At 64.7% G+C, this 115,343-nt stretch carries 100 protein-coding genes (2 of these 100 running past the window's edge); 47 read left to right on the top strand and 53 right to left on the bottom strand.

Features of this window, described 5'->3' with window-relative positions:
• The 3 genes in view from AC4D6D_RS22035 to AC4D6D_RS22025 are tightly spaced (at most 7 nt apart) and all read left to right on the top strand, a layout consistent with a single transcriptional unit that may run on beyond the window.
• Positions 1-2,677, top strand: the 3' portion of a protein-coding gene (locus AC4D6D_RS22035) for a type I polyketide synthase (RefSeq protein ID WP_491327653.1). The gene continues 3,707 nt to the left of window position 1, outside the view; the window shows 2,677 of its 6,384 coding nt (coding positions 3,708-6,384); its start codon lies off the left edge, out of view; it ends in the stop codon at positions 2,675-2,677.
• On the top strand, positions 2,674-3,651 hold the full coding sequence (locus AC4D6D_RS22030; protein WP_491327652.1) for a glycosyltransferase family 2 protein: 978 nt from the start codon (positions 2,674-2,676) through the stop codon (positions 3,649-3,651). The genes AC4D6D_RS22035 and AC4D6D_RS22030 overlap by 4 nt, the downstream gene beginning before the upstream one ends.
• Positions 3,652-3,658: 7 nt before the next feature.
• The gene (locus tag AC4D6D_RS22025; protein WP_491327651.1) at positions 3,659-4,429 is read left to right on the top strand and encodes a 4'-phosphopantetheinyl transferase family protein; all 771 of its coding nucleotides are present in this window, start codon (positions 3,659-3,661) and stop codon (positions 4,427-4,429) included.
• Here AC4D6D_RS22025 and AC4D6D_RS22020 read toward each other — a convergent pair.
• Positions 4,395-4,598 (bottom strand): response regulator transcription factor, encoded by a 204-nt coding sequence (locus tag AC4D6D_RS22020; RefSeq protein WP_491327650.1) that lies wholly within the window; start codon positions 4,596-4,598, stop codon positions 4,395-4,397. The genes AC4D6D_RS22025 and AC4D6D_RS22020 overlap by 35 nt on opposite strands.
• A 318-nt stretch (positions 4,599-4,916) precedes the next feature.
• Entirely contained in the window at positions 4,917-5,657 is a 741-nt protein-coding gene (locus AC4D6D_RS22015) for a response regulator transcription factor (RefSeq protein WP_491327649.1), read from the bottom strand.
• Positions 5,658-5,720: 63 nt separating this feature from the next.
• Here AC4D6D_RS22015 and AC4D6D_RS22010 point away from each other — a divergent pair, with 63 nt between their 5' ends.
• The 6 genes from AC4D6D_RS22010 (at position 5,721) to AC4D6D_RS21985 (ending at position 13,413) form a co-directional block, all read left to right on the top strand.
• Positions 5,721-6,983, top strand: coding sequence for a hypothetical protein (locus AC4D6D_RS22010; RefSeq protein WP_491327648.1), 1,263 nt, complete (start codon positions 5,721-5,723; stop codon positions 6,981-6,983).
• 66 nt (positions 6,984-7,049) lie between these two features.
• Positions 7,050-7,847: a transporter gene (locus AC4D6D_RS22005; RefSeq protein WP_491327647.1), complete on the top strand. Its 798-nt coding sequence runs from the start codon at positions 7,050-7,052 to the stop codon at positions 7,845-7,847.
• A 212-nt stretch (positions 7,848-8,059) separates the two neighbouring features.
• Positions 8,060-12,211 (top strand): bifunctional nitrate reductase/sulfite reductase flavoprotein subunit alpha, encoded by a 4,152-nt coding sequence (locus tag AC4D6D_RS22000; protein ID WP_491327646.1) that lies wholly within the window; start codon positions 8,060-8,062, stop codon positions 12,209-12,211.
• A gap of 66 nt (positions 12,212-12,277) precedes the next feature.
• The gene (locus AC4D6D_RS21995; RefSeq protein ID WP_491327645.1) at positions 12,278-12,460 is read left to right on the top strand and encodes a hypothetical protein; all 183 of its coding nucleotides are present in this window, start codon (positions 12,278-12,280) and stop codon (positions 12,458-12,460) included.
• Positions 12,461-12,469: 9 nt separating this feature from the next.
• Positions 12,470-12,718, top strand: a complete 249-nt coding sequence (locus AC4D6D_RS21990; RefSeq protein WP_491327644.1) for a hypothetical protein — start codon at positions 12,470-12,472, stop codon at positions 12,716-12,718.
• Positions 12,719-12,765: 47 nt separating this feature from the next.
• The gene (locus AC4D6D_RS21985) at positions 12,766-13,413 is read left to right on the top strand and encodes a YbhB/YbcL family Raf kinase inhibitor-like protein (protein WP_491327643.1); all 648 of its coding nucleotides are present in this window, start codon (positions 12,766-12,768) and stop codon (positions 13,411-13,413) included.
• 77 nt (positions 13,414-13,490) lie between these two features.
• Here the strand turns inward: AC4D6D_RS21985 and AC4D6D_RS21980 are convergent, their stop codons facing one another.
• The 4 genes from AC4D6D_RS21980 to AC4D6D_RS21965 form a co-directional block, all read right to left on the bottom strand.
• On the bottom strand, positions 13,491-13,721 hold the full coding sequence (locus tag AC4D6D_RS21980) for a pectate lyase (RefSeq protein WP_491327642.1): 231 nt from the start codon (positions 13,719-13,721) through the stop codon (positions 13,491-13,493).
• 375 nt (positions 13,722-14,096) lie between these two features.
• Positions 14,097-15,569 (bottom strand): efflux transporter outer membrane subunit, encoded by a 1,473-nt coding sequence (locus AC4D6D_RS21975; protein WP_491327641.1) that lies wholly within the window; start codon positions 15,567-15,569, stop codon positions 14,097-14,099.
• Positions 15,570-15,571: 2 nt separating this feature from the next.
• Positions 15,572-18,769, bottom strand: a complete 3,198-nt coding sequence (locus tag AC4D6D_RS21970; protein WP_491327640.1) for an efflux RND transporter permease subunit — start codon at positions 18,767-18,769, stop codon at positions 15,572-15,574.
• Positions 18,770-18,775: 6 nt separating this feature from the next.
• On the bottom strand, positions 18,776-19,942 hold the full coding sequence (locus AC4D6D_RS21965) for an efflux RND transporter periplasmic adaptor subunit (protein WP_491327639.1): 1,167 nt from the start codon (positions 19,940-19,942) through the stop codon (positions 18,776-18,778).
• Between the two features lie 32 nt (positions 19,943-19,974).
• Here AC4D6D_RS21965 and AC4D6D_RS21960 point away from each other — a divergent pair, with 32 nt between their 5' ends.
• Both AC4D6D_RS21960 and AC4D6D_RS21955 read left to right on the top strand, forming a co-directional pair.
• A complete protein-coding gene (locus AC4D6D_RS21960; RefSeq protein ID WP_491327638.1) occupies positions 19,975-20,661 on the top strand; it encodes a TetR/AcrR family transcriptional regulator in 687 nt (228 codons plus the stop codon).
• Positions 20,662-20,835: 174 nt separating this feature from the next.
• Positions 20,836-21,099: a hypothetical protein gene (locus AC4D6D_RS21955; protein WP_147217177.1), complete on the top strand. Its 264-nt coding sequence runs from the start codon at positions 20,836-20,838 to the stop codon at positions 21,097-21,099.
• Between the two features lie 94 nt (positions 21,100-21,193).
• Here the strand turns inward: AC4D6D_RS21955 and AC4D6D_RS21950 are convergent, their stop codons facing one another.
• From AC4D6D_RS21950 to AC4D6D_RS21910, 9 genes are all read right to left on the bottom strand, one after another.
• Complete coding sequence (locus AC4D6D_RS21950) at positions 21,194-21,784, bottom strand: nuclear transport factor 2 family protein (protein WP_491327637.1); 591 nt, start codon at positions 21,782-21,784, stop codon at positions 21,194-21,196.
• A complete protein-coding gene (locus AC4D6D_RS21945) occupies positions 21,774-22,670 on the bottom strand; it encodes an SDR family NAD(P)-dependent oxidoreductase (protein ID WP_491327636.1) in 897 nt (298 codons plus the stop codon). The genes AC4D6D_RS21950 and AC4D6D_RS21945 overlap by 11 nt, the downstream gene beginning before the upstream one ends.
• Positions 22,667-23,224 (bottom strand): nuclear transport factor 2 family protein, encoded by a 558-nt coding sequence (locus AC4D6D_RS21940; RefSeq protein WP_491327635.1) that lies wholly within the window; start codon positions 23,222-23,224, stop codon positions 22,667-22,669. Before AC4D6D_RS21940 ends, AC4D6D_RS21945 begins: the two co-directional genes overlap by 4 nt.
• Positions 23,225-23,331: 107 nt before the next feature.
• On the bottom strand, positions 23,332-24,060 hold the full coding sequence (locus AC4D6D_RS21935; protein ID WP_491327634.1) for a GntR family transcriptional regulator: 729 nt from the start codon (positions 24,058-24,060) through the stop codon (positions 23,332-23,334).
• Positions 24,061-24,066: 6 nt separating this feature from the next.
• Entirely contained in the window at positions 24,067-24,957 is an 891-nt protein-coding gene (locus AC4D6D_RS21930; protein WP_186829918.1) for an N-acetylmuramic acid 6-phosphate etherase, read from the bottom strand.
• 28 nt (positions 24,958-24,985) lie between these two features.
• Positions 24,986-26,551 carry a sodium:solute symporter gene (locus tag AC4D6D_RS21925; RefSeq protein WP_491327633.1) on the bottom strand — a complete coding sequence of 522 codons (1,566 nt, stop codon included), beginning with the start codon at positions 26,549-26,551 and terminating at the stop codon, positions 24,986-24,988.
• A 110-nt stretch (positions 26,552-26,661) separates the two neighbouring features.
• Positions 26,662-29,385: a TonB-dependent receptor domain-containing protein gene (locus AC4D6D_RS21920; RefSeq protein ID WP_491327632.1), complete on the bottom strand. Its 2,724-nt coding sequence runs from the start codon at positions 29,383-29,385 to the stop codon at positions 26,662-26,664.
• Positions 29,386-29,544: 159 nt separating this feature from the next.
• Entirely contained in the window at positions 29,545-30,651 is a 1,107-nt protein-coding gene (locus tag AC4D6D_RS21915; protein WP_491327631.1) for an anhydro-N-acetylmuramic acid kinase, read from the bottom strand.
• A complete protein-coding gene (locus AC4D6D_RS21910; RefSeq protein WP_491327630.1) occupies positions 30,651-31,508 on the bottom strand; it encodes a protein phosphatase 2C domain-containing protein in 858 nt (285 codons plus the stop codon). The genes AC4D6D_RS21915 and AC4D6D_RS21910 overlap by 1 nt, the downstream gene beginning before the upstream one ends.
• A 118-nt stretch (positions 31,509-31,626) precedes the next feature.
• Between AC4D6D_RS21910 and AC4D6D_RS21905 the strand changes: the two genes are divergently transcribed.
• From AC4D6D_RS21905 to AC4D6D_RS21885, 5 genes are read left to right on the top strand one after another with little or no spacing between them, the layout of a single operon-like run.
• Complete coding sequence (locus AC4D6D_RS21905) at positions 31,627-32,685, top strand: SIS domain-containing protein (protein WP_491327629.1); 1,059 nt, start codon at positions 31,627-31,629, stop codon at positions 32,683-32,685.
• Complete coding sequence (gene nagA / locus AC4D6D_RS21900) at positions 32,682-33,833, top strand: N-acetylglucosamine-6-phosphate deacetylase (RefSeq protein WP_491327628.1); 1,152 nt, start codon at positions 32,682-32,684, stop codon at positions 33,831-33,833. The genes AC4D6D_RS21905 and nagA overlap by 4 nt, the downstream gene beginning before the upstream one ends.
• On the top strand, positions 33,830-34,894 hold the full coding sequence (locus AC4D6D_RS21895; protein WP_491327627.1) for a beta-N-acetylglucosaminidase domain-containing protein: 1,065 nt from the start codon (positions 33,830-33,832) through the stop codon (positions 34,892-34,894). Before nagA ends, AC4D6D_RS21895 begins: the two co-directional genes overlap by 4 nt.
• A 14-nt stretch (positions 34,895-34,908) precedes the next feature.
• The gene (gene dld / locus AC4D6D_RS21890) at positions 34,909-36,618 is read left to right on the top strand and encodes a D-lactate dehydrogenase (protein ID WP_491327626.1); all 1,710 of its coding nucleotides are present in this window, start codon (positions 34,909-34,911) and stop codon (positions 36,616-36,618) included.
• Positions 36,615-37,478, top strand: coding sequence for a glucosamine kinase nucleotide-binding domain-containing protein (locus tag AC4D6D_RS21885; RefSeq protein ID WP_491327625.1), 864 nt, complete (start codon positions 36,615-36,617; stop codon positions 37,476-37,478). The genes dld and AC4D6D_RS21885 overlap by 4 nt, the downstream gene beginning before the upstream one ends.
• Before the next feature lie 10 nt (positions 37,479-37,488).
• Here the strand turns inward: AC4D6D_RS21885 and AC4D6D_RS21880 are convergent, their stop codons facing one another.
• Both AC4D6D_RS21880 and AC4D6D_RS21875 read right to left on the bottom strand, forming a co-directional pair.
• Positions 37,489-39,717 (bottom strand): fused MFS/spermidine synthase, encoded by a 2,229-nt coding sequence (locus AC4D6D_RS21880; protein ID WP_491327624.1) that lies wholly within the window; start codon positions 39,715-39,717, stop codon positions 37,489-37,491.
• Between the two features lie 5 nt (positions 39,718-39,722).
• The gene (locus AC4D6D_RS21875; protein WP_491327623.1) at positions 39,723-41,006 is read right to left on the bottom strand and encodes a cystathionine gamma-synthase family protein; all 1,284 of its coding nucleotides are present in this window, start codon (positions 41,004-41,006) and stop codon (positions 39,723-39,725) included.
• Between the two features lie 359 nt (positions 41,007-41,365).
• Between AC4D6D_RS21875 and AC4D6D_RS21870 the strand changes: the two genes are divergently transcribed.
• Together AC4D6D_RS21870 and AC4D6D_RS21865 are read left to right on the top strand one after the other, a co-directional pair.
• Complete coding sequence (locus AC4D6D_RS21870; protein ID WP_147217204.1) at positions 41,366-41,599, top strand: hypothetical protein; 234 nt, start codon at positions 41,366-41,368, stop codon at positions 41,597-41,599.
• A 26-nt stretch (positions 41,600-41,625) separates the two neighbouring features.
• A complete protein-coding gene (locus AC4D6D_RS21865; protein ID WP_491327622.1) occupies positions 41,626-41,889 on the top strand; it encodes a DUF6356 family protein in 264 nt (87 codons plus the stop codon).
• Between the two features lie 14 nt (positions 41,890-41,903).
• On the opposite strand, the gene AC4D6D_RS21860 is transcribed toward AC4D6D_RS21865, so the two are convergent.
• The 11 genes from AC4D6D_RS21860 to AC4D6D_RS21810 all read right to left on the bottom strand — a co-directional run bounded on the left by AC4D6D_RS21860 (position 41,904) and on the right by AC4D6D_RS21810 (position 51,141).
• A complete protein-coding gene (locus AC4D6D_RS21860; protein WP_491327621.1) occupies positions 41,904-42,614 on the bottom strand; it encodes an SDR family NAD(P)-dependent oxidoreductase in 711 nt (236 codons plus the stop codon).
• Positions 42,611-43,363: a peroxide stress protein YaaA gene (gene yaaA / locus AC4D6D_RS21855; RefSeq protein WP_491327620.1), complete on the bottom strand. Its 753-nt coding sequence runs from the start codon at positions 43,361-43,363 to the stop codon at positions 42,611-42,613. Before yaaA ends, AC4D6D_RS21860 begins: the two co-directional genes overlap by 4 nt.
• 97 nt (positions 43,364-43,460) lie before the next feature.
• A complete protein-coding gene (locus AC4D6D_RS21850; protein ID WP_491327619.1) occupies positions 43,461-43,679 on the bottom strand; it encodes a hypothetical protein in 219 nt (72 codons plus the stop codon).
• A 55-nt stretch (positions 43,680-43,734) separates the two neighbouring features.
• Positions 43,735-44,631, bottom strand: coding sequence for an SDR family NAD(P)-dependent oxidoreductase (locus tag AC4D6D_RS21845; RefSeq protein WP_491327618.1), 897 nt, complete (start codon positions 44,629-44,631; stop codon positions 43,735-43,737).
• Between the two features lie 81 nt (positions 44,632-44,712).
• Positions 44,713-45,621 (bottom strand): LysR substrate-binding domain-containing protein, encoded by a 909-nt coding sequence (locus tag AC4D6D_RS21840; RefSeq protein ID WP_491327617.1) that lies wholly within the window; start codon positions 45,619-45,621, stop codon positions 44,713-44,715.
• 67 nt (positions 45,622-45,688) lie between these two features.
• Positions 45,689-46,513 carry an IclR family transcriptional regulator gene (locus AC4D6D_RS21835; protein WP_491327616.1) on the bottom strand — a complete coding sequence of 275 codons (825 nt, stop codon included), beginning with the start codon at positions 46,511-46,513 and terminating at the stop codon, positions 45,689-45,691.
• Between the two features lie 94 nt (positions 46,514-46,607).
• A complete protein-coding gene (locus AC4D6D_RS21830) occupies positions 46,608-47,444 on the bottom strand; it encodes a fumarylacetoacetate hydrolase family protein (RefSeq protein WP_491327615.1) in 837 nt (278 codons plus the stop codon).
• Between the two features lie 22 nt (positions 47,445-47,466).
• On the bottom strand, positions 47,467-48,243 hold the full coding sequence (locus tag AC4D6D_RS21825) for an L-fucose dehydrogenase (protein WP_491327614.1): 777 nt from the start codon (positions 48,241-48,243) through the stop codon (positions 47,467-47,469).
• Positions 48,243-49,517: an L-fuconate dehydratase gene (locus AC4D6D_RS21820; RefSeq protein WP_491327613.1), complete on the bottom strand. Its 1,275-nt coding sequence runs from the start codon at positions 49,515-49,517 to the stop codon at positions 48,243-48,245. The genes AC4D6D_RS21825 and AC4D6D_RS21820 overlap by 1 nt, the downstream gene beginning before the upstream one ends.
• Complete coding sequence (locus AC4D6D_RS21815) at positions 49,514-50,257, bottom strand: SDR family oxidoreductase (protein WP_491327612.1); 744 nt, start codon at positions 50,255-50,257, stop codon at positions 49,514-49,516. Before AC4D6D_RS21815 ends, AC4D6D_RS21820 begins: the two co-directional genes overlap by 4 nt.
• A complete protein-coding gene (locus tag AC4D6D_RS21810) occupies positions 50,257-51,141 on the bottom strand; it encodes an amidohydrolase family protein (RefSeq protein WP_491327611.1) in 885 nt (294 codons plus the stop codon). The genes AC4D6D_RS21815 and AC4D6D_RS21810 overlap by 1 nt, the downstream gene beginning before the upstream one ends.
• Positions 51,142-51,307: 166 nt before the next feature.
• Here AC4D6D_RS21810 and fucP point away from each other — a divergent pair, with 166 nt between their 5' ends.
• Positions 51,308-52,630 (top strand): L-fucose:H+ symporter permease, encoded by a 1,323-nt coding sequence (fucP, locus tag AC4D6D_RS21805; RefSeq protein ID WP_491327610.1) that lies wholly within the window; start codon positions 51,308-51,310, stop codon positions 52,628-52,630.
• 9 nt (positions 52,631-52,639) lie between these two features.
• Here the strand turns inward: fucP and AC4D6D_RS21800 are convergent, their stop codons facing one another.
• The 3 genes from AC4D6D_RS21800 to AC4D6D_RS21790 are packed head-to-tail and all read right to left on the bottom strand — an operon-like array spanning position 52,640 to position 53,934.
• A complete protein-coding gene (locus AC4D6D_RS21800) occupies positions 52,640-53,209 on the bottom strand; it encodes an RNA polymerase sigma factor (RefSeq protein WP_491327609.1) in 570 nt (189 codons plus the stop codon).
• Between the two features lie 6 nt (positions 53,210-53,215).
• Entirely contained in the window at positions 53,216-53,656 is a 441-nt protein-coding gene (locus tag AC4D6D_RS21795) for a periplasmic heavy metal sensor (RefSeq protein ID WP_491327608.1), read from the bottom strand.
• A 2-nt stretch (positions 53,657-53,658) separates the two neighbouring features.
• Positions 53,659-53,934 carry a hypothetical protein gene (locus AC4D6D_RS21790; RefSeq protein WP_491327607.1) on the bottom strand — a complete coding sequence of 92 codons (276 nt, stop codon included), beginning with the start codon at positions 53,932-53,934 and terminating at the stop codon, positions 53,659-53,661.
• A gap of 176 nt (positions 53,935-54,110) precedes the next feature.
• Between AC4D6D_RS21790 and AC4D6D_RS21785 the strand changes: the two genes are divergently transcribed.
• The 3 genes from AC4D6D_RS21785 (at position 54,111) to AC4D6D_RS21775 (ending at position 55,740) form a co-directional block, all read left to right on the top strand.
• Positions 54,111-54,485, top strand: coding sequence for a copper resistance protein CopC (locus tag AC4D6D_RS21785; RefSeq protein ID WP_491327606.1), 375 nt, complete (start codon positions 54,111-54,113; stop codon positions 54,483-54,485).
• An 87-nt stretch (positions 54,486-54,572) separates the two neighbouring features.
• Positions 54,573-54,836, top strand: coding sequence for a hypothetical protein (locus AC4D6D_RS21780; protein WP_147217239.1), 264 nt, complete (start codon positions 54,573-54,575; stop codon positions 54,834-54,836).
• 82 nt (positions 54,837-54,918) lie between these two features.
• Complete coding sequence (locus AC4D6D_RS21775) at positions 54,919-55,740, top strand: oxygenase MpaB family protein (protein WP_491327605.1); 822 nt, start codon at positions 54,919-54,921, stop codon at positions 55,738-55,740.
• Here AC4D6D_RS21775 and AC4D6D_RS21770 read toward each other — a convergent pair.
• Entirely contained in the window at positions 55,737-56,405 is a 669-nt protein-coding gene (locus tag AC4D6D_RS21770) for an NUDIX hydrolase (RefSeq protein WP_491327604.1), read from the bottom strand. The two genes, AC4D6D_RS21775 and AC4D6D_RS21770, sit on opposite strands and share 4 nt — an antisense overlap.
• 113 nt (positions 56,406-56,518) lie before the next feature.
• Between AC4D6D_RS21770 and AC4D6D_RS21765 the strand changes: the two genes are divergently transcribed.
• Together AC4D6D_RS21765 and AC4D6D_RS21760 are read left to right on the top strand one after the other, a co-directional pair.
• Positions 56,519-57,424 (top strand): hypothetical protein, encoded by a 906-nt coding sequence (locus AC4D6D_RS21765; RefSeq protein ID WP_491327603.1) that lies wholly within the window; start codon positions 56,519-56,521, stop codon positions 57,422-57,424.
• Positions 57,425-57,434: 10 nt separating this feature from the next.
• Complete coding sequence (locus AC4D6D_RS21760) at positions 57,435-58,667, top strand: adenylosuccinate synthetase (protein WP_491327602.1); 1,233 nt, start codon at positions 57,435-57,437, stop codon at positions 58,665-58,667.
• A gap of 20 nt (positions 58,668-58,687) precedes the next feature.
• Here AC4D6D_RS21760 and AC4D6D_RS21755 read toward each other — a convergent pair whose 3' ends face one another.
• Both AC4D6D_RS21755 and AC4D6D_RS21750 read right to left on the bottom strand, forming a co-directional pair.
• Entirely contained in the window at positions 58,688-58,846 is a 159-nt protein-coding gene (locus AC4D6D_RS21755) for a hypothetical protein (RefSeq protein WP_491327601.1), read from the bottom strand.
• 491 nt (positions 58,847-59,337) lie between these two features.
• A complete protein-coding gene (locus AC4D6D_RS21750) occupies positions 59,338-61,602 on the bottom strand; it encodes an NADP-dependent malic enzyme (RefSeq protein WP_147217248.1) in 2,265 nt (754 codons plus the stop codon).
• A 369-nt stretch (positions 61,603-61,971) separates the two neighbouring features.
• On the opposite strand from AC4D6D_RS21750, the gene AC4D6D_RS21745 reads away from it, so the two are divergent.
• Entirely contained in the window at positions 61,972-62,439 is a 468-nt protein-coding gene (locus AC4D6D_RS21745) for an outer membrane protein (RefSeq protein WP_491327600.1), read from the top strand.
• 201 nt (positions 62,440-62,640) lie between these two features.
• Entirely contained in the window at positions 62,641-63,057 is a 417-nt protein-coding gene (locus AC4D6D_RS21740) for a hypothetical protein (RefSeq protein ID WP_491327599.1), read from the top strand.
• 13 nt (positions 63,058-63,070) lie between these two features.
• Here AC4D6D_RS21740 and AC4D6D_RS21735 read toward each other — a convergent pair whose 3' ends face one another.
• Positions 63,071-63,433 (bottom strand): winged helix-turn-helix transcriptional regulator, encoded by a 363-nt coding sequence (locus AC4D6D_RS21735; RefSeq protein ID WP_491327598.1) that lies wholly within the window; start codon positions 63,431-63,433, stop codon positions 63,071-63,073.
• 102 nt (positions 63,434-63,535) lie between these two features.
• Here AC4D6D_RS21735 and AC4D6D_RS21730 point away from each other — a divergent pair, with 102 nt between their 5' ends.
• Positions 63,536-64,654, top strand: a complete 1,119-nt coding sequence (locus AC4D6D_RS21730) for an NADH:flavin oxidoreductase (protein ID WP_491327597.1) — start codon at positions 63,536-63,538, stop codon at positions 64,652-64,654.
• A 43-nt stretch (positions 64,655-64,697) separates the two neighbouring features.
• Here the strand turns inward: AC4D6D_RS21730 and AC4D6D_RS21725 are convergent, their stop codons facing one another.
• From AC4D6D_RS21725 to AC4D6D_RS21715, 3 genes are all read right to left on the bottom strand, one after another.
• Positions 64,698-68,093: an acyl-[ACP]--phospholipid O-acyltransferase gene (locus AC4D6D_RS21725; protein ID WP_491327596.1), complete on the bottom strand. Its 3,396-nt coding sequence runs from the start codon at positions 68,091-68,093 to the stop codon at positions 64,698-64,700.
• A gap of 56 nt (positions 68,094-68,149) precedes the next feature.
• Positions 68,150-69,052 carry a hypothetical protein gene (locus AC4D6D_RS21720; protein ID WP_491327595.1) on the bottom strand — a complete coding sequence of 301 codons (903 nt, stop codon included), beginning with the start codon at positions 69,050-69,052 and terminating at the stop codon, positions 68,150-68,152.
• Positions 69,053-69,206: 154 nt separating this feature from the next.
• Complete coding sequence (locus tag AC4D6D_RS21715) at positions 69,207-69,818, bottom strand: TetR/AcrR family transcriptional regulator (RefSeq protein WP_465144438.1); 612 nt, start codon at positions 69,816-69,818, stop codon at positions 69,207-69,209.
• 112 nt (positions 69,819-69,930) lie between these two features.
• On the opposite strand from AC4D6D_RS21715, the gene AC4D6D_RS21710 reads away from it, so the two are divergent.
• The 5 genes from AC4D6D_RS21710 to AC4D6D_RS21690 are packed head-to-tail and all read left to right on the top strand — an operon-like array spanning position 69,931 to position 73,952.
• A complete protein-coding gene (locus AC4D6D_RS21710; RefSeq protein ID WP_491327594.1) occupies positions 69,931-70,428 on the top strand; it encodes a hypothetical protein in 498 nt (165 codons plus the stop codon).
• Positions 70,429-70,439: 11 nt separating this feature from the next.
• Positions 70,440-71,252 (top strand): hypothetical protein, encoded by an 813-nt coding sequence (locus AC4D6D_RS21705; RefSeq protein ID WP_491327593.1) that lies wholly within the window; start codon positions 70,440-70,442, stop codon positions 71,250-71,252.
• Between the two features lie 12 nt (positions 71,253-71,264).
• The gene (locus tag AC4D6D_RS21700) at positions 71,265-71,681 is read left to right on the top strand and encodes a hypothetical protein (protein WP_491327592.1); all 417 of its coding nucleotides are present in this window, start codon (positions 71,265-71,267) and stop codon (positions 71,679-71,681) included.
• A gap of 17 nt (positions 71,682-71,698) precedes the next feature.
• A complete protein-coding gene (locus tag AC4D6D_RS21695; protein ID WP_491327591.1) occupies positions 71,699-72,166 on the top strand; it encodes a hypothetical protein in 468 nt (155 codons plus the stop codon).
• A gap of 37 nt (positions 72,167-72,203) precedes the next feature.
• Positions 72,204-73,952 carry a DUF4153 domain-containing protein gene (locus tag AC4D6D_RS21690; RefSeq protein WP_491327590.1) on the top strand — a complete coding sequence of 583 codons (1,749 nt, stop codon included), beginning with the start codon at positions 72,204-72,206 and terminating at the stop codon, positions 73,950-73,952.
• 55 nt (positions 73,953-74,007) lie between these two features.
• Here the strand turns inward: AC4D6D_RS21690 and AC4D6D_RS21685 are convergent, their stop codons facing one another.
• The 3 genes from AC4D6D_RS21685 to AC4D6D_RS21675 all read right to left on the bottom strand — a co-directional run bounded on the left by AC4D6D_RS21685 (position 74,008) and on the right by AC4D6D_RS21675 (position 75,821).
• Positions 74,008-74,451, bottom strand: coding sequence for a lysozyme inhibitor LprI family protein (locus AC4D6D_RS21685; RefSeq protein ID WP_491327589.1), 444 nt, complete (start codon positions 74,449-74,451; stop codon positions 74,008-74,010).
• A gap of 32 nt (positions 74,452-74,483) precedes the next feature.
• A complete protein-coding gene (locus AC4D6D_RS21680; RefSeq protein ID WP_186829923.1) occupies positions 74,484-74,897 on the bottom strand; it encodes a hypothetical protein in 414 nt (137 codons plus the stop codon).
• A 141-nt stretch (positions 74,898-75,038) separates the two neighbouring features.
• Positions 75,039-75,821: an alpha/beta fold hydrolase gene (locus AC4D6D_RS21675; RefSeq protein WP_491327588.1), complete on the bottom strand. Its 783-nt coding sequence runs from the start codon at positions 75,819-75,821 to the stop codon at positions 75,039-75,041.
• A gap of 87 nt (positions 75,822-75,908) precedes the next feature.
• Between AC4D6D_RS21675 and AC4D6D_RS21670 the strand changes: the two genes are divergently transcribed.
• The 4 genes from AC4D6D_RS21670 to AC4D6D_RS21655 all read left to right on the top strand — a co-directional run bounded on the left by AC4D6D_RS21670 (position 75,909) and on the right by AC4D6D_RS21655 (position 80,457).
• The gene (locus AC4D6D_RS21670) at positions 75,909-76,805 is read left to right on the top strand and encodes a LysR family transcriptional regulator (RefSeq protein WP_491327587.1); all 897 of its coding nucleotides are present in this window, start codon (positions 75,909-75,911) and stop codon (positions 76,803-76,805) included.
• Positions 76,806-76,868: 63 nt separating this feature from the next.
• Positions 76,869-78,701 carry a sensor domain-containing diguanylate cyclase gene (locus AC4D6D_RS21665; protein WP_491327586.1) on the top strand — a complete coding sequence of 611 codons (1,833 nt, stop codon included), beginning with the start codon at positions 76,869-76,871 and terminating at the stop codon, positions 78,699-78,701.
• Positions 78,702-78,822: 121 nt separating this feature from the next.
• Positions 78,823-79,122 (top strand): hypothetical protein, encoded by a 300-nt coding sequence (locus tag AC4D6D_RS21660; protein ID WP_147217278.1) that lies wholly within the window; start codon positions 78,823-78,825, stop codon positions 79,120-79,122.
• 30 nt (positions 79,123-79,152) lie between these two features.
• Entirely contained in the window at positions 79,153-80,457 is a 1,305-nt protein-coding gene (locus AC4D6D_RS21655) for a replication-associated recombination protein A (RefSeq protein WP_491327585.1), read from the top strand.
• Between the two features lie 18 nt (positions 80,458-80,475).
• Here AC4D6D_RS21655 and AC4D6D_RS21650 read toward each other — a convergent pair whose 3' ends face one another.
• Positions 80,476-82,134, bottom strand: a complete 1,659-nt coding sequence (locus AC4D6D_RS21650) for a methyl-accepting chemotaxis protein (RefSeq protein WP_491327584.1) — start codon at positions 82,132-82,134, stop codon at positions 80,476-80,478.
• Positions 82,135-82,525: 391 nt separating this feature from the next.
• Here AC4D6D_RS21650 and AC4D6D_RS21645 point away from each other — a divergent pair, with 391 nt between their 5' ends.
• On the top strand, positions 82,526-85,891 hold the full coding sequence (locus AC4D6D_RS21645; RefSeq protein ID WP_491327583.1) for a trifunctional glycoside hydrolase family 18/polysaccharide deacetylase/glycosyltransferase family 2 protein: 3,366 nt from the start codon (positions 82,526-82,528) through the stop codon (positions 85,889-85,891).
• 4 nt (positions 85,892-85,895) lie between these two features.
• Here AC4D6D_RS21645 and AC4D6D_RS21640 read toward each other — a convergent pair whose 3' ends face one another.
• The 3 genes from AC4D6D_RS21640 to AC4D6D_RS21630 are packed head-to-tail and all read right to left on the bottom strand — an operon-like array spanning position 85,896 to position 88,444.
• Positions 85,896-87,275 carry a sensor histidine kinase gene (locus tag AC4D6D_RS21640; protein ID WP_491327582.1) on the bottom strand — a complete coding sequence of 460 codons (1,380 nt, stop codon included), beginning with the start codon at positions 87,273-87,275 and terminating at the stop codon, positions 85,896-85,898.
• Between the two features lie 8 nt (positions 87,276-87,283).
• Positions 87,284-87,970, bottom strand: coding sequence for a winged helix-turn-helix domain-containing protein (locus tag AC4D6D_RS21635; RefSeq protein ID WP_491327581.1), 687 nt, complete (start codon positions 87,968-87,970; stop codon positions 87,284-87,286).
• 27 nt (positions 87,971-87,997) lie between these two features.
• A complete protein-coding gene (locus AC4D6D_RS21630; protein ID WP_491328793.1) occupies positions 87,998-88,444 on the bottom strand; it encodes a PDZ domain-containing protein in 447 nt (148 codons plus the stop codon).
• 281 nt (positions 88,445-88,725) lie between these two features.
• Here AC4D6D_RS21630 and AC4D6D_RS21625 point away from each other — a divergent pair, with 281 nt between their 5' ends.
• The 4 genes from AC4D6D_RS21625 to AC4D6D_RS21610 all read left to right on the top strand — a co-directional run bounded on the left by AC4D6D_RS21625 (position 88,726) and on the right by AC4D6D_RS21610 (position 93,560).
• Positions 88,726-89,442, top strand: a complete 717-nt coding sequence (locus AC4D6D_RS21625; protein ID WP_491327580.1) for an AcvB/VirJ family lysyl-phosphatidylglycerol hydrolase — start codon at positions 88,726-88,728, stop codon at positions 89,440-89,442.
• Positions 89,439-89,879: a DUF2147 domain-containing protein gene (locus AC4D6D_RS21620; protein ID WP_491327579.1), complete on the top strand. Its 441-nt coding sequence runs from the start codon at positions 89,439-89,441 to the stop codon at positions 89,877-89,879. The genes AC4D6D_RS21625 and AC4D6D_RS21620 overlap by 4 nt, the downstream gene beginning before the upstream one ends.
• Complete coding sequence (mprF, locus tag AC4D6D_RS21615; protein ID WP_491327578.1) at positions 89,876-92,467, top strand: bifunctional lysylphosphatidylglycerol flippase/synthetase MprF; 2,592 nt, start codon at positions 89,876-89,878, stop codon at positions 92,465-92,467. The genes AC4D6D_RS21620 and mprF overlap by 4 nt, the downstream gene beginning before the upstream one ends.
• Positions 92,468-92,579: 112 nt before the next feature.
• The gene (locus tag AC4D6D_RS21610) at positions 92,580-93,560 is read left to right on the top strand and encodes a magnesium and cobalt transport protein CorA (protein ID WP_491327577.1); all 981 of its coding nucleotides are present in this window, start codon (positions 92,580-92,582) and stop codon (positions 93,558-93,560) included.
• 4 nt (positions 93,561-93,564) lie between these two features.
• Here AC4D6D_RS21610 and AC4D6D_RS21605 read toward each other — a convergent pair whose 3' ends face one another.
• Both AC4D6D_RS21605 and AC4D6D_RS21600 read right to left on the bottom strand, forming a co-directional pair.
• A complete protein-coding gene (locus AC4D6D_RS21605) occupies positions 93,565-94,908 on the bottom strand; it encodes a carbohydrate porin (protein ID WP_491327576.1) in 1,344 nt (447 codons plus the stop codon).
• A 110-nt stretch (positions 94,909-95,018) separates the two neighbouring features.
• Positions 95,019-97,448, bottom strand: coding sequence for a glucose/quinate/shikimate family membrane-bound PQQ-dependent dehydrogenase (locus AC4D6D_RS21600; protein ID WP_491327575.1), 2,430 nt, complete (start codon positions 97,446-97,448; stop codon positions 95,019-95,021).
• Between the two features lie 540 nt (positions 97,449-97,988).
• Here AC4D6D_RS21600 and AC4D6D_RS21595 point away from each other — a divergent pair.
• Positions 97,989-99,314: a dicarboxylate/amino acid:cation symporter gene (locus AC4D6D_RS21595; protein WP_491327574.1), complete on the top strand. Its 1,326-nt coding sequence runs from the start codon at positions 97,989-97,991 to the stop codon at positions 99,312-99,314.
• Between the two features lie 57 nt (positions 99,315-99,371).
• Here AC4D6D_RS21595 and AC4D6D_RS21590 read toward each other — a convergent pair whose 3' ends face one another.
• Positions 99,372-100,922 (bottom strand): S10 family peptidase, encoded by a 1,551-nt coding sequence (locus AC4D6D_RS21590; RefSeq protein ID WP_491327573.1) that lies wholly within the window; start codon positions 100,920-100,922, stop codon positions 99,372-99,374.
• A 289-nt stretch (positions 100,923-101,211) separates the two neighbouring features.
• Here AC4D6D_RS21590 and AC4D6D_RS21585 point away from each other — a divergent pair, with 289 nt between their 5' ends.
• From AC4D6D_RS21585 to AC4D6D_RS21565, 5 genes are all read left to right on the top strand, one after another.
• Entirely contained in the window at positions 101,212-102,003 is a 792-nt protein-coding gene (locus tag AC4D6D_RS21585; protein ID WP_491327572.1) for an AraC family transcriptional regulator, read from the top strand.
• 123 nt (positions 102,004-102,126) lie between these two features.
• Positions 102,127-103,053, top strand: a complete 927-nt coding sequence (locus AC4D6D_RS21580; RefSeq protein WP_491327571.1) for a DMT family transporter — start codon at positions 102,127-102,129, stop codon at positions 103,051-103,053.
• A 415-nt stretch (positions 103,054-103,468) separates the two neighbouring features.
• Entirely contained in the window at positions 103,469-104,965 is a 1,497-nt protein-coding gene (gene proP / locus AC4D6D_RS21575) for a glycine betaine/L-proline transporter ProP (RefSeq protein ID WP_491327570.1), read from the top strand.
• A 141-nt stretch (positions 104,966-105,106) separates the two neighbouring features.
• Entirely contained in the window at positions 105,107-107,377 is a 2,271-nt protein-coding gene (locus AC4D6D_RS21570) for a glycoside hydrolase family 3 N-terminal domain-containing protein (protein ID WP_491327569.1), read from the top strand.
• A gap of 153 nt (positions 107,378-107,530) precedes the next feature.
• A complete protein-coding gene (locus tag AC4D6D_RS21565) occupies positions 107,531-108,415 on the top strand; it encodes a Ros/MucR family transcriptional regulator (protein WP_491327568.1) in 885 nt (294 codons plus the stop codon).
• Between the two features lie 59 nt (positions 108,416-108,474).
• Here the strand turns inward: AC4D6D_RS21565 and AC4D6D_RS21560 are convergent, their stop codons facing one another.
• The 5 genes from AC4D6D_RS21560 to AC4D6D_RS21540 form a co-directional block, all read right to left on the bottom strand.
• The gene (locus tag AC4D6D_RS21560; protein ID WP_491327567.1) at positions 108,475-110,949 is read right to left on the bottom strand and encodes a TonB-dependent receptor plug domain-containing protein; all 2,475 of its coding nucleotides are present in this window, start codon (positions 110,947-110,949) and stop codon (positions 108,475-108,477) included.
• Positions 110,950-111,105: 156 nt separating this feature from the next.
• On the bottom strand, positions 111,106-112,044 hold the full coding sequence (locus AC4D6D_RS21555; RefSeq protein WP_491327566.1) for an ABC transporter substrate-binding protein: 939 nt from the start codon (positions 112,042-112,044) through the stop codon (positions 111,106-111,108).
• A 3-nt stretch (positions 112,045-112,047) separates the two neighbouring features.
• A complete protein-coding gene (locus tag AC4D6D_RS21550; protein ID WP_491327565.1) occupies positions 112,048-112,908 on the bottom strand; it encodes a TauD/TfdA dioxygenase family protein in 861 nt (286 codons plus the stop codon).
• A gap of 159 nt (positions 112,909-113,067) precedes the next feature.
• Positions 113,068-114,159 (bottom strand): LLM class flavin-dependent oxidoreductase, encoded by a 1,092-nt coding sequence (locus AC4D6D_RS21545; protein WP_491327564.1) that lies wholly within the window; start codon positions 114,157-114,159, stop codon positions 113,068-113,070.
• A gap of 28 nt (positions 114,160-114,187) precedes the next feature.
• Positions 114,188-115,343, bottom strand: partial view of a rhodanese-like domain-containing protein gene (locus AC4D6D_RS21540; protein WP_491327563.1) — the 3' portion only. It continues 77 nt past the right edge of the window; the window shows 1,156 of its 1,233 coding nt (coding positions 78-1,233); its start codon lies off the right edge, out of view; its stop codon occupies positions 114,188-114,190.

Raw genomic sequence — 115,343 nt, 5'->3', positions numbered from 1 at the left:
CCTGCGACGGGGAATCAAGCGGGCCGAGGCGCGTTTCGGGCCGATCGACGGCGTCTTTCACACGGCCGGGACCATCGACGATGAACTCGTCGAAACCCGTCGCCGCGCTTCCATGGAGGCCGTGCTGCGGCCCAAGATCGCCGGCACTCTCACGCTCGAACGGATTTTCGCATCCCGCCCGCCCGCGTTCCTGATGCTGTTTTCCTCGATCAGCGCCTTTGCGGGGCTTCCCGGACAGGCTGATTATGCCGCCGCCAATGCCTTTCTCGATGCCTATGCCCAGTCGCGGCGACACGATCCGATCACGCGGGTCGTCTCGGTGGGATGGAGCCAGTGGTCCGAGGTCGGAATGGCGGCAGCGCTCGCACGGCAGGAGGGGGCGGATGGGACCCCCGACCTCGGCATGGGACGGCCTGTCGCCCATCCTTTCCTCGACCGGGTTCATTCACTGTCGAACAGCGAATTCGTCCTGACCGGCACCCTATCTCCCCGGCAGCATTGGGTTTTGGACGAGCACAGGCTGACCGACGCCGGCGCGCTTCTGCCTGGAACTGCCTACCTCGAACTGGCTCGGGCCGCCGTGGCGATGGTGGAAACCGGGCCTCTCGAACTGGCGGACTTCGCGTTCCTCGAACCTTTCGCCGTGCCCGACGAGACACTCCGCGATCTGCGCGTCCATGTCCGGCAGGATGAGCAAGGAGGGGGATGGGGTGTCGCCATCCTTGGGCGGCAGGCGCGCTCGCAGGGCGCTTGGAGCGAACATGCACGCGGAACGGTGCGCCGTCATGAAGGAGCGCTGCTCCATGCACCGCTCGACCTCGACGCCATCGCCGCGCGGTGCCTTCCGGGAAAGGGCAGGAGCGACGATCAGCCGCGGCTGCGCTTCGGCCCGCGTTGGCAGACTATCGGCCGCATTTTGCTGGGAACGGAAGAGGCGCTGCTTCATCTCGAACTCCCCGAGGCTTTCAGAGGGGAACTCGCACAGATCGCCCTTCACCCGGCGCTGCTCGATTTCGCGACGGCGGGGGCGCAGGCGCTCATCGCCGGGCGCGATCCCGCCACGGATTTCTACGCGCCTTTCACTTATAGACGCCTCGTGCTCCATGCGCCGCTGCCCGCTCGCATCGCCAGCCATGTCCGTTATCGGGGAGACGGCAAGGGAGGAGGCGGAAAGGGCGGGCAAACCGCCGTATTCAATGTCACCATCACCGATCCGGACGGACTGGTGATCGCGGAAGTCAGCGACTTCACGATGGTCCGCATGGAAAGTGCCGCGCTGACCGGCAGTTCCTCCGCAAACGACTTCACAGCAAAGTCTGGCGAACGTGCAGCGATCCATCCCGGAGAAGGCGTGGACATCGTCGCACGGCTGCTGTCGGGGGCGGGACGTCCGCACACGATCGTTTCTCCCTACGATCTTCATGCGGTTCTCGCCTCGCTCCGCAAGTCGCCGAGGACGGCATCGAGCGTCGCTACCGGCGATCCCGCCGATGCTCCCGCCACCGAGACGGAAAGAGTGATCGCCGCCTTGTGGAGCGATCTGCTGGGCGTGGATTGCATCGGACGGAACGACAATTTCTTCGATCTCGGCGGCCATTCGCTGCTGGCGGTCCAGTTCACCAACCGTCTGCGCAAGCGAACGGGCAAGACCTTGCCGCTCGCCGCCATGATGGGGCAACCGACCGTTGCCTGTCTCGCGGCCGTTATCGATCCCGACGGCGGGACGAGCGGAGGCTCCGAGAACAGCTGTGAGGGCATTGTCGCCATTCGCGAGGGCGGCCCCAGAACACCGCTGTTCCTGGTCCATGACGGACTTGGCGAGACGCTGCTCTATCGCGGACTCGCGCTTCGGCTAGACAGGGTGCGCCCGGTGATCGGCATGGAACCCTTGCGGCGACCGGACGGCACTTACGCCCATACCCGCATCGACGAAATGGCTGCGCACTACGTCACGCGGTTGCGGGCCCATCAGGCTTCCGGCCCTTATCTGCTCGGGGGGCTTTGCGCGGGCGGGGTGATCGCCTTCGAGATGGCGCGCCAGCTTCAGGACCAGGGGGAACGGGTTGCCTTCGTCGGCATCATCGACGCCGCCGATGTCGAGGCACGCAAGTTCCGCTTCCTGACCACGCGCCTGCGCCTTTCCCGGCTGCGCGCCGCCCTGTCCCGATCCGGCGCGGCGGGCCTGTGGCCCGATCTCGGTCGCCGCGCATGGAACGCCTTGTGTTGGGAGATCGGATCGCGCCTGCACCAGGCCCGAGATCGCCGGACGGTCCGCGAAATGCGCGCGCGGGATGCCGCCGTAACGGGGGACGGTGCGGCAATTCCGTTCCTCAAGCTCTATGAAGTGGCCCACAAGGAACATCGCCCACTCGGCATTTTCGAGGGCGGGACCGTCGCCCTGTTCAAGGCCGGTGACGATACCGGCCTGCCCGACGACACGCCTTATTGCCTGACTTATCGGGATTATGCGCTGGGCTGGGGCAAGCGCGTGCGCGACGAGATCGTGATCGTCGACATTCCCGGCGGGCACAGCAGCAATCTCCAGGAACCCCATGTCGACAGGCTGGCGCCGCTGTTCCAGGAAGTCCTCGATGCAGCGCTGGCCGCAGTCGAACCGCTCGGCTTCGATGGGCAGAAGTACGAGGCTTTCGACCCGATCGAGGTCGCGGCGGAATGAGCACCGGGCAGGCACAGGATGCGATCGATGTGGTGATCGTCAACTACCGGACGGGACCGCTGGTCGTGTCCTGTCTCGAAACCCTTGCTGCCGAAATCGGACAGGATTTCCGGCTAAGGGCTTTCGTGATCGACAATGCCTCGAACGACGGTTCCGGGGACGAGATCGAGGCGGCCATTGCGCGCGAGGGATGGGACTGGGTGCGGTTGATCCGCTCTCCGATCAACGGCGGTTTTGGTGCGGGCAACAATCGGGGCATCGATGCGGCCCTCGGCGAAGACCGACCGGCCGGACTGGTCTGGCTGCTCAACCCCGACACAAGGATCATGCGCGGCGCGGCGCGGGATCTTGCCCGCTTCGCTGCGCGAACGCCGGGAGCGGGCATTATCGGCACGGCCCTGCTCGAGGGCGACGGAACCCCATGGCCTTTCGCCTTCCGCTTCCCCAGCATCCTTGGCGAAGTCGAGCGAGGCCTGCGATGGAGCCTGGCCTCGCGGCTGCTCGCGCGCCATGCCGTGCTCCGGCGCATGGGCCAGCAACCCGCGCGCGTCGACTGGGTGAGCGGCGCCAGCCTGGCGATCCGTACCGAACTGCTGCGGGAAGGGCTGCGTTTCGACGAAGGCTACTTCCTCTATTACGAGGAGACCGACTTGTGCCGCACGGTCCGGGATATGGGCTGGGAGTGCTGGTATCTGCCGCAGGCCCTGGTTCTCCATATCGCCGGCCAGAGCACCGGCGTTACCGACAGCCGATCGGGTTCGCGGCGGATGCCCGGTTATTGGTTCGAATCCCGCCACCGTTATTTCCGCAAGAACCATGGGATGGTCTATGCGCTGGCGGCGGATCTGGCGTGGATGACCTCACACGCCCTGTTTCTGGGGAAACAGGCGCTTCGCCGCATGCCGTATGAGGATCCACCGCACCTGCTGAGCGATTTTGCCCGGCACAGCTCCTTTTTCCCGCAGCGGCGCTGAGATTTCGATGAGCACCATGAAGGACAGGGTGCCGATCGGCCTGGGCCTGATGGGGAGGCGGTTGCCCGCACCTTTCGGGGTTTGGCTGATCGATGTCCCGGAAGCTCTGGACCCGCGCTTGCCCGCCTGCCTTTCCGACGGGGAGAATGCTCGGGCAGACCGTTTCCGTGATGAATTCTTCGCCCGCCGCTATCGCGCGGCTCATGGTGCCCTGCGCCTCCTGGCTGACAGCCTCTTCGGTATCCCGACAGGTCAACAGCATTACGAGGCGAACGCCTATGGCAAACCGGGCCTCCGGGATTTCCCGAGAATTCATTGCAGCCTGAGCTACGGCGGGCGCCGCGTTCTGGTCGGTTGGTCCCAGGATCGCGCGATCGGCGTCGATCTGGAACCCATGCGGACGCTTCCGGATGCCCAAGACTTGGCCGAACTCCATTTCACGCCGGCCGAGCGCACCCGTCTCTCTCAGGCGAAAGACCCGCACCGCGCCTTTCTGACCGCATGGGTGCGCAAGGAAGCTTGCGTCAAGGCGCTTGGAAGCGGCCTGACGATTGCACCTGCATCATTCGAATGCGACTTAGACCCGGGGTCGGTTCTGGTTGAAATCGAGGGCTCTTCTATCGAGAGCCATGTCTACGACCTGAAGGACGACGATCTGGTCGCCTGGGCCCGATGCATACCCCCGAACCGGTCTTATCGGATCCATCGACACGTAGCTGCGTGTCCTCTTCCCGCTCGGGTTCCTACTGCTGAAGTTGCAGCAGTCCCTCGCGGATGACATGGGCGATCATGTGCGCCCGGTTGCGCGTTCTGGTCTTCAGGCGGACGTTTTCGACATGCCTTTCGACCGTGCAGGGCGCGATGTTGAGTTCGATCGCCGTCTCCTTCGCCGAACGGCCCATCGCCACGAAGCGCAGGACGTCCAGTTCACGAGCGGTAAGTTGCACAGCTTCATTGTCAAATCTGTACATGAAATTCCCCCTAGATTTCGATGTTGCTTATTGCCCCCCTTACCTTCCGTTGAGACCATGTTGAGCCTCATAGACAAATGTTGCATCGGCGAAGATTCGAGTCACGCTATATTTTGGCCTCTCGAAGGAGCCGTATGGACTCTGGTGTCATTTCTCGGGGCCCGCATGGACCTGGCGACTATCCCTATTCGACCGCGTGTTATTTAGGATGAACCGTCCGAGGTATGTTCACGATTGCACACAGCATCGTCGGGCGAGTTGACCTCACCCATGCGCTCCTGCATCTCGAAGCGCTCAAGGGCGCAGGATCGTGGGGAGGAGGACTTCGCTCGACGGACGGGGACAGGCAAAGCGAGCCTGGCCCTGAACCGCGAGTTCGCGTGCCAGCACGGCGGCCTGGGTCCGATTGGTGACGGACAGCTTCTTGAGCAGAGATTTCACGGTGGCCTTGACTGCGGATTCGCTGATGCCGATGTCACGCGAAATCGTCTTGTTGGGGAGGCCGCGTTCCAGCCCGCCCAGAACTTCCCACTCTCTTTCGCCCAAGTCGTAAGCCAGTGTGGCGTGGCGCTGCGCGGGCATTTCGGTGAGCAGCAACAGGTTGTCCAGCAGGTCGATGATCTCCGGAGGCGCGACTTTCTGACCGACGGCGACCATCTGCATCATCGCTACAAGCGACTGATAGGGAATCTGATCGAGAAAATAGGCATAGGCCCCGGCGGCATAGATCGCCGCCATTTCGGTGAACTCGAACGTCGAAACCAGCGCGATCACCCTCGCGTCCGGAAAGCGATGGAGGATATCCCCGACCACGGCCGGGCCATCTCTTCCGAGCAGGGAGCCGTCGACGACGATGAGATGTTCACCGGTGTCTGCGGCGGGCGGAGAAGACAGGCTCTCAAGATCGTCAACGGGTTCATCCAGCGTGAACCCCGAATCCGAAAGGATACGCCTGACACCTTCGCGGATCAGCGAATTCCTGATGGCTACCGATACTACCGTAGTCATTGTCGTCCGCAGGCCTCTCTTCTTCATCGCATCTTCCGGAAAGCGCGATATCCGAGAAAGAATCCGTTCCGCCCAACAGAACTCGGAAAAATGATCGGGTTGAGGTTAATTCCAAGCCGAGCTTATTGTAAATTATCCAAATTTGACAGGTTCCGTCTTTTCGGGGGGGATTTTCCGCAATTCACAGTTGCAGGGCGAAACCCACAGGGTAAACCTTTCGCCATGCGGTGCCGATATTTCATTGCAACCTTCCTGACCGTACAGTTCGCGCTTTCGTCGGCTGCGGCGCAAAATACGGACCCGCCGCCCGTTGCCGCAGCTGCGGACAGTGTCGATCCTGCGTTCGTCGGCCATTATTACCTTTCCGGAATTATGGAGACCGGCTCCGAACTGCTGCTTCGCGATGATGGTTCGTTCGAGTGGTACATGTCCTATGGCGCGCTGGACCAGTTCGCGAACGGCACCTGGCGCCGCGTGAACGACCGGATCGTACTGGCGGCACGGCAGCCCGATCGGAACAAGCCGCTGTTCGCCTATCTCGATATGCAGCCCTGGTCGGCGGCAGAGGAGCAATCGCGCCTCGATGCCGAGCACGACGCAAACGAGGACGCGGTGCGATCTGCCTGTCCGTTTCTAACTGACAACGTGAGCGTGAGCGTGACCGCACCTGTCCCGACCATCGGCGATGGAACTGCGGACAGGAAGCCTGCCCCGGAGGAACTTCGCGGCAAAGCCGAAGCTGCGCTGTCCTCGGCACGGGAAGCCCGATCCCGTATGGAGGAGGCTGCCCGCAGGATCATGGCTGGAAACAGTACCGACGAAGCTGCCGTGCGTGAAGCGCACCGGGTCGCTGCGGCATGGTACGAGGCGAGCGATGCCGCCCGCAGCGCCGCCGCTGCTGCGGGTCTGACCCCGCCCGACCTTTCGGACCCCGTTCTCCCGCCAGCTTGCAGTATTCGCGAGCGGCAGGCTGTCAACCCCGATGCACCGGAAAGCTGGAAACCGGGATTGGCTGTCCAGGTGATCGACCCGAAGTCGGGCGACGGGGCGCGGGGGGTGAAGATCGGGCTGCGGTCCGGTGACGGCAAAGCGGTCGAAGCGATGACCTCCGGGGATGGACTCGCGCTCTTCGCCGATTTCGGCAATGATGCGCAGCTTACGGCAACGCTCGGCGCTCCTTACGCGCCTGGCCGAGAGGTGGAAATCGGCATTCCTCCTGTCAGATATGGAACTATCAGATTTTCCATAGACACCGAGCAACTCATGGCACCGCCTTTCGAACACCTCACCTTACGGATCGACGGGACCGCTCTGCTCCCCGAAGAATTCGGCCGTGGGCGCTATACCCGCTAATATCGATTGCCGGGAACATGTGTGCGCGACGGACGATATGGTCGTCAGTCGTCTATAAGGCGTGTCATGCAACTTCGACTTATTCTTCTGGCCGTCATGATAGCGGCTCCGACCACGGCCATGGCGCAGGATCGCGATTACTGCCCGGACCGGCCCGGTATCGGCACCCCCGCCTGCACGATGGAGCCGGGCCGCCTCTCGCTGGAAACCGGCCTCGGCGACTGGACCGTGAGCCGCGATTCCTCGCAACGCGAGGATACCATCGTGCTCGGCGATGTCCTGCTGCGCATGGGCGTGGCGGACCATGCCGAAGTCCAGGTCGGCTGGAAGAGCCTCGGCCTGGTACGGACGCGCGATCGCCAGAGCGGGCAGATCGACCATCGCAGCGGCACCGGCGACATGACGCTGGCCTTGCGGCGCAACCTCGCCAATCCCGACGGTTCGGGCTTTTCGGCGGCGGTAATGCCGTTCGTGTCGTTGCCCACAGGCGGTGCCGCGATCGGGGGAGGCGACTGGGGTGGCGGCGTCAGGATTCCGCTCTCCTACGAACTGTCACCGGTCGTCAGTCTGGAAGCGGTGCCGGAGTTCGATGCCGACGTCGACGAGGACCGGCACGGCCGCCATTTCAAGTTCAGCGATGTCGTCGGGGTATCGGTCAAGCTCGCCGAGGCCATTACCGCGACCGCCGAGTACCAGTTTAGCGCAGTTCGCGAAACGGGCGATCATCATCTGGAACACGTTTCCGGCCTGTCGCTTGCCTGGCAGACTTCAGACAATTTCCAGGTCGATCTCGGCGCCAATGCCGGGCTTGATCGGGACAGCGACGATCTCGAAGTCTATCTGGGAGTGTCCCGCAGGTTCTGACCTGTTTCGTGCTGCACTGCGAAACGGGCTCTTGCAGCGAACCCGGGGTTACGGCAAGATAACTGGCAAATCGGATTTCGGCCCGCAAAGGGGCGGATCGGGATCCAGCAGTCCGCATCGGTAATTCGTAAGGACTGGCGAGCAAGGCAACGACGCCATCGGTCGAACCTGAAAGGGTTCCGGCCGGTGGCGTTTTTTCGTTTGGGGAAGACGTGGCAAGCAGCAAGGTCAAGAGCGCATGTCCCTACTGCGGCGTCGGCTGCGGGATCGTCATGGACGTGGCGGATGGGCGCATCGTCAAGGTTACGGGCGACAAGGACCATCCGACCAACTTCGGCCGCCTTTGCACCAAGGGCAGTACCTGCCACGTCCCGGTCACCGCGCCGGGACGCGCGGAGACGGCCTATGCCCGCATCGAGGGAACCGGTGACCAGGGCGCAATCCCGATGGCCGAAGCGATCACGCGCACCGCACAGGGCCTGCGCCGGATCGTTGACCGCGACGGCCCGGATGCCGTCTCTTTCTACGTCTCGGGGCAGATGTCGCTGGAGGCGCAATATCTTGCCAACAAGCTCTGCAAGGGCTTCATCGGCACCAACAATATCGAGAGCAACTCGCGGCTTTGCATGGCGAGCGCGGCGAGCGGCTACAAGCTCTCGCTCGGCGCCGACGGGCCGCCGGGATCTTATCAGGATTTCGACAAGGCCGACCTGTTCTTCGTGAGCGGCGCCAACATGGCCGACTGTCATCCGATCCTGTTCCTGCGGATGATGGACCGGGTGAAGGCCGGCGCGAAGCTGATCGTCGTCGATCCCCGCCGCACCGGCACCGCAGACAAGGCGGACCTGTTTCTTCAGGTCCGCCCCGGCACCGACCTCGCCTTGCTCAACGGGCTGTTGCACTTGCTTGCGGAGCAGGGCCGGATCGATACCGCATTCATCGCCGCCCATACCGAAGGCTGGGAGGATATGCCCGCCTTCCTCGCCGACTACGCTCCTGCAAGAGTGGCCGAACTCACCGGCCTTGCCGAGGCGGACTTGCGCCAGGCCGCCGAATGGATCGGCGACGCGGGTGCCTGGATGACCTGCTGGACCATGGGGCTCAACCAGAGCACCCACGGCACGTGGAACACCAATGCGATCTGCAATCTCCACCTCGCCACCGGGGCGATCTGCCGTCCCGGCGCGGGGCCGTTCTCGCTGACGGGGCAGCCCAACGCCATGGGCGGGCGGGAGATGGGGTACATGGGGCCGGGCCTTCCCGGCCAGCGCGCGACAACCAGCGAGGCCGACCGGCATTTCGTGGAAGATCTGTGGCGCGTTCCTCGCGGAACCCTCAGGACGGAAGCGGGCGGGGGAACCGTCGCGATGTTCGAGGACATGGCCGCGGGGCGCATCAAGGCCTGCTGGATCATCTGCACCAATCCCGTTGCCAGCGTGGCCAACCGCAAGACGGTCGTGGCGGGGCTGGAAGCGGCCGAACTCGTGATCGCGCAGGATGTCTTCGTCGATACCGAAACCAATCGTCATGCCGACCTGATCCTGCCCGGTGCGCTCTGGGCGGAAGCGGAAGGGGTGATGATAAATTCCGAGCGCAACCTCACGCTGATGCAGAAGGCGGTCGATCCCCCCGGCGAGGCGATGGCGGATTGGGAGATCATCGCCCGCGTCGCCTGCGAGATGGGCTATGCCGATGCCTTCTCCTACACTTCGGCGGCGGAGGTCTTCGAGGAAATCCGCTGCTTCCGGAACCCGCGAACCGGCTACGACATTCGCGGCGCCAGCCATCAGCGGCTGCGCGAAACCTCGCTGCAATGGCCTTGCCCGCCGGATGCCGCAAGCGACCGCAATCCGATCCGCTACCGCAACGATGGGGTGAGCCAGTCCGAGTGGATCGAAGCGGATGGAAGCCGTCCGCCGATCGCTTTTCCGACCGGGACCGGCAAGGCCTGCTTCCTCCCGCGACCGCACATGGCCGCGGCGGAGATGCCCGATGCGGAATTCCCGCTGGTGCTCAACACGGGGCGGCTCCAGCACCAGTGGCACACGCTGACGAAGACCGGGAAAGTGCCCACGCTCAACAAGCTCAATCCCGGCCCCTTTCTGGAACTCCACCCCGAAGATGCCGCCGCGCTTGGGGTAGGTGAGGGAGACAGGGTCGAACTGCGCTCGCGGCGGGGGAGGGCGGTGCTTCCGGCTGTCGTGACCGATCGCGTCCGCGCCGGCAACTGCTTCGCGCCGTTTCACTGGAACGACGTCTTCGGCGAAGATCTTGCCGTCAATGCCGTGACGAGCGATGCGGTCGACCCGTTGTCACTGCAACCGGAATTCAAGTTCTCGGCCGTCGCGGTGACCCGGTTGTCGGGACCGGTCGAACAACTGCCCACGGCTTTGGCTGCGGACGATCGGATACCGGCCTCTTCTGCGCCTTCACCCGTGGGACGGCATCAGCCGTCATCTCCGCAATCCGCTATCGACGCATTCGCCGAGGTCATGAACTTGTCATTGCAGAAGGCACCGCAACTGCTGCCCGAGGAGGAAAGCTATCTGTCCGGCTTCATAACGGGTCTGCGAAATCGCGAGCAGCCGGTGCGCAACCCGACATTGCCGCAAAACGCTCCTTTTGAATATAATAAACGTCATTATATCAACGGATTGTTGAATGGTCTTTTCAACAATGTTGAGTCTTCGCAAGACCCTTTGCGTAGCGAAATCTTGCCTTCGGCTCCTGCCGTGACCTCCTGTGGCGAGATCATGGTGCTTTGGGCCTCCCAGACCGGAACGGCGGAAGACTTTGCGGCACAATGCGCAAAAAGGCTCGAGGGCCAGTCCTGCCGGGTCCGGCTTGCGTCCCTCGACAACGTGAAACCCTCGGAACTGGTTCAAGTCGGTCAGGCGCTGTTTATCGCCAGCACTTTCGGCGATGGTGATGCGCCGGACAACGGGGAAGCGTTCTGGTCCTCCCTTGCAGGCGAGGCGCCATCGGTGATGGCGGATTTGCGCTATTCGGTGCTTGCCTTCGGTGACTCCAGTTACGGTCAATTCTGCGGTTTCGGCCGTAACCTCGATAAAAGACTGGAAGAACTTGGAGCATTTCGCCTTGCTCCCCGTGTCGATTGCGAGCGTGATTACGAGGAAGCTGCCGGTCAGTGGCTGGATAATGTGCTTAGCGCCCTGTCCGTCACGCCGTCTGTCGAACCTGTTCGAGAGTTGGTAGCGACGCCGGCTGCGGCGCCCGAGAGGATCGCATACAGCCGCAAGACCCCGCTGCACGCGCGGATGGTCCGTAATATTCTGCTGAGCGGCCTCGGCGCGCAGAAGGAGGTCCGGCAGTTCGGCTTTGATCTGGCCGGACATGATTTTACGTACCGGGCCGGGGATGCGCTGGGGGTATGGCCGGTAAACTGTCCGGCACTGGCCAGCGAGATCGTGGATTTGCTGAAACTCGATCGGGAACGGCCGGTGGCCGTAAAGGGGGTCGGCGATGTGCCCCTCCACGATGCACTTCTGCGTTATTGGGATATCTCAAAAATTACTCGTAACATATTGGAGTTAATAGCAGATCGTTTGCCGGAAGCCGCTTTCGCACCGCTCCTCGATCCTGAGCGCAAGCCGGAATACGATCGCTTCCTGCGCGAACATCAGATCGCCGACATCCTGCACGAAACCGGGGTCCGGCTCGATTTCGCCGATCTTGAGCAGGTCATGCGACCGATCCAGCCACGCTTTTACTCGATCGCGTCCAGCCCTCGCGCCCAGGTGGACGAAGTGCAACTCACAGTCTCCGTCCTGCGCTACAGCAACAAGGGCCGTAGACGCAGCGGCGTCTGCTCGGCCTTCATGGCCGATCGCGCGGAAGCTATCGGTGCGGGAGTGTTCCTGCAACCGGCCGCACATTTCCGGCCGCCTGCGGATCCCACCCGCGCGGCGATCATGGTCGGGCCGGGAACCGGGATCGCGCCGTTCCGTGGATTCCTGCACGATCGTGAGGCAACAGGCGCCGCCGGAAGCAATTGGCTTTTCTTTGGAGAACAACACGAAGCGACGGACTTCTACTATCGAGACGAGATCGAGGCCTGGCGACGCTCCGGCCACCTCGACCGACTTAGCCTCGCCTTTTCGCGCGATCAGGCGGAAAAAGTCTACGTGCAGGACCGGATGATCGAGGAAGGGGCGCAGCTCTGGCGCTGGATCGACGGCGGCGCCCATTTCTATGTCTGTGGCGATGCGAGCCGAATGGCCAAGGATGTCGATCTTGCCTTGCGGCGGATCGTTTCGACACATGGCGGCATGAAGCCGGACATGGCCGACGATTACATTGCCCAGATGCGGGAAGACCGGCGCTACGTTCGTGACGTTTATTGAAATGATCGATGAAACCGAGATCGATCCGCGGGCGTTCCTCTGATATTCTGGTTGCGGAGGTCAGTGATGACGGAAAAGGAAACGCGGCCCGCATCTGACGTCGGCCTGCTGGGCGGCGAGGACAAGCGCCTGGCGCAGCCCGTGGATGTGCGAGCCCGGTCGTTTTTGGACTGGCTGCTTTTCCGCCGCGACACCGTGCGGTCGCGGAACCGGAGTGCGACTGGCGAGTTCGGTGGTTCTCTCGACTAGGAGTAGCACATGCCGTCAGCGACGTTTGAAACTTTGGAAGGCGACGAAATCGAGGTGGATTCCGCCGAAGTCGTAAGCATTGCCGAAGGTGGGGATGACGACACGACGCTCATAGAACTGGATGATGGGCAAGAAATCACGGTCATCGGCAGCCCGGTGGAGGTTGTGGCCGATCTGGGACTGGACCCGCTCGAATTCCTCGACCTCGACGATGAAAAGGCGCCCGAGGACGACGACGAGGATTACGAAAGCGAATGAAGGCGCGGGACCGGCACACGGTCCCTTCCGCAAACTCTGGAGACCTTATGCTGGAACATCTCCCCCGCTGGCTTGGATCGCTTATGACCAACGTGCGGGCCGGCCATGCCAAACTCGCCATCGTGCAGGATGACGTCATGCCCGGGTCGGGCTTCATCGATCTGTCGAGTCCGGCCTTTGCCAATGGCGGTCGTCTGCCGCAAAGATTCACCGCCGACGGAGAGGGCGTTTCGCCGCCTTTGGTCTGGGGCGGGGTTCCCGAGGGAACGGTAAGCCTGGTCCTGCTTGTGGAAGACCCGGATGCACCGGCGCCGCAACCGATGGTTCACGCCCTGATCTGGAACCTGCCGCCAGGTGTGCGAAGGCTTGCCGAAGGCGAAATCGTGGCCGACGGCTTCGGCACGGCGGATGGGCGCGATGTCGGGCGCAACAGCTTCTTCCTCGAAGGCTGGTTGCCGCCCGACCCGCCGCCGGGCCACGGCGTTCACGATTACGTATTCCAGCTCTTTGCGCTCTCCGAAGCCGTTGACGTGGACGACAATCCCGGCCGCTCGGAAGTCGTCAGCGCGATCACCGGAAGGGTCCTTGCGGCAGGGATGCTGGTCGGTACCTATTCGCGCGAAGAACCCCTGCGGGTCGAGGGCGTAACGGAAACGTCCGTGACGGCAGGCGGACCGGGGATGCAGACCGCCTGACACTCCGTTTCGTCCTTGCCCGGCGACGAAACGGCCCTGCTTGAAGTCACGACCCGATGGTCAGCAGGGCGGGCAGGCTAACGCGCGGGCCGTGCTGCTGACGTTCCCTTTTCTTTGCTCCACTGCGCGTAGGCATCCAGAGCTTCCTGCGGCTGCGTCACCCACCAGTTGTAGCCGTTGCGGCGGCCGACCGATATCTGGTTCACGTCATCGTGGATCGTGCGGTCCTTGTCCCCGAAGATCGGTTGGCCGGACACCACGTCGTCGTAGGGCGCGCCGGGTCTGCGCGGTCCTGGTTCTTGCTCCATCCACCTGCAGGGGTCTGGAAGCTGACCATCGTATCGGCGATGTGCACTGCCAAGGGAAGACTACCGCATCCAACGGTCTTCATACAGCGCAGATTTCAAGCTTATACTATCAATTTTCGAGTTGCTCGAAGTTCGATCCGGGATGGGCATTCGGCAGAAGACGTATCCAGCATGACCACCCCCTGTCGCCATCCATGATTTTACATAATACATATTATCAATTATGTCATGGACTTCAAACGGAAAGGAAGGCAGCACACGGTCATCGTAGAGATGATACTCTGCCCTACCGGGTCGAAAGCGGCGCCTTCAAAGACATTGCGCCTCAACAAGGGGAGCCGATGCACAATCCTGCACCGAAGCTCCCCCTCAAGATCAGTTCGCCGGAAGCGCTCCTGCGGTTGAAGCTGTCTGCTCGTCTGCTAGCCCACCTCCCAGCGAGCGGTACAGTTCCACGAGATTGCTGGCCTGAACCAGACGCGTGGTTACGAATTGCTGCTCGGCGGCATAGGCCGTGCGCTGCGCATCAAGCGAAGTCAGGAACGAATCCACCCCTGCCTTGAACCGGGCATCGGACAACCGTGCTGCAACCCTCGCGGACTCTGCGCGATTGGACTGGGCGGCAATGCGTTCCCCGATCTTGCCGCGCTGCGCCAGAGCGTCGGCGACTTCGCGGAACGCGGTCTGGATCGCTTTTTCATAAGTCGCCACGGCGGCTTGCTGCGAGGCTTTTGCATAAGCCAGATTGCCCGAACGCTGCCCGCCGTCGAACAGCGGCAGCGAGAGACCCGGCGATGCCGAATAAGTATAGGAACCGGACTTGAAGAGTCCGGACAGGGCCGTGCTCAGTGTCCCTACCGTGCCCGTCAGCGAAATCGTCGGGAAGAAAGCGGCGCGCGCCGCGCCGATATTGGCATTCTCGGCGATGAGCAGGTGCTCGGCGCGCAGCACATCCGGACGACGCAGCAGCACGTCGGAAGAGACGTCCGACGGCAAGGCATCGCGAGTCATGGCTTCGGCCGTCAGGCCGCCAGGCAACTGGTCCTGGGGCACCGTCGTGCCGACGAGCAGGTTCAGCGCGTTCTGGTCGAGCGCGACGCTGGCCTCCAGCGTGGCGATATCGTTCACCGCGTTCTGGTAATTGGTATCGGCCTGCCGCACTTCCAGTTCGGAGCCCACGCCGATACGGAACTGCTCCTTGGTCAGGCGCAGCGTGTCTTCGAAGGTCTTGAGCGTTTCACGCGAGAGGCGCAATTGCTCGTTGTCCGAAGCCAGGGTCAGCCATGCCGTGGCAATTTCCGCGATCAGGCTGATGCGCGCCGAGCGCTGCGCTTCCTCGCTGGCGAAGACCTGCTCCTGGGCAGCCCGCGTCAGGTTGCGGATGCGGCCAAACAGGTCGAGTTCGAATGCGGAGATTCCCGCGGTCGCCTGATAGATCTCGATATCCGAGGAGGTGCTTCCAGCCCCGGCACCAGCCCCTGCCCCGCCCGCAGCACCCATGATGTTGTTGGTGTAGGTCGCGGTTCCGCCGGCGTTCACCGTCGGGAACAACTGCGAACGCTGCACTTTCAACTGCGAGCGCGCCTGCAGCACGTTGGCCGCCGCGACCCGAAGGTCGCGGTTGTTGGCAAGACCGGTCTCGATCACCTGGCGCAGGCGCGGATCGAGGAAGAAATCGCGCCAACCGATACGACTGACATCCACGGCATCGGTTGCGGCCGCCGGATAGACCCCGCCTTGCGGCAGGGTCACGGGGACGGCCCCCACGGGCCGCTCATAGCGCGGCGCGAAGTTGCACCCCGCCAGCATCGTCGTGCCGGCAATCAGGGCTATAAGGGATTTTTTCATGTTCAGATTCCCTGCGGCTCGTTGCCGTCGGAGGAGCGAGGACCGGCTTCGGTTTCGACAGGCGCTTCCTGCTGCTCATCCCGGTCGGTCTGGCCGTGCTTGAACAAACGGCTGACAACCACGAAGAACATCGGGACCAGGAAGATCGCAAGGATCGTGGCCGACAGCATACCGCCCACGACCGCGCGGCCGATGGCATTCTGCCCCCCTGCCCCTGCGCCGGTCGAGACCGCCAGCGGCAGCACGCCGAACACGAAGGCCAGCGAGGTCATGAGGATCGGGCGAAGGCGCAGCCTTGCCGCCTCGATGGCCGCGCTGAAGGCATTCATGCCGGACTGGACGCGTTCCTCGGCGAATTCGACGATCAGGATCGCATTCTTGGCCGAGACGCCGATCGTCGTGATCAGACCCACCTGGAGGTAGATGTCGTTGTTGAGACCGGTGAGCTTGGCGGCGAGCACGGCACCGATGACGCCGAGCGGAACGACCAGGATGACCGCGATCGGCACCGACCAGCTTTCGTAAAGCGCTGCGAGGCACAGGAACACCACGAAGAGCGAGAGGGCGTAGAGCGCGGGTGCCTGACCGCCGGAGAGACGCTCTTCATAGGACAGACCCGTCCATTCCAGCGCAGTGCCGGGCGGCAGCTTCTGCTGCATCTCGGCAATGGCTTCCATCGCTGCGCCGGTGCTGACACCCGCGCCCGGAGCACCCTGTAGCTGCACCGCGGGGCGGCCGTTGTAACGAGTGAGGATGACCGGTGCCAGCTTCCACGAAAGGGTCGAGAAGGCACTGAAAGGCGCCATCTGCCCGCCGCTTCCACGGACGTAGAAGTTGCCGATCGCCTCCGGCGAGGAACGATAGGCTTCGTCCGCCTGGATATAGACGCGCTTGGTGCGTCCGCGATCGAGGAAGTCGTTCACATAGGCACTGCCCCACGCGGTCGAGACTTCGCTGTTGACCGCGCTCAGGTCGAGACCCAGCGCCCCGGCCTTGTCCTGATCGACCTGGACATCGAGCTGCGGTGCATCGTCGAGGCTGACGGGACGAACCTGAGCCACGCGCTTGTCCTGAGCGGCTAGGCCCAGAAGCTGGTTGCGGGCGGCGATGAGCTTGTCGTGACCTATATTGTTCTGATCGACGAGCCAGAGATCGAAGCCTGTCGCATTACCCAGTTCCTGCACCGCCGGCGGAACCAGCGCGAAGATCGTCGAGTCACGATATTGCGAGAACTTGGCCATGGCTCGGCCGACCAGAGCAGGCGCCCGGTTTTCCGCACCGCTGCGGTCCTTCCAGTCCTTGAGCTTGACGAAGGCCATGCCAGCATTCTGGCCCTGGCCGTTGAACGAAAAGCCGCTGATGGTGAAGACGGAGGCGACGTTCGCTTTCTCGTCCTTCAGGAAGTGGTCGCGAACCACGTCCAGACCGCGCTGCGTGCGAGGCAGCGTGGCACCCGGAGGAGCCTGGACCAGCGCGATCATCGTGCCCTGGTCCTCGTCGGGAAGGAACCCGCTGGGCAGGCGCGTAAAGATCAGCGCCATGGCACCTACGATCAGCAGGTAGACGATGCCCGAACGTTTCCAGTTGCGAGCCGAATTGCGGACGCCTTTCTCGTACTTTGCGGTGCCGAGGTCGAACTTCTCGTTGAACCATCGGAAGAAGCGGGCCAGCAGCCCGTTGCCTTCGTTCTTGCTCGGATCGTGCGGCTTGAGGATCGTGGCGCAGAGCGCGGGGGTCAGGATCAGCGCGACCATGACCGAGAGCGCCATCGACGAGACGATCGTGATCGAGAACTGGCGATAGATGACGCCGGTGGAACCACCGAAGAACGCCATCGGCAGGAACACCGCCGATAGCACCATGCCGATGCCGATCAGCGCGCCGCTGATCTCGTCCATCGACTTTCGCGCCGCTTCCTTCGGTTTCAGGTGCTCGGTCTGGATCAGGCGTTCGACGTTCTCGACGACGACGATGGCGTCATCGACCAGCAGGCCGATCGCCAGCACCATGCCGAACAGGGTGAGCGTGTTGATGGAGTAGCCGAACGCCTGCATGACTCCGAAAGTGCCAAGCAGCACGACCGGAACCGCGATCGTCGGAATGATCGTCGCGCGCCAGTTCTGGAGGAACAGGAACATGACGAGGAAGACGAGCACGATCGCTTCGAACAGAGTGTGGACCACCTGCTCGACCGAAAGACGGACGAAGGGCGTGGAGTCGTAAGGATAGGCGACTTTCACGTCCTGCGGGAAGTTCTTGGCGATGCGCTCGACTTCGGCCTTTACGAGGTCGACGGTATCGAGCGCGTTGGCGCCGGACGCGAGCTTGACGCCAAAGCCGGATGCCGGCTTGCCGTTGTACTGCGTATCGAAGCCGTAGATTTCGGCACCAAGTTCGACGCGCGCAACGTCGCGCAGACGCACGACCGAGCCGTCCTGCCCCTGACGCAGACGGATATTGCCGAACTGCTCCGGACTCTGGAGGCGCGACTGGACCGAAACGGTCGCGTTAAGTTCCTGCTCCTTGGAGGCAGGAAGCTGGCCGATCTGGCCGGCCGAAACTTGCGCGTTCTGTGCCTGCACCGCAGCAGTCACGTCGGCGATCGTCAGGTTGTAGCTGCGCAGCTTCAGCGGATCGACCCAGATACGCATGGCATATTGGGTACCGAAGATCTGAAGTTCGCCCACGCCGTTGATGCGGCTGACCGGGTCCTGTACCTGGCTGACGATATAGTCGGACAGGTCGTTGGCGCTATGGCTGCCGTCCTCGGAATAGATCGCCGCGACCAGCAGGAAGCTCGCCGCCGACTTGGCGACGGTGACGCCCTGGCGCTGGACTTCCTGCGGCAGCAGCGCGGTGGCTGCCTGCAGCTTGTTCTGAACCTGGACCTGGGCGATGTCGGGATCGGTGCCCTGCTCGAAGGTCAGGGTGATGCTGACGTTACCGGCGGAAGACGATTGCGCCGAGAAGTAGCGCAAGTGGTCGATGCCCTTGAGCTGCTGCTCGATGATCTGCGTGGTCGTGCGTTCCAGTGTTTCCGCGTCGGCACCGGGATAGGTGGCGCTGATCGTCACGGTGGGCGGCGCGATCTCGGGGAACTGGGAGACCGGCAGGCTGCGGATCGCCAGCGCGCCGAACATCATCAGCACGATGGCGATGACCCATGCGAAGATGGGCCTGTCGATGAAATAGCGTGCCATGATCGATTACCGACCCTGTCCGGCGCTCTGGCCCTGCTGGGCAGGCGCGCCCGCAGCGGGCTTTGCGGCTTGCGCCGCGACCGGCTTCACCGGCATTCCGGGGCGAAGCATCTGCGCGCCGTCGACGACGATCTTGTCACCCGGCTTCAGGCCGGACGTGACCAGCCAGTTTGTGCCGACCGTGCGCGGCGCCGTGAGCTTGCGCGCTTCGAGCTTGCTGCCGGTGCCGACCACGAGCGTCGTCGGATTGCCCTTTTCGTCGCGGCTGACGGCCGATTGCGGGACCAGAATACCGTTGCTCCGGGTGCCTTCAACAAGGTCCGCACGGACGTACATACCCGGCAGCAGAAGGCCGCGCGGATTGCCGAACTGCACGCGGACGATCTGGCTTCCGGTCGAGGGATCGACAGTGACGTCGGTGAACTTGAGCGTGCCTTCCTCGCCATAAGTGCTGCCGTCTTCCAGCTTCAGGCGTACGCGCGTCCCGCCGCTTTGCGAGAGATTGCCCGAAAGCAGCTCCTGACGCATGCGCAGCACGTCCGCGCTGGACTGCTGGATGTCGACGAAGATCGGATCGAGACGCTGGATCACGGTCAGCGGATCGGTCTGGGAAGCCGAAACCAGCGCGCCGACCGTATAAGTCGAACGGCCGATGCGGCCCGAAATCGGCGCGCGGATGGTGGTGCGGCCGAGGTCGATCTGCGCGCTGCGCAGCGCGGCTTCCTGAGCGGCGACATCCGCCTTGGCCTGTGCGGCGCTGGCGACGGCGTTTTCCGCTTCCTGACGCGAGATCGCATTGATCTTCACCAGTTCACCGTAGCGGCGAGCCAGTGCGGCAGTGTTCGCGATATTGGCGCGTGCACGGACGAGCGCGGCACGCGCGCTGGCCACCTGGGCCTCGTAAGGTGACGCATCGATGCGATAAAGCGGTTGCCCCGCCCGCACCATGTCGCCTTCCTGGAACAGGCGCTGAAGGATCAGCCCGTTTACCTGAGGGCGGACATCGGCGGTTTCAAAAGCGGTGGTCCGCCCCGGAAGTTCCGAACTGAGCGTTACGGCCCCCTCCTTCACGGTCACGACACCGACCTCGGGGGGACCGGCAGGAGCCTGCTGCTCACCTCCGCCGCCGCAGGCGGACAGGAGCAAGGCAAAAGCCGGTGTGATCTTTTTCATGGAACACGCTCGCAAAGAGAGTTAAAACGTGAGTGAATGTTCACTCATTGATTCGCGCGATGTTTATTGCGTCGCAGCAACGATTGCAAGGCAAGGAGGATGCAGTGCAGGACGAAACGATTATGGACCGCTCGCGCGCTGCACGGTCCGTGGCACGGCGGCAGCATCTGCTGGACACGGCCCGGAAGCTTTTCGTGGAACAGGGCTTTCATCGCACGGGAATGGCACAGATCGCACTCGCCTCCGGGATCAAGGTCGGGCAAATCTACCGGGATTTTGCGAACAAGGAAGCCATCATTGCAGCCATCTGCGAAGCCAATCTCAATGCCTGGCTGGATGAGGAACAGCTGAACAAGGCCGTGGCTGCCAAGGACATCGTTGCCATTCGCACATGGATCGAACGTATCTGCTCGGAAGAACCCACTGCCGAGGACAGGCGCCTGATGGCGGAACTGCTAGCCGAAGTGGGGCGCAATCCGATCATCGCCGAGATCAACCGTAGGGCCGACGAGAGGGTGCGCTCCCGCCTGGATTCGGCGCTGGAATCCCTGTCTCCCGATGCGACGATGGACCGGCGCTCCATCGTCGTCGACCTGATCTTCATGCTGTCATGGGGCATGATGGTCATGATGGAACTCTCTCCGGAGAAGGCGCACGGGCCGATCAGGGACCATATGATCCTGATCCTCCGCAAAGAGATGGCTGAGTTAACCCCTTGATCTAAACTGGCTTGCCATTTCAGTCAGGGAAATAATGCATTTATTTCCCGAACAACGTGCAATTCTGCACGATTGTTGCTTTGCGGTGCGGTCAAAGGCTGGACATAAGTGCCGTTTCGTATCATTCTGAATCCAACGCGACACCCGATAACGTCGCGCCGGAGGATGCCTGTTATGATCGAGAAGAATGAAGTGGACTCGGGCGAGAAGGCCATGATCCTTCTCCAGAGCCTGATCTGCTATTTGCGAGAGAAGAACGTACTGACCCGCGCCGATATAGAGGAGCTGCGGGAAAAGGTGGAAGCCCGTATCGCCGACGCCGAAACCCACCTGCCCTGCGCCAGTGCGCTGGCCTCTGCGGCGGCGACGGAAATGCGCGAGCTTGAACAGTTCTGCGGCAAGAAGTACGGCGGCAAACACCGGCATCGCGTGAACTGAGCCATACGGTTCTCGAACCGATAGGAATGCCGGCATGATAGACCGCGTCCATCTGGCGCGGTCTTTTTTTACACGGGAGACTTCGCGCGCATTGTCAGAATTGTGCTTTATTACTTTGAATTAATTGCTGTAAACCGTCCGCTGGATTGTTCGGAAGCCGCCGGTTTACCAATGGGCGCCGGTAGGAAGGGTCGGCGGGATCGCGACTCGAAACGCCGTTCAAGGCAACATCCGGTATATCCTCAAAAGGCACCGCCATCCGTAGTGGAGTATGCGCCCACTCGATGAGGTTCGTGCGTAACGCGATCCGCCATTCTCCGGCCCGCCGCTCGAAGCGGTCGAGATAGCGTCCACCCGCGATCCACAGGCTCTCGTCGAGGTTCCGCCCCACGAACTGGTAGTATGTCTCGGCATGGGCAGTGTCGCCGTCGAGGTCGATCGTGCTTTGAAGCAGCGTATGGTGCGTGAGTATCTGTCCGGATCGGTGCACCGGCACGGCCCAGTTCCAGCAATCCGCGGCAGTCCCCACGAACGGCCCCGCAGCGACTTCGGCGTCCTCGTGGAAGGCCGAAAGGTAGATCGCGCGGTCGAAGCGGTCCATTCCGCGCGAAAACCGGGCGAGGCATTCGCTAATATCCTGCTTGTCCAGCAGGGCGTCCAGGCGGGCATCGCGTTCACTTGCCACGATAGTCTACCTCCGAAATCGGTTGCCAGATCGGCGACCCCCGGCGTGCCCGCGCCGAGGCGATCACGGCGCCGTCCACATCGGTGATGCCGTATTCCTGCGCCAGTTCGGCAGTGACGAACTCGCCGCCGGAGCGCTTCATGATCTCAGGATCGGCCGCGAGCGCGGCGATCACCCGTCCCGGATGCTCGACCGAGCTGCCCTGCATCGCGGTGATCGATCTGGTCATGCGATCGCCCATCCGCGCCAGATTGTCCCGCGCCTTTTCCGTGAGCGTCAGCCCCTGCCAGAGGGTCAGCGAGGCCACATTGTGCGGTTCCAGTTCGATCGCCATGTCGCGCGCCATGCGGTCGGCGGCGGACTTGGAAGTACCGAACACTACGCCGTAAGTGTAAGTCACGGCGGCAAAACCGGAAATCGCGACGATCAGGCCGGATCCCTGGGGAACCATGATCCGCGCGGCATGCCAGGCGGCCACGTAATTCGACCGGACTCCGACATCCCACATCTCGAGGTTCGACAAAGGCTTTTCCCAGAACCCCTTCGGCTCCAGCAAGTCCTCGGAGATCGTGAAGGCATTGTTGACCAGGATATCGAGGCGGCCTTGCTCGCGTTCGATCCGGTCGAACAATGCGGCCACCGCCGTATCGTCCCCATGGTCGCAGGCTACGGCCACGCCCCTGCCACCACTTGCCCGCCCACGTTCGTCGCATGCGGCGGCAGTGCCCCCGATCGTTCCGGGCAGGTAGTAATCGCCCTCGCGCACGGTCCGTCCGGTGACGTAGACCGTCGCCCCCTGCTCCGCGAGCACAAGTGCGATGCCCTTGCCGATGCCGCGACTGGCGCCGGTGACAAGTGCGACTTTCCCCGTGAGCGGCGCGTTCATGCGGCTTCTCCCGCAAACCAGGCCTCGCTGAAATCGCCCTTGGCACGGCCCGGAAAATGATCACCACCGAACGGATAACCCATCACCCCTTGCGACCAGTCCGCAGCCGATCCCCATTCGTGCTCCCAGTCGTAGAGCAACACGCGCTCCCCAATGCGCCATAGGCCATCGCGTTTCTCGAAACGGTCGAGATAGCGCCCGCCGATGCAGGTATCGCGGTCTCCAGTCTGGCCGCCGGAGTCCGCCTTGATGCGGTGGTACGAGAACACGTGCGTCTCCGCCCTCGCCCGATCTCCTTCGAGAACGATCACCGACTGGCCGATCAGGTGCTGGGTATTCCGGACGGCATCGGCGCCGGGCACCACCCAGGCAAGGTAGCTTGTGAAGTCGCCGCTATGGACGCCGTAATCGAAGCGTGCTTCCGGCCACCAGCAGCTTCGGATCAGGTCGGCGCTCCGCCGGTCCTCACCGCGTGCGAGCCGGGCGACGCAGTCGCGTATCGCCTCGCGATCGAGCATGTCCCGAACCGCACGAGACTCGATGTCAGCGCTCATTATCCTCTCCGTCCGAACTATGGACCGGAGGCTATCCCGAAACGGCGCCGCAAAGTTGCGATGGATCGCGCCGCTGACCGCTTATCGCCGGGGCGAAGCGAAGGGCGTTATATCTGCTTGAGGTCGGTAACGAACTCATAGCGGTCGCCGCGATAGACCGAGCGCGTGAATTCGACGATGCGACCATCCGGAATGCGGGTCTTGCGCTCTATCCGCAGGACTTCCGAATTCTGCTTCACGCAGAGAATGCCCGCCTCGGTCGGCGTGGCCAGCGAGGCACGGACACGCTGGATTCCCGAAGTCGGTCGAAATCCGTATACATCCAAGGCTTTATAAAGGGAGTCTCCCAGCGCACCGAGGTCCGGCATGAACTGGGCCGGGATAACCGCATGCTCTATAGCCAGAGGCTCGCCACCTGCAAGCCGGACCCGGCCGAGCCGCGCGACCGAGGCATTGGCCGGGATTTCGAGCGCAGCGGCTTCCTCCTCGGTCGGCTGGGCATAGGACTTGTTGATCCAGACCACGCTGGGATCCTCTCCGCGCGAACGGGTATCGTCGCTGAAGCTGCTGAGCCGGGAGCCGGGCGCCTCGATCCGCCGGGCGACAAACGTGCCGGACCCCTGCTTGCGGATCAGCACGCCTTCCTCGATCAGCTGCTCGATACCCTTGCGCACGGTGACGCGCGACAGGCCCGCCATTTCACTGAGATCCCGCTCGGACGGGAGCGCACTGCCCGGATCGATCGCCCCGCTGCTGATATGCTCGCGCAGGCTGCGGGCGAGTTGCAGGTAGAGAGGGGTTCCTTCCTCGCTGCTGGTCCAGGCAATGTCGCGCATCGTCGATCAGTCTCGCTTTTCCAGCATCGGCATGACGTGACGCAGATTGCCCCCGTTAGCCTCCAGCAGCGCCTTCGCCTCTTCGACCGGGACGCCCCGCGCGACGATCACGCCGAGCCGGATCTCGTTCTCCGCCGCTTCCAGTGCGGCGGCAGCCACCTCGGCATCGACCCCGGCGATATCCTGAACCATGATCCGCGCCCGTTGCAAGAGCTTCGCATTGGAAATGCGCATGGCCACCATGCGCCCCTCATAGACGAGACCGCGGCGCAGCATGATCGCGGTCGAAAGCAGGTTGAGCACGGCCTTCTGCGCGGTGCCTGCTTTCATGCGGGTGGACCCCGCAACGATCTCGCTGCCGGTGACGGCCAGGAGCGCATGCTCCGCCTTTCCGAGCAGGAGCGTGCCGGGGTTGTTGGCGACGCCGATCGTCAGGGCACCGGCGGCGCGGGCTTCCTCGATCGCGGCAACGGTGTAAGGCGTGCGACCGCTGGCGGCGACGCCGATCACCACGTCCGAAGGGCCGATGCCATGCGAACGTACGTCGGTGCGGCCCATCTCGACATCGTCCTCGGCGCCTTCATAGGCCTCGGTAAGCGCGCCCATGCCGCCCGCCATGAGGAAGACCATGCGGTCCATCGTCCATCCATAAGTCGGATAGAGTTCGGTGCCGTCCTGGACGGCCAGGCGACCGGACGTGCCCGCGCCGACGAAAACCAGCCTGCCCTTCTCGCCAAGCCGCTCGGCCGCGGCTTCGGCGGCACGGGCGATGGCGGCGGTTTGCGACTGGATCGCGGCAATGGCCGCCATCTGGCCTTCGAGCATCGCCTCCACGGCCAGTTCTGTCGGCCAGAGGTCGAGATCGCGGTAACGGGCGTCGAGCGCTTCAGTGTTCATGATATCCTTTATCCCTTTCACGGGATCGTTATTCGGCCGGAGCCATGAGCTTGCCGTATCCGGCAGGCGCCGCGCAGACCGCGAAGGCGACAACCGTGCCGATGCAGAGCTGGAAGGGGAACGAAAGGCTGCTCAGCGCGCTCGGCATGCCGATGACATGGGCAATGCCCGGCTGAAGCAACAGAATTGTGACGAAACCGATGAGCAGAGCGGCGATGACCGAATTCGTCGTGCCGCGCGCCGTGAACAGGGCGGTGAAATAGACGCCGAGCAGTCCGGCATAGGTGAACACCATCACTTGCAGGGCGAATTCCAGCAGGCCCATGTCGGTGTAGCGCTGCCAGTAGAACGAAACCACGGCCATCACGAACATCAGGAAGCCGATCAGGCCCATGCCCACGCGCCCGGCCGAAACGAAGTGATGCTCGGGGGCCGTAGTGCCGCGCTTCTCGCGCCAGGGGCGATAGAAGTCCTGCACCAGCACCGACGACATGGCGTTGAGCGCCGAGTTCGTGGTGGCGACAGCCGCCGCGCAGATTCCCACCGTCACCAGCCCGCGCAGGCCGCCGGGGAGCTGGGTGAGGATATAGTGCATGAAGATGCTGATCTTCTCGCCGCCGAACTGGCTCCCGGCAGCAGCGGTAGCGCCGCCCATCAGGTCCGGCCGATCGTAGAAAACGTAGAGCAGCAGGCCGATGACGATGAACATGCCCACCACCGGCAGCGTCGCGAAGACTGAAAGATAGAGACCGCGCGCACCGGTCTTGGCGTCCTTGCAGGCCAGCAGGCGCTGCGTGGTGTCCTGGTCCATCCCGGCATTGGCGATGTAGAGCAGCGACAGGCCGAGCACGATCGCCAGCATCGAGAAGGGACGCGAGAGGTCCATCGAGAAATCGAAGAACTTCAGCTTGTTCACGCCCTCGGGCGTATGGGCGAGACCCTGGATGATCTCACCGGTGGAGGCCGGGATCGAGAGGCGCAGGAACACCAGCACCGCGATCGCCGATCCCAGGTAGACCACGAACTGGATGAGGTCGTTCCAGAGCACCGACTTGAGCCCGCCGACGAAAGTGAACAACACGCTCGCCACGATGAGCACGGCGGCGGCGATCATGATGCCCTGCGCCTCGACCGTGCCGGTAATGACCATGGCCAGCGCGATGGCCGCCAGATAGACCCGCGCACCGCCTGCGAAGACGCGCCCGACCAGGAACATGCCCCCTGCCCAGCGCGTCGCCTTCTCGCTGAAGCGCAGGGTCAGCAGTTCGTAGGCGGTCGTCGCCTTGATGGCGTAGAAGCGCGGGATCATGACGTGGGCGACGAAGATCGCGCCGATCAACCCGCCAATATTGCCGCTGAGATAGGTCAGGTCGCCGTGATAGCCGTAGTCCGGCCCGCCCAGGAAGGTGGCTGCGGACTGGGTGGCTGACAGCACCGAAATCGCCGCGAGCCAGGCCGGAACGCTGCTGCCTGCCAGGAAGTAGTCATGCGCGGACTCGGTCTTGCGCGGCGTGAAGATCCAGCCTCCCGCGACCAGCAGCAGCAGGTAGGCGGCGATTACCAGCCAGTCCGCCATCGAGAAAGGCAGCGTCATCGAATTCGTCTCCGTCCCCGGCCCTGAAAACGGTCTTCAGGGCCTGACAAAAAAGCGCGCGCCCGGTCGGAGGAGGAGGTTGACCGGGCGCCGCGCAGGGTGGGTTATCCTCAGAGGTGCGCGGTCAGCGAGAAGCCGATCGTGCGTCCGAGAATGTCATAGGTGTCGGGGAAGGTGTTGAAGACACCGCCCGACGACACATGAGGGGGCTTCTTGTCGAACAGGTTGTAGATACCGGCGCTGAAAGTGATCGCGTCGGTGAACTCGTAGGAGGCCGAGAGGTCGAAGGTGTTCTGGGCCGAGATCGTCTCGGTCGAGCCGACCGTGCTCGACTTCACCTTGCCGATGCGCTGCCAGTCGAACTGGATCACGCCCTTGTCGAACAGCCAGGAGAGGCCGACGGTATGGCGATAGTCGGGCTGGACGAGGGTGGTGCCGTCGCTGGAGCAGGTGGCGCCGAAAGTGCCCTTGCACTGCACTGCCGAAACGGTCGAGTTCGCCTGAATCAGGTAGGAAGTGACGATATTGCCCTGATAGGCGAGGCGTACGCCCGTGCCCAGCAGGAACTCTGGATGCAGCGTGTAGCTGGCCGAGATGTCGAAACCGCGCTGGAGCAGACGGCCGAGGTTCTGGTTGTTGACGAAGGCGTCCTTGAAGGTGCCGTCCGCATTGCGGGTCACCAGCGAGCACAGCGGATTGCCGGCGGTCGGGTTGGTGACGTAGCAGCTGGTGATCGCCGCGATCGGCTGGATCACGCCCACGGCGCCGCGCAGGTCAAGCTCGTACCAGTCCACGGTCAGGTTGAGGCCCGGCAGGAACGTCGGGGTGAACACCGCGCCGAGCGTCGTGGTATAGCCGGTCTCCGGCTTAATGTCCGGGTTGCCGCCGTAATAGTAGTTGCCGGTCAGGTAGCTGGCCGCATTGGAATTGGCCGAACCCACCGCAGGCGCGCCGAAACGGGCGCACTGGGCGGCATCGCCGGTGCCGAGCACGCAAGGGTCGCCGCCGTAACGCGGCTTCAGACGGTCGACGGTGACGAGATTGCTGAACGGCAGCGAGGACATGCCCGCCGCGAACTCGCCGAAGTTCGGCGTGCGCAGGACGCGCTGGTAAGTGCCGCGCAAACGCAGGTTGCGATCGACTTCCCAGTTGCCCTCGACCTTCCAGGTGCCGTGGGTGCCGAACATGTTGTAGTCCGACAGACGGTAGGCGCCGCCCACGTCGAGCTTGCGGATCAGCGGCAGGTCGCGGAGCACCGGGACGAGGACTTCGCCGTAGAGTTCCTTGACGTCGAACGAGCCGCTATAGGCCGCCTGCACGCCCTGACGATAGGTATTGCCGGTCAGGAGCGCAGTGTCCTGACCGATGCTGGCGGTCTCGCGGCGATACTCGACGCCGACCGCGAAGCCGATCGGACCGGCGGGGAGCGAGAACAGCTCCTCCAGCGTGCCGCTCAGGGTCGCCGCCGTCACGAACTGGTCGCGCTTGCGGTTGAAGCCCTGGATCGAGCTGCCCAGCGCATCGGCCAGCTCGGTCTGGTTCGGGCCGAAGATATCGACGCTGTTGACGATGGAATCGAAGTTGTTCGCACCCGTGGGGCTGGTGACGAGACCATCGCCGGTGATCAGCGTGTTCTCGGTCGAGCGCCCGTACTGGGCATAGAAGTTCCACTTGACCGCATTGGTTACCGGGCCGCGCAGGCCGGTCTGGAACTGGAAGGTGTTGCGCTCGGTCTCGTAGTTGATGAGGCCGAGTTCCGCCAGCGAACGCGAGACGTTCACGCGCGCCGTGCCGTTCACGAACGTTAGCTGGTTGCGGATATCGTCGGTGAGGTAGGGATTGCTCTCGCTGATCGAGACCGTGCGGTTGACCGAGGCCGGGGTGGCGCCGGGAGTGCCGGTCTCCTGCGTGCGCGAATTGGTATACATCGCGCGGCCGTAGATTTCGACCTGCGGGGTGATCTCATACTTGAACAGGGCTGCGACGTTGATGCGCTTGAGCGGCGAGATCAGCGGGTAGCTGCTCGAAATGTTCGAGGTGGTCGAAGGGTTCGTGGTGAAGTCGCCGCTGTCGGTGAAGCCGAACTTGCGGCCGCTGGCCACGTCGGTGAAGACGCCGCCGATGCTGGGGATCGTCTGGTTCGGGGTTTCCGCCCAGTCGCGCTGACCCGCGCGGATCAGGTCGCGCTGGGTATAGTCGGCTGCAATGACGATGTGGCCGCGATCGCCGAGGCCGGTGCCGACCATCAGCGAACCGCCGTACTGCGCGCCGCCATGTTCGGACAAGCGGCTGGTAGCCGTGCCGCGAATGCCTTCGAATTCATCGTTGAGGATGAAGTTGACGACACCGGCCACGGCGTCCGCGCCATAAACGGCAGCGGCGCCGCCCGTCAGCACGTCGACGCGCTTGATCAGCGAGGCCGGGATCGCATTGACGTCGGCCGAGTTGCGGAAGCTGAACGGGGTCGCGCGGGTGCCGTCGATGAGGACGAGCGAGCGGCTCTGGCCGAAGTTGCGCAGTTCCAAGACCTGGGCGCCGAATGCGTCGCTGCCCTGCGAACCCTGGCGCACGCCGCCGGAAAGCTGCGGGATCTTGGTGGAGAAGTCTTCAACCGTCAGCGCCGACTGGAGTTTGATCTGCTCCTCGCCGGTTGAGGCGACCGGGCTGCTCGACGTCAGGCCGGGAACCGCGATGCGGGTGCCGGTGACGACGATATCCGCGCTCGCATTGGTATCTTCCGCCGGGGCCGATTGCGCAAAGGCTGTGCCCGGTACTTGCGAAAGGGCGATGGCAAGCGCCGCCATAGCCACGGTGTGTCGTTGAGACTTAACCATTAGACTTCCTCACTAACTTTCCCTGAACTCTGTTCCGTCGTGGTTTGGTGCGACCCGAAGACTCGACGGCATGCCCTTTGCAGACCGCTGCACCATGCATACCTGTCATGGATATGTAAAGGTGTGGTATGTAAATGGTGGTATTGCGTTGCAGCTCGATCAGACCAATTCGGCACATGCCGTTTCCGGCCGCCAGATCGTCCCGCCGGTTAGCGGGCGCGATACCCCGGTCGTGCCGGGGAAGGTCAGTGGCAGGCCGCGCAGGCTGCGGGCTGCCAGAAAGGCCATCGCCTCCGCCTCGACGAAATCGCTCCTGAGTCCAACCTCATCCGCCGTGCGGCAATCGCCAAGCCGCTCGCACAGGGCTTTCATGAGCGTGGGATTGTGACTCCCTCCGCCGCAGATTACCCAGACTTTCGGGGCCTGCGGCAGGAAGCGGGCAGTCACGGCAACGGCTTCGGCGGTAAACGCCGTCAGCGTCGCCGCCGCATCCTCCAGCGAGCAGGCCTCGGCCCATTCGAGTGGAAAATCGTAGCGGTCAAGAGACTTCGGGCCTTCTCCCCGAAAATGCGGATGGGAAAGCAAGTCCGCCAGCACCGCCCGATCGACCGTTCCAGCTGCCGCGATGCGCCCGCCGTCGTCGTAGCGACCGGCGCCGTGGGCCTGCACGATCTGGTCGATCAGGCCATTCCCCGGCCCGGTATCGCAGGCCATCAGTGCCCCGTCCGCACCGATCCAGGTGAGGTTCGCAACGCCGCCGAGATTGAGAAAAGCCATAGGCCCGCCGAGGCCGATCTTCTCCGCCAAAGCAGCATGATAGGCCGGCACCAGCGGAGCGCCCTGCCCGCCCGCCAGCAGATCGTCCTGACGCATCTGCGCCACCACCGAAACGCCCAGCCCGTCGGCGATGACCTGCGGATCTCCGATCTGCACCGAAAGCTTGCGCTCCGGCCGATGCAGGAGCGTCTGGCCATGGAAACCGACCAGATCGGGCAAGCGGCCGAGCCTCTCGATGACATGGCGCCCGGCACGCAAGTGTGCCGCCTCGATCACCTCGGCAGCAAGGCCGAACGAAAGCGGCTCCTCGCCCAGCCCTTCCCAGGCGAGTGCGTCCCGCGTCGCTTTCTCCAGCGCCGCCCGCTCCGCTGCCGAGAACGCGATCATCGCCGAAGAGCCGAAGGCATCGATCCGCTCTCCGTCGGTTTCCAGCACCGCCACGTCGACGCCGTCGAGCGAAGTCCCGCTCATATACCCCATGACCAGCATCAGCGTGCATTCTCCCAGCTACAGACAACAAGGCTGGCATCGTCACGCGGCTTCACGCGCGGAAAACGATGCAGCGAATCCGGCTCGCCTTCCAACTCGCGCAGGCGCTTCAGCCAGTGCGCCCAATCATCAGGCCCGGAAATGGAAAGCAATTCGGCGGGCGTCGCCGCCGCGAACAGTTCGACAAGGCGCAGAAAACCGTCACTGGCGATCCCAAAGCGTTGCCCCGGACGCACCGGCATGCGCCATTGCCAGAGATGATCCGCCGCAGCCGGTTCGGTGCCGAGAACCCAATAGCCGCCCTCGCGATTCATCAGCCTGCGGTTCTCGCGAAGTCCCGGCAGCAGCCGTGCTTTGAGTGCGTCCGGACCGAGATCGCCCTCCTCCGCCAGAATCGCCTTCATCGATGCGATCGTCCGCGCCTCGATGGCATCGAGTGCGGAACTGCCGAACAATCGCGGCTCCCGACCGGGTTCGGATGCGGCAATTCGGCAATCGGCCAAGGTCGTGAATTCCGCCGCACCTTCCAAGATGCGCACCATCGCAAAGGCGGCGGAGGGATGTTCGTGCACTCCCGCAGCAGGTCTGACCTGCTGGCTCGCGAATGCTTCCCCACAGCGGGTCATCACGCTGCGGAGGAGTTCCACTGTCGGAATTTTCGGTTGTTTAGCCAATATTTTCACAAGAAATTCATTGGCCGTTCGCGCGAGCCAGGCGGCATCGCTCGGCGCATCGAGAAGTGCGGTACCAAGTCCTGTCGCGCCGTCGATGACCCATGCCGCATCGCCCTGGTGGCCGACGCAGTCCTCGTTGACTTCACTCTGACCATCGGAGGCGGCAATCTCGATCCTGAGCATCGTCTTCTCCCTTGACGCGACTCCTGCTTGGACAAGACCGGTATCATGAAGTGCGAGATTCATAAAACCACTTTAATGCCACTTGTGCCAAAAAATGAAACTGGTATCTGTCACTCGCATGACCAAGGCCACACCGAATGCTCCGGGCACCCGGATGTCCCGCGAAGCGCATGAGGCGCCCGCGCGCTGTGCCGAGCAGCTTCGCCGCAATGCCAATCTCGTCCGCGAGGCGGGACGGCAACTTCGCGAACTCGCGCCGCCTTTTGCAGCGACGCTGGCACGCGGCAGCTCCGACCAGGCGGCGGCCTTCGCCAAGTTCCTGCTGGAAACGCATGCCCGCGTCCCGACGCTTAGCCACGCGCCTTCGGTGGGATCGCTCTATCATGCTACCTCGCCGCAGTTCGCAGGCATTCCGCTGATCGCGATCTCGCAGTCCGGTCGCAGTCCCGATCTGCTCGCCGCAGCGCAAGATGCGCGCGAGAAGGGCGCCTTGGTGATTGCGGTGGTGAACGATGCCGAGTCACCGCTCGCGGACCTCGCCCAGATCGTGATCCCGGTTCACGCGGGACCGGAAACCAGCGTGGCCGCAACCAAGAGCTTCGTCTGCACCCTGGTCGCCCTCGCCCATCTCGTCGCCGAATGGAGCCAGGACGAGGCGTTGCTGACGGCTCTGGAGACTACGGGCGAGGTGCTGGAAGCAGCGGCCCAAGCCAACTGGACCGTGGCGGTGGACCTATTGAAGGGCGCCGAGGAGATGCTGGTGCTGGGACGCGGCCCCACTCTCCCCATTGCCGGTGAAGCCGCGCTCAAGCTGAAGGAAACTTCCAGCCTCCACGCCGAGGCCTTCAGCAGCGCGGAAGTCGCCCACGGCCCGATGACCTTGGTGGGCGAAGGCGATCCAGTGCTGGTTCTGGCCCCGCTCGACGTCGCCCGCACGGGCCTGCGCGAGCGTCTGGAAGATTTCGCGTCACGCGGCGCGAAAGTCATCGCTGCCGGACTGGCGGAAGATGTCGAACCGGCAGCGCTGGTACTGCCCTTGCAGACCGACGTTCATCCGGTACTCGGCGCCATTGCCCAGATCCAGAGCTTCTACGGCCTGGCCGAGGCTCTCTCGCTGGCGCGCGGCCGAAATCCGGACAACCCGCCGCATCTCAACAAGGTGACCCGCACGCTATGACCCTGACCGCCCTCGCCGGAGCGCGCGTGGTCCTGGCCGACCGCGTTGTCGAGGATCAGGCGCTGATACTCGACGGAACGCGCATCCTCGGCCTCGCTGCGCCGGCTGCCCTGCCCGAAGGCTGCCGTATCGAGCCGCTTGACGGCGGCTACCTGCTGCCGGGCTTCATCGACACCCAGGTCAATGGCGGCGGCGACGTGCTGTTCAACGACATGCCCAGCATCGAGGGCATTCGCGCCATCGCCCGCGCGCATCGCCGCTACGGCACCACCGGCCTGCTGCCCACCCTCATCAGCGACTATCCCGAGGTAGTCGAAGCCGCCCTCGCCGCGGGTGAGGCCGCTCTGGAAGCAGGTGTGCCGGGCGTGCTCGGGCTTCATATCGAAGGCCCGCACCTCAATGCCGCGAAGAAGGGCATCCACGACCAGAATCGCTTCTCGCGGGTGGACGCCGAAGTCCTTGCCCGGCTTTCGACGCCGACAAGAGGGCGCCGGGTGGTCACGCTCGCGCCGGAACTCGCGCCTGAAGGAACGGTGCGCGCGCTGACCGACGCGGGCGTTCTCGTCTGCGCCGGGCACAGCCTTGCCGACTACGACCAGACCCGCGCGGCGCTGGCCGAAGGACTTGTCGGCTTCACGCACCTGTTCAATGCGATGACGCAGTTCCTCAGCCGTGATCCCGGCATGGTCGGCGCCGCGCTGGAGGACCGTGACGGTCACTTCGGCCTGATCGCCGACGGCTTCCACGTCCACCCCGCCTCCATGCGCGTCGCGCTCTCGGCGCGCGGCGAGGAGGGAATCATGCTCGTCACCGATGCCATGCCGCCGGTGGGGGGGACGCTCGGCCGCTTCACGCTCATGGGACAGGAGATCGGGGTCGAGAACGGCAAATGCACCGGTCCCGACGGCACGCTGGCGGGCTCGGCGCTGACCATGGTGCAGGCCCTGCGCAATGCGATGGACATGATCGGCTGCGATATCGTCACCGCCTCGCGCATGGCGAGCGGCAACCCGGCCCGCTTCCTGCGGCTCGACCATGAGACCGGGGCCATCGCGCCGGGCCTGCGCGCCGACCTCGTCCATCTGGGCGAGGATCGTCTGGTCCGCTCGACATGGATTGCCGGTTCGCGGGAGGATTACCCGGAATGACACCCGATCTCGGCCTTATCGAGGGTCGCTTCGGCCGCATCTGGAGCGAAGCCGAGCGCAGTTACGTGGTGAAGACGCTCGCCGAGGCGGGTTACGGCTTCTACCACTACGGCCCCAAGGCCGACCGTTCGCTGCGCCGCGAATGGCGCAGGCCGCACGATGCCGCGCAGACCGAAGCACTGGCCCGGCTATCCGCCGAGTGCCGCGCGGCGGGTATGCGCTTCGGCATGGCGATCACCCCGGTCGGCTCCACCCATCCCTTCGATGGCACGGCCCGCGCCGATCTTGCTCGCCGGGTCGCGGAACTCGACGCCATCGGCATCGACGACCTCGCCGTGCTCTTCGACGACTTGCGCGGCGACATGCCCGAACTGGCCGAGCGGCAAGCCGATGTCGTCAATTTCTGCGCCGGTCTGACCAAGGCCACGCAGGTCTATACCTGCCCGACCTATTATTCGGACGATCCGGTGCTGGACCTCGTCTTCGCGGACCGCCCGGCGGACTATCTCGGCAAGCTCGGGCGGCTGCTCGACCCCGCCGTGCAGGTCTACTGGACGGGCGAGGAAGTCTGCGCAAAGGAGATCGGCCCCGCCCATCTCGCACGGGTCGCGGGCGAACTGGGCCGCAAGGTCTGCCTCTGGGACAACTGGCCGGTCAACGACGGCGCGCGGATGTCGCGCTTCCTGCACCTTCGCGCCTTCACCGGACGACCGGCGGCCATTGCCGACCATGTCACAGGCCATGCGATCAACCCTGCGATCCAGGCGCACCTCGGCTGCATTCCGGCGATCTCCCTGCCGATGGTCTATGCGCAGGGCGAGCACTACGCCTATGGCGCGGCCTTCCATGCAGCTTCGCGCAAGTTGCTCGGCGCGGAATTCACGCAGCTGTTGCAACAGGACCTTCCGGCGCTTCAAGACGTGGGCTACGAGCGCCTCGGCGCCCGCGCAGACCGTCTGCGGGCACGCTACGAAGGCATCGACCATCCCGCCGCCCGCGAAATCCTGCGCTGGCTGGACGGCTCGGACCTGATGACCGACGACGAGGTCCAGACCCAGTAACCGGGACGAGAGCCATGGCAACGACGATAGGGAACCCCGCGCTTCTGACCGCCCTCCGTTCGGCCGTGGGCAAGCGCAACGTGCTGACCTCGCCGCGCGCGACCGCCCGGTTCCGCAAGGGCTATCGCACAGGCGAAGGCCCGGCCATCGCAGTGGCGCGTCCCGGCAGCCTGGTCGAACTGTGGCGCACGGTGCAGGCCTGCGTGGCGGCGGACGTGTCGATCATCATGCAGGCATCGAACACAGGGCTGACCGGCGGCTCGACCCCCGACGGGGACGACTATCCCGGCGGCCTCGTCATCGTCAGCACCACCCGGCTTTCGGCGCTCAAGGTGATCCGGCGCGGGGAGCAGGTGCTCTGCTTTCCGGGCACGACGCTCTACAGACTGGAGCAGGCGCTGCGTCCCTTCGGGCGCGAGCCGCATTCGGTCATCGGCTCCTCCTGCCTCGGCGCTTCGGTGGTCGGCGGGGTCTGCAACAATTCGGGCGGCTCGCTGATCCGGCGCGGCCCGGCCTATACCCAGCTCGCGCTCTATGCGCAGGTCCGGGACGACGGCACGCTGCGCCTGTTCAACCACCTCGGCATCGATCTGGGCGACGATCCGGAAGGCATGCTGGCCCGGCTCGACCTCGAACAATATACCGAAGCCGACATCGATCCGGCGAGCGACAAGTGGGCGCACGACCATAGCTACGCCGACCATGTCCGCGACATCGACAGCGAGGTCCCCGCCCGCTTCAACGCCGACCCCCGCTGCCTGTTCGAGGCCGCCGGAAGCGCGGGCAAGCTGATCGTCTTCGCCGTCCGCCTCGACACTTTCGCGCGCGAGGACGAGACCACCACCTTCTACATCGGCACGACCGAGCCGGACCGGCTGACCGAGCTGCGCCGCACGATGCTGCGCGATTTCGACACTCTGCCGATCGCGGGCGAATATATGCACGCCGAGGCCTTCGACGTGGCCGACCGCTACGGGCGCGACATGTTCTTCGCGATCGAGCGTCTCGGCACTGATCGCCTGCCCGCCCTCTTCGCGGCGAAATCGCGCTTCGACGGGATGTTCGGCAGCGGTCTCAGCGACCGGCTGATGCAATGGTCGAGCAAGTTCATTCCCGATCACCTGCCGGCCCGGATGCGCGACTATCGCAGGCGCTTCGACCATCACCTGATCTTGAAAGTCCCCCGCGACCAGGTGGAAGCAGCCCGCAAGCTGCTCGGCGAGTTGTTCCCCGGCGGTGCGCAAGGCGATCATTTCGAATGCACCGCACAGGAAGGCGCCAAGGCCTTCCTCCACCGCTTCGTGGCGGCAGGTGCGGCGGTGCGCTATCGTGCGGTACACCGCGACGACGTGGAGGATATCGTCGCGCTCGACGTGGCCCTGCCGCGCAACAACCGCGAATGGGTGGAGCGCCTCCCTGCCGATCTCGCCGCGCGAACGATCCACACGCTCTATTACGGCCACTTCTTCTGCCAGGTGTTCCACCAGGATTATATCGTGAAGAAAGGCACCGACCCGCTCGCTTTCGAACATGCGCTCTGGGCCTTGCTCGACGCGCGCGGCGCGCAGTATCCCGCCGAGCACAACGTCGGCCACCTCTATATCGCCCGGCCCGAACTCGCCCAGTTCTACCGCGAGATCGACCCGCGCAACCAGCTCAACCCCGGCATCGGCCATACCCCCCGTGGCCGCAACTGGACCGGGTCCCACGGAGAACACCCATGACCTACTACCTCGGCATCGACGCAGGCGGCAGCAATTGCCGCGCCCGGCTCGTCGACGCGCAGGGCACCGTCATCGGGAACGGCAAGTCCGGCACCGCCAATGCCCGCATCGGCATGGATGCGCTCTACGAGACCCTGAAGGACACGGTCGATCAGGCCGTCGCCGAAGCCGGACTGGACACCGCACAGCGCGCGGCCATCCATGCAGGCATGGGCATCGCCGGGATCACCCGCCCCGGCGTGCGCGACGCGCTGGCGGACCTCGACTTCGGCTTCGCCTCGGTCAACTACGCGACCGACGCGCAGATCGCCAACCTCGGCGCCCACGGCGGACAGGACGGCGCGATCCTCATCATCGGCACCGGCAGCGCCGCCCAGGTTCGTGTCGATGGCCGGGACTTCACCATCGGCGGCTACGGCTTCCCGATCTCGGACGAGGGCAGCGGCGCCGCGCTCGGGCTTTCGGCCATGCGCCACGCCTTGCGCGCGCTGGACGGACGCACCCGCAAGACCCCGCTCAGCGCCGCCGTGACCGAACGCTTCGAGCATGACACCGCACAGGCCATCGCTTGGATGGACCACGCCACCCCGCGCGATTACGGCACTTTCGCCCCGCTGGTGATGGACTATGCCGAAGCCGACGACGCCATCGCCCGCTCCATCGTCGAACATGCTGCGGGCCATATCGAGCGCTTCATCGAGACGATCTTCGAGCGCGGCGCCACGCGCTGCACGCTCGTCGGCGGGCTGGCCCCGCGCATGCAGCCCTGGCTGCGCTCGCGCACGGTCGAGCGGCTTAGCCCGGCGCTCGGCGATTCCCTCGACGGAGCACTGCGTCTGGCGGGGTTCGCGCCCGCCTGACGTTCACCGGTCACGGGCTTCCGGTCAGGCGGTCCCACCGCACATAAGGCAGGATCGAGGCGTAATCGTCGGTCCACGGCTTGGCTGCACGCTCTTCAAGCCGGATCCACGGGGCGTCCGGGGTCTGTCCAAGCAATTGCTCCAGGACCTCCGGATCGCGCGAAAGGGCAATCCAGCGCGACGGTGTGTAGTAATCGGTGTCGAGCGGCCGATCGAGACGCGAGATCGCCTTGAGACCGCTCGCCGCGGCATTGGTGCCGACGACCGGCGCGAGGTCGATATAGCGGTTTGAGATGTGCAGCAGCAACAGGCCGCGCGGGGTCAGCGCGCGGGCATAGACCTGCAAGGCTTCCTTCGTCAGCAGGTGCACCGGGATCGCATCGCTGGAAAAGGCGTCGATCACCAGCACGTCGAAGGCGTTTGCGGGGAGGCGCGTCAGTTCCAGTCGTGCATCGCCCAGGACTACGCGCGCGTCCGGCGCGCAGTCGCGCAGGAAGGTGAAGCGCCCGCTCGTCGAGAAGCGGAGGATGACCGGATCGATCTCGAAGAAAGTCCAGTGCTGTCCCGGCACGGCCTGACAGGCGAGCGAGCCGGTACCGAGGCCGACGACACCGACACGCGCTCCAGCCCCCTCGATCCGGGGCGCGGCCTTCAGGGCAAGGGCAACGCCGGAAGTCGGGCCGTAATAGGTCAGCGCATCGCGCGAGCGGCCGGGTTGCAGCGACTGCTCGCCGTGGAGGGTGGTGCCGTGCGCCAGAGTGCGCAAGGTGCCCTCGGCGGTATCGCGTACAGTGTAGATGCCGAAGTAGCTGCGCGTCCGCTCTCCTGCCAGTGTAGAACGGATCGTCCAGATGCCGCCTTGTGCGATCATCGCGATCGTCAGCACCGCGATGAAACCGGCCCGCCACGCCATGAGCATCACCCCGGTCGCGACTAGGAAGACGGTAAGGAGAACCGCGGCAAGTCCATCTTCCGGTCGCAGGGCATATTGGTCAAGCTGCCATCCGAGGAATACCGCGAAGGCCAGCAACAGCACGAGCGCAACGCGCGCCATACCCGGTTCGATGCCCTCGCTCTCATGCCAGCGCAGCAGCGGTGCCAGTGGCATCAGCAGCGCGGCGGCGAGGACCAGCAAGGGGTGTTCCCAGGCCCAGTCGAACACCAGCGGTGCGATCAGGGCCGTGAACAGCCCGCCCAGCGCGCCGCCTGCGGACATCACCAGATAGAAATGCGTCAGGTGCGCAGCGCCCGGCCGCAAGTCGTAGAGCCGTCCGTGCAGCGCCGTCGCGATGCAGAACAGCATGAGGCATGCGCCTCCGGCGACCCACAGCGTGCCCGATCCGTTGGACAGCATGGCATAGCTGCCCGCGAACAGAACAAAGACCGGGGCGATATGGGTCACGGCCATGCATGCGCCGCGCCGGTCGGCAAAGGCGACGACGAAGCTCAGCAGATAGAGGCCCAGCGGGATGACCCATAGCAGCGGCATCGCGAAGATGTCGGTGGTGAGGTGGGTCGTCGTCGAGAGCATCAGGCCCGAAGGCACGGCCGAAAGCAGCAGCCATAGCGTCACCCGTCGCCAACCGATCCGCTCATCCTGCTCTTGCTTGTCCGCCACGACCGAAACGGCGGGAAGATTCCGGCGGGTCATGGCGGCGAGCAGGACCAGAAGTACCAGCAATGCGAAGCCCGCCGACCAGCCCATGCTCTGTTGGCGCAAGCTCAGCAGCGGCTCGGCGAGCAGCGGATAGGCCAGCAGCCCCGCGAAACTGCCGAGGTTGGAAGCCGCGTAGAGCGCCCAGGGCTGCCCTGCGCGGGGATCGGCGGCGAACCATCGCTGCATCAGCGGTGCCTGCGCGGAAACGGCAAAGAACACCGGCCCTATGCTCAGGCCCAGCAGCAGCGGCACCCACAGGACTTCGGGTAGTCCCGTGGGCTGCGCCATGGAGGTAAGGCCCACGGGCAGCGTCACCCCGGCCGCCAGCAGGACCAGCAGATGGATTACCGCCTGCCGCCGCACCGGCCATCGCCAGAGCAGGTGGGCATAGGCATATCCTGCCAAGAGCAGCGCCTGATAGACCAGCATCGCGCTGTTCCAGACGTTCGGCGCCCCGCCGAGCCGTGGCAGCGCCATGCGCGCCACCATCGGCTGCACGAGGAACAGCAGGAAGCTGCCCACGAGGATGGTCGCGACGAACAGGCCGCGCGCCGCTCCGCCGGATTTTACATCGGCCTTCACTTAACTCAGCTTGCCTCCAGCGCCTGGGCGAGATCGGCGACGATATCATCGCGATGCTCGATGCCGATCGAAAGGCGGATGGTCGATTGCAGCACGCCGATCCGGTCGCGGACTTCGACAGGGACGCCGGAATGGGTGGTCGTCGCCGGATGGCTGGCCAGCGACTCGGTGCCGCCGAGGCTGACGGCCAGCTTGAAGATCTGCAGCGCATTGAGGAACCGGAACGCCGCAGGCTGACCGCCGACGATATCGAACGAAAACGTCGATCCCGCTCCGGTCGACTGAGCGGCGAACACCTCCGCTTCCCGTGAACCTGCCGGATAAAGCGGCGGATAGGCGACCCGCTCTACCTTGGGATGGGCCTGGAGGAACTCCGCCGCCGCCGCTGCATTGGCATTGGCCCGCTCCATCCGCAGGCCCAGCGTTTCCAGCGACCTGCCGAGCATCCAGCAGCTATGGGGATCGAGCTGCGTGCCGATCGCGCTGCGCAGCAGGCGCACCTCGCGCATCAGCTTGGCCGAACCCAGCGCCGCCCCGGCAACGAGGTCGGAATGGCCGCCGACATATTTCGTCAGCGAATAGAGCGAGATATCGGCCCCAAGCCGCAACGGATGCTGGAAGACCGGACCGAGCAGTGTATTGTCGCAGACCAGCAGCGGGCGATGTCCCTGCTCTTCGCCGATGGCATCGCAGACGCGCTTCAGCAGCCGGATATCGACGAGACTGTTGGTGGGATTGGCAGGCGTCTCGATCAGCACGAGCGAAATCCGCCCTTGCGCGGCAGCAGCCTTCGCTGCAGCCAGCACGGCTTCTTCGTCGAGTCCGTCGCTGAAACCGACCGCCTTGATGCCCAGATTGGCGAACGTCTTCGCCAGCAATGTCTCGGTGCCGCCGTAGAGCGGCTGCGAATGCAGGATGACATCGCCGGGGCGCGCGAACGTCAGGATGGTCGTGGTGATCGCGCCCATGCCCGACGAGAACACGACGCCGGCTTCGGCGTCCTCATAGATCGCCATGCGATCCTCGACGATCTCACTGTTGGGGTGATTGAAGCGCGAATAGACGAGGCCACGCCCTTGCCCCGGCGGCGGCTCCTTGCGGCCCGCCACGTAGTCGAAGAAATCGCGCCCTTCTTCCGCCGTCGGAAACACGAAAGTGGACGTCAGGAAGACCGGCGGCTTCACCGCGCCTTCCGAGAGAAGCGGGTCGTAACCGTAGTTCAACATCAATGTGTCGGGGTGGAGCCTGTGCTCGCCGATAGCCGTCTTGCTCTCGCGCGGTGCCGTCATTTCCGTCTCCCAGGATATGGCTGTGATTTCGGCAGGCTACGCCAAATCGCGGCGGGCGGGAACGCAAAGATGCGCAAAATTCTATCGATATTCCCTCGATCTCAAATGGATAATTGCGATGGATCGCGAGCGGAAACGAACGCCCTCCACCGCGCCCGCACCGCTCCGTCGCATGGAAAAGCCCGTTCGTCGCCCTTCACCCGCCAGTCCGGAAATTTTCCTCTTGACGGAGATTGTCAATTAAATAAGTTGAGAATGTAATTTGAAATCGCCGATGCCAAGAGCACTCTGATTGGAAACCATCGATTCCCCCTTACGGCCGGGGATCGTCACCAAAGCAAGAAGGGGAGTATGGACCCATGCCTCAAAGCGATTTTCACGTCGTCCGCAAAGGTCTCGACTGGGCAGTGAGCCTGCACGGCGTTTTCCTGGCCGCCTTCGAAACGCAGCGCGCTGCGCTCAATCGGGCGATCGACGCCGCGCATCAGGTCGGCATGAACGGCCACGAAGCGAAAGTGCTGCTGCTCGACGGCCATGACAGCCCCGAGACCCGCTGGGTCTTCGGCCGCCATCCCTATCCGCCGACAGCCTGACTTTCTCCTGTTCCGGAGCGACCACGATGTTCAACCGTCTGTTCGTCGACCATCCGCGAACCGTGGATGAAAGCTACACGCAGCATTGGGTCGTCGCGAGCAGCTTCGGCCTGCGGATGATCGTCGCCGGGATCGGCACGATCATCCACGGGTTCGTGCCCGGCCTGCTCACCCATGCCGGAAGCGACATGATCCGCAAGCTCCACGGCGAGATGACGCGGCGCCAGTCCGGCGCGGCGAAAGTGGAGACAAAGCCCTTGGGATGGTGGCAGCCGGAATACGAGATCTGACGCCTCGAAAGGCGTCAGAACGGAATTTCCTTGCCTTCGAAATCGAACAGCTTGCCGCTGTCGGGGACTTTCAGGTCCTCGATCACGTCGAGCAGTTGCAGTGCAGCGCGCTCGGCGTCGAACAAGCGCCCCGCCTGGACGTTGCCCTGAAACGGGCGCGACAGCGCGGTATCGACAGTACCGGGATGCAGCGCGACCACGATCGCCCGATCGTTGCGGCGACGTTCCTCGATCGCCAGATTACGCACGATCATGTTGAGCGCAGCCTTCGACGCCCGATAGCCATGCCATCCGCCGAGCCGGTTGTCGGTGATCGACCCTACCCTTGCCGAAAGCGCCGCGAACACTGCCCGGCCGGTGCGCGGCATGACCGGCAGGAAATGCTTCGCCACCAGCGCCGGTCCGATCGCATTGACGGCATAGACTTTCGCCAGCCAAGCCGGATCGAGATCGCGCAGCGCTTTCTCGGGGCCTGAAGCGCTTTCGTGAAGCAGCCCGGTTGCCACGATCACCAACGTCGGCGGCGGCCCCTTGGCGACATGCGCGGCGGCGGCTTCGATACTCGCCTCATCGAGCAGATCGAGATGCTGGGCGCCGCTGCGCGAGCGTGCGAAGCCATGAACGACGTCGAAAGCGCCCTCCTCGATCAGCGCCGCCTCGAAGGCTCCGCCGATCCCGCCGGAGGCTCCGATGATGACGGCAGAGGATCGGCCAGAGCCATTCATGCGCGGGTGAAGCGCCAGCGGTCGGGTTCGCTGGCCTCGGGATCGAGGCGATAGCCGTCGCTGTCGAAACCACGCATCGCCTCGACATCGGTGACATGGTGCTCGCACATCCAGCGCGCCATCATGCCGCGCGCGCGCTTGGCGTTGAAGCTGATGAAGCGCGGGCCATTCGGGCCGGGTTCGCGGAAATCGACATCGATCACCCGCACGCCCGGCAGCTTCCCGGCAACAGCGGCGTAGTACTCCTGGCTAGCGAGGTTGAGGATCACGCCCGATCCCTCCTCTACAAGCTCGGCGCGCAGGAAAGCGGCGATGCGGTCGCCCCACCAGTCGGTCAGGCACTTGTGCCGGGGTGCCCAGCGCGTGCCCATTTCCAGACGATAGGGCCGGATCGCATCGAGCGGCTTCAGCAGCCCGTAGAGGCCCGAGAGCATCCGCACATGGTCCTGCGCGAAAGCCACTCCGGCTTCATCCAGCGTATGTGCTTCCAGCCCGGTGTAAACATCGCCCGCGAAAGCGAAGAGCGCGGGTCTTTCGGGGAGTTCGGGAAAGTCGCGAAAGCGGTCGGCATTCAGCTTGGCGAGGCGCGGAGAGATATGCATCAGCTCCGACAGCCGCTTCTGCGTCAGGTTCGCGGCGGAACGGGCGAGACCGGCCGCTTCTTCCGCGAAGTGCGGCGTGGAAACGTCGAGGGGCGGCAGAACGCGCTCGAAGTCGAGCGTCTTGGCGGGAGACAGGAGAACGATCATCGCAGCGGCGGTAGCGAGCACCAAAGGCTGCGTCAAACCGGCACCCTATGTCGGCCCGTCCTGTCCCGATGACAGGACGGGCCGAGCGGAAACCGAATCAGATCCAGCTACGACCGTCGTCGCTGCCGCATCCATAAGGCGGCAGCTGGTTCGCGAAGCGGGATTGCAGCTTGTGGCAACCCCAGGTCCGCAGCGGACCGGGCATATAGCCGTTCAGCGCGATACCCACTTCGTCATAGGGGCTCTCGCCTTGCGCGACGTACATGTACCAACGTCCGCCGAACATCACCGTCGCCGCAATCAGAACGACGAGCACGACTTGCACAACCTTTTGAATAATTTATCTCCTGAGAAAATATCTGTTTTCGAATTCAGTCTCTTGCGACCTGCCGAGCCAGCGAATGCCAGCGAAGCTCCGGATCATCAACCGCAATTGCCGACCATGTCTTCGCAACCTCCTCCGGCGTATCCGCGCGAACTGCCACAAGATCGCGCGGATAGGCGACATGCTCGGCTTCCCGCGCCCGGGTCGCGACGAACTGGCCGTTCGACGCCCGCATCACCCAGCCGCTTGCCATGCAATCGGCAGAAACCAGATAGAGCGCTCCCGGTGCCACGGCATCCGGCCGCAATTCGTCCGGCTCCCCTTCGACGCCCCACATGCGGGTCTTGGCGACCGGAGAGATCGCGTTCACGCCGATCCCGTGCGGCGCGCCCTCCCTGGCCAGCACGTTGACGATACCGATCGCCCCCATCTTCGCCGCCGCATAGGATACCAATCCATCCTGCGCATATTCGGGATAGATGGCCCGGTCGGACGTCGTCAGCAGGATCCGCCCAAAACCGGCTTCGCGCATGAAGGGCCATGCCGCCTGCGCCAGCCATAGCGGCGTATCGACCGCCAGGCGCATCATCCGCTCGTGGAAGTCCGGCTCCAGGTTTTCGATCGTCTGATATCCGACCCAACCGGCATTGTGGATCACCACGTCGAGACCGCCGTGCCGCGCGGCGATCTCCGTAACGATGTCGCGGCATTGCGCGCGCGTCGAGATCGGCCGAGGCTCGGCGTCGGCGCGCCCGCCGGCCGTCACGATTTCAGCCGCAACGCTCGCCGCGACCATAGGGTCTTCGCCTTGACCGTCCGATCCGGTGCCGCTGTCCTGCACGATCACCGTCGCGCCTCGCAAGGCAAGCGCCTTCGCATAAGCCCGGCCAAGGCCGCTTCCGCCACCGGTCACCAAAGCAATACGTCCCGAGAAATCGATCATCTGCGGCCTCCTCGGCGGCCAGATGACGCGGGCGAACAGGCAGGTCCAATATCGATGATATCACGCCGTGATAGGAATTCCCTATCGTCGCAGGACGTCCTCCAGCCTTGCTGCAGCAGGTGCGGTTTCTCCGGCCGGGCGGCAGAGCAGGAGATCGAAACAGGCTGCATCGCCGCAGATCGGGCGATAGACGATCTCCGCCGCACGAACTTGCTTCATGCTCTCCGGCACGATCGCCACCCCGGCCTCCACCGCGACCAGCGAGAGCACGGTATGCATGCCGTGTGCCTCCTCCACGACCCTCGGCGTGAACCCGGCGTCTCCGCAGAGGCGCATGACCTGATCGTGGAAGCCCGGTCCCTGAAGGCGGGGCCAGCATATGAACGGCTCCCGCGCCAGATCTCCGACCGCGACCGTTGCCGCCGCGGCAAGCGGGTGCCCCGCCGGCAGCGCAATGGCGAGCCGGTCCCGGTCGAAGGCGGTCATTTGCAGACCCGCTATATCCCAGAGCGGAGGGACCACTATTCCCAGATCGAGTTCGCCCGCACGCAGCCTGTCAATCTGGGTCACCGTGGTCATTTCATGCAAATCCACCACGACATCGGGGTGGCTTCGCCGGAATGCGCGCAAGGCTTCGGGCAGGCGCCCGTACATGGCGCTGCCGACATAGCCGAGCCGCACCGTACCGCGCTTGCCCGCGGCAGCGTCGCGTGTTGCGGTCAGCGCCTCGTCGGCAGCCCGCAGCAGGCGCTTGGCCCGGTCCAGCAGCACGGTTCCTGCATGGGTAAGCCTTACCGTCTTGCGGCCGCGCTCGATCAGGGTCGCGCCGACTTCCTCCTCCAGCCGCCGGATCGCCGCCGTAAGCGGCGGTTGCGACATCGCCAGCCGCTGCGCCGCCCGCGTGAAATGGAGTTCCTCGGCAACTGCAACGAACTGGCGCAGCAGGCGCAGTTCCATACGCGGCAAGTCGTGTCGGACTTCGTGCACCATATCATTTCCATATTCGCGAGCGTGAGCGACCCTCAGCCGCTTGATGGACAGCGATCCGCTCCGCCTCCTAGTCGGAAGAGGGGCAAATCCAACCAAGACCCTCGGAAATCTGCCGGGCGGCTTCCCCCAGCATCCGGCGCGTCTCGTCGCGGTCGGCCCGCTGCGAGCCGTCGATCGTCACCAAAAACGGCAGTGTCAGCGCGGCGCTGACACTGCCGTCGAAGCCGAAGACCGGGAAGCTGATGTCGGTGACGCCAGCCACGCGGGCACTCGGCTGCATTTCGAAGCCCTGGCCGCGAACCGCTTCGAGCTGCTTTTCCAGTCGGCGCAGGCTTGCCGCGCTGGCCCCCGGCAGTTCTGCGAGTGCGGCGGCACGGCGTTCCTCGGACATGAAAGCGAGCAGGACATGTCCCGAGCAACTCGTCATCATGTCGACGACCGTACCCAACCTGATCCCGAAACCCACCGCCCCGGTGTTTTCCTGCCGGTGGATGACCGTCGCGGCGGCGCCGGTACGGACGACGAGGTGGCAAGACTGGTTCGTGTCGATCGACAACTGATGCATGACCGGCGCGGCGACATTGCTCAGCGTATGCGCCGGGGTCGCGCGAAAGGCGACGTCGAGCACGCGGTAGGACACAGAGTAGCGGTCGTTGGCCGGATCCTTGCGCAGCCAGCCCAGCCGCTCCATCACGATGATGATGCGGAACACCTCGCTGATAGAGCGCTTCAGCCGATGCGCGATCTCGCTGATGGTCAGGCCGTCGGGATCGCGCGCGAAAAGTTCGAGTATCTCGATACCCTTTTCGAGGGCAGGCGCGGAATAGGCACGCTTTGCCGAAGCTTCGCCTGCTGCTGGTGGTTCTGCCCCTTTTGGCTGAGATGTCCTCATGGATCGGCCACTAGCCACGATACCCGCCCTCCGCAACGTTGACCCGAGAGACGCGCGGCGATCGGTTCGCCGCGCATAGTCCTGCTCAGCCCGCCTACACGACGCGTTGACGCTGTTCGCCGAGGCCCTCGATGCCCAGGCGCACGACATTGCCCGCCGACAGGAAGCGCGGCGGATCGAAGCCCAGGCCGACCCCGGCAGGCGTGCCGGTCGAGATTACGTCGCCGGCCTGAAGGCTCATGAACTGGCTGAGGTGCGCAATGATATCCGCCACAGGGAAGATCATCTCCGCAGTGGTGCCGTCCTGCACCCGCTCGCCGTCGACTTCCAGCCAAAGCCGCATGTCGTCCAACGCCGGAGCCTCGTCCGGCGTCACCAGCCAGGGGCCGAGCGGGCCGAAGGTGTCACAGCCCTTGCCCTTGTCCCAGGTGCCGCCGCGATCGAACTGGAAGCTGCGTTCGGAGACATCGTGGACCACGCAGTAGCCCGCGACATGATCGAGTGCATCGGCCTGCGAAATGTAGACGCCGCCCTTGCCGATGACGACGCCCAGTTCGACTTCCCAGTCCATCCGGTCGGAACCGCGCGGCTTCACGATATCGTCGTTCGGCCCGCAGATTGCGCTCGTCCACTTGTTGAACACCACCGGTTCGGCCGGGATCGCCATGCCGCTTTCGCGCGCATGATCGCGGTAGTTGAGACCGATGCAGACGAATTTACCGACCCGCCCGACGCACGGCCCGATCCGCGCACCTTCGGGAGCGAGCGGCAGGCTCTCCGGATCGAGGCTGCGCAGAGCCGCAAGGCCTAGCGGCGTCAATGCTTCGCCCGCGATATCCGCAACGTGCTGCGAGAGATCCCGGATCCGGCCTTCGCGATCGAGGATACCAGGCCGTTCCTGCCCCGCCTCACCGAACCTCACTAGTTTCACTGTCCACTCCTTCGAAAGATGATCACGTCAGAACCCGGTCCAGATGGGTATAGCCGCCGTCCGGGAATATCCATTGCCCCGTCGTGTGGCCGGCACGGGGCGAAAGCAGGAAGACCACGCTGTCGGCCACTTCGGCGGCGGTCGTCATGCGGCCGCCCAGCGGCACGCGCCGTGCGATCTCGGCCAGCTTCGCCTGCGGGTCCTCGAAGCTCTCGATCCACCGTTCGTAGAGCGGCGTCATCACTTCGGCCGGAACCACCGCGTTGACGCGAATACCGTCCTTCGACAGCGCCGCCGCCCACTCGCGCGTGAGGCCCAGTTGTGCCGCCTTGGCAGCAACGTAACCGCTGGTGTTGCCCTGCCCGGTCACCGCCGTCTTGGACGAGACGTTGACGATCGCGCCCCGGCTTGCGCGCAAGTATGCAAGGCAGTGATGGGCGAGACCATAGTAGTGGGCAAGGTTGGATTGCACCGAAGCCATGAACGCCTGCGTGCCCGCCTCAAGCCCCACGCCGTCGTTCGCCCCGGCATTGTTCACGAGGCCATGGATACCGTGCCCCAGCGCGGCGATCTTGGCGATTGCCGCGCGGCAGGCCGCATCGTCGGTCACGTCGACCCGGATGAAGATCGCTGCGGGCTGGAGTGCGCGCAGTTCCGTCGCGAAAGCGACGTCCAGCGGACTGCGACCGAGAATCGCAGGAATGGCACCTTCGCGCGCCAGCGCCAGGGAGACCGCCCCACCGATCCCCGAACCGCCGCCGCTGACAACGACGACCTTGTCGGTCAGTTCGAGATCCATCAGTCGACCCGATAGCGGGCGATCGAGGCCGCCTTCATCTCGATGGAGAAACCGGGAAGGACGGGCGGCATATAGGCTGCATTCCTTATCACGCAGGGGTCCACGAAGTGCTCGTGGAGATGGTCGACATATTCGATCACGCGGTCCTCCATCGTACCGGCAAAGCACAAGTAGTCGATCATCGAAAGGTGTTGCACATATTCGCAGAGGCCGACACCGCCGGCATGCGGCCAGACCGGCAGGTCATACTTAGCCGCCATCAGCAGCACGCCGAGGATCTCGTTGACCCCGCCGATCCGGCAGCTGTCGATCTGTACCACATCGATCGCCTTGCGCATCATGAACTGCTTGAACAGCATGCGGTTCTGGCACATTTCGCCGGTGGCGACGCGGACGGGCCTGATCGCCTCGCGAATGGCGCGGTGCGCCTCGACATCATCGGGGCTGGTCGGCTCCTCGATGAACCAGGGCTCGGCGAAGGCGAGAGCCTTGATCCATTCGATCGCCTGGTCCCGCTCCCAGATCTGGTTCGCGTCGATGAGCAGGCGGCGATCCGGCCCGATCACCTCGCGGGCGATGCGGACCCGGCGAATATCATCCTCCAGATCGCGTCCGACCTTGAGCTTGATCTGCCGGAATCCGGCATCGACGGCCGCCTGCGCCAGGCGGCGCAGCTTGTCGTCGGGATAGCCCAACCAGCCGGCCGACGTGGTATAGCAGGGAAAACCGTCTTCCAGCAGGGTTTCGATACGCTGCGCCTTGCCCTCGGCACGCCGGGTCAGAAAATCGAGCGCTTCTTCCGGCGTGATGCAATCGGTCATGTAACGAAAGTCGATGGCGCGCACGATCTGTTCGGGGCTCATCTCGCCGACGAGGCGCCAGAGCGGCTTGCCCTCGACTTTGGCCCACCAGTCCCAGACCGCGTTGACCACGGCCCCTGCCGCCATATGTATTGCGCCCTTGTCCGGCCCGATCCAGCGAAGCTGGCTGTCGCCGGTAACGTGGCGCCAGAATCGGCCTGGATTTTCCCTGACCCAATCGAGGTCGAGTCCGACGACGAGCGGCTGCAGGGCCTCGATCGCGGCAACGCAGATCTCGTTGCCCCTCCCGATCGTGAAAGTCAGCCCGTGTCCCTCGATCTCCGGATCGTCGGTTTCCAGGATCACATAGGCCGCCGAATAGTCGGGATCGGGGTTCATCGCATCGGAGCCGTCGAGCGCCAGGCTGGTCGGAAAGCGTATGTCGGCGGTGCGAAGCGCGGTAATTCGGCTCATTCGACGGTCCACCCGCCGTCGATCACGGCCGTGGTGCCGGTCGTGAACGCGCTTTCGTCCGAAGCGAGATAGAGCGCCAGAGCGGCGACCTCATCGGGCTGCCCCAACCTTCCGATCGGCTGTCGCGCAGCGAAAACACCACGCGTTTCCTCGAAGCCGGCGCCGGAAGCTTCGGCCTGCGCCTTGATCCGGGCAAGCAGTGACGGACTTTCCACGGTTCCGGGACAGATCGCGTTGCAGCGGATGCCCACCTCCACGAAATCGGCGGCGACGGACTTGGTAAGACCGATGACCGCCGCCTTGCTTGCGCCATAGGCGAAACGGTTGCGTACACCGATGATGGAGGACGCCACCGAGGAAATATTGACGATGGAACCGCTCCGTTTCTCCGCCATCGCGGGAAGGTACTGGCGGATCATACGAAAGGCAGCAGTAACGTTGAGGTCGAAGGCCTGTGTCCATTGCTCGTCACTGCAATCGAGCAAAGTGCCGGAATGAACGATCCCCGCACAGTTCACCAGTACGTCGCAATCGCCCGTGGCGCGCGACAATGCCCGAAGCGCAGCCATATCGGTCAGATCGAGGGCGTGGGTCTCCACACCCTCGAGTTTCGCAAGTCCCTGCCGATCCAGATCGACGGCATGAACCAGCGCACCTTCGGCGGCGAACCTTTCGGCAATCGCTCGGCCAATGCCTGCTGCCGCAGCGGTGACCACCGCCTTTTTACCGGCAAGTCTCATCAGTTACCTCGCAATAATGAAGTGTGGGGCGCTTGGCCATCGGGAAGCGCAACGAGCGGCGCGTAAATGCGGCGGGCGTTTCCGCCCATGATCGCTTCCCGCTCCCCGTCCGTGAGCGGCTCCAGGAAGCGAAGGATCAAGGCGTGGACTTCGCGATAGGTGGCGGCGGCAAGGCAGACGGGCCAGTCGGAACCATAGAGCAGCCGCTCCGGACCGAAGCAGTGCATCAGGTGCTCCATGTAGGGCAGGATCTGCGCCTCGCTCCAGTTGCGACGATCGGCCTGCGTGATCAGACCGGAAATCTTGCAGGAGACCGGGTAATTTCCGGCGATCCGCGCGATCCAGGTGGCCCAAGGCTCCCACTCTCCCGCCGCGATGGCAGGCTTGGCACCGTGATCGAGAACGATCCGCCCCGGTCCTACCGCGTCGAGGAACCGGGGAACCCGGCCCAGTTGTTGCGCATGGATCAGGAGGTCGTAAGCATATCCGGCTTCCAGAACCTGTCGCACACCGCTCTGGAAATCCTCTCGCCACAGGAAATCCGGGTCTGGCTCGTCCTGGACATGATGCCGGAAGCCGACGAGCTTGGAATTTCCCGCCAGGGCAGCCAGCCGCGCCTTCAGATCGGGGGCAGTCAGGTCGATCCAGCCGACCACGCCGCCGATGAAATCGTTCGCCGCCGCAAGATCGAGCAGCCAGCGCGTCTCGACATCGTTCTGTCGCGCTGCAACCGCAATGCTTTTCGCGATGCCGCAAGTTGCCAGTTCGGCCGCAAGCTGGCTCGGGGTAAAATCCCGATCGATACCGGAATCCGGCTCGATCCAGGCGTAACTTTCCGGTTCGTAGAACCAGAAGTGCTGGTGTGCGTCGACATGGCCCGACATCACCGATGGACGCCCCTCTCCCGCACTGCCGTATTTGACAGTATCTTCTATATGTGAAAATCTAACCGCCGATCGAACATAGCGCAAGCACCAATCTTCCCCCTTCCGGTTGCATGCGAAAAGATGGCGACGCTAAGTCCCGCAGACAGGGATGGAGAGGATGAGAATGGAAACGAGCCTGAAGGCCGATTTACCGACGTCCCAACCTGCCGGCGAACCGTGCAAGGCTGAGCGTTTCGTCTTTGCCGGGTTCTGGCCGGGCTTCGTGCTGGTGACGAGCGTGTTCTTCGCCTGGGCCCTGGCCAACAATCTGAACGACATTCTCATCCGCCAGTTCCAGAAGGCCCTGGCGCTGACACGGGGCGAAGCCGGCTTCATCCAGTTCGTCTTCTACCTCGCCTATTTCGTCTGGGCGCTTCCCGCCGGCCTGCTGCTGCGGCGTTTCGGCTACCGGGCGGGCCTTCTGACCGGGCTCGGCCTCTACGCCCTGGGCGCCCTCCTGTTCTTTCCGGCGGCGGACATGCACCGCTACTGGGCCTTCCTGCTTGCCCTGTTCGTCCTGGCCTCGGGGGCGGCGTTCCTGGAAACCTCGGCCAACCCCTACGTCGCCCGCTTCGGAGATCCGTCGCGCGCATCGCAGCGCCTCACGCTTGCGCAGGCCTTCAACGGGCTCGGCTCCGTCGTCGCACCGATCCTGGGGGGACTGTTCATCTTCTCGGGCGTCGAGCACAGCGCAGCCGACCTCTCGGCCATGACCCAGGCCCAGCTCGACGTCTGGCGCGGCGCCGAAGCGCAGATGGTCAAGATACCGTACTTGTGTCTTGCGGGTTTCGTACTGATCCTCGCCATGGGGCTGGCACGGGTGCCCTTGCCGCGGCTGGCGGGCGACAACGAAGGCGCGTCCACAGGTTCGTTGCGCTCCCTGTTCTCCAACCGCCTGCTGCGCGGCGCGGTGGCGGCGCAGTTCTTCTACGTCGGCGCGCAAGTCGGCATCTGGAGTTTCTTTGTCGATTTCACCAAGCAACTGGCGCCGCATATTCCGGAACGCAGCGCCGCCTTCCTGCTTTCCGCCAGCCTCTTCCTGTTCATGGCAGGTCGCTTCGTCGGCGCCGCGCTGATGCACCGCGTGCCGCCTGCGCGACTGTTGTTCTCGTTCGCTATCGCAAACGTGTGCATGGTTGCTATCGCCATGTCTCTCAGCGGCCTGGCCGCCATTGCCAGCCTGGCCCTTACCAGCTTCTTCATGTCGATCATGTTTCCGACGATCTTCGCCCTTGGCATCCGCGATCTCGGAGCAGAAACAACGATGGGTTCCTCCTTGCTCGTCATGGCGGTCATCGGCGGCGCGCTGTTTCCGCCCATGATGGGCCTCCTCAGCGAGAGAACCGATATTCAGGTCGCCATGGCGCTACCGCTGTTCTGCTTCATGGCGGTAGCGCGATTCGCCCGGCTTGCCACCTTCCGCATGGCGCCGTCATTGCAAGGCTAAAGAGCCTGTCTATTGCTCCGACAGATGCGACAATTTCCGGCGCGCCCGATAGATCCGGGTCTCGACTGCCTTGCGACTGATACCGAGGATGGTGGCTGCCTCGTCCTGTGACACGCCCTCCAGCGCGCAAAGCAGCAGCGGTTCCTTCAGCCGATCCGGCAATGCGGCGAGCGCGGCATGGATGTGCTCGGCCCTCTGACGGGAGGCCAGGATCTGCTCGGGATCGGGTCCCTCGTCGGCAATACCCGCGGCTTCCTCGATCGGCAGGGCAAAGGCGAGGAAACGGCGCACTTTCCGGCGTCGTGCCCAGTCATGGCACTTGTTGAGCGCAATGCGCAGGATCCAGGCCCGGAACGACCGGGCGGGGTCGTAGCGACGCAAGGCCAGGAAAGCCGCGACGAAGCTCTCCTGCGTCACGTCCAGCGCGTCGGCCTCGTTTCCGAGATGCCCGCGCACCATGCGAAACACAGCCTCGCGGTGTCCGTCCATGAGCGCGGTGAAACCGGCCTGACGCCCCGCCAGCGCGGCCGCGACCGCAGCGCGCTCGTCCGCTCCAGCATGGAATTCCGGCTCGGCCACGCCGGATCAGTCCAACGGCGCGGTCGTCAGTGCTTCGGCCACGCCCTTGTCGAAGCGCGCCGCCTGATCGGGACGGAGCACCGCACGCATGGCGAAGACGTGCCGAAGCGTCGCCTTCTGCAATTCGCCCATGGCCACATGCGAGCGATCCACCGCTTTCTCGACTTCCGGACCATAGCCGTGCTCATGCTCGATCGCGCGGGCAAGGTCCGCATTCGCGGCAAGCAGCTCGCCTTCCAACCGGCTACGCTGCGCCTCGAAGCCCTGCTCCAGGGCATCGATCCGGCGGCGCTGTTCGCCATCGAGATCCAGTTCGCGATGGAGCAGGACGTGAATGCGGCTTTCCTCGGGCCGACCGGCATGAAGCTTCTGGCTGATCCACAGCGTTGCAAGGGCTGCCAGCAGTGAAACGAGCGCCACGACAAGATAGCGCGAGGCCTGTCGCATTGTCAGGACGCCAGAAGATGGGAAGGCGCCGCAGCAGGCACGCCGAGCAATGGATCGACTTGCACATGCCTTGTTCCGGTTTGCGCGTCGGGAAGCAAAAATCCGCCCCAAAGCCCGACAACTGCAGCAACGCCGCAGGCCAGCACGATGCCGCGCCGCCCGACCAGACGTTCCCGTCCGGCAGCCAGCCCGGCCATGACCGCACTGTCCATCGCCCCCAACGCGCCCGGCAAGGGCTCGTCCCGCAGCAGCGAAAGCATTTCGTCGAGATCGTTCATCCGCCCGGTTTCCCTTCCAACCTTCATCCGCCAATACGCACGCAAAGGCGCCGATCCCTCAAAGCGCGCTAAAAAATTTTCGGACGAAGCGAGGGATAAACCTGCGGTCCTGCGTATGGATTTCGAAAAGCCCCGGCAAGCCGGATCGTTTCCGGGCGCAGATGACAGGAGCCAGTATGCGTATTTCCGCCTTAGCCGCCGCTATCGTTCTTGCAGCGTCATGCCCGTCGATCGCTTTTGCCCGTCCCGCGCTGCTCGCTACCACGCCTTCCGCCGAAACGGCAGTCACGAAGCCCACCTCGATCACGCTGACGTTCTCCGAAGACCTTGCCGCAGCGGTATCCGGGTTCGATCTCGTCATGACCGCCATGCCGGGCATGACCCATCACGAACCGATGCCGATCAAGGGCATCACTCCCACGGCCGAAGGTCGCAAGCTGACGGTCGCCCTGCCCCGCCCCCTGCCCACCGGAACCTATCGGCTCGACTGGCATGCAGCCGGTGCGGATCGGGACCGCGCGGAAGGCAGCTATTCCTTTACGGTGCGCTAACCGTCGGGACCGCCGGAAAACAGACGAGAAGACCCGCGACCGGGAGGGCGCCACGGCCTCTATAATCATTCCATCCAAGGAGTGATCATGATCCGTTACGTCAGCCCTTCCTCGATGCTCGGTGTGGTCGGTCTCGTCTGGCTTTTCGCACAGGCGGCCAAGGACCCCCGTCCTCAGGTGTTCTTCGAAATGCACACGGACGAAATGATGTCCACGCTGGCAGACTGCTCGACAGGACTACACTTCCCCGAGGAAGAGTGCCGCGCCGTCTCGGCCGCCTTCCGCGACTTGTGCGACGGCCGCTATGCCCGCTCGGTCGATTGCAGTCTGGACCGTCCGCTACGCCACTGACGCGGAAGGCCTGTTCTCGCGGGCCGAAATGGGGCACGGTGGCATGATGGCCGCGCTCACCTTTCCCGGTCCAGCCCAAGCGATGCGAAGCCTGCTCGTTCGGCAGGTTCGAGCGGTCTTCAACGACCGCAACAAGGGCGAAACGCCGGTCGTACCTTCCGAACAGGCCCTGTTCGAGCCGGACAGCCCGATCCGCATGGTCCATGCCGATGTCGTCGCGATGATGGTCGGGGGCATGCGCGCGCTCTTGCTCCAGATGCTGCATCCTGCCGCGCTACAGGGTGTGCTCGACCATTCCGATTTTCGCGAGGACGTCGAGGGCCGTCTGCGCCGCACCGCCCGCTTCATCGCCACGACCACTTACGGCCACCGCGACGAGGCCGCGCGCGCCATCGCCAGAGTCAACACGATCCATAGCCGGGTCCACGGCGCCCTGCCTGACGGCACGGCCTATTCCGCGACCGATCCGCGAGTCCTGGCATGGGTTCACCTCGCCGAGGCGACGAGCTTCTTGGAAGCCTACCTCGCCTATGCCGATCCTGCGATGCCGGGAAGCGCGCAGGACCGCTACTTCGCACAGAGCGCGGTGGTGGCGGGAATGCTCGGTGCCGCGCCGGTGCCCCGCAGCCGGGCGGAAGCGGCGACGCTGCTCGGCGAGATGCGCGGCGAACTGCATGGCGGCCCGGCCGCGCGCGAAGTGGCTGCATTCCTGCTCGAAGGCGGGGACGGACGGAGGCCCGGCAGGATCACCCGGACGCTGGGCATAGCCGCCGTCGATCTGCTGCCACCTTTCGCGCGAACGATGCTCGGGCTTCACCGCCCCGGTATCGGCGGCCTGCCCGCCATCGTCGGCACCCGAGCCATGGCCGGAGCCGTCCGCTGGGCTTTCGCGGGCGCGCGCTAGAACCGGCGCGGAAACACGGCGGCTTGTGCTGTCAGCCGATAGAGCTCCGAAGGCCGGGTCGCACCTTCGTCGCGGCGCTTCTCTCCGGTCGGTTCGAGGAACCCGCGCTCCATCACCTTGCGGCGAAAAGCGTCGATGTTTATCTTCTCGCCGAGCACGATCTGATAGGTCCGGTGCAGTTCCGCGAGCGTGAAACTGGCCCCGAGGAACCGCGCCGGAAGGTCCGAATAGGCCCCTTTCGCCCGCAGACGACCGACCGCCGCCGCCAGAATCGCGTCATGATCGAACGGCAGCCCCTGCGGCCTGTCGGCCTCCACCAGCACGATGTCGCTGCGCTCGAGCGCCGGTTCGACGGCTTCCAGCGGCGTCAGCGAAAAATAGGCCACGCTCGCCGACCAGCCTCGCGGATCGCGATGCGGCCCGGAAAAGGTCGATAGTTGCTCGACATAGAGCCGGTCGAGACCCGCCTTGTCGCGCAGGACCCGGCGGGCGGTATCGCCCAGCGCCCGATCCTTGTCGACATGGACGTAGCCGCCCAGCAGAGCGAGCCGCCCGGAGAAAGGCTCATTGGGCCGCTCGGCCAGGAGGACGCAGAGCCGCCCGTCGCGAATGGTGAGCGGCACGATATCGACCGTGAGAATGGGCTGCGGGTAGTTTTCCGTCATACCCAGAGGTCATGCCACAATCGCTAAAACATGCAAACTGCATTTTGCATCTTGAAAGAATGCGACGTGAGGCGCATCAAAGGCTCGTCAACGATTCGCGAAAGGAGCAGATCATGGGACACGGCAACTGGAACAACGCAGACTGGGAACGCTATGCGGCCGGTTCGGTCCACGGCCGTAGCCGGGACGAACTCTTCGGCGCACGCCGCATGGACGATCGCTACGATCCGGCGCGCATCAGCGTCCGGGAATCGCGGGATTCGGCGGAGAACCCGCTGTCGACGCCGATCATCGTCGGCGTGGACGTCACCGGTTCGATGGGCTTCCTGGCCGAGGAACTCGTGGTGGACGGTCTCAATGCCACGTTCACCCAGTTGCTGAACCGCAAGCCGGTGAGCGATCCTCATGTCATGGCCATGGCGCTCGGCGACGGCTTCACCGATGCCGCCCCGCTCCAGGCCACGCAGTTCGAAGCAGACCTGCGCATCGTCGAGCAGTTGCGCAGCCTCTGGCTGGAAGGTGGCGGCGGCGGCAACGGCGGCGAGAGCTACTGCCTCGCCCATGCCTTCGCCGGGCTGAAGACCGTGCACGACGCCTACGAGAAGCGCCGCAAGCGCGGCTTCCTCTTCACGGTCGGCGACGAGCCGGTGCATGACGGCGTGACGCAGGAACAGTTCGCCCGCGTGCTCGGCGTAAATGCCCGACGCGGCATCTCGGGCCGCGAGGCGGTAAAGCTGGCTGGCCAGTACTACGAGGTCTTCCACATCATCGTCGACGGCAGCTATGCCGCCGGGCGCCTGAAGGAAGTCAGGGCATCGTGGGAGCGCATCCTGCCCCAGCGGGTGATCCACCTGAACGACCCGACGAAGCTGGCCGAGACGATCGTGTCCACCATCGAACTCGCCAGCGGCCGCGATCCGGACGATGTGGCGAAAGGCTGGAGCAGCGCCTGCGCCGACGTGCTCGCACAGGCGACGGCACGACTGCCCTGGCGCGGTTTCCTCGGCAACGGTCGCTGAGGGCCGAGCCATGGGCAAGATCGCAAGAGCGGTGATCGGCGCCGCCTATGGCGACGAGGGCAAGGGGCGGACGGTCGAATGGCTGGCCGCCCGCCCCGGCGCCGCGCGCGTACCTCCCTCCGCAGAGCGCGTCACTGTCGTGCGCAGCAACGGCGGCGCGCAGGCCGGCCATACCGTCGAACGGGCAGACGGCCTGCGCCACGTCTTCCATCATATAGGCTCGGGCGCGCTGGTCGGCGCGGCGACGCATCTTTCGCGCTTCATGGTCTCCCACCCGATGAAGCTGGCCGCCGAAGTCGACCGCGTGGCGGCGCTGGGCGGCTGCACCCGGCTGACCGCCGATCCGAGGGGGCTGGTGACGACACCCTGGGACATGATGGTCAATCAGGCCATCGAAACGGCGCGCGGCGACGGGCGTCACGGTTCCTGCGGGCTGGGTTTCGGCGAGACTGTCGCGCGAGCGGAAGATTTCGGGAGGGTACTGACATTGGCGGATCTGGCCGCCCCGGGGCTTGCCGGGAAGCTCGCTGCTATCCGCGAGGAGTGGCTTCCAACCCGTCTCGCACAGGCCGGACTTGACGCACAGGCACCCGGAGCGCTCAGCCACGCCGGAGCGGCGAGGGTTCTCGAACACTATCTGGAAGACTGCCGCCGCTTCCTGGCTCTCGTGGAATTGCGGGAGGATGGCACGCTGGGGCAGGACGAGCAGGTCGTATTCGAGGGGGCACAGGGCCTGCGACTGGACCGCAACTACCCGGAATTTCCCTATCTCACCCGCTCCAACACCGGCCTCGCCAACATGGTGGCGGTGGCCGAAGAAGCGGGGATCGACACGATCGCGCCGATCTATGTGACGCGATGCTATCTGACGCGGCACGGGCGGGGACCAATGCCGGACGAGCGGAATATCGCCGCCTATTTCCGGGTCGAAGATCCGACCAATCGGCCCAATCCCTGGCAGGAAACCCTGCGTTTCGGGCTTATCGATCCGGCCGTTCTGGCCGCCGATATCGCAGCGGACATCATGCGCGTCAGCGGTCGCATCGCGATAGCGCCGACGCTGGCCGTAACATGCCTCGATCAGGCCCTTGGCGATGCGCCGGTCTGGCTGAACGAGGGTAAGCCCGTACAGGGAACACGGGAGCGTTTTCTCGACGCCCTCACCCGTGCAGCCGGGTTGGACGTCGAAGCCGCCTTCGCCGATGCGGCGAATGCCCCGTGCGAGACATTCGCGGCGCTATAGCTCGATCGAAGGCGAAAGGGTCAGGCTGCGAGTTGCAGCTCCTGAGCAACCGGAGCTTCCGACGCTACTTCAACGATGGCTTCGACAGGAGCCGCCTTTTCGTCGAGAGCAGGCATGTAGCGCTCGGCCACGACGACATTGCGGCGATAGGCGAAATAGAGCGACATCAGCGAGAACATGGGACACCTCGGAAAGCAGCACTTTGCTGCATTGCAACATGCCGCCTATGTGTTCCTTCCGAGGCTTGCGCGCAAATGCAAGCACCTCGCATCAAGTTGCACGAAATGCATCCGTGTGTTTTTTGGGTATTCGATATGCCAGGACCTCGCGAAAACACCCGAGGATTTGCCCCAAAAAGCTATCTAAGCCTCAGTTTAAATGGATTTTAGCGCAAGTGCAGAGGCCGCTTCCATGCGCCGGTATGCAATTGCAGGAGGGGCACATCAGGCATTCGCACATGCGATATGGACAGTTGCAGCAATCTCAAACTCAGGACGTCACACATCCAGCCGTGTTCAAGCGTACATTTTCGAGCGATGGATCGCGCGTTTGCAATGCGACGTCGGATTTTGTTGCAAAACCATCAACATGGAACTCATTGCGTGCAACTATTTGCAAATGAGAAGGGGCGGCAAAGCGCCGCCCCTTTCCAACCTCAGCCTTCTCCAACTCAGGCCTTGTCCAACTCCGCCGCTGCGATGGCGGTAAGGTTGAGAATGCCGCGCGCGGTAACACCGGGCGTCAGGACGTGGATCGGTTGCGAAAGACCCATGAGGATCGGCCCGACCGTCGGCGAACTGGACGAAGCAGAAAGCGCCGTCAGCGTGATGTTTGCCGCATCCAGATTTGGCATGACCAGCAGGTTCGCCGGTCCCTCGAAGCGGGCGTCCGGCACCAGACGGTCGCGCAGGGCCTGGCTGAGCGCAACGTCCGCGTGCATTTCACCATCCACCTGCAAGTCCGGCGCCGCCGCCTTCACGATCTCCAGCGCCGCCCGCATCTTGCGCGCGCTCGGGCTGTGCGAGGCGCCGAAGTTGGAATGCGAAAGCAACGCTGCACGCGGACGCAGTCCGAACTGCTTGATCTGCTCCGCTCCAAGGCGCGCCATTTCGGCGATCTGCTCGGGCGTCGGATCAGGCACCATGTGCGTATCGGTGATGAACAGCGCACCGGCATCGAGGATCAGGCCCGAAAGCGCATAGACGCGGCTGCTGTCCGGCGCCCGGTCGATCACGCGCAGGACATGCTCGATCTGGCCCCAGTATTCCGATCGTCCGCCGACCAGCGCCGCCTCGGCGCGGCCGGTGCGCAGCATCAGGGCTGCCGTCACCGTCGGGCGGCGATAGACGTGGCGCAGGATCTCATCCGCCGGCACGCCCTTGCGCGAGGCTATCGCGCGATAGGCCTCGACGAGGTCGGTCATGACCTCGTGATCGGTTTCCGGGTCGATCACCTCGACATCGCGGCCGAGTTCGAAGCTGAGGCCAAGATCCGGGAGCTTCGGCTCCAGGATGCGGCGGCGCGCGATGATCGTCGGACGCGCGATTCCTTCGTCGAGCACGTCCTGGATCGCACGCAGCACGCGCTCATCCTCGCCTTCGCCGTAGACGATCTTGCGTCCGGAACCGCGCGCGGCTTCGAAAACGGGAAGCATGAGTTGGCCGGAACGGGTGTTCTGGCGGGTCAGCTTGCGCTTGTATTCGTCGAGGTCGATCGTCTTGCGCGCGACGCCGCTTTCCATCGCCGCGCGGGCGACGGCAGTGGCGATCTCACCGATCAGACGGGGATCGAACGGGGTCGGGATGATGTATTCCGGCCCGAACACGAGCTTGCGCCCGCCATAGGCCTGGGCCACGCTGTCATGCGCAGGCAGCCGCGCGAGCGCCGCGATGGCTTCCGCCGCCGCCGCCTTCATTGCCTCGTTGATCGCCGTGGCGCCCACGTCGAGCGCGCCGCGGAAGATATAGGGGAAGCACAGGACGTTGTTGACCTGGTTCGGATAGTCCGAGCGGCCGGTGGCGATAATCGCATCGGGGCGAACGTCGCGGGCGAGTTCGGGGCGGATTTCCGGTTCGGGATTGGCAAGCGCGAAGATCAGCGGATTGGGCGCCATCAGCGGCAGCCATTCCTGCTTGAGCACGCCGGGCGCGGAGAGACCGAGGAACAGGTTGGCGCCGGGCAGGACTTCCGGAAGCGAGCGCGCGTCGGTCTGGCGGGCATAGCGCGCCATGTTGGGCAGCATGCCCTCGCGGCCGGAGTGGATGACACCGTCCTTGTCGGTCAGGGTGACGTTCTCGATCGGAAGGCCCATCGACACCAGCAGATCGACGCAGGCCAGTGCCGCGGCGCCCGCCCCCGAAGTTACGAGCCGGGCTTCCGCCAGGGTCTTGCCCTGAAGGACCAGCGCGTTGCGCACGGCGGCGGCGACGACGATGGCGGTGCCGTGTTGGTCGTCATGGAACACCGGAATGTTCATGCGCTTCTTCAGCTCGGCCTCGATATGAAAGCACTCGGGCGCCCTGATGTCTTCCAGGTTGATGCCGCCGAACGTCGGTTCGAGCAGGGCAACGGCTTCAATGAACTTCTCGGGATCGGTGGTGTCCACCTCGATATCGAACACGTCGATATCGGCGAACTTCTTGAAGAGGACGGCCTTGCCTTCCATCACCGGCTTGGAGGCCAACGCGCCGATCGCGCCGAGGCCGAGCACGGCGGTGCCGTTGGAGATGACCGCCACGAGATTGCCGCGCGCCGTATAATCCAGCGCCTTGTCGGGATCTGCCGCGATTTCCTCGCAGGGTGCGGCGACCCCGGGAGAATAGGCCAGCGCGAGATCACGCTGGTTTACCATGCGCTTGGTCGGCTCGATGCGGAGCTTACCCGGCTGCGGATGGAGGTGATAATCGAGGGCGGCGCGGCGGAGATTGTCGTCCATGGCGCCCTCCATAGGCAAAGGATTCGCGCTTGCCTATGCCTTCGTGACCAGCATCTTTTCCTCTTCTTGCAGAAGCATCCCTACACAATCGGCCGGGTTGCATCGGTCATTCCGGCATCTCCGCCAACATTTTCGGGGCCGATGAAATGTTATCCACAGCCCATTTTCAATCGTCTGCAAGAGCTTTGGCAGGCCCGTCCAACCCGGGAAACGTCCGTAAATCGGGCATGGGAAGCACCCGACCCGCTATTCCGTCTTCCAATTCTGACTGTCATCGGAATGACTTGTTCACTTTGGTGCAATGCCCCGCCGCCCAATCGATGGCTGCCCGGAAGAGGGCCGGGGAAGATAAGTTACTGGAGTTAAAATATGCGTATTGCACTTGTTTCGCTCGCCGCTGTTGCCGCCGTCGCTGCCGCCTCGCCCGCTTTCGCGAACGAGACCCGCGTCGAAGCCCGCACCGGCGTGATCTGGGACGGTAGCGACAGCGATGCCGTGGCCGGTGGCGCCATCGGCTATGACTATGATCTCAATGACAAGTTCTTCGTGGGCGTCGAAGGTTCGGCCGACAAGGTGCTGGCCAGCAACACCCGCGTCTCGTGGGGCGTCGGCGGCCGCGCCGGTGTGAAGCTCACCCCTGCCACCAAGCTCTATGCCGCCTCCACCTGGCAGTCGAAGTTCACCAAGTACGGCAACAGCGCCGTCGGCGTGGGCGGCGGTATCCAGCAGGACCTTGGCAACAAGTTCTACGGCAAGGTCGAGTACAAGCATCTGATCGTCGGCGACAATACCCCGGACGCGGACCTCGGCCTCGTCGGCCTTGGCATGAAGTTCTGATCTGACCGATTCGCTCCGGCTGCCATCACGGCCAGCCACCGGGACGCCGGACGAAAGACGCGAAAAAGGGCGGCTCGCAAGGGTCGCCCTTTCTTGTTTCACCCCGCCGGGAATTTTATCCAGCCCCATTCCGCAAAGGCCCGATCTTCGATATCGATGGCGTTCTCGGGTGGGATCGAGATCACATCGGGACTGAAAACAATGACGGAATTTGCGTTGGGACTGGCGATCCTCGCCGCCGTGAGCCTGCCTGCCGCGACGGAGAACGAGGAACTGGAAGCCTTGACCGGCCGCGCGGCGGTGGAAAAGCTCGCTGGTAATACCTTGGAGGAAGACGATTCCGCCGTTTCCGGCGCGCATATCATCTTCCTCAAGTCCAACGGCGTCGCCCGGATGCGGGAACATGGGGCACAAGGCAAAAGTCAGCCGGTGATGAGGCAGCGCTGGACGATCAGCCCCGACGGACTGCTCTGCGTCTCCGAAGGCAAATGCCCGCAAGCCCCCGATACCGATTGCGCCAGCATCTCCATCAGTGGAGACCGCGTGGAAATGAGCGTGCCGGACCTCGACGAACCGCTCACCGCCCGCTTGCTTCCGGGCAATCCCTACAAGCTGTAACTCCGAAAGATCGTCACGCGGCGCGCAAATCGAAGGCGCGCCGCGATTCTTCCACTTCGTCGAGATTTTCCAGGGTCCAGCGATAAAGCGCCTTGAACGGCGCGTGGAGCGAATGACCCAAGGCAGTGATCTCATACTCGACGCCAACCGGCGAAGTCGGAATCACACGCCGATGCAGCAGCCCGTTGCGCTCCAGCTTGCGCAGGCACTGGGTCAGCGCCTTCTGCGTGACACCTTCGAGATGACGCTTGATCGCATTGAAGCGCATCGGCCCGGGAACCAGCACGGTCAGCACCATCATCGACCACTTGTCCGCGATCTGGTCGAACAGTTGGCGACTGGGGCAATCGATGGTGAAATGCTGACATTCGGGCAACGCGGTTTCCTCCAGTATACCTAGGCGATCAAAGGTGCCTCATTGACGCTAGGTTTCCAGTTTATACCTAGAGGCGACCTGTTTCAACGGAGACCTGCCTGCATGTCGGCATCTGATACCGAAGTCCTGTTCCGCCCCTTCACCATCGGCTCGCTCCAGCTGCCGAACCGGATCGTGATGGCGCCGATGACGCGCGGCTTCGCCCCCGAAGGCATTCCCGGCTCCCCGCAGGCCGCCTATTACCAGCGCCGTGCCGAAGGCGGTGTCGGCCTGATCCTGTCGGAAGGCACGGTGATCGACCGCCCGGCTTCGCGCAACATGGCGGGAATTCCGCTGTTCCACGGCGACCAGGCGCTGGCGGGCTGGAAGGATGTGATCGCGGCCGTCCATGCCGCAGGCGGCAAGATGGGTCCGCAGATCTGGCACACCGGATCGACGGTCGGCCCCGATGGCTGGGATCCCGGCGTTCCGGTCGAAAGCCCCTCAGGCCTGCTCGCACCGGGCACGCCGCGCGGTCAGGCGATGAGCGAGGAAGACATCGCCGATGCCGTTGCCGCCTTCGCCCGCGCCGCTGCCGATGCCAAGCGCCTCGGCTTCGACACGGTCGAACTCCACGGCGCCCACGGCTACCTGATCGACCAGTTCTTCTGGTCCGGCACCAACGAACGCGCCGACCGCTACGGCGGCGCTTCGATCCGCGAGCGTTCGCGCTTTGCAGGCGAAGTCGTCTCCGCCGTGCGCGAGGCGGTGGGACCGGGCTATCCGATCATCCTGCGCCTCAGCCAGTGGAAGCAGCAGGACTACAAGGCCCGTCTGGCCGAGACGCCCGACCTCATGGCCGACTGGCTGCAACCGCTGGTCGATGCTGGGGTGGACGTGCTCCACTGCTCGCAGCGCCGGTTCTGGGAGCCGGAATTTGCCGAGATCGACGGCGAGAACGGCCTCAACTTCGCGGGCTGGGCCAAGAAGCTCACCGGCGCGGCGACGATCAGCGTCGGCTCGGTCGGTCTTTCCGGCGAGTTCCTCGCAGCCTTCGGCGGCGAAAGTTCCACGTCCACCAAGCTGGACGGCCTGATCGAGCGTATGGAACGCGACGAGTTCGACCTGATCGCGGTCGGCCGTGCGCTGATCGCCGATCCGGACTGGGTCTCGAAGGTTCGCGACGGTGAAGCCGCCAAGCTCAAGGGCTTCAACGCTTCCGCCCTCGGCGAACTCGTCTGACGAATGATCGCGGAGCGCCGACCCGGCGCTCCGCGATACCTTTTCATGCCCTGGCCCATTCCCCAAGGGTTACGTAGTCGATCTTGCCCGTGCCCAGCACCGGCAACGCCTCGACCCGGCGAATATCTCGCGGGACCATGAGTTCAGTGATGCCATTGGCACGCGCCCATTCCTGAAGCGCCTTCACGTCAGGTGCTTCGGCGGACGTAAACAGCACGAGTTGCTCACCCTTCTTCGGATCGGGCCGCGTGACGACGGCATGTTCCGCGCCCGGCCAGACCGCCGCCGCATAGCCCTCCACCGCCGGAAGCGAGACCATCTCGCCGCCGATCTTGGCGAAGCGCTTGGCACGCCCGCGAATGGTGACGAACCCTGCCTCGTCGATGGTGACGATATCGCCGGTGTCGTGCCAGCCCTCTTGCGGCGGCTGCAACAGGCCCGGCGCGCTGGCGAGAAGGTAGCCCGCCATCACGTTCGGCCCGCGAATGGAGAGGCGACCACCCTCGGCGATGCCCGGCACCGCTTCCAGCTTCGCCTCGATCCTCGGCAGCAGGCGGCCCACCGTCCCGGCCTTGAAGTGCATCGGCGTGTTGACCGCGATCACCGGAGCAGCCTCGGTCGCGCCGTAGCCTTCGAGGATGCGCAGACCGAACTTCTCCGCATAGACCTTGCGCGTCTCGTCTCGGACTTTCTCGGCGCCCGCAAAGATATAGCGCAGCGAATAGAAGTCGTAGCCGTGCGCCATGCGGGCATAGCCGGAGAGGAAAGTGTCGGTGCCAAACATTATCGTGGCATTGGCGTCATAGGCCAGCGCGGGCACGATGCGGTAGTGCAGCGGGCTTGGGTAGAGCACCGTGCGAATGCCGTTGAGCAGCGGTAGCAGGGTGCCCCCGGTCAGGCCGAAGCTGTGGAACACCGGCAGCGCGTTCAGCACCACGTCGCTGGGGTTGAAATCGATCCGGGCGGCCAGCTGCGCGCAGTTCGACAGCAGGTTCCGGTGGGTGAGGACAACGCCCTTGGGCGTCCCTTCCGAGCCGCTGGTGAACAGGATCACGGCCGGGGCATCGGGCGAGATTGCCAGCTTGCGGTGACGGCGGGCGATGCCGCCCTTGCGCAGCGCCGCCCGGAGCTTGGCGCCGCCGGAAATCGTCGCGGCCACGTCCTCCAGCCGGATCACCGTGATCCCGTCCGCCTCCAGCGCCGCGACGACATCGTGGAGCTTGGCCTGCTCGACGAAAGCCTCGGCGGTGACGACGGTGCGGATCTGCGCCGTCGCACAGGCCGAGCGCAGATTGGCGAGGCCCACCGTGAAGTTCAGCATGGCGGGAACGCGGCCATAGGCCTGCAACGCAAAGAAGGCCACGACGACGCCGTTCACGTTCGGCAGAAGCACGCCGACATTCTCCCCCTGCGCCGTGCGCGCTGCCAGCTTGCCGCCCAGCAGTTGCGCGCCGATCAGCAGCCGGTCGTAGCTCAACGGCTCGCGCTCGACGTCCTCCACCACCTTGGCCTTGCCGCCGTGGAGCGCGCGGGCGTCGCAGAGCGCCTTGAACAGGGTCTCCTGCGTGTCGGTGGTGTCGAAGATCATGCCGCTCATCTCGTCGTAGAGGCGGCGGCCCGCCACGGCGCGACGCTCGCGGGCGCTCATCTCGCCCTCGATCGAGAACCGGCGCTGCGGCAGGACGGTCAGCGTGATCTTGGGGAACCAGCGGCGGTGGACCTTGCCCCTGAGATAGGAGAACGGCGTGCGCTGCGGCCCGTCGAGGCGCACCGGGACGATCGGCGCGTCGGCCTTGTCGGCGACCATGCCGGGGCCGTCGAAGACCTTCATCAGCGCGCCGGTCATGGTGATGCGCCCTTCGGGGAAGATCACCAGGGTACGCCCTTCGCGCACGGCCTTGACCATGGCTTTCGCGGCCATCGGGTTGGTCGGATCGACCGGGAAGGCTTCGAACAGCTTGAGGAACGGCTGCACCCACCAGGCGCGGGAAATCTGGGTGTTGATCGCGAAAGTCGGCTTGCCGGGAAGGAAGGCGCCCAGCAGCACGCCGTCGAGCAGGCTGAGATGATTGACCACCACGACCGCTCGCTCGCCGGGCTGCGGCATGTTCTGGGTGCCCTTCACCTCGACGCGGTAGAGCGCTTTCAGCACGCCCCGGATCACACTCTTGAACAGGGTCTCGGGCAGGAGCCAGATACTCACGAGCGCCACGATGAGCGAGGCGAAGCCCAGCGCGCCGATCAGACCAGGCACATCGACGCCCGCCGAAAGCAACCCGGTGATCGCCAGCACGACCACGACCGTCACCGCCGCATTGACGATATTGTTCGCCGCGATGATCCGCGAGCGCTCCTCGGGCAGGCTGTACATTTGCAGGATCGCGTAGAGCGGCACGATGAACATGCCGCCGGAGAACGCGATCACCGCCAGGTCGGCGAGGATGCGGAACGTCCCCGGCGTCGCCAGGAACTCGCGGAACGAGGCCCCTGCCGTGCGCACCGAAAAACCACTGGTCGAAAGCCAAAGGTCGATCAGGCCCAGCGCCAGACCCAGCGCCGAGATCGGCACGTAACGGGCGGAAACCTCGCCGCCGAGCAGCTTGTTCACCGCCAGCGAGCCGAGCGCGATCGTCACCGAGAAGATCACCAGGAACACCGTCGCCACTTCCTGCCGCGCGGCGAGCGTGCCGCTGACCAGCGGCGCGAACTCGGAGACGAGCACCGCACCCGCCGCGAAGAACCAGCTGATGCCGAGGATCGAGAGCCAGACCCCGCGTCCGTGGCGCGCGGTCTTGAGGATATGCATCGTCCCGCGCCAGAGGTTCCAGTCGATCGGATGCTCACCGCGAACCGGCGGTGCGGAGGGAATGGCGAGTGCGGCGAGATAGCCGAGCACGGCGATGCCCATCGCCGCAAGGCCCGCCTCCCAGGCCGGGATCACGCCCGCCAGAAGCTGGCCGCCGAGGATGGCGAGGAACGTGCCTGCCTCGATCAGCCCCGTTCCGCCCATGATCTCGTGACGGCCGAGGTGCTGCGGCAGGATCGAATACTTGACCGGCCCGAACAGGGTGGAATGCAGCCCCATCAGGAACAGCGCGGTCATCAGCGCCGGGATCGACTGGAACCAGAACCCGGCCAGCCCGATCGACATGATCGCGACTTCCGCCAGCTTGATCCAGCGCACCAGCCGCGCCTTGTCGATCCGGTCGGCCATTTGCCCGGCGAGCGCCGAGAACAGGAAATAGGGCGCGATGAACAGCCCGGTGGCGAGCGCCGCCAGCATCTCCGCCTTGTCCGGTTCGCTGGCGAAGATGCTGAAGTTCGCCAGGAACAGCATCGCGAACTTCAGCAGATTGTCGTTGAACGCCCCCAGGAACTGGACGACGAACATCGGCGCGAAGCGGCGCTTGGCCAGCAGCGAAAGGTCAGGTGCGGACATGTTTCTCTTCCCCCATCTGACCGATCGCCTGCGGCCAGTTCTTCACGCGCCGAGCCTCAGCCGCCGCAGCGCACGGCGTAGTCGGCAACCGAGGGATCCTCGTTATCGCCAACGGTGGTGACGGCAAGAGCGGCTTCTGGACGCTTGTAGTCGAAGGCGCAGAAGCCGAAGCCCGTGCCCGAGCAACTCGCCACTTCGGTTACGCCCTTTGCGGCGAGATCCGCCTCGCGAGAATCCTCGCGACCTTCGGCATCGCCATTGCCGACGGCATCCCAGCCGGCCTTGGCCAGGGCCTTGCGCGCCCTGGTAATCGGCATGCCGTAGATATTGGGAATGGGCGTACCACCGCCGCAGGCCATTTCCTTTCCGGCCAGCTTCTGGATAACCAGCCCCTTCCCGTCGACGACCCGGATATCCGCAACCGGCGCCGGAACGATGTCGCCGTCCCAGATACGCAGCGAATCCTCCTCGAACGGAAGAATTTTCGCGATGCTCTGCTTGCCGGACGAGGGCGCATAGGCGATCGCGACGATCGTCTCGCCGTCGAAGATGGCGACGTTGCCCTTGCCGATCTCACAGGACCCGCTGGTCGCGGGCGCGAACGCCCCGGCGAAGCTGACGGCGCGGTACTTGCCGATCCGCCCTTCCCCGGTCACTCCCCAACCGGCCTTCGCCACCATGCGGGCAGCGGGCGATTGCGGCGCCTTGAGCAACCAGTCGCATTCGGACTGCGAGGACGCGCTGGCAGGTGCCTTGGGCAGCTCCGTCACCGGGTTGAATGCCACGGCGGCGATGTTCGACTTGAAGCTGTCGCCCTCTTCCTGCACCACGTCCTCGGCGGCGGCAGTTTCCCCGGCAGCCTGACTGGCGCCTCCCTTTTTCGCGTCGTCTTTCGAAGAGGAACAGGCCGAGGCCAGCGTCAAAGTGGCCAGAGCGACGGGCAATAGCAGTTGCTTCATCGTGTCATTCTCCTTGGAACCATAAGGTCCACGAATCATCATGATCGGAAATTGCCACGATAATGATCGGTGTTCAATATTATTTCGAACACTGCTCAATTACAAACGCCGTCATATATTGTCGCCCCGGTCCCCACGGAGTGCGAAAGCGGCTTCAGGTTGCCGCCTGCGCCCCGACTTGCGCCGCTGCTAGGCTTTCCCGCACGCGGGCGAGCGCCAGTTCCACCGGCTCGCGCTCGCCCATGAGCGCGAAACTGCCGTTGATGTCGAACATGCAGTGACCATGGACCGTCGCCACCAGTGAGCGCGCCAGTCGCGGCGCCTGCGCGCGGCTGTCGGCAGGAAGGACTTTCGCCACTTCCTCCACGACGAGTTCGGTAAGCTGGCCGCGCAAGGCGTCATGCTCTTCCGGCAGGCGGATGTCCGGCGGCAGGTGATGGTCGTAGATCGCCATCCAGGCATTCCGATTGGCGCGGGCGAAACCGAAGTAGCCTTCCACCAAAGAGCGAATGCGGTCGTCCCCGGCACTGCCGAGGGCCTGGCGCATGTAGTCGGTCCACAACACGAACGTACGCGTGTTGATGGCAATGATTAGCTGGTCGTAGTTGCCCATCACGTTGTAGAGCGTACCGATCGAATACCCGATACGCTTGGCCACTTCGCGCGCGGAAAACCGCGAAAATCCGACGTCGGCCATGTGCTTGTGACCTTCGACGATGAGCATCTGCTCCAGCTCTTTGCGGCTGTGATCGGATCGTCTTCCCATATGCCGCCAATCCTAACGATCCCTGTTAAAAATGTACAGCGTCCAATTTTATATTGAACATCGATTAATTCTGCGATAGCCCTTTTGGGGAATCAGCAGGTTGAGGAATGCCATGTCCTGTTTCCCCCATCAGACGTATCGCTCGGTTCGCCGCTCGCTTGCAGCCGGTGTTCTGACTCTGTCAGCCATTATCGCCGTACCGGCCACGGCAGCCCAACCGGATGCCGCTGTTGCCGCGCTCAGCCGCCTGTCCGCCGCCCAGCTCGACACCGGCTCCGCACAGGGCGGCGCTTTCCTGAAGCAGTTCTTCCCCCGGGGCTGCGGCGCGCCGAGCGGACCGCCCGCCCCGCAGTTCGAGGCTTTCTGCGCCTGGTCCTCGGCCGACGAAGCGGATTTCGACCTGCTCGTCGGCATGCAGAGCCGCAAGGTCGTGAGCCTCGTGACCGAACCTTATGCACTCGACAGCAAGGTATGGGAATGCCGCCCGCTCTACGAGAAGAGCGATGAAGTCCCCTCGGACCTCCAGGTCTGCAGCGTGCGCAGCGCAAGCACCTCGGACCGCGCGAACTGGGCGAAGTCGTGGAAGACTTTCCTGAGTGCGGTCAACTGAGGGACATGGCGATGGCAAAGTCGATCCTGAGCGCCGCGCTTGCGGCATCCGTTTTCGCGATAGCGGAACCGGCCATGGCGCAGGCAGGGAAAGAGCCGCCTCGACCGGACTACGACGAGTTGATGACCGCGATGTGCGAGACGCCAAGCGAGGACCGTTCCTGCATCCTCGAAGGCAAGCGTCTTACCTATTGGCTGAGCTTTGACAGCGCTGTCGGCGGCCGCAGGCTCTATACGGCCGTCGCCACCGCGCAGAACGAAGCCAAACCCAGCGAAGCGCAGGATTTCGCCCCCGGCACGAAACTCTCGCTCGCACAGGTCACTTATGCGCTCGAAGGCGGGGCCTGGAAGCTGCTCGCCCGCCAGATCGATTTCGGCGGCGTCTATTCCAGCGGCGCGGCCGGAAATCCGCCGATGGACGACGATGGCGTACCGCTGTTCCGGCAGGCGATCGGAGACGGCGTGCTGATCGGCTACCCGACGCTGGCCATGGCGAACGAGGGCATAAGCGTCCACGCCTACAGTATGTTCCGTTCCGCACCGGACAAGTCCGGCCGCTGGATCTACGCAGGCGATATCGTGACCGGCTCCGACAACGGCGCGGGATGCGACCCCCAGGACACGCCGCGAAGCTGCTACTCCAGTATCGGCACGCTCAGCCTGACGGGCCGTACCAAGGGGGGCTGGCCGAAGGTGAAAACCGATCCGACCGGCAGCCTCTACGATCTCAGGAGCGGCAAGGTCCGCGGCGCGACGGCGGCGGATGCAAGTGTCTGGAACTTCGATGCCGCCCAATCCGCCTATGTCGATCCCAAGCGTCGCTGAGGAGTGATGACGATGAAACGCACGATTTCCGCACTGCTCGCAGCGACCTCGCTTGCCGCTGCAACATCGGCTCTAGCCGCCTGTCCGGCAACGACCTTCGACGGCTTCCTCGCCGCCTTCTCCGAAAACACGGCGCTGCAACGCCAGTATACGGCGAACCCGCTGACCACCCATACGATCGACCCCGCTGCCGAGCCGGAACCCCGGATGGTCACGAACCGGCTCCCCGTGAACGCAGTTCGCATGCCGATCATGCCGGACAAGGCCGAGCGCAAGCGCGACGGCCTGCTTACGACCAAAGCCCCACAGGCGGACGGCACCATGGATGTGAAGCTCGCCAAGGCGGATAGCGGCTATCAGCTTCTCTACCGGTTCCGCAAGGACGGCACCTGCTGGCAGCTTGCCGAATACACCGACGAATCTCTGTAAATTCAGCGGAGACCATCATGAACCGCCCCTTCCCGACCGCATTGCTAATGGGCGCCGCTCTGGCAGCAAGCACGGCTTCGATGCCCGCCCTGGCCGCCCCCAAAACGGCAGCCAGCACGAAAGCGGCTTCGTTCCAGACGTTCTTCTCCAGGTTCCGGCAAGCCGTTCTGGCCAATGACCGCAACAGGGTGGCCGACATGGCAGCCTTCCCGTTCAAGGACTTCAGCGGCGGCGAAGTGGATCGCAGCGCTGCTACGAAGGCGCAGTTCCTCGCCCATTACGACCGGATATTCACGCCCGCCGTGATTGCCGGAATCCGGGCGGGCAAAATCCGGGCCTTCACGCCCGGCAGCGACGACGGCGAGGCGCCAGGCCCGATCTCAAAGGGCGAATATATCCTCGATATTCCGGAATATACCGACCAGCTGATCTTCGCCCCCACCTCGTCCGGCTATCGCCTGAACCGCATTCCCTTCTATTCCTGACCCGCGGCCCACGCCGCTACCCGCGAAAGGACTGGCGATGGCCATCGAAGATCCTGCAATCCCGTCGCCGGACGACAGCGAGGAATGGCCGCTTCGCGCCTGGGGACTGGCCCTGCTCGGCGGTCTCACCGCTTTTGCGATCTACTGGATCGTCCGTCCCGACCGCTATCGTCCCGAGATCGACGCCATGGCGCTTCGCTTGGCGGTAGGCACATTTCTCGGCATCGGGGCGCTGGTCTTCGGCTTTCTCGTCGAGCGCACCCGCATCCACTGGAGCGCAGCCTGCTCGGCGATCGGGGGAGCCATCGTCGCGTTGACGATCTACTGGAACGGTCCTTTCGGCACGAAGCACAGCGAAGAGCCGTGGCGGATCGTCTGCGCCGTGCTCGCCATCGCCATCGCCGCGCCGCTGTTTCAGGCCTGGCGCGACGCCCATCCGGCCGATGGAGCAAAACGGGCCGGAAAGTTCGCCATTCCCTATCCCGAAGCCCATAGCCACGCCTGGACCAACGTCGTGCTCTGGTGCGCGGCCTGGGTTTTCGTCGGCGTGGTCTGGGCCATGGTCCTGCTGCTTTCCGAGCTGTTCCGCCTGATCGGCATCAACCTGCTCAAGGACCTGCTCGAAAAGGACTGGGCGGCGCTTACCCTCACCGGCGCGGCGCTCGGCGCAGGCATCGGCCTGCTGCGCGACCGCGACGGTATCCTGCGCCTGCTCCAGCGCGTGGTGACGACGATCCTTTCGGTGCTGGCGCCCGTTCTGGCGCTCGGCCTTGTCGTCTTCCTCGCGGCAATCCCCTTCACCGGTCTCGCGCCCCTGTGGGACGCGACCCGCTCGACCAGCCCGATCCTGCTCGGCTGCGTGATCGGCGCGCTCTCGCTCGCAAATGCCGTGATCGGCGACCACGCCTCGCACGAGACGCGCAGCCGGTTGCTGCGCGCCAGCGTCGCCGCGCTCGGCATCGCAATGCTGCCGCTCGGCGTGATCGCCGCGATCTCGACCGGCCTGCGTATCCAGCAATATGGCCTGACGCCGGACCGACTCTGGGCCGTTGTCTTCACCGCCGTGGCCTGCGCTTACGGCCTTGCCTATCTCGTCGTGCTGGCGCGTTGGCGCCTCGCTGCCGCCCCACACCTCCGTATCGCCAACTTGCGCCTCGCGGGCGGGCTCTGCCTCGTCGCGCTGGTGCTCTCGACGCCGCTCATCAACTTCGGCGCCCTTTCCACGCGCGACCAGCTCGCCCGGCTCGAAAGCGGCCGAACCCCGCTCGACAAGTTCGACTGGCGCGCGCTGCGCTTCGACTTCGGCCCGGCCGGCGAGGCGGCCACCCGCCGCCTCGCCGCAACCGGCCGCACGCCCGCGATCCGCGCCGCCGCGAAGAAGGCCCGCGATGCACAGAGCCGCTGGTCGCTCGACCCCGTCGCGCTTGAACCCACACGCCAGGCGATCGCGCCCGAACGCCTGCTCGTCCTGCCGCGCGGCACCCGGCTTCCCAAGGACCTTTACGATCAACTGAACGGCTACGCCACCTGCGGCTACAGCGGGGCCTGCACCGTGCTCCACACTCCCGGCAGCGATGAAGCGGTGATCGTCACGACCAGCGAAAGCAACCTCTGGAAGCGCGAAAACGGCAAGTGGAACAGCGCACCGGCGCGCGCCATCATTTCCGGCAAGGATAAGCTGGAGAATCTCGAAGCCGCGCTCAAGGCCGGTAACGTCGAAATGCGGAACGTGACTCGTCGCCAGGTCTTTGTCGATGGACAGCCGGTCGGGCAGGACTTCGAATAGCCCGGATAAGCGAAAGGCCGCTCCACCGTCATGCGGCGGAGCGGCCTTTCCTCATTCAACCATCGATGTCGTTCTTCCGGAATTGTTCCAGCTCTTCGTTGCGCTCGCGATAGTGCTTGATCTTGCAGTCCAGGCTGTCCAGCACGAAAGCCGATCCGGCGCCGAAGACATTTTCCTTTACAGCACAATCGGCTGTAACAAATTCCTGCCAATGCTTCTGAGCTTCGTCGAGATAACGGGCCGCTGCCGCGTAATCGGTCGCGTCCGGCCCCTTGCCTTTCAGCACCTCGTGAATCTGGGCGAGCAGTCGATCCTGAGCGGCCATTAGCGCGTCGCTATACTCGCCCATGCAATAGGCCTGAGACAGGCTTGAGCCGTCCCCCCCGCTGCAGTGACCGCCATAAGCGTCATCCTCAGAGTCCTGCGCAAAAGCGCTCTGCGGCGCCAGCGACGTCAGCATGGCCAGAGCGAACAGGATGGGCAGCTTCACGGTTTTCATCGGAAGTTCCTTGTCTTGAAAACGGGGAATATTCATTTCGCGCGGCGCAGCAGGACGATCCCGCCGAGGATGAAGGCGGCCGCGATCAGCGTCATCGGGATTCCGAAGATCAGCACGAAAAAGACCAGCGCCGTGCCCTCGTCCCGGCCAAGGCCGCTCGACGATCCGATCAGCGCCGAACCCAGGCCGCCAAAGAACTGGGCAAGAACCGCCGCTCCCACGACGATGCAGCCCCAGCCATTGCGCCGCGAGGGCAGGACCCGTCGGGCGAGAAACCATGCTACGGCGGCTGCCAGCGCGAGTGCAGGAAGAAAGGCCAGCGACATCGCGGACGCGGCGAGGCCGGGAGCGCCCATGAGCACCATGGCGAACAAGGGTTGCACGAGCCAACCCGCGACCAAGCCGACCAGACCCGGCACGACCCATTCCGAAGCGGAAGACTTCATCGCCCCACCTCGCAGGCAAGTGACGAAACGATCGGTCCGAACTTCGACGATGCCATGGTGCGACCCCACTGTCAGGAAATCCCGACAGCAGGCCTAGTTCATAATTTAGCCGTGTTCAATATTTAATTGACCATCGATCAATTATCCCTGCTGAAGCCAGTTCCGCAGCAGGAAGTTTACCTGTTCGGGATGCTCCAGCGCCGCCATGTGGCCGCACGAGCCGATCTCGTGATAGCTGGAACCGGCAATGCGCTCGTGGATCTCGCGGGCATGATCCGGCGGTGTGATACGGTCGCCGTCGCCCACGACGACCATCGTCGGCACGCGGATCGCCTGAAGGCCGTCGAGCGAATCGGGCCGTGTCATGATTGCCTGCTGTTGGCGGATGAAGGCATCGCCGCCCACGCGCGAGGCCATGCCGCGCATCTCTTCGGCCACGACGCCTTCGGTATGATCGGCATGGACCAGCTGGCCAAGCAGCTTGTGCGTGATGCCCACGAACTTGCCGCGCCGCAGCGATTCGATCCCGATCTTGCGCTGCAAGGTGCGCTCCGGTGTATCGCTGCGCGCGCTGGAATTGATGAGGGCAAGGCGCGAGACCCGCTCGGGCGCTCGGCGCATGATTTCCAGCGCGACATAGCCGCCCATCGAAAGTCCCGCGAGTGAGAAACGGCGCGACGCAGCGGCCAGGGTACGCTCGGCCATCGCCCCAATCGTATCGTCCAGCGTGAGATCGGCAACCATCGGCGCGGCCACGTTGGCCAGCGCTTGGATCTGGCGGCGCCAGAGCGCTTGGTCGCAGAGCAGGCCCGGCAGGAACACGACTGGCTCCAGCGCCATGCCCTTCGCCGGGACGCGCTCCGTGCCGCTCCAGTTCAGGTCCGCCGCCCCATTGCCAATGCTCTCGATCGCCAAACTTGCCATGTCAAATCTCCTGAGGCCCAGATGGGCTTGCGCTCTTCATCTGTCCAATTCATGATGATGGCGATCTCGATACATTTTAGGTATGACGTGGAACTCCGGCACATCCGCTATTTTCTCGCCGTCGCCGAAGAGCGGCACTTCACCCGCGCGGCCCAGCGCCTCGGCATCGGGCAGCCGCCGCTGAGCCACCAGATCAAGGACCTGGAGCGCGAGGTCGGCACGCCGCTGTTCCACCGCATTCCCCAGGGCGCGGAACTCACCGAGGCCGGTCGCGTCTTCGAGGAGCGGGTACGCCAGATTCCGGAGATCGTCGCCGATGCCGTCAGTGCCGCGCAGCGGGCGGCAGCAGGCGAAACCGGACGTATCCGCGTCGGCTTCACCGGCTCCGCCGCGTTCAATTCGCGCGTGCCACAGGCGATCCGGATTTATCGCCGCCGCTTCCCCGACGTCGAACTGAGCCTGGCCGAACACAATTCCAACGGCCTTGTCGAAGGACTGAAGAACGGCACGCTCGACGCCGCTTTCCTGCGCCCCGACGCCGTGGACAAGCAGGGCCTGCGGCTGTTCCATCTCGCCGACGAGCCGCTGATCGCCGCGCTCGCTTCCGCCCGCATGCCGCATGACGATCCGATCCGGCTGGACCAGCTTGAGCAGGACCCTTTCATCCTGACCCCCCGTGCTCTCGGCCCCACCTTGTTCGACGCCACGCTGGAGGCCTGCCGACAGGCGGGCTTCGAACCCGTGCTCGGGCAATCTGCCCCGCAGGTCGCCTCGGTTCTGGCGCTCGTGGCGGCGGAACTCGGCGTGGCGCTGGTGCCGGAGTCGATGCGCGACGCCTCGTTCAAGGGCGTGACCTATCACGACCTCGAAGGCGACCCGCCGAAAGTGGCGCTCGCCCTCGCCATCCGCAGCGACGAACGGGCCGCCACGGTCGCCGCCTTCACGGCAGAGGCTCGCTTCCCTTCCGAACACGAACACGATTGAGCAGTTGCGTAACCGATCGGCGCCGTTTACCCGGCGCTAACCATCATCCAGTAGTCATACGCAATGTCCCGCAGCCCTTTCAGACGCGTCCGCCTGTCGCTGCGGGAAGCCGTTCTGACCGCCACATCCTACTTCGTCTGCGCCGCCATCGCGCTGCAACTTACCCGCTTTGACGGCGGGATCGCTATTGTCTGGCTGGCCGGTCCCGTGCTTTTCGCGCGCCTGAGCACGACTCCGCGCTGGCGCTGGGGCGCGATCATCCTGGCCTGCGTTCCGGCGGCCCTGAGTGCCTCGTTTCTGTTCGGTATGCACGCCTTGGCAGCGATCCCGCTGCCACTGCTCTGCATTGCCGAAGCCTGGCTCGCCGCCTGGCTGATCCGCCGGCTCTATCCGCGTTTCGGACGGTTCCAGTCGCTACCGGAAGTGGGCTCATTCCTGCTGGTGGCCGGAGTCCTCGTCCCCGCGACAACGGCTTTCGGCGGTGCCCTGTGCGCTCACATCGCTCGCGACATCCCCTACTGGCCTGCCTGGCGAGACTGGTATGCGGGGCACGCGCTGGGCATGATGACGTTCGCCCCCCCCTTGCTCCTCACGCTGCGAGGCGAAGTACGCCAGTGGATCGCTTCGTCGGACAAGTCGCGAACGGGCGAGGCCGCGCTGCTGCTCGGTCTGGTCGTTCTGGCCTCGCTGCTGACTTTCGGACAGGACCGGATTCCGCTGGTGATCCTGCCCTTCATCCCGACGATCGCGGCCACGCTGAGGTTCGGGCGGTTCGGCGCGGTTTCTTCCGTCGTCATCCTGGTGACGATCGGCCTGTCCTTCTCGCTGGCGGGCCACGGACCGACGACCCTTCTCCATCTGCCGATGGGCCAGAAGTTGCAGGTTCTCCAGATCTACTTCGCCACCATCGTGCTTACGGTCCTGCCGCTCGCCGCCGAACTGCGCTCTCGCCGACGCCTGGTGGACCGGCTCCATGCCGCCGAGGCCCTGCACCGGCTGGTGCTGGACCGGATGAGCGACATCGTCGTCAGGGTCAATGCCGAGGGGGTGGTGCGCTATGCCTCACCCTCGACCAGGCGGGTTTCGGGCTATGATCCCAGCGAATTGCTCGGACAATCGATGTTCAGCCTGATCCTGCAGGAAGATCACGCCGTGCTCCTCGATGCGCGCCGCAAGGCGCTGTCAGATCCCGAGTCCCACGCGATCGTCGAGTACCGGGTCCGCCGCAAGGACGGCATCGTCGTTTGGGCAGAGAGCCACATGCGCGGTATCGTCGACGATCAGGGCCGCACGAGCGGAACTGTCAGCATCATCCGCGAAATCACCCAGCGGCGACAACTGGTCGAGGACCTGACGGCACAGGCCATGACCGACCACCTGACCGGCGCCTGCAACCGCCGCGCTTTCGACGAAGCCCTGCTGGCGCTGCTGACACCCACGCCCTCCGGTCCGGCAGAGGACGTAACGGCAGGATGCCTGGCGGTATTCGACCTCGACCATTTCAAGCATATCAACGACCGCTACGGCCACGTCGCAGGCGATGAGGTGCTCGTCCGCTTCGTCTCGATCCTGCGCGGTGCCGTACGCGAAGGCGATGTCGTCGCGCGTCTCGGCGGCGAGGAGTTCGCCGTTCTGCTGGGCGGCTTGACCCTCGATCAGGCTCATCTCGTCTGCGAACGCATCCGCACCCGTTTCGAGGAAGCCAGCATCCTGGATTCGCTGGGGAACGCCGTGCAGGCCACCGTGAGCATCGGCATCGCGTCGCTCGTCCAGGGCGGACAAGGTCGCGACATTCTCTCGCAGGCCGACGATGCTCTCTATCGCGCCAAGCGGGACGGCCGAAACCGCACGAGCCTGCCGATTCCATCTGCGGCCGAAGAGAAACGCAGCGCCTGATCCTACCCGTCCCGATGTTTCCATCGCGATATCTTGCCGAAACCCTTGCGTTACCACGCTCGCGGCTTCACAATGCTGCAATGCAAAATCACGTGAATTCCATTTCGGCCTGAAAACGAGCATGATCGATACCCGACTGTCCCTGATGGAAGCGATCTCGTTTCGTCGCACCGTCCATGCCCGCTACAACGGCGGCATCGTCAAGCTCGCCCCGCATCTCATGTTCGAGCGGCACGGCGATCTCTTCGTCAGCGCGCTCAATCTCAGCAAGGCCTGGCGCTCGCCCGAGGAACAACGCCTCGGCCAGTTCAAGCTCGCCGGGCTCGAAGTGACCGAGCTGCTGGAAGAAGTCTTCGAGCCGCTCGCCACTTACGAAGCGGTCCCGCCGCGCAGCGACGATACCCTGCTCCTGGCAATCTGACCCGCTGAGCCGCGCGCTTTCGGTCATTTCATGACGGATCTCTTCGCCGGTTCCGCGCCGCCGCATCGAACGCCGCTGGCCGCCCTTCTCCGTCCCGCCTCGCTGGACGAAGTGATCGGACAGGACCATGTGGTCGGCGCAGGATCAATCCTGCGCCGACGCGTGCGTGCGGGATCGCTCGGCAGCGTCATCCTCTACGGCCCCCCGGGGATCGGCAAGACTTCGATCGCGCGTGCGGTCGGTGCGATGCTGGGCAAGACTTTCCGACCGCTCAACGCGACACGGGCCGGGGTCGCCGAAATCCGCAAGCTGGCGGACGAGGCCCGCGTGCACCCGCTGCTGATCTTCGTCGATGAAGTGCAGCGCTTTTCCGCCACCCAGACCGACGACCTGCTGTCGATCTGCGAGGACGGCATCGCCGACTTCATCGGCGCCACGACCGGCAATCCCTATCACGTCCTCACCCCGGCGCTGGTCTCCCGCTCGACCATCCTCAAGCTGGAACCGCTCGCCATCGCCGACATGGAGAAGGTCGTTCACCGGGGGATCGAGCATCTCCGGGCGAGCGGCGTGGCTCTGGGGATGACGCCCGAACAGGTCCGCCTGATCGCGGGCCGATCCGGCGGCGATGCCCGGCGCGCGCTGACGACGCTGGAAAGCCTGGCGCTCGGCCACGAGGACGCCGCGTTCGACGTGACCGACGCGATGCTGGAAGAGGCCTATGCCGCCGCTCCAGTCAATCACGACAGGTCCGGCGATGCCCATTACGACGTGGTTTCCGCTTTCGTGAAATCGATGCGCGGCTCCGATCCGGACGCCACGCTTTACTGGCTCGCACGCCTGATCCACGGCGGCGAGGATCCACGCTACATCGCCCGCCGGATCATGATCCATGCCTCCGAGGATGTCGGTCTGGCCGACAACACTGCCTTGCAGACGGCGGTGGCGGCGCTCCATGCGGTCGAGAAGATCGGCTATCCAGAGGCCCAGATCGTGCTCGCCCATGCCGCGCTGCACGTCGCCCGTGCGCCGAAGTCGGCCTCGTCGTCGCGGGGCATTTCGGCGGCGCTCCAGTTCGTCGCCGCACAGCCGCCCGCGCAAGTGCCGCTTCACTTGCGCGATGCCCATTACAAGGGCGCGGCGCAGCTCGGCCATATCGGCTATCAGTGGCCCCACGACGACCCGCGCGGCTGGGTCGATCAGGTCTATTCGCCTATGCCGAAAGGCTCGCTCTACCGTAGCGAGGCGCGCGAAGCGGGCACTTTCGAACGCCGTGCCGATGAACACTGGCGCCGCGTGACCGGCATCGACCAACCCCGCCGCGACGAGACCTGAAGCCGCGTCCGGCCGGGCTCACGCCACCTTGAACAGAGCGGTCCGGGCCGTGAGGCGATCGACCTCCTGCGTGAGACTGCGCGCGGCGGCCGAGGCCTGCTCGACCATGGCGGCATTCTGCTGGGTTGCAAGGTTCATTGCGCCGATGGCGGTGGTCACTTCGCTGACCGACGTGGACGAGGCGCGATTGCCCTCCGCCATGCCGCCCAGCAGGACATGGACCTGCCCGACATCCCCGGCGATATTCTCGAAAGCGCCATCGACACGCTCCACGGCACCCAGCGCGGAAACGATCTCGGCCTGAGTCACGGTCAACTGCTCGCGCGCGGAGCGAGCCTCCTCCTCCGAGCGCATGGCCAGCGCCGAGACGAGATCGGCGACGACCGCGAAGCCGCGTCCCTCCTCACCCGCCCGGCCCGCTTCGATCGCCGCGTTCATCGCCAGCACACGGGTCTGGAAGGCGATCTTGTCGAGACCTTCGATGACGCCGTCGATGTTGATCGCGCTGTCGGACACCCGTCGCATCGCATCGACGGCCTCGGCCGCAATCCCGCGTCCGTCGTTGACCGTGGCTATGGCCAGATCCGCCCGGCCGACGGTCTCGCTCGCCGCATTCGCGCCAGACCGCAGATTGCCGTCGATCTCCAGCAGCGCCGCCGAACTCTGTTCGAGGCTGGCCGCACTGGCCTCCGTGCGCCGCGCGAGGTCCTCGGAAGCCTGGGCGATCTCGAAAGCGCCCCCACGGATGGTCTCCGTGCTCGATCCGGCCGAAGCGATCAGTCCCCGCAAACCGGCTAGCGCGGAGTTGTAGTTGCCGCGAAGGCCCTCGTACCCTTCCGGAAACCGATCGACGATCTCCGCCGTGAGATCACCGGAGGACAGTCGCGACAGACCGCCTCCCAGCGCGGCGACGACTCCGCGCTGCTCGTTGTCGGCCGCTTCGCGCGCGGCGGCGGCATCGCGGAAAACCTGCAAGGCCCGCGCCATGTCGCCGATCTCGTCCGGTCGATCGAGGTTCTCGATCTCGACCTCGTGATGATCCTCCGCGAGGCGCAACATGGTCCGGGTGGCGTCTTCCAGCGGGCGGAACAGGCGCATGGCTGCCCGCCAGCACAGCGCCGCCGCGATCGCGGTGACAAGCAGGGCGACGATCAGCACCTGCCAGCTCACGCGGTCGACTTGCGCGTTGAAGTCGCTCGCCGGGAAGCCGACGAAGAGGATCCCGATCACTTTCCCGTCGGAGTTGCGGATCGGATCGTAGCCGGCGAAGTAATCGGTGCCGAGGATATTGATCTGTCCCCGCCAGGATTTTCCCTCGACCAGGATGGCGTCGCGCACCGGCCCCGCCTCGAAACGCGAACCGAGCGCGCGCGAGCCGTCGTCGAGCATGACGTTGGTGGCCACGGGCAAGTCTTCCATGAAGATCGTCGCCATGCCGCCGACCAGTTCCTTGATGCGGTCCGCCGTTGCATTGTTCCCGTTGAGCACGGTGTCCCCGGCCCGGAGTTCCCCTTCATGCAAGTTGAAATTCAACCCGTTCGCCTGGAGCACCGACCATGCCACGCGCATGTTGGTATCCAGCCTTTCGGTCCCTTGCTTGCGGGCGCTTTCCACCATGAGCACACGCGTTCCGGCGAAGAGAAGCGCCGAAAGGAGCACGAGGGCGGCGACGGTCATCAGCGTGACCTTGGTGGAAAGAGGTTGTCTGTTCAGAAATGCACGCAGGCGGGTCATCGGGTCTTCTCTACTGGCGGGCAGAGCCGAAGCTGCGCCCCTATCAATCTGATCGGAATGGATAAATTCGAACAATAGTAATCTTATGACACTCCGCGACGTTTTCTTGCCCATGCCCCGATCAATCGCGCGTGAAAGAACATGAAAATTTTGTAACCTCGCCTCCACGCCCGCTCCATGGCGGCAGGTCTAGAAAGGTCATGCGGCCCGGGAGCCGAATGTGACATTCGCACCCTCGTCATTGCCTCCGGTTTTCGGGCCGCACCTTCCGAAAGACCAATGAAACTCCGGGCGGCGTTCCCCCACGCCGCCCGGACTTTTCGTGAGGCACGCCGTGGCTGCACCGATTTTCTTCGACCCTACAGGAAACCGGCGCGTCCGGGTTCGCCGTCTGTCGTTCCTTGCCCTGCTCTCGGCCATCGCCGCCTGCGTCGTCTTCGCGACGACCGTGGCCAGCGTGCCCGCCCCGCCGCCCCTGCCGATCGCCTACGAGCATGCCTCGCCGCTGCCGTTCCGCGCGCAGATCGGACACCTGACGCGGCGCGCCCGCAAGTTCCTGTTCGGAAAGCCCGCCGTTCCCGCCGCGACGCCCGGCGCCAAGCCGATCACCGTCGGCTTCTACACGCCCTGGAGCGACGACAGCGCCACGTCGCTGGAACGCCATATCGACCGGCTCGACTGGGTCGCCCCCGCCACGCTCTCGGTCGACAAGACCGGCAGCCTCAAGATCGACGACGACGCGCGGCTCGACCGCCTGCTGGCGACCGCCCTGCACCGCCCGCTCGTCGTGCCCGTTCTTCAGAACACCATCGACGGTGACTGGCAGGGCGATGCCACGGCCGCGCAGCTTGCCAATCCCGCCCGTCGTCATGCGCTGGAAGCGCAAGTCTCCGCCTATCTCGACAAGACCGGCTATGCGGGCGTCATGGTCGATTTCGAGACCATGCCCAGCGGCAGCCTGCCGAACCTGCGCCTGTTCCTGAGCGAGTTGCGCGCCCAGCTTGCCCCCAAGCACCGTATCGTTTCGGTCACGATGCCGATCGACAATCCGGACTGGTCGACCCGCGCTTTCGCGAGTGTAGCAGACCGGCTGGTGCTGATGGCCTATGACGAACACTGGCAGGGCGGCACCCCCGGCGCGATCGCCTCGAACCCGTGGTTCGCGCAGAAGCTATCCCATGCGCTGGCAGGCCTGCCGCAAGGCAAGGCGATCGTCGCGCTGGGCGAATATGCCTACAACTGGCACGACGGCAAAGCCGACAGCATGACCGTCGAGGAAGCCTGGCTGGATGCCCACGACAGCGGCACCGTGCCGCAATACGATGCCATGAGCGGCAATGCCGGTTATTCCTACGACGATCAGGGCCACCGCCACGACGTCTGGATGCTCGATGCCGCCGCCACCTGGAACCAGATGCAGGTTCTCTCGCGCCTCGGCGTCGGCGACATCGCGCTCTGGCGCCTCGGTTCGGAAGACCCCGGCTTCTGGAGCACGGTCAAGGCCTGGAGGACCGGAGCAAAGCCCAACCTCACGCATCTGGTACAGGCCGCCAATGTCGACGTGGAAGGCCAGGGCGAGATCCTCGACGTGACCGCCACCCCGCAGGACGGCAGCCGCGCGGTCCAATTCGACAAGACCACCGGCATGATCTCCGCCGAGAGCTATACCCGCCTGCCGACGCCCTATGTCGTGCGTCGCACCGGCACCCTGCCCAAGAAGCTCGCGCTGACTTTCGACGACGGCCCGGACCCGACCTGGACCCCGCGCATCCTCTCGATCTTGGAGCAGTACCACGTTCCGGGCACCTTCTTCATGATCGGCGAGAATGCCCTCACCAACCGCGACCTCGTCAAGCGCATCGCCGACGACGGCGACGAGATCGGCAACCACAGCTACACCCACCCGAACATGGCCGAGGAAGCCGCGACCGGAATCGGGCTGGAACTGAATGCCACCCAGCGCCTGATCGAGGCGACCACCGGCCGTTCGATCCGCCTGTTCCGCGCGCCCTATTTCGGCGACGCTGAGCCGACCACCGCCGACGAACTCGTTCCCGCCGCGATCGCCCGCGAGCACGGCTATACCGTGGTCGGCCTCCACGTCGATCCGGATGACTGGAAGCGCCCCGGCGTCCAGAACATCATCGACAGCACCATCGCCCAGGTGGAATCGGCCACGCCCGACCGCTCGGAAAACGTGATCCTGCTCCACGACGGCGGCGGCGACCGGTCGCAGACCGTCGCGGCACTCCCCGTCATCATCGAGCGGCTGAAGCAGGACGGCTATACGTTCGTCCCCGTCTCGACCCTCGCCGGACTTTCGCACGATGCGGTGATGCCCAAGGTGGACGGCGTCGATCTTGCCGCCGTGCGCGCCGACGTCGCGCTGTTCGGCGCGCTCGCAGCGATCCTCGTCGGCCTGAACTGGACCTTCTTCTTCGCGATCTCGCTGGGTGTGCTGCGCTCGGTCGGCCTCGCCTCGCTGGCCAGCCTGCTGCGCCGTCCCCAGCCGATGGCAGCGCCGGAAGACACATGCTCCCCGCTCGTCACCGTCATCATCCCCGCCTACAACGAGGAACGCGTGATCGAGGCCTCGGTGCGGCGCGTGCTCGAAAGCGACTATCGCCAGCTCCAGATCATCGTCGCCGACGACGGCTCGAAGGACCGCACCAGCGCGATCATAACCGAAGCCTTCGCCGACAATTCCCGCGTGGAACTGCTGACGCTCGTGAACGGCGGCAAGGCCGCTGCGCTCAACCGTGCGCTCAAGGATGCGCGCGGCAGCGTGATCGTGGCGCTCGACGCCGATACCCATTTCGAGGTCGAGACGATCTCCCGCCTCGTGCGCTGGTTTGCCGATCCCGCCATCGGCGCAGTGGCGGGCAATGCCAAGGTCGGTAACCGCGTGAACCTCGTCACCCGCTGGCAGGGCGTGGAATATGTGACCGCGCAGAACCTCGAACGCCGCGCACTGACCAAGCTCGATGCGATCATGGTCGTGCCCGGCGCAGTCGGTGCCTGGCGGCGCGAAGCACTCGATGATGTCGGCAGCTATCCGGAAGACACGCTAGCGGAGGACCAGGACCTCACTATCGCCATCCAGCGCAAGGGCTGGAAGATCGCCTACGACGAGGACGCCGTGGCCTGGACCGAGGCGCCGGAGAGCTTCAAGGCCCTGTCGAAGCAGCGCTTCCGCTGGTCGTTCGGCACGCTCCAGTGCCTGTGGAAGCATCGCGGCACCCTGGCGAAGGGCCGTCCTTCCGGCCTTGCCTTCATCGGCATGCCGCAGGCCTGGCTCTTCCAGATCGTCTTCGCGGTGGTCTCGCCCGCGATCGACCTCGCCCTGCTGATCTCGATCGGCGGCACGGCCCTGCGCATCTCGCAGCATGGCTGGGCGCAGACGCAGACCGACGTGCTGCGCATGGGCGCCTACTGGCTGGCCTTCACGCTGGTGGACCTCGCCTGCGGCTGGATCGCCTACCGCCTCGACACGCGCCGCGAGCGGTTCCGCCCGCTGCTGCTGCTGGCCCAGCGCTTCGTCTATCGCCAGCTCATGTACAGCGTGGTGATCCGCGCGGTGGGCGCCGCCTTCGCGGGCAAGGGCATCGGCTGGGGCAAGCTGGAACGCACCGGCCGGGTCAGTGCCGCAACCGCGGGTCAGCCTGCCGCCACGCCCGAGCGGGATCTGGAACCGGCCTGAAAATTCAGAACCGAGACGACGGGATGGTCAGCCTGATCTCCAGGCCGCCGCCCGTCGCATCGTCCAGCGCGATTGCACCGCCATGGAGCTTCGCGACCGCCTCGACGAGCGCCAGCCCCAGCCCGGACCCGGCCGTCGCGCGGCTGGGATCGAGCCGCCCGAACCGTTGCAGGGCGGCCTCGCGCTGATCGGCAGCGATGCCCGGACCATCGTCCCGCACGCCCAGCACGACCTGCTCGCCATGCCGCTCGGCAAAGAGCGTGATGGCGCTGCCGCCGCCCGCATATTTGACCGCGTTGTCGACCAGATTGCCCAGCGCCTGGCTCATCAGTTCCCGGTGCAACGATACCGAAAGACCCCAGGGCGCCTCCGCCCGCAGCACGAAACCGGCATCCTCGGCATAAGGCTCGTAAAGAGCCGCCAGATCGCCGAGGAAGTCCTCCAACAAGGTCTCCTCGAACCGCTCCCGCCCGATCCCGGCCTCGGCGCGGCCGATCTGGAGTGCCGTCGTCAGAATGCGGGTCAGCGTATCGGCCTCGGTGAGCGCTCGCTGCATCGCCGCCTCGGCCGCGGGATCGGTCACTTCCGAAACAGCCTGCTCCAGCGCCGAGCGAAGCCGCGTCACGGGGGAGCGCAAGTCGTGCGCCAGTCCTTCGGCCACGACCCGCAATTCGCCCACCAGCGTCTCGATCCGCGCCAGCATCGCGTTGATTTCACCGGCGAGTTCATCGAAGGCGTCACCGGAACCGTCGAGCGGCACCCGCGCCTCGAAAGCCCCGCTGCCGACCCGGTGCGCGGTCTGCGCCATATCGTGGACCCGCTGGCCGACCAGTCGCGAAGTCAGCACCGCCACCAACGTGGCCAGCGGCAGCGCGAGGAACAGCGCCGCCAGCAAGGCCTGCTCGAAACTGCGCTGAAGCTTGAGATCGCGCCCGATCTCGATCCCCGCCAGCAGGGTCGAGCCGTCGGCAAGACGCGTTTCCGACAGCGCCATCGTCTGCGGCTGGGTGCTGTCGCTGCGATAGAGCATCGTTTCGAACAGGCTTCCGGCCTCCGGATCGGGCGGCGGCAAGGCCGAAAGGTTGCCGGCGATCGCCCGCCCGTCGCGGTCCGCCAGCAGCAGGACGGGAGCGCGCCGCCCCTCATTGCCGAGGCGGCGCTCGATATTGGCTTTCAGCGCTGTCGTGCCGCCGTTCTGATAGGTATCCAGCAAGTCGTCGCGCAGTTCGGCGACCAGCGCATGCTGCTCGTCCCGCACGCTCTGCTGGCCCGCAACCCAGACGAAAGTCAGCACGCCCCCGGTCGCGACGAGCTGGAACAGAACGACTGGAACGAAGAGACGAAACGTCGTCGAGCGCAGGAAAGCTCCGGTGCGCCTGCCCATTCCTGTCTTCAAGCGGAAAGCCCAAGCCGGTAGCCAGCGCCGCGCACCGTATGGAGCAGCGGCGCCGCACCATCCTCGTCGAGCTTGCGGCGCAACCGGCTGACATGGACGTCGATCACATTGGTGCCGGGGTCGAAGTGATAGTCCCACACCGCTTCGAGCAGCATCGTGCGCGTCACCACTTCGTCGATATGGTGCAGGAAATATTCAAGCAGGCGGAACTCGCGCGGCTGGAGGTCGATCGCGCGGCTGCCGCGCCGGACCTTGCGGGCGAGCAGGTCCATTTCCAGATCGCCGCAGACGAGCCGCGTCTCCACCGCCGCCTGTCCGCCGCTGCGCTTCACCAGCAGGCGCACGCGGGCCAGGAGTTCAGCGAAGGCGAAAGGCTTGGTGAGGTAATCGTCCGCGCCCGAGGTAAGCCCGGTCACGCGGTCGTCGGTCGATCCCAATGCGGAAAGCACGATCACCGGCGTCTCGATCCCCCCGGCGCGCAAGGCCCCGAGCACCGACATGCCGTCCATCTGCGGGATCATGCGGTCGAGCACGATGGCGTCGTAAGTGCCGTCGCTGGCCAGAAACAGCGCATCGCGCCCGTTCGCCGCGCGATCGACGACGAAACCTTCCTCGCTCATCCCCTTGGCGATGTAGGTGGCCGTGGCGTCATCATCCTCGACGACCAGCAACTTGTGACCCATCTCTTCGCCCGGCCCCTTCACGTCGTATTACGGAGCGGTCTGCTCCGGCTCCCGGGCGAGATCGATCGTGCGAACCGCGCCCTGATGCAGCACGGTCAGGTGAATAGGCCTTTGTCCGCGCGCAGACAACTCCTCTGCCAAAGCCTGGAGCGTCGGCGGCTCGCGCCCGTCCGCACGCTCGATCCAGTCGCCCACGACCAGTCCCGCCTTCTCGGCATGACCGCGCGAACGGACGCTGGTGACGACGAGGCCCGGCTGCGGCCCCGGCACGGGATCGGCGGTAAAGTCCAGCACCTGCCGCCAGTCCTCGCCGGGCGGGTTGCCGTGGGGACGCGGCAGGCTCTGTCCGATCATGTTGAAATGCCGCTGCGCCCAGAGATCGCCCCAGGTCAGCGCCCCGGTCACCGCCAGCAGCGCGCCGAGCATCGGCAACAGCCCGAGCAACCGGTTCTTGCGCTCGTTCATGTCCGTCATCGTCAAGCCGCTTCTCCCCGGAGAAGAGACCGGCGGGTACGGGACGGGTCCGAACAGGCAGGAGGGAAGACGGGTGAAACGAACATCGAGCAGTATGGTCCTCGGCGCCAGCATGAAGCTGGCCGCAAGCTACACCCATGCCTTGCACTATCGCACCGCGCGGCGCCCAAGTCACATTAAGGAAAGTCCATGTTCGCTCCATACGGCGGCAAGGTAGTGCGGCGCAGAGCGGCATGATGTCCACAATGACTTCTCTCAGGCCGCGGCGCCGAACCGCCATCGTGATCGCGACGATCCTCGTCCTCGTCGCGCTGTTGGGCGGCGTGTCCGGGTGGCTCGGCGCATGGAAGGCCAGTCCGTTCGTGGACATGCCCGCGCGGGGGAAGGTCATCGAACACCGCTACGCCGCCGTACTGCTGTCCGGCGACATGGGCCTGCGCTCCGGGCTGGGCGGTGAGCTTGCGACGCGCCTCGCCGATCACGGCATCGCCACGGTTGGCGTCAATTCGCTCAATTACTTCAAGGTCCGCCGCACGCCCGAGGAGGTCTCGGCGATGCTGGCGGAGGCCATGCGCCGCGCCATGGCGCTGGGTCATACCGACCGCGTGATCGTGTTCGGGCAATCGTTCGGTTCGGACATGGTCCATGTCGGGCTGGAGCATCTGCCCGCCGACATGCGCCGCCATGTCGCTCTGGTCGTGCTGACCGTCCCCACCCGCACCGTATTCCTGCGCGTCTCGCCGCTCGAATGGCTGGACGAGACCCGGCCCGATGCGCCCGCCCTTCCCAGCGCGAGCAAGCTGGACTGGCTTCCGGTCGTCTGCATCCACGGACGCGAGGAGCCGGAAAGCCTCTGCCCGCTGCTCCACCTGCCCCGCCTGACGCAGATCGTCCTGCCCGGCGATCACTATCTGAACAAGGATGTCGACCGCCTATTCGGAGCCGTCCGCAGCGCCATCGCCGCCCACACATTTGCTGGTCCGGAGACCACCCGATGAAACCTTTCCGCCGCGCCTTTCGCCGCGCCCGCCTCAGCGCCATTTTTCCGATCATTCTCGGCGCCCTGACCGCCGCCGGCCCCGCCCGGGCCGCCAATGCCGCGGATCCCTTCGGTCATTGGCTCAATCCGCACGGTGACGTGGAAGTGGCAGTCGCGCCCTGCGGTGCCATGCTCTGCGGCACCGTTACCTGGGTCGGCGGCCAGGCCGTGGCGGACGCCGCCGATGCCGGGGTCGGCCATCTCGTCGGCACCCAGCTGCTGCGGGATTACCACCGCGAAGGCGACGGCGGCTGGCAGGGTCAGGTCTTCGTCCCCGACATGGGCGAGACCTTCTTCTCGCGCATCCACCAACTCGATCCTGGCCATCTCAAGATCAGCGGCTGCATTCTGCATGGGGTTATCTGCAAATCGCAGACCTGGACGCGGCGCCCATGAACACGACCGTCCCGCAAGCGCTATCCAGACGCCTTGCCCACCTGAAACCGCTGGCCCGCAGGCTGGCGGTTCCGGCGCAGCTGGCGGTCGCGGCGCTGGTTCTGACGCTCGCGGCGCTCTGCCTCCACCGGCTGGCGGTTTCGCTGAACATCCATGCCCTGATGCGCACCGCGCGCGCGATTCCCGGCTGGCGCCTTGCCGTCGCGCTCGGCCTGACGACGGCGAGCTATCTGCTGCTGACGATCTACGACGTCATGGCACTGCGCACGATCGAACGGCCGCAACCCTACCGCACCGCCGCGCTCGCCTCGTTCACGAGCTATACGCTCAGCCACAACCTCGGCTTCGGCATCCTGACCGGCGCCGCAGCGCGCCTGCGCATCTACGGTGCCAAGGGTCTTACCACCGGCGAAGTGGCGCGCGTCACCGCCATTGCCGGGATCACTTTCTGGACCGGCGTCTTCGCCTCGGTGGCCCTGGCCCTGCTGGTCCATCATCGGCCGCTGGTCGTGGCGCAGCACGTCCTTTCCCTCGGCGTCCAGCACACGGCAGGCGCCGTGCTGCTGGCGCTGCTGGGGGCGGGAACGCTGCTGGCCAAACGCTGGCACCTGCCCGGCCCTCAGGCGATCGCCCGCATGACGCTGGTGGCGCTAGCCGATATCGCGGCGGCCTGCGGGACGCTTTACGTGCTGCTGCCCCATGCCGGGATCGCGCTCTATCCGCCGCTGCTGCTGGCCTATGTGCTGGCCATCGTGGTAGCACTGGTGAGCCACGTCCCCGGCGGCCTCGGCGTGTTCGAGGCGACCGTCGTCGCGCTCTGTCCGCAGATCCCGGCCGGAGAACTCGTCGCCGCCCTGCTCGTCTACCGCATCGTCTATTATCTCCTGCCGCTGGCGGTCGCGCTCGTGCTGCTGCTGCGCCACGAACATGCCCGCTGGCGGCGCCCCGCCGTGCTCGCGCTGAAGGCGGGCGAGACCATGCTGGTCAGCCTCGCCCCCCGCGCCATCGCCCTGCTCGTCTTCCTCGGCGGTGCGATCCTGCTGCTCTCGGGCGCCACCCCCGCCCTGCCGGAGCGCATGGCCGACATTCGCGGCATCGTGCCGCTGCCTTTCGTCGAAGCCTCGCAGATCGCCGCCAGCCTCGTCGGAACCTTACTGCTGCTGCTCGCCCCGGCGCTTTACCGGCGCCTCGATGCCGCCTTCCTGCTGACCCGTGCGCTGCTGCTGGCGGGCGCCGCCTTCTCGCTGGCCAAAGGCCTGGACTGGGAGGAAGCGCTGACCCTGCTCGCCGTCGCAGGCGTGTTGCAGATCGCGCGCAGGGGCTTCTGGCGCCGCACCGCCCTGACCGCCGACGTGATGAGCGGGAACTGGGTCCTGGCCATGGTCGCAACGATCGCGCTGGTTACGGTGATCGGCTATTTCGCCCAGACCTTCCCCGCCTATCGCGGCAGTCTCTGGTGGAAATTCGCCTGGTCGGGGGATGCTTCGCGCTACTTGCGCACGAGCTTCGCCGTCGCGGTGGCGATGAGCGCCGCGATCCTGCTCGCTTTCCTGCGCCCCTCCCGCCGTGCCGTGCTGCCCGACGAAGATTCGCTCGACGTCGAGGCGACGCTTCGCCATGCCACCCGCTCGGAATCGATGCTGGCGCTCACCGGCGACAAGCGGTTCCTCGCCGGTCCCGAGGGACGATCCATGCTGATGTACCAGATCCGGGGCCATTCCTGGATCGTCATGGGCGATCCGGTAGGCGATCCCGCCGACTGGCCCGAACTGCTCTGGAACCTGCGCGAGCGGGCCGATGCCAACCAGGGCCGGGTTCTGCTCTATCAGGTCACGCCCGAAGTCCTGCCCATCGCCATCGACATGGGCCTGCAACTGATGAAGTACGGCGAGGAAGCACGGGTGGATCTCTCCCGCTTCGGCCTCGAAGGCCCGGCTGCCCGCCCCTTGCGCCACGCCATGCGCCGCGCCGAGCGCGACGGCGCCGAATTCACCATCGTCCCCGCCGCCCGCGTGCCGTCGTTGCTGGGCGAACTGCGCGCCGTCTCCGATGAATGGCTGCGCGCCAAAGGCCAGCGCGAGAAGGCCTTCAGCGTCGGCCGTTTCGACGAAGCCTATATCGCCCGCTGCGATATCGCCGTGGTGCGCTGCGAAGGCCGGATCGTCGCCTTCGCCAATCTCTGGAAGACGGCGGGGCGGGAGGAACTCTCGGTGGACCTGATGCGCCACCGCGCCGAAGTGCCCTATGGCTGCATGGACTTCCTGTTCACCCGCCTGATGCTCTGGGGCCGGCAGGAGGGCTATGCCTGGTTCAACCTCGGCCTCGCGCCGCTCTCCGGCATCGAGGCCCGCCGGCTTGCCCCGACCTGGGCGCGGGCGGCAGGGATGCTGTTCCGCCACGGCGAAGCCTTCTACGGCTTCGAGGGTCTGCGCAACTACAAGGAGAAGTTCGCGCCGGTGTGGGAGCCGCGCTATATCGCCTGCAACGGCGGCATGGCGACAGGCCGCGCCTTGCTGGACCTGCAAGCGCTGATCTCCGATGGCAAGGGGAGTGCCGCACGCCAGCGCAACCAAGCCCGCAGGCCCTAGCGAAGCTGTCTCCGAAAACCGGCAGGTAAAGGTGGAGCGTGACTGTCCAGGCCGCCCGCCCGGCGCTATCGTCCTGCCGAGACGACCAGAAATCCGGAAAGTCCACTACCCGATGACCGTCATTGCCGCCCGCCTCTATCGCCAGGGCCAACCCGCCGAGCCGGTTTCGCTCGATAGCTGCCCGCCGATCCCGGACCACGCCAAGGGAGAAGCCGAGGACTTCGTCTGGATCGGCCTCCACGAGCCGACCGAAGCGGAACTGCGCGCCGTGCAGAAGACTTACGGCCTCCACCCGCTGGCCGTGGAGGATGCGCTTAAGGCCCACCAGCTACCCAAAGTCGATATCTACGGCGATCAGCTCTTCGTGGTCGCCCGCACGGCTCACCTCGAAGGCGACGAGATCGTCTATGGCGAAACCTCGGTGTTCGTCGGCAAGCATCATGTGATCTCGGTCCGCCACGGATCGGCCCGTGCCCATACCGAACTGCGCGCTCAGCTGGAGGCGGCGCCGACGTTACTCTCCAACGGCGTCGATTATGTGCTCCATGCCATTCTCGACTTCATCGTCGACGGCTACCTGCCGATCGTCGAGACCATCGAGGAAAACGTGCTGGAAATCGAGAAACGCGCCCTCGATGCCTTCCTCGACCGCGAGGACGTGATGCGCCTGTTCGGCCTTCGCCGCGAACTGATCCGCTTCCAGCGCGTGCTCGGCCCCATGGCGGAAGTGAGCAGCAAGCTCGTCCACCTCGACGTGCCTTATCTCGATGCGGCGGTGCGGCCCTATTTCAAGGACGTCTACGACCATGTCCGCCGCGTCGAATCCATGGTCGCCAACTTGCGCGAGGTACTGACCACGGTGTTCGAGGTCAGCCACCTGCTGGAATCACAAAGGCAGGGAACGATCACCCGGCAACTGGCGGCCTGGGCGGCGATCCTTGCCGTCCCGACCGCCATTGCGGGGGTCTACGGCATGAACTTCGAGAACATGCCCGAACTGCACATGCGCTACGGCTATTTCGCCGTGCTGGGGGTAATCGGCTTGCTCTGCGCCACTCTCTATGCCTGGTTCCGGCATACGAGGTGGCTCTGATCCGTCAGAGCTGCATCCGAACCTGAAAGCCCAGTGCCAGCGCATTCGGCGTCGAGCGGAAGCTGAAGGCGCCGGGGTCGATGATGTATTGCACGTCGGGACGGATCACCAGCCAGCGGTTCGCCTGAAAACCGTAGCTCAGTTCCAGCGCGGTTTCGCCCGCGGGAAGCGAGGCGTAGCTGCCCGGAACCGGCGCGGTGTCCACATGGAGGCGGCGCAGGCGCGGATCGACGACGGCATGGGTAAAGCCGAGACCGATCGTATCGGCATCGCGCCCCTTGAACGTGCCGGTCTTGACCACGCCGCCCGCATACCAGCGGGTGATCTGGCCGGAAATCTGCGGATTGGCGGTGAACTGACCGAACAGCGAAACGCCCCGGCTGCCGCCGCTTTCGCGGTAGATCATCTGGTCGGCGAGGATGTAGAAGCCGCCGCGCCCCTTGACGGTGCCGCCGCCGCCCTGCTTGTTCACCCGTGCGGTATCGTAATAGACGCCGACCTTGTAATGACCCGGCAGGACGCGGCTGCCCGGACGGGTGCCGGGATCGTACTCTACCTCGAACGGCAGCAGCACACCGATCGTCCCGCCCGCGAAGGGGTTCCAGGCATTGTCTTCGTCATTGAGACGCGGGTTCACCTGGTAGACGCCGGTTCGCAGCACCACGTCCGGACGCAGCTTGTAGCGTACCGCGACGCCCCAGCGGGCATTGGGATAGTTGTACCAGCCGCTGTCTCCGGACATCGAGAGCGGATGGGCACAGAACGCCGCGTTCACGAAGTTGCAGCCGATGGGCATGCCGCCAAGATCGTTGCCCATCGCGAAATAGCCGGCACGGACATTCAGCTCTCCGCCCATCAGGTTCTGCTCGATGCTGGCCTCGGTCAGGCGCGCATAATAGCCGCCCGCTGCTTCCTGGATCGGCAGACGGTTGCCCACGAAGTCCGATGACATGCCTACGCCGCGCCGGTCGTTGAACGTCACATGGACGATCCCGCCCTGCCATCCGGCCAGCTTGTCCATGTCGAAGTCGGCGCCGAGGCGGACCTGATGGACATAAGTGGTCCCGCGCCGCTGGCCGCCGTCGACGGCCGAGAAGGTTTCCGAAACATAGTCGCCCCGGAACGTCACGCCGCCCTGCTTGAGGTCGCTGCGCAGCCCGCCCCAGTCGCCGGTCAGAGTCTCGCGTCCGGCAGGCGGACTAATGGCAGGTGTCGGCTGCGCCGGAGCGACTGCGGCTTCCTCGCTCGCGTCTTCCTCGGCATAAGCGGTGGTCGCGGCGAACGGCGCGGCGATCAGCAAGCCGCAGCCGGTCATTCGGGCCGCGATCCGGACGATAGGTCGTGTCATGAGAATGCGTCGGGCCAAAGCCCCCTCCTTCCCGCCGTCAACCAGGACGCGGGATCACTTTTATGGATGGAACAGGCAGAGGCGGTGCCGTGGCACCGCCTCCCGAACCGTTACGGCAGCTTGTAAGCGATCACGTAGTCCCCGCGATCGGGCGACTGGCGCGCACCGCCGGCGGTAATCACCAGGTACTGCTTGCCGGTCTTCGGCGACTTGTAGCTCATCGGGCCGCCCTGGCTACCGACCGGCAGACGGGCCTTCCAGACTTCATTGCCGTTCGCCGAGTTGAAGGCGCGCAAGTAGTAGTCCTGGGTTCCGGCGATGAAGACGAGACCGCCCTGCGTCGCCAGCGTGCCGCCCAGCGTCGGCATGCCGATCGGGATCGGCAGACCCATCTTGACGCCCATCGGTCCGGTGTCGCGCACGGTGCCGACCGGAACCTGCCACTTGATCTTGCGGGTCTTCATGTCGATCGCCGAAAGCGTGCCGAACGGCGGTGCCTGGCAGGGAATGCCGAGCGCCGAAAGGAAGCGGTCCTTCACCACCGAATAGGGCGTGCCCTTCAGCGGAACGCTGCCCATGCCGGTGTTGACGGCTTCGCCTGCGGCACCGGCCTTGCCCGCCTGTTCCTTGGTCTGCGGGAACATCTGGACCCAGAGGCCGAGGCGCATGTCGTTGGCGAAGATCGTGCCGCTGGTCGGGTCGATCGAGAGACCGCCCCAGTTCATGCCGCCCAGCGATCCGGGGAAGCTCAGCGACTTGTCGGTGCCGGGCGCGGTGTAGAGCCCTTCGTAGCGCATGCCCTTGAAGGCGATGCGGCACAGGAGCTGGTCGAACGGCGTGGCACCCCACATGTCCGCCTCGGTCAGCGGTCCGACGCCGATCTGCGGCATCCCGACCGACTTGGGCTGCGTGAGCGAATAAGGCTCACCCGGAATATTGGCGGCCTTGACCTTGACGTTCGCCACTTCGGTCAGCGGCTTGCCGGTCGCGCGGTCGAGTACATAGAGCTGCCCGGCCTTGGTACCGAAGACGAGCGCGGGCACGGTGGCGCCGTTCTTCGCCGCGAAGTCGAAGAAGGTCGGCTGCATCGGCAGGTCGAAGTCCCAGAGGTCGTTATGAACGGTCTGGAAGTGCCACTTTTCCTTGCCGGTCGTGGCATCGAGCGCGAGCATCGAGGCCCCGTACTGGTGATCGAGCGAGGTCCGGGGAACGCCGTAAAGGTCCACCGAGGAGCTGCCGACCGGCATGAACACCGTGTTGGACGCGGGGTCATAGGACATCGCCGCCCAGACGTTGGGCGTGGAACGGGTATAGGTCTGGCCAGCCGGAGGCATGCCGGTGATCGCCGGATTGCCCGGATCGAAGGCCCAGCGCAGCTTGCCGGTGATCACGTCGAAACCGCGCATGACGCCGCCCGGCATGTCGACCTGGACATTGTCCGCCACGCGGCCACCGACGACCACGGTGGTTCCCGCCATCGTCGGGGCCGAAGTCAGCTGGTACTGCGGGTCGGGTGCATTGCCGAGACCGGCCTTGAGGTCCACCCGGCCGCCGTTGCCGAAGTCCGGGCAGAACTTGCCGGTATCGGCATCGAGCGCGATCAGTTCGGCATTGATGGTGTTCATCACGATGCGGCGCTGGCACGGCGCGCCCTCGGGCACGGTGACCGCGGTGATCGGGGTCGAGCCGGGCATGTTAGGCTGCTGGAGCGGCGCCTTGGCATCGAAATAGGCCAGGCCGCGGCAACGGTTCCAGACCGAGGCCCGCGCATCGATCCGCGCCTTCCACTTCTCGCGGCCGGTATCCGCATCGAGCGCGATCACGTTGTTGTGCGGCGTGCAGACATAGAGGGTGTCGCCGATCTGGAGCGGGGTGTCCTGGTCCTCGGCGCCGTTGCCGTCGCTGATCGCGATGTCGCCGGTGCGGTAGGTCCAGGCGACCTTGAGCTTGTTCACGTTGTCGCGCGTGATCTGGTCCAGTGCCACGAAGCGGCTGCCGCCGCCGGTGTTGCCGTAGGCTTCCCAGTTCTTCTGCTCATGGGCGGGATCGACGGGGATCAACGCGCCTTCCTGACCGGAGAAGGCCACGGTCGGGTGCGGCACGAACATGCCCGCGAAACCGGCGACCGAGGCCGCGCCGACAACTGCGGCAACCGCCAGCGAAGGTTTCCACGCGGGCACGCGGCCCGTCGCGCGCAGCAGCAACGGATAGGAGAGCGCCACGACGGTCGCGCCGACGCCCATCGCCAGAAGGCGGGAGATCAGCGGCCAGAACGCGAAGCCCACTTCCCACAGCGCCCAGAGGACGGTCAGCAGGAAAATCGCGCCGAACAGCAGCGCGCCCGCCGGGCGACGGCGGGCAATCAGGAAACCGGAAACGAGCAGCGTGATCCCGGCCAGCGCAAAGTAGAAACTGCCTCCGAGACTGACGAGCTTGGCGCCCGCGATCGTGAAGAAGAGTCCCGCTCCAAGAATCACTACTCCCAATAGGAGTAGCCATGCCCGGGTCAGCAGACCACTATCGTTCGTCGTGCCCCGCATGCGGCACCTCCTTGCTTGCTTTCGTACGAAACGGATTCGGATCCCTGCGGTACGGAAACGGCAAAAGGCGCGACCATGCAGACTTCGAACATGCGAAGCCGGAAACGCGCGCAATCAATGCTTTGCCGGTATTTGTTACCGCACGGATTGGAAGCATCGCGCATAGCGTTTTCACCACACCCCCGACCAATTTGAATTGCGCAAGGGTCATCGTTTATTGCTTTGTTATTGCTATAATATTCCAAAACATAAGAGCATGGAAGGCTATCTTTTTGTTATGGCTTCGCGCTCCCGACGAGAGTCCGAAACCCTTCCAGCAGATTGTCTATCGATTAAGTTGACAATTATCTCGCGTCCTGCAAACCGCTGCTTTGTGTCAGGTTCATGGGTACATGGCGCGGTCCGCCCCTTGCATGACGGTCCGCAAGGGACGAAATTGATCCCAACCGGGCCGTTCCCGGACGAGGCCCTGCCCGACGAACGATGCGCCTGAAGGACGGCGCGTCTTCCCGGTGCCGGGCAGGATGTGAAGGTAAGCGAATGTCGAATAACCCGCGCGCCGAACGGTCGTGGCTTCCTGGTTTCGGAACGCAGGTCATGCTCGGCATGGTCTTCGGCCTCGTGGCCGGGCTCGTCGTCCGGCAGATCGGCTCGGACAGCCCACTCGCAAGCGGCGCCACCGAGACATTCCACACGATCGCCCAGATCTTCGTCCAGCTTCTGCGCACGCTGGTGCCGCCACTGGTCTTCACCGCGATCATCGCCTCGGTTGCGGCGCTGCGCGGGCTGGACAATGCGGTCAAACTGGTGGGCCAGACCCTGCTCTGGTTCGCCATCACCGCACTGATCGCCGTGCTTATCGGCATCGCCCTCGGCCTGACCATCCAGCCCGGCCTCCATGCCAGCGTCGATGCCGGTGCCGCGCAGGTCCCCAAATCCGTGGGAGGCTGGCTGGACTTTCTAAAGGGGTTGGTTCCCGCCAACTACCTCGGCATCACCGCATCGACCACACTGGAAGCCGACGGCCCGGCGACCTCGGTTTCGTTCAATGTCCTCCAGATCATCATCGCCGCCGTCGTGGTCGGCGCCGCTGCCGTAAAGGTCGGTGCGAAGGCGGAAGGCTTCCTGGCCTTTATGACGTCGGCCAATCTCGTGCTGCGCCAGCTGCTGCGCTGGCTGATCGCGCTGACCCCGCTCGGTTCGGCGGCCCTGATCGCCAATGCGGTGGTCAGCTACGGCTGGGACGCCCTTTCCGCACTCGGCGCCTTTGCGGGCGCAGTCTATATCGGTCTCGCGATCGTCCTGCTCGGCGTCTATCCGCTCCTGCTGCTGGTCCACCGGATCAACCCGCTGCGCTTCTTCTCGGTCGCCTGGCCGGCGATCCAGATCGGCTTCCTCTCGCGCTCGTCGGTCGGCACAATGCCCGTTACCGAGGAAGTGACCGAGCGCCTCGGCGTGCCCCGCTCCTACGCCGCCTTCGCTGTGCCGCTCGGCTCGACCACCAAGATGGACGGCTGCGCGGCGATCTATCCGGCAATCTCGGCGATCTTCGTCGCCCAGTTCTACGGCGTGCCGCTCCAGCTTTCCGACTATGCGCTGATCGTCTTCGTCTCGGTGATCGGCTCGGCGGCGACGGCGGGGCTGACCGGCGCGGTGGTGATGCTGACGCTCACCCTATCGACCCTGCGCCTGCCGCTGGAAGGCGTCGGCCTGCTGCTCGCGATCGACCCGATCCTCGACATGGGCCGTACCGCCGTGAACGTCGCCGGACAGGCCCTGGTGCCGACGATCGTGTCCGAGCGCCTCGGAATACGCGGGCCGATGCAGATCGAAGCGGCGAACGAAGCGGTTCCCGCCCCCCACTGATCCGGGTGGGAACTGAAAAAAGGGGGCGGCGGCCACGGCCAGCGCCCCCTTTTTCATTCAGCGCGCGTCCTCGGCGTAGAAGCGTTGCATGTCGAGGCGCATCTGGTGCAGCGCCTCGGGGTTGAGATAGACCATGTGCCCGGCCGGATAGTAGCGAAACTGCAGATTCTGCCGCAGGCCCGGTTCCAGCATCATGTGCTTGAGATCGCGCTCGGTCGAGAAGAACGGCGTCGCCATGTCGTAATAGCCGTTGAGCGACAGCACCCGCAGATGCGGATTGGTCCGCATCGCCGTGCCGAGATCGGCGGTGACGTCGGCCACGTTCTGCGAGCGCCCCGCAGGCGGGCGGTGGCTCCAGTCCCAGTCGAAATCGCCGCCCTCGCGCGCGCTCAGGCGGTAATCGAGATCGGTCTTGTAACCGAGCTGCGTGGTGAGCTGGTCAAGGAAGCTGCCGACATAGAGCCCGCTGATCGCGGTATCCGAGGGATCGTACTCGGGGCTTTCACCCGCCGCATCGGCATCGATACCCTTGTAGCGACCGTCGAACCGTCCGACCGTCTCGCGCCCGCCGCGCAGCAGCTCCTTGCGGAAACGGCCGAGATCGATACGCAGATTGGCCTGCTTGACATAGTCCACCGAAAGTCCGGTGAAGCGGCTCAGCTTCTGCGCCACGGCATCTTCTTCGGCAGACGTGATGTCCTGCCCCTTGGCCAGCGCGGCGGCATATTCGCCGTTGGCGAACTGGCGGGCCTGTTCGACGAATTCGTCCACGGTGGCCGGGCGATCGGCGACGCGGCCATGATACCAGGCGACTGCCGCATACGTCGGCAGATAGCCGAGATGGATGGTGTCGAAACCGGACTGACGAATGCCGTAGTTCATGATCGAGGAGAGCAGCACCACGCCGTTCAGCGCCATGCCGCGATCCTCAAGCTGGTAGGCCAGGGCGCCCGAGCGGGTGGTGCCGTAGCTTTCGCCGAAGATGTACTTCGGATCGCCCCAGCGCGCGTTCTTGGTCACATAGCGCATGATGGCCCTGGCGAAGGCATCCACGTCCTGATCGACACCGTAGAAGTCCGCGGGCTTGGCATCGCCCAGCGGGCGGGAATAACCCGCCCCCACCGCGTCGAGGAACACCATGTCGGTGCTGCCGATCAGACTGTCCGGGTTGGGGCCGACATCGTAGGGTGCCGGGCGCACCGCCTCGGGATTGCCGGTGCGGACGTGCTCGGGCGCGAAACTGCCCATGCGCAGCCAGAGGCTCGCCGAGCCGGGACCGCCGTTGTAGAAGAATGTCACCGGACGGTGCCTGCCCGGTGCGGTATAGGCGGTGTAGAACATGCTGGCGGTCGGCTTGCCCTGCGCGTCGCGGATCGTCAGGGTTCCGGCCGTGGCGGTATAGGCGATGGACTTGCCGTCGACCTTCGCCGTGCCCTTGCTGGTCTTCGTCACTTCCTCGACCGGCGCGCTGGCCCAATTGGCAGCGACCGCCTCTGCCGTTTTTTCGGCATGCTGCTTGGCTGCGTCGGGCGCTTCGCCTTTCTGGGCCAAGGCAGGCTGGGACAGGACGAGCAGGGAAGCAAAGGCAAGGAAGGCAGGAAGCCGCATTGAATTTCCTCTGGTTTCTGGTGCGAACCGAAAGGTTTTTTATCGGATTGTGACAGTCCCACAAGATGCGTGATCGCAGCCTTCGCGAGCCCGCCGGGAACCGGGCGAGGCGCCGAGGTTTGTTTCCAGACTTAATGCGAAAGGACAAACCATGCGTTCGGGTCTACTCTGGCTGATCGGCGTTCCTATTCCCATCATCCTGCTGCTGGCTTACTGCACGGGCCACTTCTGATCTGGCGATAGCAAATCTGTCTGTCCCTGCGGCAGCGATCAGTGATAGACGCAGGGCATGTCCCCGCCCTCTTCCCTTTCCCTCGACCTGCGCAGCTATGGGCCGGACAGCACGACGGACAGCCATAGCTTCGCGCAGATCGTCCTGCCCCTGGAGGGCGGGCTGACGATGGAAATCGGTACGCACGGCGGCAGGGTCGGTCGCGGGGAACTGGCCTTCGTCGAAACCGACATGCGGCACGACCAGATCAGCGCCCATGCCAACCGTTCTTTCATCCTCGACCTCGACCCTGACGCTCTGGCTCCCCGTCTGCGGGAGGAGCTTGGGCGCCGTTCCTATTGTGCGCTGTCGCCGGCCGCGAACAAGCTGGTCGATTTCATGGCGCTCATGGCTACCCAGCAAAACGCCGCCCGTGAAACCACGCAGGCCATGGTGGACCGCTGGGCACCGCTCCTGTTCGAAACCCTTGCCGGTGGAATACCCAAGGCCCGGCTGCGCCTCGCGGCCCTGCTCGACCGCCTGGAAGCCGAACCGGGGCAGGACTGGACCGCCGCCTCCATGGCCCGCCATGCCGGGGTCGGGGTCAGTCGCCTCCACGAATTGTTCCGGCTGGAACTCGATACCACGCCCCGCGCCTGGCTGTCCGAACTGCGCCTCAAGCGCGTCAGGGAAGCGCTGGCATCGGGCCATCTTTCCATCGCCGAACTGGCCTATCGCTTCGGCTATTCCGACCAGAGCGCCTTGACCCGCGCCATGCGCAAGGCCACCGGCCTGCCCCCGGCGGCCTATCGCCGACAGATGCGCGAAACTCGCGATATCGGATCGGACCCTGTGTCAAAACCGGCGTAGACGCGGTCAAGACCCCCGGCGCAATGCCGTTGTAGCCTGCCCTTTCAGAGCGTTTTCGGGTCCGGTGAAATCACCCGCCCCACGAAAACGCGGCAAATGCACCCGGAGCTTGCAGTGTCGGATATGCGGAATACGATTGTCGGCGTAGGTTTCGGGGCGGCCGCCGGTGCGGTCTGGGGACTGGTCTTCCTTGCGCCCGAAATCGCCGGCGATTTCGGACCGCTCTATCTCGCCGCGGGGCGCTATCTCGCTTACGGACTGATCGCGGCCGTCCTGCTGATGCCGCGCTGGCGGACGCTGATGCGCCAGCTCGGACGCGCCGAATGGACCGCCCTGATCTGGCTCAGCCTGCTGGGCAACACTCTCTACTACATCCTGCTGTCGAGTGCCGTGCAACTGGCAGGCGTCACCGTGACCTCGCTCGTGATCGGCTTCATTCCGGTCGTGGTGACCGTCGTCGGCAGCCGCGATGCGAGCGCCCCGTCGCTGGCCCGGCTGGCGCCTTCGCTCCTGCTCGGGTTCGGCGCCGTGGCCTGCATCGGCTGGCAGACGCTCGGCAACGTGCGCGCGGAAGCGGGAATCATGCCGCTGGTCGGCCTGCTCTGTGCCGTGGGTGCACTGTTTTCCTGGGCGAGTTTCGCGATCGTCAACAGCCGCTGGCTGGTGCGCCTGCGCGAAGTTTCCGCGCACGAATGGAGCCTGCTGCTCGGCATCGTCACCGGCCTTCAGGCCGTGCTGCTGGTGCCGTTCGCGCTGCTGCTCGAACCCACCGCGCATGATGCCGGCGCCTGGTATCGCTTCCTGGCGGTCTCGGCGGCGGTGGCACTCTTCGCCTCGGTCGTCGGCAATGCTTTCTGGAACACCATGAGCCGGCTGCTGCCGCTCACCATGGTCGGTCAGATGATCCTGTTCGAGACTGCCTTCGCGCTGCTCTACGGCTTCCTGTGGGAAGCACGCCTGCCGACCGTCCCCGAACTGCTGGCGATCGCCTGCATGGGCGCCAGCGTCGTGACCTGCCTGACCGCCCATGGCCCCAAGCGAAAGACATAAACGGCTGTTCAACCAGATTGCTCATGCAGTTTAGCAGCAGCAACATTGTTCGACTATTCCGGTAACTCTCCATAGAGACACCCTGACCGGCAACATCTCGGAAATACCTATCGATCGGTTGCGAACCGAGACTTTCAAAAGTTCGATAGTCCGTCGTTTCTCACCCGATGAGAACCACTCAAATTTCAAAAAATCATCACCGATCACTATTTAACACAAATTCGACTCATCGCCGCAGAGGCACGACTCGGCCATTAAAGTCCCATTTTACAACGAAACAGGTCTAAGGGGCGCCTTCCCCGCTTGATGCCTCACGCGGCATCGCATCCTTCCCCGGCCGCTCGACGGCCGCGCCTCCCGCTCGGCGATAGTGGTGCCTTCCTGTGCGCCTGCCCGGGCGTGCACGGAGATAGACATGCACAATCCCGTTGCGCAACACGCGCAATTCGGCTGGTTCAAATCCCGCCGGGAACTGGCCATCGACGATATTACAGTTGTAGACCGCTCTCAACTGAACCGCGCAGTCGCTGCCGCCGCGCTGGGCAATGCGATGGAATGGTTCGACTTCGGCGTCTACGGTTATATTGCCGTCACCTTGGGTCATGTCTTCTTTCCTTCCGGCAATCCGACAGTACAGCTTATCGCCACGCTGGCCACTTTCGCCGCAGCCTTCGTCGTGCGTCCGCTCGGTGGGCTGGTCTTCGGCCCCCTGGGTGATCGCTACGGACGCCACAAGATCCTGGCACTGACGATGGTGATGATGGCCCTTGGCACTTTCGCCATCGGCCTCATTCCTTCTTACGAACGCATCGGCATGGCCGCCCCCGTGCTGCTGCTTGTCGCCCGCCTCGTCCAGGGCTTCTCGACCGGCGGCGAATATGGCGGTGCCGCAACTTTCATCGCCGAATACTCGACCGACCAGAAGCGCGGAATCATGGGCAGCTGGCTCGAATTTGGCACGCTCGGCGGGTACATCGCCGGCGCGGGAACCGTGACCGCCCTGCAGATGTCGCTCAGCGATGCGGACATGCTCGCCTGGGGCTGGCGCGTGCCGTTCCTGATCGCCGGGCCGCTGGGCCTCCTCGGCCTCTACATGCGCCTCAAGCTAGAAGAAACGCCCGCATTCCAGGCCTATAACGAACAGGTGGATGAGCGCGAAGCGGACCGCCCCAGCCTGTCCGATATGTTCCGCCTGCACTGGCCCCAGTTGTTGAAGTGCATGGGACTTGTCCTCGTCTTCAACGTGACCGACTACATGCTGCTCACCTACATGCCCAACTATCTGACGGTGACGATGGGCTATGCCGAGAGCAAGGGCCTGCTGCTCATCATCCTGGTCATGCTGGTGATGATGCCGCTCAACGTGGTCGGCGGCCTGTTCAGCGATCGGCTGGGCCGCCGCCCGATGATTATCGGCGCCTGTGTCGCGTTGATGGTACTTGCGGTTCCCAGCATGCTGCTGATCGGCTCGGGGAACGACGGCCTCATCTTCCTCGGCCTGATGACGCTGGGCATGGCGCTCGTCTGCTTCACCAGCTCGATGCCCTCGACGCTGCCCGCGCTGTTCTACACACCGGTCCGCTACAGTGCCCTGTCGATCGCCTTCAACGTGTCGGTCTCGCTGTTCGGCGGCACCACGCCGCTGGTGACGGCATGGCTCGTCAGCCGCACCGGAGACCCGCTGGTCCCGGCCTATTACCTGATGGGCGCGGCGGCGATCGGTATCGTGACGATGCTGACCGTACGCGAGACCGCAGGCCTGCCGCTGCGCGGCTCGCCCCCGGCAGTGGAGAGCAAGGCGGAGGCCGTCGCCCTGCTGCGGAGCGATCAGGATATCACGGTCGACGATGCGATCCCGGCTATCACCCCCGCGGTACCCCAAGTCGCCCAGACGCGAATGGCTCTGACCTGAGTCTCATCGCGGCATGACTTACCCGGCCGGTTGTCCCAAGCGACAACCGGCCGGTCGCTTTTGCGCCGCAGTGCAACAAAAAGCACTCTAGCGACGTTTCCGGGGGGCGTCGCATATTTCACGGACCCTGTTTTCGCTCTCATGACCATGCACCGCCGCGCCGTTCTGTCGGGCATTCTCGGAGGGGCCGCTGCCTTCGGCCTGCCGCGCATCACTTTCGCTGCCGGTGAAGTCCAGCGCGTGGACGACCTGATCGCCCGCATGACGATCGAGGAAAAGGCCGGGCAGATGACCTGCCTTGCCGATGCTTTCCGCCCCTTCAACCCGCCCAACCCGCAAGCCGGTATTCAGGACGAAAGGCGCCTCTCGGAGGAAATCCGCAAGGGCCGGGTCGGCTGCCTGTTCAACGGTATCGGCGTGGCCGGGGCGCGCCGCGCGCAGGAACTGGCGGTCCGGGAAAGCCGCCTCGGCATTCCGCTGCTCTTCGCGGGCGACGTGATCCATGGCCTCAAGACGATCTTCCCGGTTCCGCTCGCCGAAGCTTCGTCCTTCGACCCCGAACTCGCCCGGAGCACGGCGCGCGCCATGGCCGTGGAGGCGACGGCCGCCGGCCTGCATCTCACGTTCGCACCGATGGCGGACGTCGCCCGCGACCAGCGCTGGGGCCGCGTGGTGGAAGGTTCCGGCGAGGACGTGACCCTCACCGCCCTGCTCTCGGCAGCCCGCGTGCGCGGCTTTCAGGGGCGGGACTTGCGGCGCTCGGACTCGCTGCTCGCCTGCCCCAAGCATTTCGCCGCCTACGGGGCTGTGGCAGGCGGACTGGAATACGGCAGCGTCGATATCAGCGACGAAACCTTGCGCGAAACCCACCTGCCGCCTTTCGCCGCTTCCTTCGCGGCGGGTGCCCTGACAACGATGGCCGCCTTCAGCGAGATCAACGGCGTGCCCGCGACCGCCGACCACGCCCTGCTCACCGATACTCTGCGCGGCGAGATGGAGTTCCGGGGCTTCGTCTTTTCCGATTACACCGCCGACGAGGAACTGATCGCCCACGGCTATGCCGAGGACGAACGCGACGCCGCCCGCCTCGCCGTGCTGGCCGGGGTCGACATGTCCATGCAGAGCGGGCTTTACATCCGTTATTTGCCGGAACTTGTGAAATCCGGTGCCGTCCCGATGGGCACGGTCGATGTCGCGGTCCGGCGCATCCTCTACGTCAAGCTTGCCATGGGCATGTTCGACAATCCCTGGCGCTCGCTGGACGAGGAAGCCGAGCGTACCCGCATCGCCACCCCCGCTCATCGCGCGCTGGCGCGGGACGCCGCCGGTCGGTCCATCGTGCTGCTGAAGAACAGCGGTGTGCTGCCGATCGATACTGCGCAAGGGCAGAAGATCGCGTTGATCGGTCCCTTCGGCGAAGACCGGGACAACGTCTACGGTCCCTGGGCCTTTTACGGCGACCCCGGCAAGGGCGTGGACCTGGCCGCCGGTCTGCGCGCCGCCCTGCCCGACGCGGCGAAGCTGGCCGTCGAACCCGGCTGCGGCATGGACGGTCCGATCGGCGGCGGCATCGCCAGAGCAGTGGAAATCGCCAAATCTGCGGACATCGTGCTGCTGGCCATCGGCGAATCCCAGACCATGTCCGGCGAAGCGCAGTCGCGCACGACGATCGAGATTCCCGCCGCCCAGCAGGCGCTGGCAGACGCCATCGCGGCGACCGGCAAACCGGTCGTCGTGCTGCTGCGCCATGGCCGCGCGCTCGCGCTGCACGGCAGTGTCGCCGATGCGCAGGCGATACTGGCGACCTGGTTTCTCGGTTCTGAAAGCGGCCATGCCGTTGCCGATGTGCTGTTCGGCAAAGTCAATCCGTCGGGGAAGCTTCCCGTCAGCTTCCCCTGGGAATCCGGCCAGGAACCGTTCTTCTACGATCGCAAGTCTACCGGTCGTCCGGTCGTGGACAACCGCACAGAGTATCGCGCCCGTTATACAACCACAGACAACAGCGCACGCTTCCCGTTCGGTCACGGATTGAGCTACACCGAGTTCGTGCTCGACAATCTCAAGCTGTCGGATAGCGCGATGCGCTGGGACGATACGGTGGAGATTTCTGTCCGGATCACCAACAAGGGCAGTCGTCGCGGCAGTGAAGTCGCACAACTTTACATTCGCGACCGCGTCGCCAGTCGTACCCGTCCCATTCGCGAGTTGAAGGCCATGCAGCGTGTTTCCTTGTCTCCGGGCGAGAGCAGGACGATCCATTTCTCGCTGATCCGCAAGGATCTGGAATTCATCGGTCAGGGCAGCAAGCGGATCGCGGAACCCGGCATGTTCGACATATGGGTGGGCCAGTCTTCGACCGGAGGACTGCACACACAGATCGAACTCTACGCTGCTGCACTGCCGAAAAACTGACGTTGCACTGCCGCAAAGAACGCGGACTGCGTTGCAGATCGCGGAATCTGGCGTTTTTATGAGCATTCCCTTCGGATTTTCCCTTTACTTACGGCTGTATTACCTTGATTGTATTGGAACCGATCGACTTTGGAATATCTGGAGGAAGATGCGATGCCTGATAATGAACAGAACGACCTCGCGCGGCTGACGGTTGACCTCCTGAGCGCTTATTTCGCCAACAACAGCGTGCCGAGCAGCGAACTGGCCGGCCTGATCGAACAGACCCGTTCTGCGCTGTCGGGCGACGCGACATCCTCTGCCGGCAGCGAGCCGGTCCATACGCCTGCCGTTTCGATCGAGGAGAGCGTGGCCTCGCGCGACCATATTCTCAGCCTTATCGACGGCAAGCCCTACAAGAGCCTGAAGCGCCATCTGGCCAACAACGGCCTGACCCCGGCCGAATACCGCACCCGCTACAGCCTTCCCGGCGACTACCCGATGGTCGCTCCCACCTATTCCGAGCACCGCCGCGCCGTAGCGCAGCGCATGGGACTTGGCGGCCGTCCGAACAAGGCCAAGGAACCCGCCGCGAAAACCGGGACCGAGAAGTTCGCCCCGACCAAGGAAGCGGCACCCAAGGCAAAGTCGGCTCCTGAAAAGAAAGAAGCCGTGAAGACGGCCGCCAAGGCGAAGCCGCGCAAGCGGTTCGCTCGCGATCCCAAGGCGGCTGAACAGCCCGCGGCCAATTCCTCTTCGGGCGATACCGCAATCCAGGCTCCTGCGGCGGCACCCAAGGCCGTTCCTGCTGCGGCCGGCAAGGCAAAGCCGAAGACCGCAAGCAAGAGCAGGAAGACGCCCGCCACCGCCAAGAGCGCTAGCCCTTCGCCATCCGCAGCGGCGCCGGCGACCACCTCCAGCGACGCGGCCCCCACGCCTGCGACCGCAGAGAAGGCCAAGGCCGCCAGGAAGTCTTCGCCCACCAAGGCAGCCAAGGCTCCCGGCGCGACCTCACGCCGCGCACAGGCCAAGCGCGAAACGACCGGCACGTCCGAATAAATGCAACGCGTCCGGCATGGCGGAGATATCCGCCATGCCGGACGTTTCTCGATTCCGCTTCAGAACTTCAGGCCGAGCCGCGCGTAATAGAAACCGCCACTCAGCCCGAACGGCGCAAAATTACCATAGAGACCGGAGCCGTCGGCTGCGATGGCCCCGTGCCTGTCGGGATAGACATCGAACAGGTTGTTCGCCCCCACGGCGATATCCAGAGCCTCGGTGAGCTGATAGCCGATTTCGGCATCGGCCACCCACTTCGCACCGAACCTGCGATCGGAAGCTGCGAGGTTGCTCGACTCCGTATACGTCCCATAACGCGTCACGCGCACCAGCGCGCGGAGCTTGTCGAGAGACCAGTTGCTCGACAGCACCACCTTGCTGCGCGGCAGTGCAGCCACCAGATCGCGTTGGGCCTGACGACCGAACAAGGTGACGTTGAGATTGCTCAGCGCATCCGGGTTGTCGATCACATGAAGAATCTTGGTGCGGTTGTAGCTGTAGGCCGCATTGAGGCGAAAAGTGCCAAGCGAGGCCGTATCGAGCGTATATTCGCCCACCACGTCCACGCCGCGCGTGCGGGTGTCGATGGCATTGGTGAAGAACTGGGCGCTATCCACGTCGTCGATACCGTTGGCGACAAGGATCTCCTTGATCGCCGCGCCACCGTTGGAGGCCGTGCCGAGAAATTCGGTCTTCACGATACGGTCGTCGATGCGGATCTGATAGGCGTCGATCGTCAGGCGGAACGGGCCGGTCTCGTAAGTCACGCCCGCCGTGAAATTGAGCGACTTCTCCGGCTTCAGCGGCTTTGCACCCAGCGCGATAGCAGCTTCGCTGTTGACCGGCAGGAATTTCGAGACCGTCGAGACACGCTCATCCCCGATCAAGGTTACAGTGTTCTGGGTGGTCGAAAACGCCGTCTGCGCCAGCGAGGGGGCCCGGAAGCCGGTATTGACGCCGCCGCGCAAGGCAAGACCTTGCGCCAGTTCGACACGGGTCGAAGCCTTGGCACTGAACGTGTTGCCGGCACTGTCCGAATAGTGCTCGAAACGGCCTGCAAGCCCCAGGAACCAGCCCGGCGTCAGATCGGCCGAGAGATCAACATAGGCCGCCACGTTGTTGCGGCTGATACTGGAAGCATCGGCTGGTGACGTGCCGGTGAACGAGACAAGCCCCGGCGAAGGCGAACGGCCGCCGTAGAGCTGGCCGAACGGCGTGCCGTCCACCGGGATCACATAGCCGCCGTCGCGGTAGGAATCCGGCTCGCCCGCGATGTTCCGGAATCGCTCCCAGCGATGCTCGACGCCCAGCGACAGGCTGACCGGCTTGGTGAACCCGAGGTCCACGTCGCGGCTGACATCGAGATTGTTGACCCAGAGGTCCTGCTTCTGCCGCCCCATGAAGAAACTGCTCTTGGAATTCGGTCCCAGCGAGGGATTGAGCGTGTTGTCAGCACCCAGCTTGACGTTGTCTCGCCCGAAGCTGCTGGAAAGATCGAGCGACCATCCGGCGACCTCGCTGCGAAGCCCGAGCGCGGCCTGCCAGTCCCACTCCCAGATCCGGCGATAGGCTTGGAAGCCCGCCGGATAGAGCTGCGGCAACACCGAGGCGCCGGAACTATTGGCCAGTCCGCCGTAGCCCGTCGCCGAAGCGAAATAGGCGCCGCGTGCGTCGTTGATGTCGCGGTAGCTCAGGGTCGAGAAAGAGTAAAGCGTGGTGTCATCGCCTACCGGCAGTTCGGCGTTGTAGCTGGTGTTGACGATCTTGTCGCGATTTGAGCGGCCGTAGCCACCGGCGATCAGGTGGTTGGCATCAGCCTCGCGTGGGTCGGGCTGGCCGTTTACCAGTGGATAGACATAAGGCACCGGCTGGGCCGAGGAATCGGCGCGATCGTGGTACTTCGCCTCGATCGAGAAGCGCGCGAAGCCGCCATCGCCCAGCGGCGTGCCGTAAGACCCGGCGATTTGCGCCAGCGCCCCGCCCTTGTCGTAAAGCTGGCCGCCGGTCACCGAGAATTCGCCGCCACGCGGGGCGCTGTCGAGAATGATGTTGATGACGCCGGAGATCGCATCCGAACCGTACTGCGCCGCCGCGCCGTCGCGCAGCACTTCGATCCGGCCAACCGCGCTGGTGGGGATCAGGTCGATGTCCACCGGGGTCGATCCCCCGGAAATGCGCGAGAGATTGTTGATGAGCGAGGTCGTATGGCGGCGCTTGCCGTTGACAAGCACCAGCACGTAATCGCCGGAAAGTCCCCGGATCGAGATCGGCCGTACGCTCGCCGACGTACCGCCGCCGCCCAGCGCGGGCATGCTCAGCGACGGGATGATGTTGCCGAGGATTTCCTTGAGGCCGGTGCGGCCGGTATTCTTCAGTTCCTGCGGACTGATGACATCGATCGGTACCGGACTGTCGGCAACCGAGCGCTGGATGCGCCCGCGCGCGCCGGTAACGACGATCGCGGAACCTTCCGCATCTGCCGCTGCGGCATCGGCGGCAGGCGCTGCTGCCACCGCTTCCTCTTCTGCACGCACCGGACTGATCGCGAGAAAGGAAACACCGACAAGAAAACTGGATACTATAAACTTCTTCACAGGAGCCCCCGAATTCATAAACACGAGAGCTTCGTGCCATCTCAATTAAATCATTTGAAATTGAATTACCTTATTAGAACGCGATTTTTTCTTGATTCAAGCATTCAAGATGAATGCGCCATACAGCGGCCTTGCCGACTTCACTTCGCCAAACGTCCGGAATGTATCCAGAACGACTTGCTGATCGGATATAACTCTATTGTCGATCGGCACGCGAAGACGAATGTTCTTCTCCGCCGTGGCACGGGCGATATCCGGCGGCAGGCCGGTTTCCTTCGCCAGCACCGCGCCATAATCATCGACATGTCCCTTGGCCCATTCGAGCGCCCGCGCCTCGCGCCGAAGGAAATCGCTCAATTGCTCGCGTTTGCTCGCAATGGCGCTTTCCGGCGCGACCTCGAAGCCGTAACCCTGCACGAAGTCCCGGCCATCCACGACGATCCGGTCGCCCTCGGCCTGGGCCGCCGCGACGTAGGGCATCCATGTCGACCAGGCATCCACCGCTCCGCTCTGGAGCGCGGCACGGGAATCGCTCGGAGAAAGGAACACGATCTTCACATCATCCGCCTGGAGACCCGAAGCGATCATGGAGCGAAGCACCAGATAATGCCCTACGCTTCCACGCGTCGTGGCGATGCGCCTGCCCTTCAGGCCTTTGCCGTCATGGACCGGCGACTTTGCGGGCACGAGAATCGAGAGCGCACCATCCAGCCGTGCCTGGCTGCGCTGGGCACCCACCGCCTTGATCGGACTGCCCGCCTGATAGGCGAACTGAAACGGCGCATCGCCGACAAGTCCGAGATCGACTGCGCTGCTGCCCAGCGCTTCGAGCAGGTTCTGCGCTGCCGGAAACTCCGACCACTCGACCTGATAGGGCGCTCCGTCCAGCGCGCCGGATGCCAGCATGAGCGACTTGGTGCCGCCCTTCTGGCTGCCGATACGGAGTACCCGCGCATTTGCGCCAGCGCCCCGGCCGCAAGCGGCCAGGGCGACAGTCGCGGCAAGTCCCGCAAGCAGATTGCGTCTGTTCAGCATCAATCAGAGATCCGTCCAGAGCGGTTCGTCGGCAATCAGGATGCGGTGCAGTTCGCGCGGGAAATCGCCGTAGTTACGGACCGCGAAGTGTACCGTGGCGCGGTTGTCCCAGAAAGCCACCGTCCCCGGCCGCCACGAGAAGCGCGCCTGAAGGTCCGGGCGCTTGTACTGGCGCAGCACTTCTTCCAGCAGTTCACGGCTCTCCGACAACTCCAGCCCGAGTATCTGCGGCTGCTGCGAGAAATTGACCCAGAGGATCTTCTCTCCGGTCTCGCGGTGCGTCCGCACGATCTTGTGTGCGACGATCGGATATTCGTGTCCGGAAAGCTCCAGCGCGGGCACGAAGTTATGGGTGACGTGCTTGCCTTCGAGCCGCGCCTTCAGATCCTCTGGAAGCGTCTCGTAGGCGAGATGGGCATCGACCCAGATGGTGTCGCCCCCCACTTCCGGCAGGTTCACGTCGCGCAGAACCGCACCCCAGGTGGGCACGAGCCGCCAACTGGTGTCCGTGTGATAGGCCTCGCCCGGACGCAGCTTGTAACCGAGTTTCTTCTCGTACTCGCGGTCTTCCCGCGCGGCGATGGCGTGGACCTCCTTGTTCGCCGCGTCGTGGCGCGTGGTCGGATGGGTATAGAGCGGACCGAAGTTCGCCGCGAAAGCGGCCTGCTGGGCGTCGTCGATCGACTGGTCGCGGAAGAACAGGACCTTCCATTTCAGCAGCGCCGCACGGACCGCCTGGCGCAGTTCATCGGTCAGCGGCTTCGCCAGGTCGATGCCCTCGACTTCGGCGCCGATGGTCGGCTGGACCGGACGGATGACGAGATCGGTATCCGAAACGTCGAACGTGGAAGCGGTACTGGCCATGACTTTCTCCTTTTGCAGCCCTGCACATGCAGGTTCGGGGGCAGGTTCCAGGGGCAGATCGTTCTGCTCCCGCGTGGGTCAGGCTATGGCGAGAGCTGAACCCGAACCAACGCGGATGGCTGATAGGAAGGTGAGTATTTCCAATGCTCGGCGACGATCTCAGCTGGCCAACGCGACTTTATCCGTGCCCTCACGTGCGGCTACCTTGGCGTGCACCAGCGGGATCAGATCGCGGCCATAGTCGATGGCGTCGGCCAGCGGCTCGAAGCCGCGGATCAGGAAGTGATCGATGCCGATGTCGTAGTATTCGAGCAGGGCATCGGCGACTTGTTCGGGCGTGCCGACAAGGCCGGTACTGTTGCCCGCCGCACCGGTGAGCGCGGCCACGCCGGTCCAGAGGCGGGTGTCACGGCGCTGGGTCTGCGCGGTTTCCAGCAGGCGCAGCGATCCGGCATTGGGCGGACGGTGGCCGCTGATCGGCAGACCAGCCGCTTCACGCAGGGCGCGGACTTTTTCGGTAATCTCGTCGGCCTTCTTCCAGGCCGCTTCCTCGGTATCGGCGATGACCGGGCGGAGGGAGAGCGAGAAGCCGGGGTTGCGCCCGTGCTGCGCCGCAGCATGGCGCACCGAGCGCACCGCCTCGCCCACTTGCTCCAGCGTCTCGCCCCAGAGCGCGTAGACATCGGCATGGCGCCCCGCGACCTCGATCGCCTCGGGCGAGGAACCACCGAAGAACACCGGCAGGTTGTCCGGCTTCACCGCGCTGAAACCGCCGCGTACTTCGTAGAAGCGGCCGGAATGGTCGAAGGGACGACTTTCGCTCCACTCCCGCTTGAGTACGTCGAGATATTCGTCGCTGCGCAGGTAGCGTTCGGCCTTGAGGGTGTGCACGTCGCCGTCGCGCGCCATTTCCTCATCCGCGCCGCCGGTGATGATATGCACGGCGACGCGCCCGCCGGAAAGCTGGTCCAGCGTCGCCAGCTGGCGCGCGGCTAGGGTCGGCTGGGTGAAGCCGGGCCGGTGCGCAACAAGGAAACCCAACCGCGTGGTGATCGCGGCGGCATGGGCGGCGACGATCTGGCTTTCCGGTGAACTGGAACCGAACGGGATCAGCACCCGGTCGAAGCCACCTTCTTCCTGCTCGCGGGCGGCTGCCTCCACATAGTCGCGATCCAGCACGCGCGAACGCGGTCCGGCGTGGATTTCGGAGGTGTCGTTGAAGCCGATATAGCCGATGAACTTGACGGTCATGATGCAGTTCTTCCTTGAGAAACGGGGATCAGATGACGAAGAAGCCGTGGGTACCGTCGCGCTCCAACTGGGCGACGAGGCCGTATTCCCAGTCGAGATAGGCCTGCATGGCGGCCTCGCGGTTATCGGTGCCCTCGTAGGGACGCTTGTAGCGGCCATGAGGGCCGCGCGGTGCCGGGGCGCCGTCCTCGCCGGTTTCGAGCGGGCCATCGAAAGCATCCGCCAGCACCAGCACGTCCCAGCCGAGTTGCGCCAGCCACGAAGCGGTCATGTCGGCGCGGGGGCCAAGGTCGTCGGCCAACACGATGCGAGCGCCGCGCACGGGGGCGAAATGGTCGGTTTCCTGCACAAGCTGGCCGCCCGGCGCATTGCGGAAACCCGCCGGATGTCCGGCAGCGAAATCGGCAGGCTGGCGCACGTCGAAACGGTAGAGCGTGCGGTCGCTCTCGGCGAGCAGGACCTTGAGATCGGCACTGTCGATCCGGCGGACACCGGCGCGATAGGCCACGTCCCGCGCCCGTTCACGGGCCACGTCGAGTTCGGTTTCTTCGCCCTTGTCGACGCTTTCCTGCCGCCCGGTCTCCAGCACCTGTCCGGCCAGGGTCCAGCCGATCGTACCGTTGCGCAAGGCGAAGACCTTGTTGGGAAGGCCCGCATTGATGAGCGACTGGGTGCCGATGATGCTGCGGGTTCGGCCCGCGCAGTTGACGATGATCGTCGTGTCGGGATAGGGCGCGGCGACCGGCGCGCGCAGCACGAGTTCGGCGCCCGGCACGCTGCGGCCGCCGGGGATGCTCATCGTCGCATATTCGTCGAAACGGCGGGCATCGAGGATGGCGATATCCGCCTTCTCCTCGATCAGCGCGAGCACGTCGGGAGCCGGTAGCGAAGGGGTATGGCGGTGATGCTCGACGAGTTCGCCGAAAGCCTTGGAGTAGCTGTTGACGTCCTCGAACAACTCGTATCCCGCAGCCTTCCACCCGTCGAGCCCCCCTTCCAGCACATCGACCTGCGTGTAACCGAGCGCCCGGAACTGGTGCAGGGCCGGTTCCGCCAGACCTTCGCCGTCGTCGTAGACGACGATCGGGGTGTCCTTGCGCGGAATCCGCCAGGGCGCTTCGAGGGCGATGCGTTGCAACGGAATCTGCGCCGCGAACAAGGGATGGCCGAGCGCGAACTGCGCT

This window comes from Novosphingobium sp. BF6 (assembly GCF_058273105.1).
Note: the sequence above shows the minus strand (reverse complement) of the source record. Positions and strands in the feature narration are given on the sequence as shown.

Coding starts and splice junctions, on each gene's coding strand:
- AC4D6D_RS21725 (WP_491327596.1), bottom strand. CDS start 68,093: ATGTCCGCACCTGACCTTTCGCTGCTGGCCAAGCGCCGCTTCGCGCCG.
- yaaA (WP_491327620.1), bottom strand. CDS start 43,363: ATGATCGTTCTCCTGTCTCCCGCCAAGACGCTCGACTTCGAGCGCGTT.
- AC4D6D_RS21955 (WP_147217177.1), top strand. CDS start 20,836: ATGATCGAGAAGAATGAAGTGGACTCGGGCGAGAAGGCCATGATCCTT.
- proP (WP_491327570.1), top strand. CDS start 103,469: ATGCACAATCCCGTTGCGCAACACGCGCAATTCGGCTGGTTCAAATCC.
- AC4D6D_RS21675 (WP_491327588.1), bottom strand. CDS start 75,821: ATGGCAAGTTTGGCGATCGAGAGCATTGGCAATGGGGCGGCGGACCTG.
- AC4D6D_RS21810 (WP_491327611.1), bottom strand. CDS start 51,141: ATGTCGGGCCATGTCGACGCACACCAGCACTTCTGGTTCTACGAACCG.
- AC4D6D_RS21825 (WP_491327614.1), bottom strand. CDS start 48,243: ATGGATCTCGAACTGACCGACAAGGTCGTCGTTGTCAGCGGCGGCGGT.
- AC4D6D_RS21590 (WP_491327573.1), bottom strand. CDS start 100,922: ATGCGGCTTCCTGCCTTCCTTGCCTTTGCTTCCCTGCTCGTCCTGTCC.
- AC4D6D_RS21630 (WP_491328793.1), bottom strand. CDS start 88,444: ATGACGGACATGAACGAGCGCAAGAACCGGTTGCTCGGGCTGTTGCCG.
- AC4D6D_RS21715 (WP_465144438.1), bottom strand. CDS start 69,818: ATGGGAAGACGATCCGATCACAGCCGCAAAGAGCTGGAGCAGATGCTC.
- AC4D6D_RS21600 (WP_491327575.1), bottom strand. CDS start 97,448: ATGCGGGGCACGACGAACGATAGTGGTCTGCTGACCCGGGCATGGCTA.
- AC4D6D_RS21640 (WP_491327582.1), bottom strand. CDS start 87,275: ATGGGCAGGCGCACCGGAGCTTTCCTGCGCTCGACGACGTTTCGTCTC.
- AC4D6D_RS21925 (WP_491327633.1), bottom strand. CDS start 26,551: ATGACGCTGCCTTTCTCGATGGCGGACTGGCTGGTAATCGCCGCCTAC.
- AC4D6D_RS21795 (WP_491327608.1), bottom strand. CDS start 53,656: ATGCGACAGGCCTCGCGCTATCTTGTCGTGGCGCTCGTTTCACTGCTG.
- AC4D6D_RS21605 (WP_491327576.1), bottom strand. CDS start 94,908: ATGACACGACCTATCGTCCGGATCGCGGCCCGAATGACCGGCTGCGGC.
- AC4D6D_RS21885 (WP_491327625.1), top strand. CDS start 36,615: ATGACCTACTACCTCGGCATCGACGCAGGCGGCAGCAATTGCCGCGCC.
- AC4D6D_RS21875 (WP_491327623.1), bottom strand. CDS start 41,006: ATGACGGCACCGCGCGAGAGCAAGACGGCTATCGGCGAGCACAGGCTC.
- AC4D6D_RS21595 (WP_491327574.1), top strand. CDS start 97,989: ATGTCGAATAACCCGCGCGCCGAACGGTCGTGGCTTCCTGGTTTCGGA.
- AC4D6D_RS21945 (WP_491327636.1), bottom strand. CDS start 22,670: ATGAACGCGCCGCTCACGGGGAAAGTCGCACTTGTCACCGGCGCCAGT.
- AC4D6D_RS21920 (WP_491327632.1), bottom strand. CDS start 29,385: ATGGTTAAGTCTCAACGACACACCGTGGCTATGGCGGCGCTTGCCATC.
- AC4D6D_RS21845 (WP_491327618.1), bottom strand. CDS start 44,631: ATGATCGATTTCTCGGGACGTATTGCTTTGGTGACCGGTGGCGGAAGC.
- AC4D6D_RS21705 (WP_491327593.1), top strand. CDS start 70,440: ATGGCAAAGTCGATCCTGAGCGCCGCGCTTGCGGCATCCGTTTTCGCG.
- AC4D6D_RS21790 (WP_491327607.1), bottom strand. CDS start 53,934: ATGAACGATCTCGACGAAATGCTTTCGCTGCTGCGGGACGAGCCCTTG.
- AC4D6D_RS21985 (WP_491327643.1), top strand. CDS start 12,766: ATGCTGGAACATCTCCCCCGCTGGCTTGGATCGCTTATGACCAACGTG.
- AC4D6D_RS21550 (WP_491327565.1), bottom strand. CDS start 112,908: ATGGCCAGTACCGCTTCCACGTTCGACGTTTCGGATACCGATCTCGTC.
- AC4D6D_RS21820 (WP_491327613.1), bottom strand. CDS start 49,517: ATGAGCCGAATTACCGCGCTTCGCACCGCCGACATACGCTTTCCGACC.
- AC4D6D_RS21665 (WP_491327586.1), top strand. CDS start 76,869: ATGTCCCGCAGCCCTTTCAGACGCGTCCGCCTGTCGCTGCGGGAAGCC.
- AC4D6D_RS21690 (WP_491327590.1), top strand. CDS start 72,204: ATGGCCATCGAAGATCCTGCAATCCCGTCGCCGGACGACAGCGAGGAA.
- AC4D6D_RS21565 (WP_491327568.1), top strand. CDS start 107,531: ATGCCTGATAATGAACAGAACGACCTCGCGCGGCTGACGGTTGACCTC.
- AC4D6D_RS21770 (WP_491327604.1), bottom strand. CDS start 56,405: ATGACGGAAAACTACCCGCAGCCCATTCTCACGGTCGATATCGTGCCG.
- AC4D6D_RS21870 (WP_147217204.1), top strand. CDS start 41,366: ATGCCTCAAAGCGATTTTCACGTCGTCCGCAAAGGTCTCGACTGGGCA.
- AC4D6D_RS21815 (WP_491327612.1), bottom strand. CDS start 50,257: ATGAGACTTGCCGGTAAAAAGGCGGTGGTCACCGCTGCGGCAGCAGGC.
- AC4D6D_RS21910 (WP_491327630.1), bottom strand. CDS start 31,508: ATGCTCAGGATCGAGATTGCCGCCTCCGATGGTCAGAGTGAAGTCAAC.
- AC4D6D_RS22030 (WP_491327652.1), top strand. CDS start 2,674: ATGAGCACCGGGCAGGCACAGGATGCGATCGATGTGGTGATCGTCAAC.
- AC4D6D_RS21980 (WP_491327642.1), bottom strand. CDS start 13,721: ATGGAGCAAGAACCAGGACCGCGCAGACCCGGCGCGCCCTACGACGAC.
- AC4D6D_RS21755 (WP_491327601.1), bottom strand. CDS start 58,846: ATGTTCTCGCTGATGTCGCTCTATTTCGCCTATCGCCGCAATGTCGTC.
- AC4D6D_RS22015 (WP_491327649.1), bottom strand. CDS start 5,657: ATGAAGAAGAGAGGCCTGCGGACGACAATGACTACGGTAGTATCGGTA.
- AC4D6D_RS21710 (WP_491327594.1), top strand. CDS start 69,931: ATGTCCTGTTTCCCCCATCAGACGTATCGCTCGGTTCGCCGCTCGCTT.
- AC4D6D_RS21760 (WP_491327602.1), top strand. CDS start 57,435: ATGGGCAAGATCGCAAGAGCGGTGATCGGCGCCGCCTATGGCGACGAG.
- AC4D6D_RS21935 (WP_491327634.1), bottom strand. CDS start 24,060: ATGCGCGACATTGCCTGGACCAGCAGCGAGGAAGGAACCCCTCTCTAC.
- AC4D6D_RS21975 (WP_491327641.1), bottom strand. CDS start 15,569: ATGAAAAAATCCCTTATAGCCCTGATTGCCGGCACGACGATGCTGGCG.
- AC4D6D_RS21970 (WP_491327640.1), bottom strand. CDS start 18,769: ATGGCACGCTATTTCATCGACAGGCCCATCTTCGCATGGGTCATCGCC.
- AC4D6D_RS21700 (WP_491327592.1), top strand. CDS start 71,265: ATGAAACGCACGATTTCCGCACTGCTCGCAGCGACCTCGCTTGCCGCT.
- AC4D6D_RS21610 (WP_491327577.1), top strand. CDS start 92,580: ATGACCGTCATTGCCGCCCGCCTCTATCGCCAGGGCCAACCCGCCGAG.
- AC4D6D_RS21730 (WP_491327597.1), top strand. CDS start 63,536: ATGTCGGCATCTGATACCGAAGTCCTGTTCCGCCCCTTCACCATCGGC.
- AC4D6D_RS21780 (WP_147217239.1), top strand. CDS start 54,573: ATGATCCGTTACGTCAGCCCTTCCTCGATGCTCGGTGTGGTCGGTCTC.
- AC4D6D_RS21545 (WP_491327564.1), bottom strand. CDS start 114,159: ATGACCGTCAAGTTCATCGGCTATATCGGCTTCAACGACACCTCCGAA.
- AC4D6D_RS22025 (WP_491327651.1), top strand. CDS start 3,659: ATGAGCACCATGAAGGACAGGGTGCCGATCGGCCTGGGCCTGATGGGG.
- AC4D6D_RS21840 (WP_491327617.1), bottom strand. CDS start 45,621: ATGGTGCACGAAGTCCGACACGACTTGCCGCGTATGGAACTGCGCCTG.
- AC4D6D_RS21650 (WP_491327584.1), bottom strand. CDS start 82,134: ATGACCGTCGCCGCCCTCGTGCTCCTTTCGGCGCTTCTCTTCGCCGGA.
- AC4D6D_RS21895 (WP_491327627.1), top strand. CDS start 33,830: ATGACACCCGATCTCGGCCTTATCGAGGGTCGCTTCGGCCGCATCTGG.
- AC4D6D_RS21745 (WP_491327600.1), top strand. CDS start 61,972: ATGCGTATTGCACTTGTTTCGCTCGCCGCTGTTGCCGCCGTCGCTGCC.
- AC4D6D_RS22010 (WP_491327648.1), top strand. CDS start 5,721: ATGATCGGGTTGAGGTTAATTCCAAGCCGAGCTTATTGTAAATTATCC.
- AC4D6D_RS21660 (WP_147217278.1), top strand. CDS start 78,823: ATGATCGATACCCGACTGTCCCTGATGGAAGCGATCTCGTTTCGTCGC.
- AC4D6D_RS21865 (WP_491327622.1), top strand. CDS start 41,626: ATGTTCAACCGTCTGTTCGTCGACCATCCGCGAACCGTGGATGAAAGC.
- nagA (WP_491327628.1), top strand. CDS start 32,682: ATGACCCTGACCGCCCTCGCCGGAGCGCGCGTGGTCCTGGCCGACCGC.
- AC4D6D_RS21915 (WP_491327631.1), bottom strand. CDS start 30,651: ATGCTGGTCATGGGGTATATGAGCGGGACTTCGCTCGACGGCGTCGAC.
- AC4D6D_RS21695 (WP_491327591.1), top strand. CDS start 71,699: ATGAACCGCCCCTTCCCGACCGCATTGCTAATGGGCGCCGCTCTGGCA.
- AC4D6D_RS21860 (WP_491327621.1), bottom strand. CDS start 42,614: ATGAATGGCTCTGGCCGATCCTCTGCCGTCATCATCGGAGCCTCCGGC.
- AC4D6D_RS21930 (WP_186829918.1), bottom strand. CDS start 24,957: ATGAACACTGAAGCGCTCGACGCCCGTTACCGCGATCTCGACCTCTGG.
- AC4D6D_RS21720 (WP_491327595.1), bottom strand. CDS start 69,052: ATGAAGCAACTGCTATTGCCCGTCGCTCTGGCCACTTTGACGCTGGCC.
- AC4D6D_RS21785 (WP_491327606.1), top strand. CDS start 54,111: ATGCGTATTTCCGCCTTAGCCGCCGCTATCGTTCTTGCAGCGTCATGC.
- AC4D6D_RS22005 (WP_491327647.1), top strand. CDS start 7,050: ATGCAACTTCGACTTATTCTTCTGGCCGTCATGATAGCGGCTCCGACC.
- AC4D6D_RS21995 (WP_491327645.1), top strand. CDS start 12,278: ATGACGGAAAAGGAAACGCGGCCCGCATCTGACGTCGGCCTGCTGGGC.
- AC4D6D_RS21685 (WP_491327589.1), bottom strand. CDS start 74,451: ATGAAAACCGTGAAGCTGCCCATCCTGTTCGCTCTGGCCATGCTGACG.
- AC4D6D_RS21965 (WP_491327639.1), bottom strand. CDS start 19,942: ATGAAAAAGATCACACCGGCTTTTGCCTTGCTCCTGTCCGCCTGCGGC.
- AC4D6D_RS21835 (WP_491327616.1), bottom strand. CDS start 46,513: ATGAGGACATCTCAGCCAAAAGGGGCAGAACCACCAGCAGCAGGCGAA.
- AC4D6D_RS21680 (WP_186829923.1), bottom strand. CDS start 74,897: ATGAAGTCTTCCGCTTCGGAATGGGTCGTGCCGGGTCTGGTCGGCTTG.
- AC4D6D_RS21585 (WP_491327572.1), top strand. CDS start 101,212: ATGTCCCCGCCCTCTTCCCTTTCCCTCGACCTGCGCAGCTATGGGCCG.
- AC4D6D_RS21750 (WP_147217248.1), bottom strand. CDS start 61,602: ATGGACGACAATCTCCGCCGCGCCGCCCTCGATTATCACCTCCATCCG.
- AC4D6D_RS21555 (WP_491327566.1), bottom strand. CDS start 112,044: ATGCTGAACAGACGCAATCTGCTTGCGGGACTTGCCGCGACTGTCGCC.
- AC4D6D_RS21620 (WP_491327579.1), top strand. CDS start 89,439: ATGAAACCTTTCCGCCGCGCCTTTCGCCGCGCCCGCCTCAGCGCCATT.
- AC4D6D_RS21990 (WP_491327644.1), top strand. CDS start 12,470: ATGCCGTCAGCGACGTTTGAAACTTTGGAAGGCGACGAAATCGAGGTG.
- AC4D6D_RS21635 (WP_491327581.1), bottom strand. CDS start 87,970: ATGGGTCACAAGTTGCTGGTCGTCGAGGATGATGACGCCACGGCCACC.
- AC4D6D_RS21905 (WP_491327629.1), top strand. CDS start 31,627: ATGACCAAGGCCACACCGAATGCTCCGGGCACCCGGATGTCCCGCGAA.
- dld (WP_491327626.1), top strand. CDS start 34,909: ATGGCAACGACGATAGGGAACCCCGCGCTTCTGACCGCCCTCCGTTCG.
- mprF (WP_491327578.1), top strand. CDS start 89,876: ATGAACACGACCGTCCCGCAAGCGCTATCCAGACGCCTTGCCCACCTG.
- AC4D6D_RS21775 (WP_491327605.1), top strand. CDS start 54,919: ATGCGAAGCCTGCTCGTTCGGCAGGTTCGAGCGGTCTTCAACGACCGC.
- AC4D6D_RS21740 (WP_491327599.1), top strand. CDS start 62,641: ATGACGGAATTTGCGTTGGGACTGGCGATCCTCGCCGCCGTGAGCCTG.
- AC4D6D_RS21765 (WP_491327603.1), top strand. CDS start 56,519: ATGGGACACGGCAACTGGAACAACGCAGACTGGGAACGCTATGCGGCC.
- AC4D6D_RS21580 (WP_491327571.1), top strand. CDS start 102,127: ATGCGGAATACGATTGTCGGCGTAGGTTTCGGGGCGGCCGCCGGTGCG.
- AC4D6D_RS21655 (WP_491327585.1), top strand. CDS start 79,153: ATGACGGATCTCTTCGCCGGTTCCGCGCCGCCGCATCGAACGCCGCTG.
- AC4D6D_RS21940 (WP_491327635.1), bottom strand. CDS start 23,224: ATGAGCGCTGACATCGAGTCTCGTGCGGTTCGGGACATGCTCGATCGC.
- fucP (WP_491327610.1), top strand. CDS start 51,308: ATGGAAACGAGCCTGAAGGCCGATTTACCGACGTCCCAACCTGCCGGC.
- AC4D6D_RS21570 (WP_491327569.1), top strand. CDS start 105,107: ATGACCATGCACCGCCGCGCCGTTCTGTCGGGCATTCTCGGAGGGGCC.